This window comes from Amycolatopsis speibonae, assembly GCF_042647925.1.
Taxonomy (GTDB): Bacteria; Actinomycetota; Actinomycetes; order Mycobacteriales; family Pseudonocardiaceae; genus Amycolatopsis; species Amycolatopsis speibonae.
Map to the genome: position 1 here is coordinate 112,236 of NZ_JBHRWK010000014.1, position 114,172 is coordinate 226,407.

Annotated in this window: 99 protein-coding genes and 3 tRNA genes (2 of these 102 only partly in view); 50 read left to right on the forward strand and 52 right to left on the reverse strand. The window is 67.9% G+C overall.

Going from position 1 to position 114,172, the window contains the following annotated elements; translation table 11 throughout:
- On the forward strand, positions 1-1,336 hold the 3' portion of the coding sequence (locus ACFOSH_RS08510; RefSeq protein WP_378238173.1) for a hypothetical protein. The gene continues 146 nt to the left of window position 1, outside the view; only the last 1,336 of its 1,482 coding nucleotides appear in the window; its start codon lies off the left edge, out of view; the stop codon is at positions 1,334-1,336.
- Positions 1,337-1,390: 54 nt separating this feature from the next.
- Here ACFOSH_RS08510 and glfT1 read toward each other — a convergent pair whose 3' ends face one another.
- Genes glfT1 through wzm form a run of 3 tightly spaced genes read right to left on the reverse strand, consistent with a single transcriptional unit; the run spans position 1,391 to position 4,077 of the window.
- On the reverse strand, positions 1,391-2,299 hold the full coding sequence (gene glfT1, locus ACFOSH_RS08515; protein WP_378238174.1) for a galactofuranosyltransferase GlfT1: 909 nt from the start codon (positions 2,297-2,299) through the stop codon (positions 1,391-1,393).
- Positions 2,296-3,120: a galactan export ABC transporter ATP-binding subunit Wzt/RfbE gene (wzt, locus tag ACFOSH_RS08520; RefSeq protein WP_378238175.1), complete on the reverse strand. Its 825-nt coding sequence runs from the start codon at positions 3,118-3,120 to the stop codon at positions 2,296-2,298. Before wzt ends, glfT1 begins: the two co-directional genes overlap by 4 nt.
- Positions 3,121-3,123: 3 nt before the next feature.
- Positions 3,124-4,077: a galactan export ABC transporter permease subunit Wzm/RfbD gene (gene wzm, locus ACFOSH_RS08525; RefSeq protein WP_378238177.1), complete on the reverse strand. Its 954-nt coding sequence runs from the start codon at positions 4,075-4,077 to the stop codon at positions 3,124-3,126.
- A 105-nt stretch (positions 4,078-4,182) separates the two neighbouring features.
- On the opposite strand from wzm, the gene ACFOSH_RS08530 reads away from it, so the two are divergent.
- The 5 genes from ACFOSH_RS08530 (at position 4,183) to ACFOSH_RS08550 (ending at position 20,565) form a co-directional block, all read left to right on the forward strand.
- Positions 4,183-5,424 carry a polysaccharide pyruvyl transferase family protein gene (locus ACFOSH_RS08530; RefSeq protein ID WP_378238178.1) on the forward strand — a complete coding sequence of 414 codons (1,242 nt, stop codon included), beginning with the start codon at positions 4,183-4,185 and terminating at the stop codon, positions 5,422-5,424.
- 205 nt (positions 5,425-5,629) lie between these two features.
- A complete protein-coding gene (locus tag ACFOSH_RS08535) occupies positions 5,630-14,395 on the forward strand; it encodes a DNA/RNA non-specific endonuclease (RefSeq protein ID WP_378238179.1) in 8,766 nt (2,921 codons plus the stop codon).
- A gap of 19 nt (positions 14,396-14,414) precedes the next feature.
- Entirely contained in the window at positions 14,415-14,900 is a 486-nt protein-coding gene (locus ACFOSH_RS08540; RefSeq protein WP_378238180.1) for a hypothetical protein, read from the forward strand.
- 12 nt (positions 14,901-14,912) lie between these two features.
- Positions 14,913-19,340 carry a ricin-type beta-trefoil lectin domain protein gene (locus ACFOSH_RS08545; RefSeq protein WP_378238181.1) on the forward strand — a complete coding sequence of 1,476 codons (4,428 nt, stop codon included), beginning with the start codon at positions 14,913-14,915 and terminating at the stop codon, positions 19,338-19,340.
- Positions 19,341-19,404: 64 nt separating this feature from the next.
- Entirely contained in the window at positions 19,405-20,565 is a 1,161-nt protein-coding gene (locus ACFOSH_RS08550; RefSeq protein ID WP_378238182.1) for an epoxide hydrolase family protein, read from the forward strand.
- A 69-nt stretch (positions 20,566-20,634) separates the two neighbouring features.
- Here ACFOSH_RS08550 and ACFOSH_RS08555 read toward each other — a convergent pair whose 3' ends face one another.
- Entirely contained in the window at positions 20,635-21,234 is a 600-nt protein-coding gene (locus ACFOSH_RS08555) for a bacterial proteasome activator family protein (RefSeq protein WP_378238183.1), read from the reverse strand.
- 134 nt (positions 21,235-21,368) lie between these two features.
- Between ACFOSH_RS08555 and ACFOSH_RS08560 the strand changes: the two genes are divergently transcribed.
- A complete protein-coding gene (locus ACFOSH_RS08560) occupies positions 21,369-22,568 on the forward strand; it encodes a cysteine desulfurase-like protein (protein ID WP_101611815.1) in 1,200 nt (399 codons plus the stop codon).
- A 52-nt stretch (positions 22,569-22,620) separates the two neighbouring features.
- On the opposite strand, the gene ACFOSH_RS08565 is transcribed toward ACFOSH_RS08560, so the two are convergent.
- Positions 22,621-23,598: an NAD(P)H-quinone oxidoreductase gene (locus tag ACFOSH_RS08565; protein WP_378238184.1), complete on the reverse strand. Its 978-nt coding sequence runs from the start codon at positions 23,596-23,598 to the stop codon at positions 22,621-22,623.
- Positions 23,599-23,678: 80 nt separating this feature from the next.
- Between ACFOSH_RS08565 and ACFOSH_RS08570 the strand changes: the two genes are divergently transcribed.
- Complete coding sequence (locus ACFOSH_RS08570; protein ID WP_378238185.1) at positions 23,679-25,223, forward strand: M28 family metallopeptidase; 1,545 nt, start codon at positions 23,679-23,681, stop codon at positions 25,221-25,223.
- Between the two features lie 144 nt (positions 25,224-25,367).
- Here ACFOSH_RS08570 and ypfJ read toward each other — a convergent pair whose 3' ends face one another.
- Complete coding sequence (gene ypfJ, locus ACFOSH_RS08575; RefSeq protein WP_378238186.1) at positions 25,368-26,297, reverse strand: KPN_02809 family neutral zinc metallopeptidase; 930 nt, start codon at positions 26,295-26,297, stop codon at positions 25,368-25,370.
- Positions 26,298-26,835: 538 nt separating this feature from the next.
- Here ypfJ and ACFOSH_RS08580 point away from each other — a divergent pair.
- Positions 26,836-27,339, forward strand: coding sequence for a MarR family winged helix-turn-helix transcriptional regulator (locus ACFOSH_RS08580; protein WP_378238187.1), 504 nt, complete (start codon positions 26,836-26,838; stop codon positions 27,337-27,339).
- Here the strand turns inward: ACFOSH_RS08580 and ACFOSH_RS08585 are convergent.
- Both ACFOSH_RS08585 and ACFOSH_RS08590 read right to left on the reverse strand, forming a co-directional pair.
- A complete protein-coding gene (locus ACFOSH_RS08585) occupies positions 27,329-28,471 on the reverse strand; it encodes an RNA polymerase sigma factor (protein WP_378238806.1) in 1,143 nt (380 codons plus the stop codon). The two genes, ACFOSH_RS08580 and ACFOSH_RS08585, sit on opposite strands and share 11 nt — an antisense overlap.
- Positions 28,472-28,479: 8 nt before the next feature.
- Positions 28,480-28,887: a YciI family protein gene (locus ACFOSH_RS08590; RefSeq protein WP_378238188.1), complete on the reverse strand. Its 408-nt coding sequence runs from the start codon at positions 28,885-28,887 to the stop codon at positions 28,480-28,482.
- Between the two features lie 281 nt (positions 28,888-29,168).
- Here ACFOSH_RS08590 and ACFOSH_RS08595 point away from each other — a divergent pair, with 281 nt between their 5' ends.
- A complete protein-coding gene (locus ACFOSH_RS08595) occupies positions 29,169-30,956 on the forward strand; it encodes an RICIN domain-containing protein (RefSeq protein WP_378238189.1) in 1,788 nt (595 codons plus the stop codon).
- 52 nt (positions 30,957-31,008) lie between these two features.
- Here the strand turns inward: ACFOSH_RS08595 and ACFOSH_RS08600 are convergent.
- From ACFOSH_RS08600 to ACFOSH_RS08610, 3 genes are all read right to left on the reverse strand, one after another.
- Positions 31,009-31,097 (reverse strand) — tRNA-Ser (locus ACFOSH_RS08600).
- 94 nt (positions 31,098-31,191) lie between these two features.
- On the reverse strand, positions 31,192-31,560 hold the full coding sequence (locus ACFOSH_RS08605) for a DUF4190 domain-containing protein (protein ID WP_378238191.1): 369 nt from the start codon (positions 31,558-31,560) through the stop codon (positions 31,192-31,194).
- Positions 31,561-31,597: 37 nt separating this feature from the next.
- A complete protein-coding gene (locus tag ACFOSH_RS08610; RefSeq protein WP_378238192.1) occupies positions 31,598-31,885 on the reverse strand; it encodes a DUF2277 domain-containing protein in 288 nt (95 codons plus the stop codon).
- A 113-nt stretch (positions 31,886-31,998) separates the two neighbouring features.
- On the opposite strand from ACFOSH_RS08610, the gene ACFOSH_RS08615 reads away from it, so the two are divergent.
- Positions 31,999-32,943 (forward strand): Ldh family oxidoreductase, encoded by a 945-nt coding sequence (locus ACFOSH_RS08615; protein ID WP_378238193.1) that lies wholly within the window; start codon positions 31,999-32,001, stop codon positions 32,941-32,943.
- Here ACFOSH_RS08615 and ACFOSH_RS08620 read toward each other — a convergent pair.
- Positions 32,940-33,158, reverse strand: a complete 219-nt coding sequence (locus tag ACFOSH_RS08620; protein WP_378238194.1) for an RNA-binding S4 domain-containing protein — start codon at positions 33,156-33,158, stop codon at positions 32,940-32,942. The genes ACFOSH_RS08615 and ACFOSH_RS08620 overlap by 4 nt on opposite strands.
- A gap of 7 nt (positions 33,159-33,165) precedes the next feature.
- On the reverse strand, positions 33,166-33,927 hold the full coding sequence (locus ACFOSH_RS08625; RefSeq protein WP_378238195.1) for a trypsin-like serine peptidase: 762 nt from the start codon (positions 33,925-33,927) through the stop codon (positions 33,166-33,168).
- A 144-nt stretch (positions 33,928-34,071) separates the two neighbouring features.
- Between ACFOSH_RS08625 and ACFOSH_RS08630 the strand changes: the two genes are divergently transcribed.
- The 4 genes from ACFOSH_RS08630 (at position 34,072) to ACFOSH_RS08645 (ending at position 38,495) form a co-directional block, all read left to right on the forward strand.
- Positions 34,072-34,896, forward strand: a complete 825-nt coding sequence (locus ACFOSH_RS08630; protein ID WP_378238196.1) for an SDR family NAD(P)-dependent oxidoreductase — start codon at positions 34,072-34,074, stop codon at positions 34,894-34,896.
- A 115-nt stretch (positions 34,897-35,011) separates the two neighbouring features.
- The gene (locus tag ACFOSH_RS08635; protein WP_378238197.1) at positions 35,012-35,695 is read left to right on the forward strand and encodes a hypothetical protein; all 684 of its coding nucleotides are present in this window, start codon (positions 35,012-35,014) and stop codon (positions 35,693-35,695) included.
- A gap of 107 nt (positions 35,696-35,802) precedes the next feature.
- Positions 35,803-37,065, forward strand: a complete 1,263-nt coding sequence (locus ACFOSH_RS08640) for an MFS transporter (protein WP_378238198.1) — start codon at positions 35,803-35,805, stop codon at positions 37,063-37,065.
- 254 nt (positions 37,066-37,319) lie between these two features.
- Positions 37,320-38,495 carry a GGDEF domain-containing protein gene (locus ACFOSH_RS08645; protein ID WP_378238200.1) on the forward strand — a complete coding sequence of 392 codons (1,176 nt, stop codon included), beginning with the start codon at positions 37,320-37,322 and terminating at the stop codon, positions 38,493-38,495.
- 57 nt (positions 38,496-38,552) lie between these two features.
- On the opposite strand, the gene ACFOSH_RS08650 is transcribed toward ACFOSH_RS08645, so the two are convergent.
- From ACFOSH_RS08650 to ACFOSH_RS08680, 7 genes are all read right to left on the reverse strand, one after another.
- Positions 38,553-43,496, reverse strand: a complete 4,944-nt coding sequence (locus ACFOSH_RS08650; protein ID WP_378238201.1) for an RHS repeat-associated core domain-containing protein — start codon at positions 43,494-43,496, stop codon at positions 38,553-38,555.
- 36 nt (positions 43,497-43,532) lie between these two features.
- The gene (locus ACFOSH_RS08655; RefSeq protein WP_378238202.1) at positions 43,533-44,048 is read right to left on the reverse strand and encodes a YbaB/EbfC family nucleoid-associated protein; all 516 of its coding nucleotides are present in this window, start codon (positions 44,046-44,048) and stop codon (positions 43,533-43,535) included.
- Complete coding sequence (locus tag ACFOSH_RS08660) at positions 44,045-44,377, reverse strand: type VII secretion target (RefSeq protein ID WP_378238203.1); 333 nt, start codon at positions 44,375-44,377, stop codon at positions 44,045-44,047. Before ACFOSH_RS08660 ends, ACFOSH_RS08655 begins: the two co-directional genes overlap by 4 nt.
- Positions 44,374-46,416, reverse strand: coding sequence for a hypothetical protein (locus ACFOSH_RS08665; RefSeq protein WP_378238204.1), 2,043 nt, complete (start codon positions 46,414-46,416; stop codon positions 44,374-44,376). The genes ACFOSH_RS08660 and ACFOSH_RS08665 overlap by 4 nt, the downstream gene beginning before the upstream one ends.
- A gap of 12 nt (positions 46,417-46,428) precedes the next feature.
- Entirely contained in the window at positions 46,429-46,842 is a 414-nt protein-coding gene (locus ACFOSH_RS08670; protein WP_378238205.1) for a hypothetical protein, read from the reverse strand.
- Between the two features lie 30 nt (positions 46,843-46,872).
- The gene (locus ACFOSH_RS08675) at positions 46,873-47,724 is read right to left on the reverse strand and encodes an ESX secretion-associated protein EspG (protein ID WP_378238206.1); all 852 of its coding nucleotides are present in this window, start codon (positions 47,722-47,724) and stop codon (positions 46,873-46,875) included.
- 212 nt (positions 47,725-47,936) lie between these two features.
- On the reverse strand, positions 47,937-50,879 hold the full coding sequence (locus ACFOSH_RS08680) for an ATP-binding protein (RefSeq protein WP_378238807.1): 2,943 nt from the start codon (positions 50,877-50,879) through the stop codon (positions 47,937-47,939).
- Between the two features lie 473 nt (positions 50,880-51,352).
- Here ACFOSH_RS08680 and ACFOSH_RS08685 point away from each other — a divergent pair, with 473 nt between their 5' ends.
- Positions 51,353-52,447, forward strand: coding sequence for a S1 family peptidase (locus ACFOSH_RS08685; RefSeq protein WP_378238207.1), 1,095 nt, complete (start codon positions 51,353-51,355; stop codon positions 52,445-52,447).
- Between the two features lie 116 nt (positions 52,448-52,563).
- On the opposite strand, the gene ACFOSH_RS08690 is transcribed toward ACFOSH_RS08685, so the two are convergent.
- Both ACFOSH_RS08690 and ACFOSH_RS08695 read right to left on the reverse strand, forming a co-directional pair.
- Positions 52,564-52,968, reverse strand: a complete 405-nt coding sequence (locus ACFOSH_RS08690) for an SsgA family sporulation/cell division regulator (protein WP_378238208.1) — start codon at positions 52,966-52,968, stop codon at positions 52,564-52,566.
- Positions 52,969-53,184: 216 nt separating this feature from the next.
- Positions 53,185-53,658 carry an Lrp/AsnC family transcriptional regulator gene (locus ACFOSH_RS08695; RefSeq protein ID WP_378238209.1) on the reverse strand — a complete coding sequence of 158 codons (474 nt, stop codon included), beginning with the start codon at positions 53,656-53,658 and terminating at the stop codon, positions 53,185-53,187.
- A gap of 153 nt (positions 53,659-53,811) precedes the next feature.
- Here ACFOSH_RS08695 and ACFOSH_RS08700 point away from each other — a divergent pair, with 153 nt between their 5' ends.
- The gene (locus ACFOSH_RS08700) at positions 53,812-54,849 is read left to right on the forward strand and encodes a beta-ketoacyl-ACP synthase III (RefSeq protein WP_378238210.1); all 1,038 of its coding nucleotides are present in this window, start codon (positions 53,812-53,814) and stop codon (positions 54,847-54,849) included.
- On the opposite strand, the gene ACFOSH_RS08705 is transcribed toward ACFOSH_RS08700, so the two are convergent.
- On the reverse strand, positions 54,836-56,320 hold the full coding sequence (locus ACFOSH_RS08705; protein WP_378238808.1) for an adenylate/guanylate cyclase domain-containing protein: 1,485 nt from the start codon (positions 56,318-56,320) through the stop codon (positions 54,836-54,838). The two genes, ACFOSH_RS08700 and ACFOSH_RS08705, sit on opposite strands and share 14 nt — an antisense overlap.
- Positions 56,321-56,404: 84 nt before the next feature.
- Here ACFOSH_RS08705 and ACFOSH_RS08710 point away from each other — a divergent pair, with 84 nt between their 5' ends.
- On the forward strand, positions 56,405-56,905 hold the full coding sequence (locus tag ACFOSH_RS08710; RefSeq protein ID WP_378238212.1) for an FBP domain-containing protein: 501 nt from the start codon (positions 56,405-56,407) through the stop codon (positions 56,903-56,905).
- A 239-nt stretch (positions 56,906-57,144) separates the two neighbouring features.
- Here the strand turns inward: ACFOSH_RS08710 and ACFOSH_RS08715 are convergent, their stop codons facing one another.
- The gene (locus tag ACFOSH_RS08715) at positions 57,145-57,960 is read right to left on the reverse strand and encodes a class I SAM-dependent methyltransferase (RefSeq protein ID WP_378238213.1); all 816 of its coding nucleotides are present in this window, start codon (positions 57,958-57,960) and stop codon (positions 57,145-57,147) included.
- A 77-nt stretch (positions 57,961-58,037) separates the two neighbouring features.
- Complete coding sequence (locus ACFOSH_RS08720; RefSeq protein ID WP_378238214.1) at positions 58,038-58,730, reverse strand: FadR/GntR family transcriptional regulator; 693 nt, start codon at positions 58,728-58,730, stop codon at positions 58,038-58,040.
- 74 nt (positions 58,731-58,804) lie between these two features.
- On the opposite strand from ACFOSH_RS08720, the gene ACFOSH_RS08725 reads away from it, so the two are divergent.
- Together ACFOSH_RS08725 and ACFOSH_RS08730 are read left to right on the forward strand one after the other, a co-directional pair.
- Positions 58,805-59,443, forward strand: coding sequence for a GNAT family N-acetyltransferase (locus tag ACFOSH_RS08725; protein ID WP_378238809.1), 639 nt, complete (start codon positions 58,805-58,807; stop codon positions 59,441-59,443).
- Between the two features lie 81 nt (positions 59,444-59,524).
- Positions 59,525-60,286, forward strand: a complete 762-nt coding sequence (locus ACFOSH_RS08730; RefSeq protein ID WP_378238216.1) for a sulfite exporter TauE/SafE family protein — start codon at positions 59,525-59,527, stop codon at positions 60,284-60,286.
- A 68-nt stretch (positions 60,287-60,354) separates the two neighbouring features.
- Here ACFOSH_RS08730 and hisC read toward each other — a convergent pair whose 3' ends face one another.
- On the reverse strand, positions 60,355-61,410 hold the full coding sequence (gene hisC / locus ACFOSH_RS08735) for a histidinol-phosphate transaminase (protein WP_378238217.1): 1,056 nt from the start codon (positions 61,408-61,410) through the stop codon (positions 60,355-60,357).
- A gap of 97 nt (positions 61,411-61,507) precedes the next feature.
- On the opposite strand from hisC, the gene ACFOSH_RS08740 reads away from it, so the two are divergent.
- The 8 genes from ACFOSH_RS08740 to ACFOSH_RS08775 all read left to right on the forward strand — a co-directional run bounded on the left by ACFOSH_RS08740 (position 61,508) and on the right by ACFOSH_RS08775 (position 68,508).
- Positions 61,508-62,140 (forward strand): dienelactone hydrolase family protein, encoded by a 633-nt coding sequence (locus tag ACFOSH_RS08740; RefSeq protein ID WP_378238219.1) that lies wholly within the window; start codon positions 61,508-61,510, stop codon positions 62,138-62,140.
- Between the two features lie 47 nt (positions 62,141-62,187).
- Positions 62,188-62,667 (forward strand): hypothetical protein, encoded by a 480-nt coding sequence (locus ACFOSH_RS08745; RefSeq protein ID WP_378238220.1) that lies wholly within the window; start codon positions 62,188-62,190, stop codon positions 62,665-62,667.
- Positions 62,667-63,791, forward strand: coding sequence for a PPE domain-containing protein (locus ACFOSH_RS08750; protein WP_378238221.1), 1,125 nt, complete (start codon positions 62,667-62,669; stop codon positions 63,789-63,791). Before ACFOSH_RS08745 ends, ACFOSH_RS08750 begins: the two co-directional genes overlap by 1 nt.
- On the forward strand, positions 63,791-64,552 hold the full coding sequence (locus tag ACFOSH_RS08755; protein WP_378238222.1) for an ESX secretion-associated protein EspG: 762 nt from the start codon (positions 63,791-63,793) through the stop codon (positions 64,550-64,552). Before ACFOSH_RS08750 ends, ACFOSH_RS08755 begins: the two co-directional genes overlap by 1 nt.
- Before the next feature lie 19 nt (positions 64,553-64,571).
- Positions 64,572-66,548 carry an acetoacetate--CoA ligase gene (locus ACFOSH_RS08760; protein ID WP_378238223.1) on the forward strand — a complete coding sequence of 659 codons (1,977 nt, stop codon included), beginning with the start codon at positions 64,572-64,574 and terminating at the stop codon, positions 66,546-66,548.
- Between the two features lie 33 nt (positions 66,549-66,581).
- Positions 66,582-68,237, forward strand: coding sequence for a phosphatidylglycerol lysyltransferase domain-containing protein (locus tag ACFOSH_RS08765; protein WP_378238810.1), 1,656 nt, complete (start codon positions 66,582-66,584; stop codon positions 68,235-68,237).
- A gap of 65 nt (positions 68,238-68,302) precedes the next feature.
- Positions 68,303-68,392: transfer RNA gene (locus ACFOSH_RS08770), tRNA-Ser, on the forward strand.
- A 42-nt stretch (positions 68,393-68,434) separates the two neighbouring features.
- Positions 68,435-68,508: transfer RNA gene (locus tag ACFOSH_RS08775), tRNA-Arg, on the forward strand.
- A gap of 318 nt (positions 68,509-68,826) precedes the next feature.
- Here ACFOSH_RS08775 and ACFOSH_RS08780 read toward each other — a convergent pair.
- From ACFOSH_RS08780 to ACFOSH_RS08805, 6 genes are all read right to left on the reverse strand, one after another.
- Positions 68,827-69,432, reverse strand: coding sequence for a hypothetical protein (locus tag ACFOSH_RS08780; protein WP_378238224.1), 606 nt, complete (start codon positions 69,430-69,432; stop codon positions 68,827-68,829).
- Between the two features lie 14 nt (positions 69,433-69,446).
- Positions 69,447-70,085, reverse strand: coding sequence for a very short patch repair endonuclease (locus ACFOSH_RS08785; protein WP_378238225.1), 639 nt, complete (start codon positions 70,083-70,085; stop codon positions 69,447-69,449).
- A 101-nt stretch (positions 70,086-70,186) separates the two neighbouring features.
- Positions 70,187-71,503 carry a DNA cytosine methyltransferase gene (locus ACFOSH_RS08790; RefSeq protein ID WP_378238226.1) on the reverse strand — a complete coding sequence of 439 codons (1,317 nt, stop codon included), beginning with the start codon at positions 71,501-71,503 and terminating at the stop codon, positions 70,187-70,189.
- 83 nt (positions 71,504-71,586) lie between these two features.
- Positions 71,587-74,442 (reverse strand): Z1 domain-containing protein, encoded by a 2,856-nt coding sequence (locus tag ACFOSH_RS08795; protein ID WP_378238227.1) that lies wholly within the window; start codon positions 74,440-74,442, stop codon positions 71,587-71,589.
- Positions 74,443-74,444: 2 nt separating this feature from the next.
- Complete coding sequence (locus ACFOSH_RS08800; RefSeq protein ID WP_378238228.1) at positions 74,445-75,440, reverse strand: PD-(D/E)XK motif protein; 996 nt, start codon at positions 75,438-75,440, stop codon at positions 74,445-74,447.
- Positions 75,437-76,951, reverse strand: coding sequence for an ATP-binding protein (locus ACFOSH_RS08805; protein WP_378238229.1), 1,515 nt, complete (start codon positions 76,949-76,951; stop codon positions 75,437-75,439). Before ACFOSH_RS08805 ends, ACFOSH_RS08800 begins: the two co-directional genes overlap by 4 nt.
- Before the next feature lie 696 nt (positions 76,952-77,647).
- On the opposite strand from ACFOSH_RS08805, the gene ACFOSH_RS08815 reads away from it, so the two are divergent.
- On the forward strand, positions 77,648-78,541 hold the full coding sequence (locus ACFOSH_RS08815; protein ID WP_378238230.1) for an SWIM zinc finger family protein: 894 nt from the start codon (positions 77,648-77,650) through the stop codon (positions 78,539-78,541).
- Here ACFOSH_RS08815 and ACFOSH_RS08820 read toward each other — a convergent pair.
- Positions 78,538-79,545 carry a tetratricopeptide repeat protein gene (locus tag ACFOSH_RS08820; protein ID WP_378238231.1) on the reverse strand — a complete coding sequence of 336 codons (1,008 nt, stop codon included), beginning with the start codon at positions 79,543-79,545 and terminating at the stop codon, positions 78,538-78,540. The genes ACFOSH_RS08815 and ACFOSH_RS08820 overlap by 4 nt on opposite strands.
- A gap of 156 nt (positions 79,546-79,701) precedes the next feature.
- Here ACFOSH_RS08820 and ACFOSH_RS08825 point away from each other — a divergent pair, with 156 nt between their 5' ends.
- Entirely contained in the window at positions 79,702-80,370 is a 669-nt protein-coding gene (locus ACFOSH_RS08825) for an HNH endonuclease family protein (protein ID WP_378238232.1), read from the forward strand.
- A gap of 28 nt (positions 80,371-80,398) precedes the next feature.
- Positions 80,399-81,055: an alpha/beta fold hydrolase gene (locus tag ACFOSH_RS08830; protein ID WP_378238233.1), complete on the forward strand. Its 657-nt coding sequence runs from the start codon at positions 80,399-80,401 to the stop codon at positions 81,053-81,055.
- Here the strand turns inward: ACFOSH_RS08830 and ACFOSH_RS08835 are convergent.
- Positions 81,033-81,668, reverse strand: coding sequence for a nitroreductase family protein (locus ACFOSH_RS08835; protein ID WP_378238234.1), 636 nt, complete (start codon positions 81,666-81,668; stop codon positions 81,033-81,035). The genes ACFOSH_RS08830 and ACFOSH_RS08835 overlap by 23 nt on opposite strands.
- A 230-nt stretch (positions 81,669-81,898) precedes the next feature.
- On the opposite strand from ACFOSH_RS08835, the gene ACFOSH_RS08840 reads away from it, so the two are divergent.
- Positions 81,899-82,378 carry a MarR family winged helix-turn-helix transcriptional regulator gene (locus tag ACFOSH_RS08840; protein ID WP_378238235.1) on the forward strand — a complete coding sequence of 160 codons (480 nt, stop codon included), beginning with the start codon at positions 81,899-81,901 and terminating at the stop codon, positions 82,376-82,378.
- On the opposite strand, the gene ACFOSH_RS08845 is transcribed toward ACFOSH_RS08840, so the two are convergent.
- The 3 genes from ACFOSH_RS08845 to ACFOSH_RS08855 form a co-directional block, all read right to left on the reverse strand.
- The gene (locus ACFOSH_RS08845) at positions 82,347-82,772 is read right to left on the reverse strand and encodes an ATP-binding protein (RefSeq protein WP_378238237.1); all 426 of its coding nucleotides are present in this window, start codon (positions 82,770-82,772) and stop codon (positions 82,347-82,349) included. The two genes, ACFOSH_RS08840 and ACFOSH_RS08845, sit on opposite strands and share 32 nt — an antisense overlap.
- A gap of 77 nt (positions 82,773-82,849) precedes the next feature.
- Positions 82,850-83,623 (reverse strand): SigB/SigF/SigG family RNA polymerase sigma factor, encoded by a 774-nt coding sequence (locus ACFOSH_RS08850; protein ID WP_378238238.1) that lies wholly within the window; start codon positions 83,621-83,623, stop codon positions 82,850-82,852.
- On the reverse strand, positions 83,620-84,036 hold the full coding sequence (locus ACFOSH_RS08855) for an anti-sigma factor (protein WP_378238239.1): 417 nt from the start codon (positions 84,034-84,036) through the stop codon (positions 83,620-83,622). Before ACFOSH_RS08855 ends, ACFOSH_RS08850 begins: the two co-directional genes overlap by 4 nt.
- 136 nt (positions 84,037-84,172) lie before the next feature.
- Between ACFOSH_RS08855 and ACFOSH_RS08860 the strand changes: the two genes are divergently transcribed.
- From ACFOSH_RS08860 to ACFOSH_RS08875, 4 genes are all read left to right on the forward strand, one after another.
- Positions 84,173-84,481 (forward strand): WhiB family transcriptional regulator, encoded by a 309-nt coding sequence (locus ACFOSH_RS08860; RefSeq protein ID WP_020632994.1) that lies wholly within the window; start codon positions 84,173-84,175, stop codon positions 84,479-84,481.
- Positions 84,482-84,695: 214 nt separating this feature from the next.
- Entirely contained in the window at positions 84,696-85,049 is a 354-nt protein-coding gene (locus ACFOSH_RS08865) for an STAS domain-containing protein (protein ID WP_378238240.1), read from the forward strand.
- 57 nt (positions 85,050-85,106) lie between these two features.
- On the forward strand, positions 85,107-85,892 hold the full coding sequence (locus ACFOSH_RS08870) for a metal-dependent hydrolase (protein WP_378238811.1): 786 nt from the start codon (positions 85,107-85,109) through the stop codon (positions 85,890-85,892).
- Positions 85,893-85,955: 63 nt separating this feature from the next.
- Positions 85,956-86,531, forward strand: a complete 576-nt coding sequence (locus tag ACFOSH_RS08875) for a TetR/AcrR family transcriptional regulator (RefSeq protein WP_378238241.1) — start codon at positions 85,956-85,958, stop codon at positions 86,529-86,531.
- A gap of 61 nt (positions 86,532-86,592) precedes the next feature.
- Here the strand turns inward: ACFOSH_RS08875 and ACFOSH_RS08880 are convergent, their stop codons facing one another.
- The 3 genes from ACFOSH_RS08880 to ACFOSH_RS08890 all read right to left on the reverse strand — a co-directional run bounded on the left by ACFOSH_RS08880 (position 86,593) and on the right by ACFOSH_RS08890 (position 89,489).
- The gene (locus tag ACFOSH_RS08880; protein WP_378238242.1) at positions 86,593-86,880 is read right to left on the reverse strand and encodes a hypothetical protein; all 288 of its coding nucleotides are present in this window, start codon (positions 86,878-86,880) and stop codon (positions 86,593-86,595) included.
- Positions 86,881-86,961: 81 nt separating this feature from the next.
- Positions 86,962-88,596, reverse strand: coding sequence for an ABC transporter permease (locus tag ACFOSH_RS08885; protein ID WP_378238243.1), 1,635 nt, complete (start codon positions 88,594-88,596; stop codon positions 86,962-86,964).
- Positions 88,593-89,489, reverse strand: a complete 897-nt coding sequence (locus tag ACFOSH_RS08890) for an ABC transporter ATP-binding protein (protein WP_378238244.1) — start codon at positions 89,487-89,489, stop codon at positions 88,593-88,595. The genes ACFOSH_RS08885 and ACFOSH_RS08890 overlap by 4 nt, the downstream gene beginning before the upstream one ends.
- Positions 89,490-89,583: 94 nt before the next feature.
- On the opposite strand from ACFOSH_RS08890, the gene ACFOSH_RS08895 reads away from it, so the two are divergent.
- Positions 89,584-90,087, forward strand: a complete 504-nt coding sequence (locus ACFOSH_RS08895) for a GbsR/MarR family transcriptional regulator (RefSeq protein ID WP_378238245.1) — start codon at positions 89,584-89,586, stop codon at positions 90,085-90,087.
- A gap of 118 nt (positions 90,088-90,205) precedes the next feature.
- On the opposite strand, the gene ACFOSH_RS08900 is transcribed toward ACFOSH_RS08895, so the two are convergent.
- A complete protein-coding gene (locus ACFOSH_RS08900; protein WP_378238246.1) occupies positions 90,206-90,805 on the reverse strand; it encodes a TetR/AcrR family transcriptional regulator in 600 nt (199 codons plus the stop codon).
- A gap of 96 nt (positions 90,806-90,901) precedes the next feature.
- On the opposite strand from ACFOSH_RS08900, the gene ACFOSH_RS08905 reads away from it, so the two are divergent.
- The 6 genes from ACFOSH_RS08905 to ACFOSH_RS08930 all read left to right on the forward strand — a co-directional run bounded on the left by ACFOSH_RS08905 (position 90,902) and on the right by ACFOSH_RS08930 (position 96,684).
- Positions 90,902-91,534, forward strand: coding sequence for an NAD(P)-dependent oxidoreductase (locus ACFOSH_RS08905; protein ID WP_378238247.1), 633 nt, complete (start codon positions 90,902-90,904; stop codon positions 91,532-91,534).
- An 84-nt stretch (positions 91,535-91,618) separates the two neighbouring features.
- Positions 91,619-92,344, forward strand: a complete 726-nt coding sequence (locus ACFOSH_RS08910) for an SGNH/GDSL hydrolase family protein (protein WP_378238248.1) — start codon at positions 91,619-91,621, stop codon at positions 92,342-92,344.
- Between the two features lie 115 nt (positions 92,345-92,459).
- Positions 92,460-92,627 carry a hypothetical protein gene (locus tag ACFOSH_RS08915; RefSeq protein WP_199748656.1) on the forward strand — a complete coding sequence of 56 codons (168 nt, stop codon included), beginning with the start codon at positions 92,460-92,462 and terminating at the stop codon, positions 92,625-92,627.
- A gap of 329 nt (positions 92,628-92,956) precedes the next feature.
- Positions 92,957-93,562, forward strand: coding sequence for an RNA polymerase sigma factor (locus ACFOSH_RS08920; protein WP_378238249.1), 606 nt, complete (start codon positions 92,957-92,959; stop codon positions 93,560-93,562).
- Positions 93,559-94,038 (forward strand): hypothetical protein, encoded by a 480-nt coding sequence (locus ACFOSH_RS08925; protein WP_005149787.1) that lies wholly within the window; start codon positions 93,559-93,561, stop codon positions 94,036-94,038. The genes ACFOSH_RS08920 and ACFOSH_RS08925 overlap by 4 nt, the downstream gene beginning before the upstream one ends.
- 192 nt (positions 94,039-94,230) lie before the next feature.
- Positions 94,231-96,684, forward strand: coding sequence for a CHAT domain-containing protein (locus ACFOSH_RS08930; protein ID WP_378238250.1), 2,454 nt, complete (start codon positions 94,231-94,233; stop codon positions 96,682-96,684).
- Between the two features lie 265 nt (positions 96,685-96,949).
- Here ACFOSH_RS08930 and ACFOSH_RS08935 read toward each other — a convergent pair whose 3' ends face one another.
- Positions 96,950-97,390, reverse strand: a complete 441-nt coding sequence (locus tag ACFOSH_RS08935; protein ID WP_378238251.1) for an SRPBCC family protein — start codon at positions 97,388-97,390, stop codon at positions 96,950-96,952.
- A 49-nt stretch (positions 97,391-97,439) separates the two neighbouring features.
- On the opposite strand from ACFOSH_RS08935, the gene ACFOSH_RS08940 reads away from it, so the two are divergent.
- The 4 genes from ACFOSH_RS08940 to ACFOSH_RS08955 all read left to right on the forward strand — a co-directional run bounded on the left by ACFOSH_RS08940 (position 97,440) and on the right by ACFOSH_RS08955 (position 101,248).
- Complete coding sequence (locus ACFOSH_RS08940; protein ID WP_378238252.1) at positions 97,440-99,404, forward strand: FUSC family protein; 1,965 nt, start codon at positions 97,440-97,442, stop codon at positions 99,402-99,404.
- Positions 99,405-99,480: 76 nt separating this feature from the next.
- A complete protein-coding gene (locus tag ACFOSH_RS08945) occupies positions 99,481-99,819 on the forward strand; it encodes a hypothetical protein (protein WP_378238253.1) in 339 nt (112 codons plus the stop codon).
- A gap of 203 nt (positions 99,820-100,022) precedes the next feature.
- Positions 100,023-100,955 carry a TauD/TfdA dioxygenase family protein gene (locus ACFOSH_RS08950; RefSeq protein ID WP_378238254.1) on the forward strand — a complete coding sequence of 311 codons (933 nt, stop codon included), beginning with the start codon at positions 100,023-100,025 and terminating at the stop codon, positions 100,953-100,955.
- A 62-nt stretch (positions 100,956-101,017) separates the two neighbouring features.
- Complete coding sequence (locus ACFOSH_RS08955) at positions 101,018-101,248, forward strand: antitoxin (protein WP_378238255.1); 231 nt, start codon at positions 101,018-101,020, stop codon at positions 101,246-101,248.
- 68 nt (positions 101,249-101,316) lie between these two features.
- On the opposite strand, the gene ACFOSH_RS08960 is transcribed toward ACFOSH_RS08955, so the two are convergent.
- From ACFOSH_RS08960 to ACFOSH_RS08980, 5 genes are all read right to left on the reverse strand, one after another.
- On the reverse strand, positions 101,317-102,270 hold the full coding sequence (locus ACFOSH_RS08960; protein WP_378238812.1) for a prephenate dehydrogenase: 954 nt from the start codon (positions 102,268-102,270) through the stop codon (positions 101,317-101,319).
- Positions 102,271-102,318: 48 nt separating this feature from the next.
- Positions 102,319-104,337 carry an oxidoreductase gene (locus ACFOSH_RS08965; protein WP_378238256.1) on the reverse strand — a complete coding sequence of 673 codons (2,019 nt, stop codon included), beginning with the start codon at positions 104,335-104,337 and terminating at the stop codon, positions 102,319-102,321.
- 10 nt (positions 104,338-104,347) lie between these two features.
- Complete coding sequence (locus tag ACFOSH_RS08970) at positions 104,348-104,884, reverse strand: PadR family transcriptional regulator (protein ID WP_378238258.1); 537 nt, start codon at positions 104,882-104,884, stop codon at positions 104,348-104,350.
- Between the two features lie 116 nt (positions 104,885-105,000).
- Entirely contained in the window at positions 105,001-105,849 is an 849-nt protein-coding gene (locus ACFOSH_RS08975; RefSeq protein WP_378238259.1) for an SAM-dependent methyltransferase, read from the reverse strand.
- 27 nt (positions 105,850-105,876) lie between these two features.
- Positions 105,877-106,344: a MarR family winged helix-turn-helix transcriptional regulator gene (locus ACFOSH_RS08980; RefSeq protein WP_378238261.1), complete on the reverse strand. Its 468-nt coding sequence runs from the start codon at positions 106,342-106,344 to the stop codon at positions 105,877-105,879.
- A 142-nt stretch (positions 106,345-106,486) separates the two neighbouring features.
- Between ACFOSH_RS08980 and ACFOSH_RS08985 the strand changes: the two genes are divergently transcribed.
- Together ACFOSH_RS08985 and ACFOSH_RS08990 are read left to right on the forward strand one after the other, a co-directional pair.
- The gene (locus ACFOSH_RS08985) at positions 106,487-107,434 is read left to right on the forward strand and encodes an alpha/beta hydrolase (RefSeq protein WP_378238263.1); all 948 of its coding nucleotides are present in this window, start codon (positions 106,487-106,489) and stop codon (positions 107,432-107,434) included.
- Positions 107,435-107,570: 136 nt separating this feature from the next.
- Complete coding sequence (locus tag ACFOSH_RS08990; RefSeq protein ID WP_378238264.1) at positions 107,571-108,788, forward strand: alpha/beta hydrolase; 1,218 nt, start codon at positions 107,571-107,573, stop codon at positions 108,786-108,788.
- Here ACFOSH_RS08990 and ACFOSH_RS08995 read toward each other — a convergent pair whose 3' ends face one another.
- Positions 108,789-109,628, reverse strand: a complete 840-nt coding sequence (locus ACFOSH_RS08995) for an oxygenase MpaB family protein (protein WP_378238265.1) — start codon at positions 109,626-109,628, stop codon at positions 108,789-108,791.
- Between the two features lie 68 nt (positions 109,629-109,696).
- Positions 109,697-110,620: a hypothetical protein gene (locus ACFOSH_RS09000; protein ID WP_378238266.1), complete on the reverse strand. Its 924-nt coding sequence runs from the start codon at positions 110,618-110,620 to the stop codon at positions 109,697-109,699.
- Between the two features lie 196 nt (positions 110,621-110,816).
- On the opposite strand from ACFOSH_RS09000, the gene ACFOSH_RS09005 reads away from it, so the two are divergent.
- A complete protein-coding gene (locus tag ACFOSH_RS09005; protein ID WP_378238268.1) occupies positions 110,817-111,413 on the forward strand; it encodes a DUF4383 domain-containing protein in 597 nt (198 codons plus the stop codon).
- Positions 111,414-111,416: 3 nt separating this feature from the next.
- On the opposite strand, the gene ACFOSH_RS09010 is transcribed toward ACFOSH_RS09005, so the two are convergent.
- From ACFOSH_RS09010 to ACFOSH_RS09020, 3 genes are all read right to left on the reverse strand, one after another.
- Complete coding sequence (locus ACFOSH_RS09010) at positions 111,417-112,412, reverse strand: SCO0930 family lipoprotein (protein ID WP_378238269.1); 996 nt, start codon at positions 112,410-112,412, stop codon at positions 111,417-111,419.
- 82 nt (positions 112,413-112,494) lie between these two features.
- Entirely contained in the window at positions 112,495-113,868 is a 1,374-nt protein-coding gene (locus ACFOSH_RS09015) for a class-II fumarase/aspartase family protein (protein ID WP_378238270.1), read from the reverse strand.
- Between the two features lie 25 nt (positions 113,869-113,893).
- Positions 113,894-114,172, reverse strand: the 3' portion of a protein-coding gene (locus ACFOSH_RS09020; protein WP_378238271.1) for a DinB family protein. 261 nt of this gene lie beyond the right edge of the window; the window shows 279 of its 540 coding nt (coding positions 262-540); its start codon lies off the right edge, out of view; the stop codon is at positions 113,894-113,896.

Here is a 114,172-nt window from a genome sequence, read left to right on the forward strand (position 1 = left end):
CTCCGGGAAGGCGCACCAGCAGTCCCAGGAGGTCGGCGACAAGAACGTCGATCAGCTGACCAAGGACGGCGAGGTCAAGTACGTCGAGGGGCTGGAGCCGTCGAACGCGGACTACCAGGGCTACGAGCACGACAAGCTCGAACAGTTCGTCAACAGCAACTTGAACGTCGAGCAGGTCACCGAGGTCTCCACGGCGTACCACGACCTGCACAAGGCGTTCAGCACCTTCTCGACGACCATGGACAAGGCGGTCAGTTCGTCGCAGGGCACCTGGGAAGGTGACGCGGCGGGCAACGCGCAGGGCTATTTCAAGAGCCTCAGCAAGTGGTCCGAGGCGAACTCCCAGAACGCGAAGCTCGCCTCCGAGACGATCTACGACCAGGGCACCGCGGCTTCCACCGTGAAGAACACGATGCCCAAGCCGATCACCTTCAACTGGAAGGACGAGGTCGGCGGCTGGGTGACGTCGAACCCGTTCAACCTGGGCGACAACATCGACAAGTCCATCCAGAAGCAGAAGGACAGCCAGGACGCGCACACCGAGGCCGCCTCGGCCATGCACAACTACGACAAGGCCCTGTACGACGCCGCGTCGAAGCAGCCGTCGTTCGCCGAGCCGCCGAAGTTCGGCGTGGACGGCGGCGGCAACGGTGAGGACCCGGGCAAGTCCGGCCGCTACGAGGTGCCTCCCGGCTCGTCGAACCCGCCCGGCCACGGCAACCCCGGCAACACCTACATCCCGCCCGGCAGCGGTAGTGGAGGCAACGGCGGCGGTGGTGGCGGAGGCGGTGGCTCAGTCATCCCGCCGGGCTCCGGCAACATCCCCGGCCCGGGCAGCAGCACGGGTGCGGGCAGCATCCCCTCGAGCACGACACCGTCGGGCTTCCTGGGCAACCAGCCGCCGGTCGGCACGCCCGGCCCGAACAACAACATGAACGGCATGCCGATGAGCCCCATGCCGATGTCGCCCATGATGGGCGGCGGCATGGGCGACTCGGAGTACAACGGCCGAGGTGGCCGGAGCGGTGGCGGAAGCGGCTTCGGTCCCGGTGGCGGTTCGGGCTCGACGCCCGGTTCGGGTTCCGCGTCCGGCGCGGCCCGCCCCGGTGGTGTCGGCGCCGCCGAAGCGGCGGCAGGCCGCGGCATGGGCGGTCTCGGCGGTGGCGCCGCCGGTCGTGGCGGGCCCGGCATGGGCGGTGGCATGGGTGGCCGCGGTCAGCAGTCGGAAGGCGACGAAGACACCGAGCACCAGCGTCCGACGTACCTCGTCGAGGGTGACCCGGACGAGGTCTTCGGCACCGACATGCGCACCGCGCCGCCGGTCATCGGCGAATAGACAGACGAAAAAGGGGCCCCTCGCACGAGCGAGGGGCCCCTTTTTCCGTCTGACTCAGTAGCGGTAGAACTTTTCCTTGCGGCCCTGGCGCACCAGCTTCAGCCACTGCAGGAAAGCCTTCGGGTCCCGCTTCACCCCGACGAAGTACAGCCCGAACCGCACGACTTCGAGCGCGCCGATCTTGCGCATGCCCGGCTGCGACAGCAGATATCCGCGGTTGCGGTAGGTGTAGTAGCGCTTGACCTCGTTTTCCGGGTCCTGCGCGTGGAACCGGCCGCCCAGCATCGGTTTGAACTCGTCCGAGCCGTCCGGGTGCAGGTACGCGGTCTTCAGCGAGGTGCCGAACGGCAGCCCCGAACGCACCAGGCGCCGGTGCAGTTCGACCTCGTCGCCGCGGAAGAACAGCCGTAGGTCCGGCACGCCGACGACGTCCAAAGTGGACGCACGGAACAGCGCGCCGTTCATCAGCGAGGCGATGCCGGGCAGGAAGTCGACGCCCAGTTCCGACGACGAACGCTTCCAGGTCAGGCCGCGCCGCAACGGGAACGCGAGCTTGTCCGGCGCGTCGATGTTGGACACCACGGGGGAGATCTCGGCCAGATCCCGCTTTTCGGCCTCGTCCAGCAGGATCGCGAGGACGTTCTCGTCGGCGGGACGGCCGTCGTCGTCGGCCAGCCAGACCCAGTCCGCGCCCAGCGAAAGCGCGTGCAGCATGCCGAGCGCGAACCCGCCCGCGCCACCGAGGTTGCGGTGCGAAGGCAGGTACGTGAAGGGAAGCGGGTAGCTCTCGACGATGTCCCGCGCCGACTTGTCCGGCCCGTTGTCGACCACGACGAGGTGGTCGACGGGCCGTGTCTGCGCGGCGATCACCTTGAGCGAGTCCGCGAGCAGTTCCCGCCGATGGCGCGTGACGACCACGCCGACGACCGCGCCTTCGGGCAACTGCCGGGTCTCGCTGGTCATCCTTGACCGCCGTTCGTCAGCGACACCGTCTCGGGTTCGACGCCGAACCGCTCCAGCGTCTCCTTGCTCATGTTCTCGAACGGGTCGCGCCCCTTGTAGCCGGTGAGCACGTCACGCAGCGAACCGCGCTGCTTGACGTGTCCCTCGTCCATCCAGATCGCGGAGTCGCAGAGCTCGAAGAGGAACTCGTCGGAGTGGCTGGCGAACACCAGGATGCCGGACCGCTTCACCAGATCCTTCAGCCGGTCCTTGGCCTTGTTGAGGAACGCCGCGTCGACCGCGCCGATGCCCTCGTCGAGGATCAGGATCTCCGGGTCGATCGAGGTGACCACACCCAGCGCCAGCCGCACGCGCATACCCGTGGAGTACGTCCGCAGCGGCATCTGCAGGTAGTCGCCGAGTTCGGTGAACTCCGCGATGTCGTCGATGCGGGCTTCCATCTGCTTCGCGGTCATCCCGAGGAACAGGCCGCGGACGATGATGTTCTCCAGCCCGGAGATCTCCGGGTCCATGCCGATGCCGAGGTCGAAGACCGGCGCGATCTTGCCCGAGATCTTCGCCGAGCCACGCGTGGGCTCGTAGATCCCGGACAGCAGTCGCAGCAGGGTCGACTTCCCGGCACCGTTGTGGCCGACCAGTCCGACGCGGTCGCCCTGCTTCAGCGAGAGCGTCACGTCGTGGAGGGCTTCGATGATCGGCACCTTGCTCTCGGTGCCGATCTTGCCGCCGACCTTGCCCAGAACGCGCTTCTTCAGCGAGCGGGTCTTCGCGTCGAAGATCGGGAAGTCGACGTAGGCGTTGTGCACATCAATGCTGACCATCTGTCACACCCAATAAGAGACGCGGGAACGGTAATTGCGCATCGCGACCAGCGCGAGGATCCAGCCGATGACGGTGATGCCGAGCACCACGTACCAGCTGTTGATGCTGACTTCCTGTCCGATCAGCGGCGCGCGCACGATCTGGATGAAGTGGAACAACGGGTTGCCGTGGACGAACGGCAGCGCCCACGAGGTGTTCGCACGGGCGCCGCCCGCCAGCAGCTGGTCGATCGGCCACACGATCGGCGTCAGGTAGAAGAGCAGCTGGATGATCGAGCTGATCACCTGCGGGATGTCTCGGTAGCGGGTCGAGATGATGCCCAGCAGCAGGGTGACCCAGCCGGCGTTCAGCGCGAGCATGAAGAAGCCGGGGATCGCGGTGAGCGAGTACCAGCCGATGCCGGGGTGGCAGATGCCGGAGTAGCCCGGATTGCAGTTGCCGGTGTTCAGTGAGTACGGATGGTTGAGCGCGGTGTAGAAGATCGCCACGACGATCACGTAGACGATCAGGTTGTGCATCAGCATCAGGGTCTGACGCCACACCGTGCGCAGCACGTAGACCGACAGCGGCGCCGGGAGCTGTTTGATCAGCCCCTCGTTGGAGATGAAGGTCTCCATGCCCTCGGACAGGCAGCCGCTGATGAAGCCCCAGATGATGAACCCGGTGCTGATGTAGGGCAGGAACGTCGCCGTCGGCATGCCGAACAGCTGTGAGTACAGGAGTCCCAGGCCCAGCGCGATGACACCCTGGCTGATGGTGATCCAGAACGGGCCGATCACCGAGCGGCGATAGCGCTGCTTGATGTCCTGCCAGCCGAGGTGTCCCCAAAGCTCTTTGGCGGCGAACCCGGTCTTGATGTCGGCGAACGCGCGCGAAAACGTCTTGCTGTCCGAAATCGGCGGAACCGAGGTCGGCGCAGCACTGTCGGCGGCGTTAACCGTGCTGGTGGCATGCACGGGAACGAGGGTACCGATGGGGCCGATCGGGCCTGGGCCGCCCCGTCTCGAGGTGGTTTCGCGCTCCCGCTCCAGTAACGGTGTGTGCGGCGTTACGATGCACGGATGCCGGTCCCCGACAGAACGGCTTCGGTTTCGAAGCCTGCCCAGCGCGCGCTGTATTACCTGGTCGCGCCGGTCGGTCACCCCAATTACGGTGACGAACTCATTGCCGCGAGCTGGCTCCGGCATCTGGCTGAAGTGGCGCCCGACGCGGATGTATGGGTCGACACCCATTCGCCCGGTCCCGCCGCCGTCCTCCTCGACGGGCTGCATCCGCGAGCGAAGTTCACGGACACACTGTGGCGTCTCTGCTGGGAGGCCCCTTCCGAGGACCCGTGGCAGGCGGCCGCGTGGGTCCGGGAAGCCATCTACAACCCCGGCATGATGCCCAGGCTGCATCACGGGATCGAGCTGCTCGCGACGGTCGATGTGGTGCACGTCGTCGGTGGTGGCTACATCAACAAGCTCTGGCCCAAGCAGATCGGCCTCCTGGCCGGAGCGGCGGCCGCCGCCGAGCGTTCCGGTGGCCGGGCGGCCATGACGGGGCAGGGGCTGCTACCCGCTTGCGACGACGTCGCGCCGTTGCTGCGTGCGCTGGCCGACCGGTTCGAGATCGTGGAAGTCCGCGACGACGCTTCCGCGGAGCTGCTGGACCTTCCCGTGGGGCTCGACGACGCGTTCATCGGTATCGGCTCGCACCTCTACGAGGAGGCCGAGGAACTGCCCGAGGTCATGCTCTGCATCCAGTCCGATCTGGTGGAGGTCGGGGTCGGCAAGCTGGCGGGCGCGGTGCTTTCGATGCTGCGCTCGTGGAAGATCCCGCCTGAGAAGATCGGCGTCGTCGAAGGCGTGCCTCGCGTCGACCGCGAGGTGTTCGCCCTGCTCGAGCGAGAGTTGCCGGGCGCCCGGTTCTACCCGTTTTCGCACATCTGGACACACGGGCTTCCGGTCTCGCCTCGGCAGACCTGGATCTCCACCAGGTTCCACCTGCACATGCTGGCCGCGGCGGCGGGTGCTTCGGGAGTCGCGGTTTCGATCCACCCCGACTACTACGCGACGAAGCATCGTTCTCTCGCGGCGCTCGGGTCCAACTGGACCCTGCTGGAGGACCTGAGTCAGGTACCCGATCGACCGAAGGCGGGCGGATACACACCCGACGCGTTGGCCGGTTTCAAGAAGGCGAAACTCGATCTGGCGAAGTCCGTCTACGCACCTGTGATCCGCCCCGTCCCGGAGCCTGACGGGCCTCCGGAGGCTCAGGTGACTCCGCTGCGCAGGCGGTGGGCGCGGCTCATTCGCAGTTGATCGTTCGGCCACTTGGAGTACATGGGATGTTTCGTTCCGTTACGGCATTCGAGTAGTTCGTGCTCTGGCCCGTTGACTGATCGTTTTACGCCCACTTAACGTTTCGTTCGGCGTCGGGGGACGACCGTTCGGTCTGTGGGGGTACGTCACTGTGGCGCGTTCACGTGTGGTCAATGCTGCGCGGAACTGGTTGATTCTCGGCCTCGTGCTGGCCGTCTTGCTTCCTGTGGCCGGCTCGGCCGTCGAGTACGCCAAACCGGCCGAGCCGTTGCCGCTGGGAGCTTCGCTCGACTCGCCCGAGCAGAGACCGGGCACCGGGCAGGGTTCGGGGAGAGACGAAAGACCGAGACTCGAGCCTCGCGACACTCCTCGTCCTCCCGGCGCGGTGGCCGACTCGGCCGCCGCGCCGCCTCAGGTCAACGGTGTGGTCAACGGCGGGAAGCACGTCAAGCCGGCCGTCGACCAGCGAAGCGGGTTGCCGGCGATCGATCCCCAAGCCGTCGAGCGGCCACAGGACCGCACGGCGGACACCCAGACGTTCGACAATCCAGACGGCAGCCGCACGCTTCGGGTGCACACCGGACAAGCGAACGTTCGGAAGGCCGACGGCGGCTGGGCCCCGGTCGACCTGAACCTGCAGGCGGGCCCGGATGGCCGGTGGTCCCCGAGGAACGCCCCGACCGCTGTCAGCTTCGCACCGCTCGCGAACGCGGGGCAGGTGGCCACCGTCCGGTTGGACGGCGGCCACACGCTGGCTTACGCCCTTCAGGAAGCCACTCCCGCATCAGCGCGACCGGCCGCGGAGAGCGTGACCTATCCCGGTGCCATGCCGGACGTGGACCTGCGTTTGTCGGCCACCGGTGACGGGCTCAAAGAGGAACTCGTCCTGCACTCGTCGAAGGCGCGAACGAGTTATGCCTTCACCCTGCATACCGGCGCGCTTCGTCCGCGGATCGTCGATGGCGACGTCAAACTGATCGACCCGGCCGGCACGGTGCGGGGAGTCATTCCCGCCGGTTTCATGGTCGACGGCAAGGTCGATCCGGTGACCGGGACCGGTGTCCGGAGCGAGGGCGTCCGGTACTCGCTCGCGCAGACCGGTGCCGAGGCTTGGACCCTGCGAGTCGATCTGGACACGGCTTGGCTGCGTGATCCGAGTCGCGTCTTTCCCGTCGTCGTGGACCCGAGTGTCGGGAAGGTCTGGGTCAACGAGGACACCTACGTCAAGTCCGGTACGACGCAGAACAATTCGGGGAACATCGAACTCGAGGTCGGTTCGCCGAACGGCGGGAGGACCATCTCCCGTTCGTACCTGAAGCTCGAGTCCGTTTCCGCCGCCCTTCGGAACCAGTACATCATCGGGGCGACGCTCGACGTGCTGGCCATTCATTCGTGTCAGACACGCCCGGTCACCCTGTTCGAGGTCACCCAAGGCTGGGGCAACAACGCGGTGTGGCCGGGAGCGGCGGCGGGCCGGGCGCTCGCGACCGTGGACGTTCCGGCGTTGGGCGCGGGGTGCGCGGGTCAGTACCTGACCCAGTTCGTCCTGCCACAGGACATCGCCATCCAGTGGTCGCACGGAACGGCTTTGGGCAACGGTTTCACCATCCGCGCCGCCAACGAAGGCGACAGCGCGGCTTTCAAACGCTTCGCCTCCGCCAACACCCCTAACAAGCCGTACCTGGATGTTCGCTACGCGCCGGAAGGCGCCGCTTACGAGCTTACCGACGTCCTCCTGCCGACCAACACGCGCGAGGGAACGTTCACTGCGAAGGTCACGAACCAGGGTTCGTCCACGTGGGCGGCCGGTGGCGGATACCGGCTGGGTTATCTGGTCAAACAGAACGGCACGGTGATCAAGACCTCACAGGGAGTCGCGCCGGGCGTGGACGTGCCGCCCGGTGGCCAGGCGACCATCACGGTGCCGCTGACCGCGTTGGCCCCGGGTGACTACGAACTTCTGCTGACCATGTGGAATCCCGCGAACGAGGACTTTCACGTCGTCTACGAGGTTCCCTACGGTTCAGCTCCGCTGAAGGTCCAGAACACTCCACCGGGGTCCAACTACCAGCAGCCCGGAAACGGCGCGACGGTCGAATCCTTGACGCCTACCTTGTTCGCCCGTGCCGTCGATGACGACAACTGGCCGAACAAGGGGTTCACGTTCCAGTTCCGGATCTGCGCCGATGCCGCGCTGACTCAGAACTGCACGGATTCCCCGTGGGGCCCCGAAAGCTGGGTGCCGCCGGGAGGCAAGCTGGCCTGGAGCAAGACCTACTACTGGGGCGTCAAGACCCATGACACGGTGAGCCCGTCGCCGAACTGGGTCGGCCCGCTGGCGCTGACCACGCGCGTTCCGCAGCCGGAGATCACCTCGCACCTCGCGGGCAGTCCGGACACCGTGAACGGTCCTGGTCTCGATCCGCAGATCGGGAACTATTCGACCGTCGTCACCGACGCCAACGTCGCCACCGTCGGTCCCGATCTCACCATCACGAGGACGTACAACAGCCTGGATCCCCGTAGGGACACCGCATTCGGCGTCGGCTGGGCGTCCCGGCTGGACACCCGGCTCGTCCCGAACCGGTCCGCGCAGAACGTCGTCGTCGACGTCCTGCTGACCTATCCGAACGGCAGGCAGGCCAGGTTCGGCCGTAACCCGGACGGTTCCTTCGCGCCGCCGATGGGCCAGAACGTCGATCTTGTCTACGACAGTGGCACCGGCTACTACACGCTCAGGGACGTCACCGGCAGTCGCTGGCTGTTCGACAACGCGGGCAAGCTGATCCGGATCACCGACCCGGCAGGGCTCACCGAGCATCTCGAGTACGACACTTCCGGGCACGTGACCGCGGTGGTGAACGACGTATCCGGGCGCTCCCTGGGAATCACTTGGACGGGCGCGCACGTCACCAAGGTGCAGACACCCCCGCCCGCCGCCGGGCAGGATCCGTTGACCTGGAACTACACCTACGACGGCGACACGTTGACCGGTGTCTGCGCTCCCGGCGCGGCACCGAACTGCACGACCTACGGGCGTCTCGCCGGTTCGCACTACCGCAGTTCGGTCATGGACGACGGGCCGCGCGGCTACTGGCGGCTCAACGAGGACAGCGGGCCGACGACGGCGAACGCCGCGGCTCGCACGCCGGGCGCCGACTCCGGCAGGCAGAACGGCCTCGGCTTCGGGGCGGTTGGAGCACTCGGCGGCACGACCGACACAGCCGCGGTCTTCGACGGCATGGCCAGTCACCTGACTCTGCCGGACGACCTGCTCAAAGAGAACATGTCGGTCTCCGCCGAATTGTGGTTCAAGACCGGGGCGAGCGGGACCCTGCTCAGCTATGCCGATCAGGCCTTCCCCGCCACCGCACCCGCCAAATGGCGACCTTTGCTCTACGTGGGAATCGACGGTCACCTCTACGGTGGGTTGTCGGCCCGTAACGTGACCGGGCCGAGCCAGGTGATCAGTACGAACCCGGTCAACGACAACGGCTGGCACCACGCGGTGCTGACGTCCGAGGTCGATCGCCAGACGCTGTACCTCGATGGCGGGGCCATCGGAACGATCACCGGGCTGATCGACCACGGGACGCTGGGCAAACTGGTGGTCGGCGGCGGTGTCGGCAAGAACTTCCCGTCGACGAACGGCGGCGACTTCTACTTCAACGGTTCGATCGACGAGGTCGCGCTCTACCAGCACACCTTGAGCCCGTTTGCTGTCGGGCAGCACTTCGGTGCCGCACGGACGATCGACCAGCTCACGAAGATCACCTTGCCGCAGGACGGTCGAGTCTTCGCCGAGATCGGTTACGACGATCGAGCCGACCGGGCGAAGGCGCTCACCGATCACGATGGTCGCAAGTGGACACTCGACCTGCCGCTGCGCAACAACGCGGAGCGCACGGTCGCGCTGCGCGGCCCCTACCCGGAGTGGACGTACAAGTTCGACGCGGATCAGGGTGGTCGCCAGACCTCGATCGTCCACAAGGGATTCGACAAACACTGGGAGTACAACGAAAAGGGCTTCCTGAAGGCCACCGTCGACGAGCTGGACAACCGGGTCGAGCAGACCACGGACGACCGGGGCAACGTGCTGAGCCGCAAGACCTGCCGGGCTGTGGGGTCGTGCAACACTTCGTACTTCACGTATGTCACCTCGTCCGACCCGTTGGACCCGAGGCGCGACAAGGTCGCCACCAGCTCGGATGCGCGTTCTTCGAACGCCACGGACACCCGGTTCCGGACGTTGTACGCCTATGACACCGCCGGCAGGCTCACCACGACGACGTTCCCGATCCCGGCGGGGCAGATCGCCGCGCCGACCGAGGTGAGGACCTACGCCAACGGCACCGAAACCGCCGAAGGCGGGGGCAAGGTGCCCGCAGGGGTGCTGATACAGGCCACCGACCGGCGGAACCAGGTCGCGACCAACGCGTTCCGGGCGAATGGTGACTTGGCCTTCACCCGGGACGTGATGGGGCTGGTCACGGCGTACACCTATGACGGCATAGGCAGACGCCTGTCCCAGCGGGAGGGCAACGCCGCCGGCGGGGTGTTCGGGACCAAGAACTTCGAGTACACGCCGAAGGCCGAAATCGCGAAGATCACCGGACCGGCGGCGACCAACACGATCACCGGTGTGACGCACACTCCCGTCACCAGCAACGTCTACGACGGAAACGGCAACCTGCTGGAGGCGACGGTCTCCGATGCGACAGGAGGGGACGTCGCTCGGAAGACCACGTTCGGCTACAACGCCTTCGATCAGCGGGTCAGCGTCAATTACCCGGATGGCGGCGTGGTCCAGTACGAGCGCTCGCCTGACCTGCTCAAGGTCGTCACCACCGATGTCCTCGGCACGAAATGGACCGATCAGTTCGACGACGAGCACCGGCTGTTGTCGCGAGTGGCCAGCGGCATCGGAGCCGATCCCGCCACTTCGGGCATGGGCAGCTTGCGGGTCGAGAACCGGAGCTATGACCCCACCGGGCGACTCGAGCGGGTTCAGGACGCGATGAACCGTGCCACCCGGTACGGCTACTACGGCGACGGCTTGCTCGCCACGACAACCTTGGAGGGATATCAGCCTCCGTCCGGACCGGCTCGGGACGTTCTGCTGGAGCAACGCGTCTACGATCCCGCCGGAAACCTGACGCAGCAGGTCACCGCAGGCAACCGGAAGACGTCGACAGTTTACGACGCCGCCGGTTACGCCACGGAGTCCACAGTGGACCCGGATGGTGTGAAGCGGAAGACCACCTTCGTTCGAGATGGCGCGGGCAATCCCACCCGCGCTTCCTCGACCGGTGCGGCCGATCCCGCGCGCATCGAGACGACCGACTTCACCTACGCGCCCAACGGCAGTGTTCGCAGGCAGGACACGAACGCGTCGACGGGCCTGGTCCTGTCGTCGACCACGACTTACGACGAACGTGGGCTGGCGGTGGCGAACACCGACCGGCGACAGGTCGAAACCCGCAACACCTATGACGCGGCCGGACAACCCGTCTCGACGATCAAGCCGGCCGTGGACGTTTGGGTCAACGGTCAGAAGACCGCGAACGTGGAGCTGACCGAGTCTTTGGGGCACAACACGTTCGGCGAGGTCACCCAGTCCAAGGACAGCGCTGGGAACGTCACCACGACCGAGCGCGACAACATGGGCAGGGCGACCGCGGGGACTCTCCCCACCTATACACCTCCGGGCGGCCAGCCGATCGCTCCGGTGACCCGGACGGTCTATGACCGCGGGGGCAACGCGCTCACGGTCACCGACCACCTGAACCGCACCACCACGAACACCTACGACCCCTATGGCCGCGTCCTCACTTCGACGTTGCCGCAGGTCGGTGACACACCGTCGGTCCTGAAGTCTTCCTATAACGGGAACGGCGAACTTCTGAGCAGCACCGACGCGACCGGTGCCCGTGAGGAGTTCACCTACGACGAGCTCGGCCGGCGGATCACGGCGACGCAGGTCGAGCGCTATGGCGGTCAAAACGTCTTCTACACGGCCCGGACCGGATACGACGACGCCGGGAACGTCACCTCCCAAACCACTCCACAAGGCTTCGTCAGCACGACGGCTTACAACGGTGCGAACGACCTGATCGGCGCAACCGACGAGACCAACCGCACGGTGACGTACGGCTATGACAACTCGGGACGGCAGAACAGCGTCACCGACCCGACCGGTCTGGTCAGCACGAGGACCTATGACCTGGCGGGTCGGATGACCGGAACCGGGCAGGTCGTCGACGGCCAGCAGCAGCGTTCGTCTTCGTCCAGCTACGACGGTAACGGGAACGTGCTGCAGTCGGTCTCTCCGGAAGGCCGGACGGTCGACTACGGCTATGACTTCCTCAACCGGCTCGTCAAGCAGGTCGAGAAGGTCGACGCCACGAAGTCCATCACGACTTGGACCGGCTACGACCGGCTTGGCAGCCGCAGCCACTTCGTGGACGGCAAGGGCAACGCGACGGACTACACCTACAACCCTTGGGGACTGCCGGAATCGGTGATCGAACCCGCTGTCACGGGAGCCACCGCGTCCGCCGATCGTTCCTGGACCACCTCGTACGACGCTGTCGGACGTGCGACAAAGCTGGTCGCTCCAGGAGGCGTCACTCGCACGCGTGAGTACGACGACCAGGACCGGCTGACCATCGAGCGCGGCGCCGGCGCGGAACAGGCGACCACAGACCGCGCGTTCGGGTACGACCTGGCGGGCCGCGTCACGAAGGTCGGCAGTCCCGGCGGTGACACGCACTATCGCTACGACGACCGCGGCAACCTGCGAACCTCGCAGGGGCCCATGGGAACCGCCACCTACAGCTACAACGGCGACGGGACGCTCGCGACGCGAGCCGATGCGGCCGGAACCACGACGTTCACCTATGACGACGCGGGGCGGCTCTACTCGGCGGCGGACCCCATCACCGGTCGGACGGTGGACTACCGGTACGACAACGCCGGGCGGCTCTCTCTGACGAAGGACCGCGCGCTGTCCGGGCGGGTCACCCGCAACATCGGTTACGACAAACTCGGCAGGCTCGCGTCGGACAACCTGACGCAGTCGACCGACACCAGTACGCGAGTCGTGCTCGGCGACAGCTACGGGTACGACAAGGACGACAAGGTCACCTCGAAGACCTCGACACGTCCTGGTGCGCCCGCCACCAATGCCTACGGGTACGACGGTGTCGGTCGCCTGACCTCGTGGACCGCCGGAACCCAGCAGGCGACTTATGGCTGGGACGACGCGGGTAACCGATCATCGGTCAACGGCGCGGCCTACACCTACAACGAGCGAAATCAGCTCTTGTCCGGTGGCGGCGCCGCCTACACCTACACGAAACGCGGCACTGTCTCCGCGGTGACTCGTGGGAGCACCACGACGACGAGCGGTTTCGACGCCTTCGATCGGCTGGTCACTCAAGGCGCGACGAACTATCAGTACGACAGCGCGGACCGCGTCCACACCCGCAACAACGTCACCTTGACCTACGACGGCATGTCGAACGAGACCGTCACCGACGGCATGCGCACCGTGTCCCGTCTCCCCGACGGAACCGCGTTGAGTGACAAGGCCGGTGCCGGCGGGAAGCTGCTCTACGCCGACCGGCACGGCGATGTCGTCGGGCGCTATCTCGGCGCTGTCGTCGATGGTCAGCGGACGTTCGATCCGTTCGGTGTGGTGACCGCATCGTCGGGTGAGACTTCGAATCTGGGGTACCAGGGAGACTGGACCAGTCCGGATTCCGGCGACGTAAACATGACCGCGCGGTGGTACTCGCCGGAGCGCGGTGGGTTCCTTTCGCGGGATGACCAAACGCTTGACCCGAAGCCGTCAGTGGCCGCCAATCGCTACACGTACGGCAACAGCGATGTGATGGGAAACGTCGATTCCGACGGACATAACCCGATTGCCGTTGGAATCGGAGCTGTCGGAATCGGTTGGCAAATCGCCGGAGCCGTTCTGGTCGGTGCCGCGGCTTATGCCGCGATCGACAACTGTATTCGCAGCTGCACGTTGCCCTGGGCAGGAAGTCGAGTCGACGCTGTCGCCCGGCCGATCGCTTGGTCGACAACGAAGGAAGAAGTCGCAGAAGAGGCCTGGTGGCTGCGTGAGCAAGGACGAAATCCGGGGTTGGACGGGCCGCCGAGAGGGCCGGGAACTGGCCCCGGGCCGAAGGTAGGGGGCGGCAGGGGCGGGGGGCCCGGACCTCGGCCGACTCCGCCGAAGCCTCCGCCCCCTCCGCCTTGGGTGAGCGCCGCACTGCAGCAAGCGGTCAAGCTGGTGGCCGGTAAGACCGTAGCCAAGATCGCCGACGAGATCGACGTCGTGACTCAGAACACCAAGGTGAAGGAAAAGGGGGACGAGTACAGCAAGGATGAAAACCGGGTAACCGATATCGGCCCGAATAGTTGGTTGTACCGAGAGTACGAAAGAAGATATAAAACCGCTCCGGAAGGCGCAGTGCGCCCTGGGGAGGAGGAGAAAGACTACTGTGGAGGCTGGATCTCATATTCTCCACTGGATGAGCAGCTGCGTGCCACGGGTGCGACGGCCAAGTTGTGTGACCCTCTGGTGAAAGGTACGAAGACCGGTTCTAAAGCCCCTAAAGGGTACAAAGGGGCGGATGAGAACGGTGTCCCATTTGATAAGACGCATCTTATTGCTGCCTGGTTCGGCGGTTCGGGTACGAAGCTTGAAAACCTGATCCCCGCTTATCGGCGTGATGTCAACAGGTCTCAAATCAAACGTGTCGAATATGCGGTCGCTGACGCTGTGCAGAAGCGAAAAGAGACAGTTTACTATGTGGTAACCCCCGTGTACGACAACACGGGTGGAAACGTTCCCTCGTATGTGAAGTTATTTGCGATAGGCAGTGGTGGAACTTGTATCGACGTGATTGTTTCCAATGTCCCACGAAGGGAGACTCATTATGAGGGAGCCTGTGGGTGAGCTCGCTAACTTGCTGGGTGTGCCCGACTTCGAACCGAATCCAGTGGACTGGAGTTCGGTCGAGCAGGGGCTTGGGAGCAAGTTGCCGCAGGACTACATGGAATTCTGTGCGCTCTATCCTGCGGTGGTAGCGGATAGATTCATTCGGATCGATCACCCGTCTTGTTCGAACGGAAGACTGAACTTGCTCAAGGATGGGATGGAGCGAACCAGGCAGCTGGGTGAATTGGTTGAAGAGTTTTCGCACCATCATGCGTTCGGCGCTTTCCCCAGTCTTGGTGGTTTGCTCTGCTGGGGAAGCAGTACCTCGTCCGAGCAGCTTTATTGGCTGACGGTCGGTCCTGTTGACGACTGGAAGATCGTGGTCGGCGATCGTGAGGACGATCACCTGGTCTTCGACGGTGGTTTCACCGAGTTTCTGGTCGAAATATTCTCGGGGCGATTGAATACGCCCGTGCTGGGTGACTATGTCGCGCCGTTGAGCGAAGTCAGCTTCTTCAAGTAATCGGAAGGAAAAATGAAGACATTGCGACGTGCGGCCCTGGTAGCCGCCACCATGTCCTTGGCGGTGAGTGGCCTCACGTTGCCGGCCAGCGCGGCGCCACCAGGCGACGCGCCGGTCGCGGAATCGGTGGCCGGGCAGAGACCCAAGGAGCGAGTGGCCAAGGACCAGAACGGCCACGTGCTCCTCTACGTTCACGGTCAGAACGAGTCCGACCTCCGAAACGCCGTCAAGGCGGTCGGTGGGACGGTTTCCGCCGCGCAGCCCGGGCGGGTCAGGGCGGCGGTGACCGAGGACAAGATCGGCGAACTGGCGAAGCAGCCAGGCGTCCGCGAAGTGAAGCGGCCGACGAAGGTGCTTCCGTCGAGCGTGACTTCCGAAGGCGTCGGGGTTTCCGGGGCCCAGGCATGGATCGACACGAACAACAAGGGCGCCGGAGTGAAGATCGGCATCCTCGATGTCGGATTCGCCGGCCTCGCCGCCGCTCAGGCGGCAGGTGAACTCCCCAGTGGGACCCAGCTCGTCACCAACGGTTCGAACTGTCTCGACGCGACGATCGACGACCCGCACGGCGTAAACGTCGCGGAGATCGTCCATGAGATGGCGCCCGCCGCACAGCTCTATCTCGCGTGCGTCGAGGATGACATGGGCTTCGCACCGGCCGCGGATTGGCTACAGCAGCAGGGTGTGCAGATCATCAGCGCGGCGATCGCCGCGCCGGGCGCCGGGCGCGGCGACGGAACAGGCCCGGACGTCAACAGTCCGGCACAGGTCGTTCAGCGTTCCCGCCAAGCCGGAATCCTGTGGTCGACCGCGGCGGGCAACTACGGTGAGCGGCATTTCGCCGGCGAGGCCGCGGATCGGACCGGCGCGTCCACCTGGGTCGAGTTCAGTGGTGCTTCGGAGGTCAACAACTTCTCGGTCGGCGCGGGCCATCCCGCGACGGTGACTCTGCGCTGGGATGCCTGGCCGGTCACGACGAAGGACCTCGACCTGTACATCACCGACTGGTCGTCCGCTCCGACCGGCCCGAACGATCCGCATGTGGTGGCTCGGTCGACGCTCTCCCAGCGTGACACCGCCGGTGGTGGTGCCCCGGTCGAAGAAGCGACCTTCACCAACAACACCGGTTCTGGTGTCACCTACTACGCCTGGGTCAAGAACAACAACGCTCCCTTCACGACGAAGTTCGACCTCTACCTGTCCAAGCTCGGGAAGACCGGCGGTCTTCAGTGGTCGACTCCGGCGGGGAGTATCGCCGAGCCCGCCAGCTCGCCGTACGTCTTGGCGACAGGTGCGACCAAGCCCGCGTCGGGGCAGCTCGAGCCCTACAGCAGTCACGGCCCGACGGTCGACGGTCGGACCAAGCCGGACATCACCGGTTTTGGCAGCGTTTCGACCTACACCAACGGGTCGGAACTCTTCACCGGCACGTCCGCGGCCGCCGCGCACGTGGCCGGGGTGGCCGCCTTGTTCAAGGGCGCGAACGCGCAGCTGGACGCCACGCAGCTGGAGTACCTGCTCAAGTCTCGCGCGAAGGCCGTGCCGGGTGGATCTCCCAACGACTGGGGCGTCGGTGTGCTTTGGGCGGGTTCGCCAGGGTCGGCGACCGCCGCTCAGCCCAGCGGCTACACCGCCCAGACGAACCCGACTCGGATCCTCGACACCAACACGGCGGTCGGTGGGCACCAGCGACGCTTCACGGCAGGTGAGACGTTCGCGCTGACGGTCCCCGGCGCGCCCCCCAACGCGACGGCGGTCGTGCTGACCGTCACCGCCGGTCTGACCGACGGGCCGACGGAACTGCGGTTCACCGCGGGCAACCCCGGTGCCGCGCAGCCGATCCGGTTCCCGGTGCAGACCAACAGGCAGACCACCTTGACCGTCATCGTTCCGCTCGGTGGCGACGGGGCCGTCCGCATCCACAACACCGTCGGCACCCCTGGGATGACGGTGGACTTCGCCGGATACTTCAGCCCTGACGGCGTGGGTACCTACACGGCAAAGGCAGGCGGGGCCAGGCTCCTCGACACGAAGAACCTGGCATCGGTGAAGAACACGCCGCTCGGTGCGGGCGAGGAGATCGCCGTCCAGGTCCGGGGTGTGTCGGGTGTACCGGCGAACGCGACCTCGGCGGTGGTGAACCTCACGGCAGGTCAGTCGACGGCGGGGACCTTCATCTCGGCCTATCCGCAGACTTACCCGCCCGACACCAGCAGCGTCTTCATGAACGTCGGCCAGCGACGGTCCAACATCGCCTTCGTCCGGATCGGCGACGACGGGAAGATCCGGCTGCGGAACTCGGCCGGTCTGGTCCACCTCGCGGTCGACCTCCTGGGCTGGTTCGCCCCCGGCGACGGTGCGAAATTCGTCCCCGCGCTCGGGACCAGCAGAGCGATCGACACCGGCACCGGGACCGGCGTCCCGATGGGAACCATCAAACGTGGTGCCACCGTGACCACCCAGGTCGCCGGCACCGCGGGGGTTCCGCTCGGCGCGACAGGCGTGGTGGTCACCGGATCCGCGGCGGACAAGGTGATCAACACAGGAATCTCCTTCTTCGCACCTGAGACCGGCTTCGCCAACGCACCTGCTTTGCAGGTCGACCAGGGCAAGACAGCTCCGGCCACGGCGCTGGTCCCGTTGGGGGCGAGCGGGAAGCTCAGCGCGTCGAACTCCGAAGGAGAAGCCGAGCTCACCGCTGACGTGGCCGGCTACTTCGTCGGAGGCCCGGCCGCCGGCCCGGCGGGGAACTGCGTCAACGCGAACCTCGAACCCGGCTTCAGCTCGCTCATGGACGGCAGGGCCGAGTCTTCCCTTGCTCGCTGGGGGCCGAACCTCGCCACACAGGACGGTTGTGAATTCGGCACGCTGGCAGGGACGGGTGGCCCGTGGAACCCGTCCAACCTGTTCGACAACGACTACACGCTGAAGGTCGATTGGAAGGCGACAGGCGCGAACTCGCAGTCGGCCGTGCACGTCGGGCTTCCGCGTGGTCCTGGCCCCGCCGCGGCGCAGATCGCGATCGGTGGAGCCTCGGCGGCGCCCGCGGACGCGACCGGGGCGATCAAGGGGATCAAGGCGCCGATCGCGACAGCGGCGAAACCTGTCGGGGAGTGGAACACCTTCGAGATCACCGTGGCCGGTCCCAAGGTGACGGTGCTGCTCAACGGCACCAAGGTGAACGAGTACACCGCTCCGGCGATGTTCAATCGGCGGTCGTACGTGCAGCTCTCCGGCCACGGAACAGGTGACCAGGTCAAGTACCGCAACCTCAGGACGCGCTCGAACCGAGTGTCGACAAGCGGGCTCGTCACCGGTGTCGGCGGTGCTTGTCTCGATCTGTCCGGAGGTGTGCCGACCAACACCACGGTCCAGATGTGGACATGTTCGTCTTCCGTTGCCCAGCAGTGGACCGCCGGGGACACGGCCCTCCACGTCCTCGGGCAGTGCCTGGACGTGGAGGGTGGCGCGACGGCGGCCGGTTCTCGCGTGGTCGCGGTGGGCTGTGCCGGGTCCTCGACGCAGGAATGGCAGATCTTCGACGACGGCCGGATCTTCAACCTCGGATCCGGGCGCTGCCTGTCGGCGGCCGGATCGACGGACGGGGCCGTCGTCACCATCCAGGACTGCAACGGCCAGGCACAGCAGATCTGGAAGATCGCGGAACGCGCCGCTCCGGCGGGCCAGCTGACCGACGGCTTCGGGTCCTGCCTCAACGTCAGCGGCCGGATCGTGGCCAACGGCGCGACCATCGGGACGACAGGTTGTATCGCGTCCTTGTCGGACACGTGGACCCTGGCGAAGGACGGGAGCGTCCGGGCGCTCGGACGTTGCCTCGACGTGAAGAACGGGGCCGCGGCCGACGGGACCCCCGTGTGGTCGTTCCAGTGCACCGGTGACGCCGCTCAGTTCTGGCAGCTGAGGCCCGACGGTTCGCTCATCAACCCGAGGTCCGGGAAGTGTCTCGACTCGGCCCAGGGCGCGACCTCGGTGACCATCCAGGCCTGTACGGGCTCGCAGTACCAGGTCTGGAGTGTTGTCCGGTCGTTCCCGCACAAGGGGCGGCTCGCCGGGGTGAGCGGCAAGTGCGCGGACGTGTACTACAACAACGACGCGAACGGCACGGCGATCAACCTGTACACCTGCAGCGGGTCCACCGCGCAGCAGGTGCTGGTGCAGAACGACGGCACCATCAGGATGAAGAGCCGCTGCATGGACGTCACCAACGGTGCCACCGCGAACGACACCCCTGTCCAGCTGTGGGACTGCAACTACGGACTCGCACAGCGCTGGTTCCAACGGCCGGACGGCATGATCGAGAACACCGGCTCCGGCCGGTGCCTCGGCTCGCTGAGCGGCGGCGACGCGGACGGCACACGTCTGGTGATCTATGACTGCCAGTACGTGGCCAACCAGCGTTGGGGAATCGATTTCGAATAGTCGACAAACCGGTAGGGAGGATCGAGGACCGCGCCTGTCCTCGATCCTCCCTACCGTCGTTCCCATGACCGACGAAATCACGCCGTTCAAGATCGCCGTCCCGCAGCGCGACCTCGACGACCTCGCCGCCCGCCTGGCGAACACGCGCTGGCCCGACGGGATCGACGGCGTCGGCTGGGGGCTCGGGACGCCGCTCGGGTACCTCCAGGAGCTCGCCGAGTACTGGCGTCTCCGCTACGACTGGCGCGCTCACGAGGAGCGCCTCAACGGTTTCCCCGGTTTCCTGACGAACATCGACGGCGCGAACGTCCACTTCCTGCACGCGCGGTCGCCGGAGCCGGACGCGATCCCGTTGATGCTCACGCACGGCTGGCCGGGGTCCCTTGTGGAGTTCCTCGACGTCATCGGCCCCCTTTCGGACCCGCGCGCGTACGGCGGTGACCCCGAGGACGCGTTCCACGTCGTCGTGCCGTCGCTGCCCGGGTTCGGCTTCTCCGGTCCGACGACCGAGGCGGACTGGGGTCCCGACCGGATCGCCGGCGCCTGGCCGGTGCTGATGTCGCGGCTCGGGTACGAGCGGTTCGGGGTGCACGGCGGCGATTGGGGCGCGATCGTTTCGCGTCAGGTGGGTGTCCGATTCCCGGAACGGGTGATCGGCGCGCATCTGACGATGCTGCCGAGCGCGGTGCCCGAGTCGGAGGCCGATCTCGACGGGCTCACCGGCGACGAGCTCGCGCGGGGCGAGGCGGCGCTCGCGCGCGGGCGGGAATTCCAGTTCGGTGAGCTGGGCTACGCGATGATCCAGGCGACCAAGCCGCAAACGCTTGCCTACGGGCTCACCGACTCACCGGCCGGCCAGCTCGGGTGGCTGGTGGAGAAGTTCAAGTCCTATTCGGACTCGCGGGACGTGCCGGAGGACGCGATCGATCGTGACGATCTGCTCACCAACGTGATGCTCTACTGGCTCACCGGCACGGCTAACTCGTCTTCGCGGATCTATGCCGCGTTGGGCTCGGCCTGGGGCGCGGAGCCGCCGAAGTCCACTGTGCCCACTGGCGTCGCCGTGTTCCCGAAGGACACCGGGCTCCCGATCCGCCGTCTCGCCGAGCGCACCGACAACATCGTGCACTGGTCCACTCCGGACCGAGGGGGTCACTTCCCGGGGCTGGAGGTGCCGGACCTGCTCATCGGCGACCTGCGGACGTTCTTCCGCTCCCTGCGCTGACCCCCGGGGCTGCCATGAAAGGTCCTTTCCTTGCAAATTTTGCAAGGAAAGGACCTTTCATAGCGCGTGTCAGAGGTACTGGCCCGGCCCGTGCGCGTCGCCACCGGTCGCCTGCCCGCCGAAGGCACCGCCCGCGGAAGGACCGGCCGGAAGCCCGCGCCGCATCTGCTCCAGCTGCACCCGCGCGGCCATCTGCTGCGCGAACAGCGCGGTCTGGATGCCGCTGAACAGCCCTTCCAGCCACCCGACCAGCTGGGCCTGCGCGATCCTCAGCTCGGCGTCGGACGGCGTCGAGTTCTCGGTGAACGGGCGCACCAGGCGCTCCAGCTCGTCCTGGAGCTCCGGCGCCAGCGCCTGCTCCAGCTCCCGGATCGAGGTCTGGTGGATCTCGCGCACGCGCGTGCGGCTGGCGTCGTCCAGCGGCGCGGCGCGGACCTCCTCCAGCAGCTGCTTGATCATCGTGCCGATCCGCATCACCTTGGCGGGTTCCTCGACGAGGTCGCCGAGCGACTCCTCCGGAGGCGCGTCCTCGCCGGAACCGGAGGCGAGACGTGCGGTGCCGACCGGGACGCCGTCGGGACCGACGACCACCACGTGGGGTGAGGAGTCTCCGCCGCCGTCACCGGGGGTGGTCGATTCACGGGAAACTGGGTCGGTCATGTGCTCCATCCTGGCCTACGTCGGGCGCGAAGCGCAGTGTGGTTTTCGGCGCCGTCTCCGAGCGTAGCGGGAATCGTCGCGCCCCGTGGTCGGCCACCCAACCCCGGGTAAAGCGCCAAACCGCACGTCCGTACGGTGTCCCCATGGCGTTCGACGTCGCTCGTATCCGTGGGTTGTTTCCCGCGCTGGGTGACGGCTGGATTCACTTCGACGGCGCCGCCGGAATGCTCGTACCTGAACAGGTCGCTTCGGCCGTGTCCACGGCCATGCGCGCTCCGGTGTCCGGGCCGGGTGGAGCGTTTCCGGCCTCACAGCGTGCGGAAAGTATTGTCACGGCCGCTCGCCGGGCGGTCGCCGACCTGGTCGGCGCCGACCCGGCCGGAGTCGTGCTCGGACCCAACGCGCCCGACCTCATCCGCCGCCTGGTCGACGCGATGGCCGATCGCTGGACGATCGGCGACGAGGTCGTCGTGTCCCGGCTCGACGAAGAGGCCAACCTCGCGCCGTGGCGCCGCGCCGCGAAACGCGTCGGCGCGGTCGTGCGCTGGGGCGAGATCGACATCGAGACCTGCGAGCTGCCCGCCTGGCAGTACGAGAACCTCGTCTCCGCGCGTACCAAGGCCGTCGCGGTCACGCTGGCGTCCGGTTCGGTCGGTACCCGGCCCGACGTCCCGACGGTGATCGAGTTCGCGAAACGCGTCGGCGCGCTGGTCGTCGTCGACGCGACGTACGCGGCGCCGTTCGTGCCGCTGGACCTCAACGCGCTCGGCGCCGACGTGATGGTGGTTTCGGCGCAGGCCTGGGGCGGGCCGTCGGTGGGGGCGCTGGTGTTCCGCGACCCCGAACTGCTCGAACGCCTGCCGTCGGTCTCGCTCGACCCGGCCGCGCGCGGCCCGGCCCGGATGGAGCTGGGCCCGCACGCGTACCCGTTGCTGGCGGGCTTGATCGCGTCGATCGACTACCTGGCCGGTTTGGACGACGCGGCGATGGGTTCGCGGCGCGAGAAGCTGGTGACGTCGCTGGGCTCGGCGAAGTCGTATCACGCGGGACTTCTGGCACAACTGTCCACAGAGCTGCGTTCGCTGCGGCACGTGATGGTCATCGGCGACGCCATGCGCCGGATCCCCGCGCTGGCCTTCGCCGTCGCGGGCAAGAAGTCGCCCGAGGTCGCGGAGTACCTCGCGTCCCAAGGGCTTTGCGCTTTCGCCGACGACGGCACGAGCGGGGTCTTCGGATCACTGGGCGCCGCCGAAGTCGGCGGCGCCGTCCGCATCGGACTCGCGCATTACTCGAACGTCTTCGAGGTCAACCAGCTCGTCCGGGTGCTGGAAGAGATCCGCTAAGCCCGGACCCCGCCCCGCCACCACCCTCAACGGACAGGCTGCGCCTGACTCGTCAAGATTTAGCGGCGAGGAGCACCTTGCCGAAAACCGTGCCTTCTTCCAACGCGCTGTGCGCCGAAGCGGCCTCGGCCATCGGCACGACCTGACCGACGATCGGCTTCACCGAACCCTGCGCCACCAGCGGCCACAGCCGTTCGCGCACGTCGGCGACGATCGCCGCCTTCTGTTCCAGTGGCCGCGACCGCAGGCCGGCGCCGTACACGCTGCCGCGCTTGCCCATCAGCTTGCCGATGTTGAGCTCGCCCTTGACCCCGCCCATCATGCCGATGACCACGAGCCTGCCGTCCATGGCCAGCGCGTCGAGGTTGCGGTCGAGGTACTTGGCGCCCATGTTGTCGAGGATGACGTCCGCGCCGCCGGTCTCGGCGCGCAGGACCTCGACGAAGTCCTGCTCCTTGTAGTTGATCGCGATGTCGGCGCCGAGCTGGCGGCAGCTCTCCAGCCGCTCGTCCGAACCCGCCGTCACCGCGACCGTCGCGCCGAGCGCCTTGGCGACCTGGATCGCGTGCGTGCCGATCCCGCCCGCGCCACCGTGGACGAGCAGCACCTCGCCTTCGGTCAGCTTGGCGTGCATGACGACATTCGCCCAAACCGTGCACGCGACTTCGGGCAGTCCGGCGGACGCGAGCAATTCGACTTCGGCGGGCAGCGGAAGCAGTTGTCCGGCCGGTACGGCGACCTTTTCCCCATAGCCGCCACCGGCGAGCAAAGCACAAACCTCGTCCCCGATTCGCCACCCCTCGACGCCTTCGCCGATTTCGGCGATCGTGCCCGAACATTCGAGTCCGAGAATGTCGCTCGCACCCGGCGGAGGCGGATAGTGGCCTTGGCGTTGCAGCAGGTCAGCACGGTTGACGGCACTCGCGGCGACATCGAGGACGACTTCGCCTTCACTCGCCACCGGATCAGGGACCTCGGTCCATTCGAGAACATCGGGATCGCCGGGCTCACGGATGGTGATCGCGTACATACAGACGACCCTATAACGGTGATGGGAAGTCCGCCGAACGTCGGTTGACCTATGACCTAAACCACACAAAGGTGACGCTCATGTCATATTCGCGAAGAAGCATTGTTCCCTCGATCGTGGTGATGGCCACCGCCGCGCTCACGGTCGGAATGGCTCCCGCTGCGACAGCCGCGCCGAAGATCGACGGCCCCGCGCTGGCCAAGCAGCTCGTCAACAAGGTCGACGGCGCCAATGTGAACCGGCACCTGATCGCACTGCAGCGGATTTCGGACGCGAACGGCGGACGCCGCGCCGCGAGCACCGAGGGCCACAAGAAGTCCGCGGAGTACGTCGCCACGAAGCTGGAGCAGGCCGGCTTCACGGTCACGCGGCAGGAGTTCCCGTTCACCTACGCGGAGACCCTCGCGGAGAAGCTGACTGTCGCGGGCGCCGACGTCCCGATCATCATCATGTCCTACAGCCCGTCGACGCCCACCGGCGGAATCACCGCCCCGCTCGCGGTGGTCCCGGTCGACGACACCAGCGGCTGCGAAGCCGCCGACTACGCCGGCGGGGTCACCGGCAAGATCGCGCTGATCCAGCGCGGTGGCTGCTCCTTCGCGCAGAAGCAGGCGACCGCCGCAGCCGCGGGCGCCGTCGGCGCGATCGTCTACAACAACGTCCCGGGCCCGGTCAACGGCACCCTGGGCGACCCGGCAGCGGGCAAGATCCCGACCGGCGGCGTCACCCAGGCCGACGGCCAGGCGCTCGCCGGCAAGGCCGGTGCCTCGGTCACCCTCGACCTGCGTGCCTTCCAGGAGGCGCGGACCAGCTACAACGTCATCGCCGAGACCAAGACCGGTCGCAAGGACAACGTCGTGATGCTCGGCTCGCACCTCGACAGCGTCACCGAGGGCCCCGGCATCAACGACAACGGGTCCGGTTCGGCCGCGCTGCTGGAGACCGCGCTGCAGCTGGGCAGCAAGGCCAAGGTCAACAACGCCGTCCGCTTCGGCTGGTGGAGCGCCGAGGAGTTCGGCCTCGTCGGCTCGACGTACTACGTCAACTCGCTGACCTTCGAGCAGCAGCTCGACATCGCGCTGTACTACAACTACGACATGATCGGCTCGCCGAACGCGGCGTACTTCGCCTACGACGGTGACGACTCCGACGTCACCGGCGCGGGCCCCGGCCCGTACGGTTCCGGCGAACTCGAGAAGACCCTCGTGGACTACCTCCAGCAGGGCAAGGGTGTCCCGGTCGAAGGCACCGACTTCACCGGTCGTTCCGACTACGGCCAGTTCATCGCGGTCGGCATCCCGGCCGGTGGCCTGTTCACCGGTGCCGAAGGCGTGAAGACCGCGGCGCAGGCCGCCAAGTGGGGCGGTAGCGCCAACGTTCCCTACGACAAGTGCTACCACCAGAAGTGCGACAACCTCGGCAACATCGACCGCGTCGCGCTCGACCGCAACTCCGACGCCGTCGCCTGGGCGCTGGGTGTCTACGCGACCAGCACCGAGAACATCAACGGTGTCCCCGGTGGCAAGGCCGCGAAGGCGAAGGCCCTTCGCGCGGCTGAGCGGTCCAAGCAGCGGAGCCTGACGGCTTCCGTCCACGCTGACGACCACGGTGTCGCTGCCGCGTAATAGCTCACGAGGGACTGGACCGAGGCGGCACCGCCGCTTCGTTCGCCGGCAGTAGTTAGCAAGTACGTGAAGGCCCCTTCCCCCGGCTGAGCCGAGGGAAGGGGCCTTCACGCGCGGGCCGGCGCTGCGAGGCGAAAGGCCCCTTCAGCCCAGGCTGTTGGTCGCGAAGGTGTCGCACCGCGCGGGCTGGCCGGTCTGGAAGCCGGTGCTGAACCACTTCTTCCGTTGCGCCGAGGTGCCGTGGCTGAACTTCGACTCGTCGACCCGGCCGCCGCCGAGCTTGGACTGGATGTAGTCGTCACCGATCCGCGAAGCGGTGTCCAGCGCGGAGCTGATGTCCTGCTGGCTGATCTCGCTGAGCAGCGGCCGCCCGGTCTCCGTCGGCGTGGTGGTGGCGTGGTTCGCCCAGACGCCGGCGTAGCAGTCGGCCTGCAGTTCGAGCCGCACCGAACCCGACGTCGGCCCGCTTCCGGTGCCCTTTTTGGACACTCCGGTGAGGTTCTGCACGTGGTGGCCGTATTCGTGGGCCAGCACGTACGCCTCCGCGAACGGCCCGCCGTCCGCGCCGAACTTGGTGCGGAGTTCGTTGAAGAACCCGAGGTCGATGTACACCTCGGAGTCGCCGGGGCAGTAGAACGGCCCGACGTCGGAAGTCGCGTTGCCGCAGGCCGTGTTCACGCCGCCGTTGAAGAAGTTGGTGACGGCCTTGCGGTAGGTCGACCCGGAGCGCTGGAATTCCTGACCCCAGTAGTCCTGGATCGAGTTGATGACGGCGACGATCGCGCAGTCGTGTTTCCGGTTCGCGTCCGCGCCGGTCTTGCACTCCTGCGACAGCGACGTGCTGTCCATCTGCTGCCCGGAACCCACGGCGCCCAGGCTGCCGAGCCCGCCCGAGGACGGGTTCAGGCTCACGCCGCCGAACTGGGAGATGAGGAAGTAGATGACGAGGCCGACCACGCCGAGCCCGCCACCGCCGAGTGCCACCCGGCCGCCGATCCCGCCGCCGCCGCCACCGCCGCCTCGCAGGTCCTCGACTTCGGAGGTGTCCAGGCCCGCGCCTTCGTCGAATCGCACGGGGGGAAGCGTAGCCGGAGAGGCCCGGATATGCCTGGGTGCGGCCACTTGGCGTGGCCGCACCCAGAACTACCGAGGTTGTCTTGTCCTGATCGCCGGTTGGCCGCGATCACCGGGCCGACGTCCCGCGCTGCCGAGGCGGTCGAAGAGGCCGCGAACCCGAAACAGGCTGGAGTGACGCCGAATGCGCGAGAATTGTCGAGCGCATGTGAGATGCCCGCGCTCGTCGCTGTTCACAGTCGCGACCGACCCGGTCCTTTCCGTTCCGGTCGCGGGGACACAGCAGGCGGTCAACCGCGAGAATCACCCGCCATACCACCACCTGACCTTTCCCGGCTGGGAGCAGGTCCGGCGACCTTCCGAGGAGTTCGCCTGGTACTTGCCCGAACCATCCGCTGACAAGCAGAATGCGCCTTTTCGCGCCGAGTCTCAACCTTTTCGTAACCCTCCTTCGGGCGAATGTTCCCCCGGATTTTTCAAGGCCGAAAAGTGACCGGCGGGTATGCGCCTTGTGCGATCAACGATCTACCCTGCGTGGATGGCGGTGGAGCAGAAGGAAGTGCACTGGCTGTCCGAGTCCGAGATGGTCGCTTGGCGCTCGTACATCGTCGCCACCATGCGGCTGCGACAGCGCCTGCATCGCGAACTCTCCGAGCGCCACGACGTCTCGCTCGCCGACTACGAGGTCTTGGTCTGCCTTTCGCTCCAGCCCGACAACCGGATGCGGATGACGGAGCTGGCGAGCCTGCTCGGCTCGACCAAGAGCAGGCTTTCGCACCAGATGGTCCGGCTGGAGGCCGAGGGCATCATCCGCCGCACCCGCGACCCGGCGGACAAGCGCGGTGTCGTCGCGGAGCTGACCGAACGCGGCGCGGAACTGCTGGGGGGCGCGGCGCCGACGCACGTCGAAGGCGTCCGGGAGCACCTGATCGACTTGCTGAGCCCTGAAGAGCAGCGGGTGCTGGCGCAGGCTTTCGGGCGGGTGCTGGAGCACCTGTCGGAGATCGACGGGCTTCCGCGCCTGCCGCCGGTCACTTCTTGAGGGCGTTGATCCGCGCGGCCTGGCGCGTCAGGTGGGCGCGCTCGGCGAGGTTGGACGCCTTTTCGGCGGCCTCGCCGTAGAGCCGCGCCGCCGTCGCCAGGTCGCCGTCGCGCTCGTGGAGGTAGGCCGCCACAGCCGCGTGCCGGGGTAGTGAGCCGTCCAGTTCCGCGAGCGCGGCCAGCCCCGCGCGCGGTCCGTCCGCCTCGCCGACGGCCACCGCGCGGTTGAGCCGCACGACCGGGCTGCCGGTCAGGCTCGCGAGCTCGTCGTACCACTCGACGATCTGCACCCAGTCGGTCTCTTCGGCGGCCGGCGCGTCGGCGTGGAGTGCCGCGATGGCGGCCTGTGCCTGGAATTCGCCGAGCTGATCACGGGCCAGCGCCGCCTGGAGGATCTCGACGCCCTCGGCGATCAGGCGCGTGTCCCATTCGCCGCGGTCCTGGTCGGCGAGCGGGACGAGGTCGCCGTCGGCCGTGGTCCGGGCGGCGCGACGGGCGTGGTGGAGCAGCATGAGGGCGAGCAGTCCGCGCACTTCGGGATGGTCGATCGAGGCCGCGAGCCGCCGGGTGAGCCGGATGGCTTCGGCGGCGAGGTCGACGTCGCCGGAGTAGCCCTCGTTGAAGACCAGGTAGAGCACGCGGAGCACGGTGGCGACGTCGCCCGCCTGGTCGAAGCGCACGTCCGAGACGGTGCGCTTGGCCCGGCTGATGCGCTGCGCCATGGTCGCTTCGGGCACCAGATACGCCTGGGCGATCTGGCGGGTGGTCAGCCCGCCGACGGCGCGCAGGGTGAGCGCGACCGCGGACGACGGCGTCAGCGACGGGTGCGCGCACAGGAAGTAGAGCTGCAGTGTGTCGTCCACCGCGGGAGCGGGCCCGGGCTCCGGCTCCTCGTCGACGGTGTCCTCGCGACGGCGCCGGGCGGCGTCGGACCGGGCGACGTCGAGGAACTTGCGCCAGGCGACTGTGACGAGCCAGCCCTTCGGATCCTTCGGCCGGTCGTCGGGCCAGACGCGGACGGCCTCGATCAGCGCTTCCTGCACGGCGTCCTCGGCCGCCGCGAAGTCGGCTCCGCGGCGGACGAGGATCCCGAGGACGTTCGGTGTGAGGCTCCGGAGCAGGGCCTCGTCCAGCTCTGTGGTCACTCCGTGATGATGAGCGGTTCGCCGAACAGTGTACGCAGTTCGAGCCATTCGTGGATCGGCTTCCCGCCCGCTCCCGGTGCGGCCGACAACTCGCCCGCCAGTTCGACGGCGCGTTCGTAGCTGTCGACGTCGATCACCATCCAGCCGGCGATGAGGTCCTTGGTCTCGGCGAAGGGCCCGTCGGTGACCGGCGGCTTGCCTTCGCCGTCGTAGCGGACGAAGGTGCCTTCGGGGGCGAGAGCCCGCTCGTCGACGAACTCGCCGGTCTCGTGGAGCCGGGTCGCGAAGTCCTTCATGTACTGGATGTGCGCGGTGATCTCTTCCGGCGCCCACTGGTCCATCGGCACGTCGTTGACCGCCGCCGGAGCGCCGCGGTAGTGCTTGAGCAGCAGGTACTTGGCCATGGTGAGGACTCCTCGATGGTGGTGCGGCCATTGTGGCCGCGTTCGTCGCCGGGACGGAGCAGGACACGCGTTCTCGACAGCCGAAATGCGGCTTGGAGTGACGGCCGGTTTCATCCGACCTCAAAGGTGATCGCCGCAAGATCCTTTCGAGTGAATTGGCATTCGACGTCGAAAAGCACTCTGCCGGTCCTTCTGCCTGGTGGTCTATACATCTGACCTCTAGCGTTCTTGTCGCGACAGTTCGAGAAGTGTGCGTTCTCCATCGCGAAAGGAAAAGTCCTTTGTCCAGAGCAAAACGGCGCTACGCCGGCCTGCTGGTGACCGCCGGCCTCATCTGTGGCCTGCTCATCGGTGAGACCTCCGGGGCCGCCGCCACCGACGACTTCACCGCCTCCGCCGCCAGGGACCACAGCCGGCCGTTGCCGCCCGGCGCTACCCCGGTGGCCCCGCTCGCCCTCTCCGTCGCCCAGGCGCAGATCGCCGCCAACCCGGTGATCTGCGAGGGCGACGGAGTCTCCGGCAAACGCATCGAGCTGGTCTACGTCCGTGAGGCCGGTCAGCCCGACCGGTACGCGACCGTCGCACCGTCCCTGCGCGCCTACGCGTCCGGGATCGACGACGGCTTCAACGACAGCGCCGCCGTGACGGGCGGCAGCAGGCACATCCGGTACGTGACGACGGCAGGCGCGGGCTGCCAGGTCGCCGTCGCCACCCTCGTGGTGCCCGACGGCACGTACCAGTCCGGCGCGATCCGCGACCGCGCCATCCAAGCGGGCTTCTACAACGCGGACCGTGACTACGTCCTGTTCTCCGACAACCCCCTCACCTGCGCCGGCACCTGGGGCGACAGTGACGACCAGCCCGGTCCGGCCAACGCCTTCAACAACGGCAGGCACTACACGGAGATCGCCGTCCCCTGCTGGGGCGTCAACGCCACCGCGCACGAACTGGGCCACGTGCTCGGCGCGGTCCTGCCCGGGGCCCCGCACTACCAGGGCGGCGGGCACTGCTCCCAGGAATGGGACCTGATGTGTTACGGCGACACCCAGTCCTTCGACTGCCCGCGGCGCGATTCCGACCGGCTGATGGACTGCGGCAACGACGACTACTTCAGCACGAACCCCGTGCCCGGTAGCTGGCTCGCCACGCACTGGAACGTCGCCAACAGCGCCTTCCTGATCAAGAAGGACACCCCCGACAACGACGACGGCCACGCGCAAGGCGGGAAGACCTACGTCATCACGGGTGCCAACGGCGACGCCATCGACGTCGTCGGTTCTTCGACCGGCGGCCTCGTCAACCTCAGCAAGCGGGCCCGGACCGACTCCACGAGCCAGAAGTGGATCCTCGGCTACAACACCGGTCTGCAACTCGTCAACGCCAACAGCCAGCTGTGCGCCGACAGCGCCCAGAGCGGGACGGCGCCCGGAACCCAGATCCTCCAGTACAACTGCAACGGCCAGAACGGCATGCGGTGGGCGTTCCAGCCGCTGGGCAACGGCAAGGTGGCGATCTTCAACTACCTGACGGGCTACGCGATCACCGACGGCGGCGCGTATCCGGCGCCTCTCGTCCAGCAGCCCTACACCGGGGCGGCCAACCAGCAGTGGACCCTGAACCCCATCGCCGACCCCGGTCCGCAGACGGGCAAGAAGTACTACCTCTCCGTCGCCACCAACGGCAACAGCGCGGCCGTGGTCGACGGCTCGTCGTCCGCCGGCGCGAAGATCACCCACGTGGCCAGGCAGAACGACAACGGCCAGAAGTGGAACCTCACCGACGCGGGCGGCGGGTACTGGAAGATCGTCAACGAGCGGAGCGGCCAATGCCTGCGGCCGGTCTCCGGCAGCGCCGCGGAAGGCGCGCAGCTCGAACAGACGCACTGCGGCTCGTCCACGAATCAGCAGTGGAAGCTGCTCCGCAGCGCCGACACGCGCTACGGGCTGGTGAACCGGGCCAGTTCGTTCGCGGTGCGGCAGGTCAACAACGGCACGGCCTCGATCCTGGAGCAACGGCCCTTCGTGGGCGGCCGTAGCGACGAGACCGTCTGGGCTCTCGTGCCCGCGTGACACGAAAAGCTCCCCAGGTCCGCGGACCTGGGGAGCTTTCGGTTTTCAAGACTGGCGGTAGCGGTGGGATTCGAACCCACGGAGGACAGAGCCCTCGCATGTTTTCAAGACATGTTCCTTCGGCCGCTCGGACACGCTACCGCTGTCGAGGGTATCCGACAGGTCTTTGCCGGAATGCTTCGGATCTAGTCGAAGCGAAGCTTCCGTCGAGGGTGGTGGCGGGGGCATGGAGGGACTAGTCGAAGTCCCAGTCGGTCAGGATTCCGACGAAGAGGAAGAAGCCCAGGAGCAGGACGATGATCGCGACGCCGATGTAGCCGATGATGATCCCCGCGAGCGCCATGCTCTGGCCGCCCGCTTCCCCGCGTTTGGCCTTGGAATACGCGATGTGCCCCATGATGACGCCGGCGATCGACGGCAGCCCGCTGCAGACGACCAGACTGGCGATCGACACGACCAGTGCCGCGATCGCCAGGCCCTGCTCCTGCGGCGGCTGCGGCGCCCCGTAACCGTATCCATAACCCGGCTGTTGGTAAGGCTGGCCGTACGGGGGTTGCTGGCCGTAGGGCTGCTGCTGACCATAGGGGTCCTGCGGATACGTCACCGGCTCACCGTAACCGCCGGAGCTTGGTTCAGTGGTTTCAGGACGCTTGACTCTTCGCGGCTTTCGCGGCGATTCGCGCCTGGACCTCGGGACGGCGCAGCGGCGGCACCGTCGTCGGCGGCTGACGGCGTGCGGGCAGCTCGGAGAGCAGCCGCCGGGTGATCGCGGTGATCTCGGCGACGGCGGCCTCGAACGGTTCGCGCGTGGCGTCGGAGAGGCTCTGCACCCCGGACACCTTGCGGACGTATTGGCGGGCGGCGGCCTCGATCTCGTCCGGCGTCGCCGCCGGCTCCAGGCCTCGAAGCGTGGTGATGTTCCGGCACATGCCCCGATGGTACGTCCGCCCACCGACGTTTCCGGGTGCTTCGATCACACAGTCGGTTAGAAGCTGCCCCGGTTCGTTGACGCCGAAAAACGTGCGAAGGCACCCTCGGCGGAGTGCCCCTCAGACCTCGCTCTCTTCGCCGTGCGCCCGTCGAGCCGATCGCCGAACCGGCCGTACCCTCCCCGATCCCGGAACAGGTCTGGCAGCGCGTCCCGATCGACGCCCTGATCGACGTCGTCACCGAGATCTTCACCGCGCATGATCTGCCGTGGTCCCGCGCCAGGATGGCCGCCGAGGCGTTGTGCCACGGCGATCTCACCGGAACCCCGGAAACGGGTGTCGCCGAGCTGGCCAGGCTGCATCTGCCGATGCTGGTCGACGGCCTGGTCCGGCCGCGGGCCGAACCGCTGATGATCGCCGACCGCGGCGCCGCCGCCCTGATCGACTACCGCCGCGCGCCGGGGCTGTGGGCCGTCGGCGACGCGATGGACAGGGCGGTGTCGCGGGCGGGCCGGTACGGCGTCGGGCTGATGTCGGTCCGCGGCGTCGGGCCGTTCGGCCGCGCCGGGCACCACGCCGCGAGGGCGTTGCCGCACACCATGATCGGGCTGGTCATGGCGGCGGGCGGGGAACGCGGGACGGCCGCGAACCCGCTCGGCATGGCCGCCCCCGCCGGCGCGTACCCCGAATTCGTCCTCGACATGGACACGCTCGCCGACGTCGACAGCGCCGCCGTCGCCGGCTTCGCGCTGCTGGTCGAGATCTTCGCCGGGGTGCTCTCGGGCGTCGGCGACCACGATCACGACACCGGCCTCATGGTGATGGCCATCGCGCCGACGACGCTGCGCAGCGCCGACGGGTTCTACAAGGCCGCGAGCGCGTTGTTCGGCAGCCTGCTCGGCTGGGAGGGCGGGACCCCGGTCCGCTACCCCGGCTGGCGCGAGGCGCAGTACCTCGAACAGTGCCAGGCGCTGGGCGTCCCGCTGAACGAGCCGGTGCACCGCGAACTCGAAGACCTCGCGAAGGCGCTTCGCCTGGCACCGCTGAAGGGCCGCTAGGCGAGGACGACGCGGACGCCTTCGCCGCCGACCTCCACGACGTCGCCGTTCGTCAGCTGGCGGCCGCGCCGGACCTCCACCTCGCCGTTGACAGTGACCTCTTCGGCGTCGAGGAGGTCTTTGGCGTGCGAGCCGTCTTCGGCCAGGTTGGCCAGCTTGAGGAACTGGCCGAGGCGGATCGGCTCGCCGGTGATCGGGACGTCGTGGATGCTCATGGGGAGATCATCCCCGTGCGTCCATCTTCCGGTACAAGGTGGCGACGTCGGTGTCGAAGTAGCTGCTGTAGGAGGTGTCCGGGTCGTCACCGCCGTACAGATAGCCGCCGATCACGCCGACGACGGTGCCGAGTCCGGTCTCCGGGTCGGGGTCGACCACCCACGGGCCGCCGCTGGTGCCGGTCGTGAAGCCGGGGCAGCCGACCCGCATCTGGTAGGTGTCGGCCTGGCTGCTGGTGCCGTGGCAGACGACCGGCGCCTCCCGTTCGTCGGGATATCCGGTCAGGGTGATCGGGTGGGCGAACCCGCCGCCGGTCAGCAGGGTGTTGGCGCCTGTGACGCTTTCGAGGGTCTTCGTGGTGCCCGCCTGACGCGCGGTCGCGAACCCGACATCCAGGTCCGGATCGGACGAATCGGCCCAGCCGTCGGGAACCTGCGGGTCCGAGACGTCCCAATAGCCGTAGGGCGCGACGCCGTCGTGATAGGCGGGCGCGAACGAGATCCCCGTGGCGTACTCGCCGCCTTCCCCGTCGTGAAGGCAATGCGCCGCTGTGACCAGGAGGTCTCCCGGGCCGCTGTGCACGACGCTGGCCGTGCAGAAATGCGAACCGTCGAGGAAGAGCGCGCCGATCGCCGGGTTGTACCGCGGCGTGGCGGGGGCGGCCGCCACCGTCGCGGCGGTGTCTCCGGGCTCGGTCTCGGCGGGTTCGGACGCGGCGGAACAACCGGTCAAAACGACGCAGAGCACGAGCAACAGGGCGCGGCGCATCGTCTTCCTTCCGGTGGTCCACGGCTGTCCTGGTTACAGATCACCATAAGCGGTCCGCGAACACAGCCCGAATCGATCAACGCACAGCAAGCTCACAGCCGTAGTATGTGTTACTTCCGGTAACAGTCGAACTTGGGAGCGGGTATGAAGGCGTTCACGGACAAGGTCGCGGTGATCACCGGCGCGGGCTCGGGGATCGGCAGGGCACTCGCGATCGAACTGGCGGAGCGGGGCGCGCGGCTGGCGCTTTCAGACGTCGACGCCGTCCGTGCGGCCGGCACCGTCGCGTTGTGCGAGAAGGCGGGCGTGACCGCGAAAGCCTACGAACTGGACGTCGCCGATCGTGACGCCGTCCTCGCGCACGCCGAGGAGGTCGCCGTCGATTTCGGGGGCGCCGACCTCGTGGTGAACAACGCCGGGGTCGCGCTCGGCGCGACGGTCGAGGAAATGACCTGGGACGACTACGACTGGCTGATGGGGATCAACCTCGGTGGCGTGGTCAACGGCACGAAAGCCTTTCTGCCGCAGTTGATCGCTTCGGGTGACGGGCACATCGTCAACCTTTCGAGTGTGTTCGGCTTCATCGGCGTGCCCACGCAGAGCGCCTACAACGCGGCGAAATTCGCCGTGCGCGGGTTCACCGAGGCGCTGCGGCAGGAAATGCTGATCGCCCGGCATCCGGTCGCGGTCAGCTGTGTGCACCCCGGTGGCATCAAGACGAATATCGCCCGCGACGCGCGGGGTGGCGCCGAGCGGAACATGGGCAAAGCCGCCGAGGGGTTCGAAAAGATCGCGAGGACGACACCGGAGAAGGCCGCGCAGACCATCGTGCGTGGTATCGAACGGGGGACAGCGCGGATCCTGATCGGACCGGACGCGTATGCCATCGACGCGATTCCGCGCGTGCTCGGATCCTTTTACCAGCGGCCACTCGCGCTGCTGGGACGGCTGGGAATGAAGCGCCTCTGAGAGAATGGGAAGCCCCTGAACGGAGTAACTCTCCGTGGTCCGGACGGCTCGGTATAACTCGATCGGGGTGCGTTACTTACGGCGGCGTCGGAAATGCACCACAATGCTCAAGTTCGTGATTCCGCTTCCGGAGGTCCCCATGCCGCGCGCCGCCCAGCGCCGTCCGTCGACCGATGCCGCGCTCTGCGCGACCGTGCCCGTCGAGACAGCCGAGTTGCTGGACCGGACGGGGATCATCGCGGCGAGTCTGCCGAAACGGCGACGCAGCCCGGAGAACGCGATCGAGCCTGAGCCGATGCCGGTCCGGAACCCGGTCTGCGAACCGGTCGTCGACAAGGATCTGCGGCCCAAGGCCGTCGTCATCCACCGGCGCGCCAGGGCCTGGCTGGTCGGCGGGGCCGGGGTGGCGCTGCTCGCGATCGGCTGGTTCGCCGGCACGTTCACCCTCGCGCCGGTCGAAGACACCGCGTTGCCCGAGCGCCCGTTGCCCGCCGTGGCGACCCAGCCCGCCGCGCCGCCGCCGGTCGTCCAGCCCGCGCCGCAGGCCGCCCCGGTGACCGTCTACGTCCCGGTCACGGTGAAGCAGCAAGCGCCCGCGACGACGAAGAAGAAACCCGCCAAGGAGCAGGTTGTCGCGCTGCCGCCCGCCGAGCCCCGGCCGACGGAGCAGCCGCGTTCCGACATCACGGCGCAGAACAAGGCCACGCAGGGCCTCCGGGGCATGATGGATCCCGCCGTGGCCAGTTCGCTGGCGATGGAGATGGCGCAGGAAATGATGGGGTACGGCACCGGCCGCTGACCACGCGGAACTCCTCTCTCCACAGTGGACACTGACTGAGGTCGTGGGCCGGATGGCCGCTGACACTGCGGAAGTGATCGACTACCGTGAGCCAAGGGGAGGGGCTCATGGAAAAGGGGGATCCCGCACGGAGAACCGCGTTCAAGGCCGCTTTCGCGGTCGGTGAGTTTCGTGCGTTGTGGGCGGCCGAGGCGCTTTCGCAGGCCGGTGACCAGCTGGCCAGGGTCGCGTTGTCGGTGCTGGTCTGGGAAAGAACGGCGTCGGCGGGGCTGACCGGGCTCACCTACGGGTTGACGTATCTGCCGACGCTGATCGGCGGCACCCTGTTCGCCGGATTGGCGGACCGGTACTCGCGGCGGACGGTGATGATCGTCTGCGATCTGCTGCGCGCGGCGCTCGCGGCGTTGATGGCCGTACCGGGGACGTCGCTGCCGGTCCTCGCCGGACTGCTGGTGATCCTGACGATGGCGGGCGGTCCGTTCCGGGCGGCGCAGCTCGCGTTGCTCCCGGACGTCCTCGAAGGCGACAGGTACGTCGCCGGGCTCGCGGTCCGCACGATCACCATCCAAACGGCACAGCTGGCCGGATTCGGCGGTGGCGGGCTGGTGATCGGGCTCGTGACGCCCTACTGGGGGCTGGTGATCGACGCGGGGACCTTCGTGGTCTCGGCGCTGCTCGTGTCCACAGGGGTTCGTCGCAGGCCGCCCGCCGTCACGGAATCATCGGTGAAAAGCCGTGTGGCAAGGGCTTTCAGTGGCGAAGGCGCCAGAGAACTGTGGCGGAGCAAGGGAATCCGCCTGCTGTTCGGGTTGAAGATGCTCGCCGGGTTCGCCATCGCCCCGGAAGGGCTCGCGGCCCCGCTCGCCGTCGGTCTCGACGCGGGAAATTTCGCGGTCGGTCTTATTCTCGCGGCGGATCCGGTGGGTTCGATAATAGGATCGTGGATCTTCACGAAATGGGTTCCACCGCGGCGGAAAACGCGAATGGTCGGCATTCTCGCTCTCGCATCCGTTGTTCCTCTGCTTTTTGTCTTCTTTCGCCCGTCATTGCCTGTCTGCCTTGCCCTGATCGGGCTCAGCGGGGCCTTCGCGGCGCCGTACCACCTGCAGGCCGTCGCGCTGATGGCCCGCGCGGTGCCGGACGGCGTCCGGGCGCAGGTGATGGGCCTGACCTCGACGAGTTTGGTGACGGTGCAGGGAATGGGGATCATGCTCGCGGGTGGTCTCGCCCAGCTGACCGGTCCGTTCGTGGCCGTCGGGGTGGCCGCGGCGGCCGCCGTCGCCTCGGCGGGCCCGATGGCGATGGCGTGGAAACGCACCATCGCCACCGGGCCCGATGTATGGCTCCCGGCCGGGAGCCGAACCGGCTGAATTGGTGGGATCAGTCCTCGCGACCGTTCATGATGATCCTCCCTCCCACTGCTCCATCTGTGTGTTCCGGAATTGACTCGAGCCACCCTCAGTACTACCTCGGATACATTGAAATGTGTACGGAAGGGGGACCGGTGACGATGATTATGGGGGATGTGGAACTCGCCGGAGAAGGGGCCGGTACACGTCTGAGAGCCTGGGTCCGACACTGGGAGTTATGGTCCGGACCACGTGGCGTACCTGCGGTTTTTCTTATGGTGGAAGGGCTTGCGGCCGCAGTCGCCGTAATAGCCTTGCTCCGATCGAACTACACGACTACGGAATTCGTCCGATTTGGATCACTGCTCGGCCTCGCTTTCCTGCAGGCCGAGCTTTCCCGTTCGGTAGAACGGTTGCGGCGGACTCTTTGTGACCGACCGCACATCAACATGACTTCGGTGTGGACTTTCGCGGGGGTGCTCGTCCTGCCACAGGGGCTCGCGCTCGCCCTCGGGCTCCTCATCTACCTGCATCTTTGGCTGCGGGTGTGGCGGGGGATGAGCCACCGCCCGGCCTACCGAGTCGTGTACTGCGCGGCGGCGATCGTGCTCTCCTGCCTGGCATCGGGGGCGATCGTCGCCGGCTGGAACGGCCTGCCCGTCGGGTTCGCCGGCTCGCTGCGGATCGTCGAGGCGGCGGCCGTGTTCACCGTGGCCAACGCGTTCATCGTGGCGCTCTCGGTCTACCTGCACACCGGGGGCCGGTCGCCGCGTTCGCTGTTCGGCACCGGCGACGACAACCTGCTGGAGGTCACCACCCTGGTGCTCGGGACCTCGACCGCGCTGGGCGTCGTGCACGCGCCCGCGCTGGTCCCGTTCGTCCTGCTGCCCGTGCTGGTGCTGCACCGCAGCGTGCTGGTGCGGCAGCTGGAGATCGCGGCGAACATCGACGGCAAGACCGGGGTGCTGAACGCGCACGCGTGGCACGTGCTGAGCGAACGGGAGCTTTCGTCGGCGGCCAGGGCGAAGAGCAAACTCGGGGTGCTGATGCTCGACCTCGACCACTTCAAACAGGTCAACGACGTCTACGGGCACCTCGCGGGCGACGTCGTGCTCAAGGTCGTCGCGACGACGATCTCCGAGCACGTACGCGATTACGACTCTGTCGGGCGCTTCGGCGGCGAAGAGTTCGTCGTGATGCTGCCCGGTGCGACGGAGACCGAGGTGCTCCCCGTGGCCGAGCGGGTCCGGCAGGCGGTGATGGCGATCGAGGTCGAGGTCGCGACGGCGTCGGGGCCGCGGATCGTGCGCGGGCTTTCGGTGTCGATCGGCGCCGCGGTCTACCCGGCGGGCGGGATCGTGCTGGAGCGGCTGCTGCACGTCGCCGATTCCGCGCTGTACCAGGCGAAAAGGAGCGGGCGGAACCGCGTCGTCTCGCTCGCCGCCGCCTGACTCGCCCGCGTTTCGTCCTCTGGGCGCGGTACTACCAGAGGACGAAACGCGACGAGGTCAGTCGGTGTCCATCGCGTTGGGGTCCTTCTTCTTGCCGGTGTCGAGAGGCCCGAAGCCGCCGGCGTCCAGCTTGTCCCAGTCGGCCTGGGTCGGCGTCTTGTAGGTCGAGTCGTGGATGTCCTTGAGGTCGTCGTCGTAGGTCCGCTTCACCTGATCCGGCCACTCGCCGTCCCGGACGGTGTCCCGCGTCAGGTGCAGTTCCCTGCGGTCGAGATCCGACAGCGGCGGGGTGGTCGCGGTCGTACCGGGACCGGTCGAGTAGGTGAGGCCCTTTCCGCTGGCGTGCGCGTCGTCGATCATCTTGTGGTACGAGTCGTCCGCGATCTTGCCGTCGAGGGTGTTGTTGGTGTCCTTGAACGGCTTTTGGAAGGCGTAGTCGAGCTGGTTGAGCTGGATCGCGGCGTTCGCGTCGCCCCGCTCGATCGCGGTGCGTTCGGCATCGCGGTAGGACTTGCCGGTGAAGCCGGACTCGCCCTCGGTGCCCTTGTTGCCGGTGCCCTGGTGCGACGCGTGCGCGGGTTTGGCCTCCTGGTAGGCCCAGGCGTGGTTCTCCATGTCCTTCTGGTTGTGGCCCGAACCCCGTGCGCCGCCACTGCCGCGGCCGATCGCCTCGTAAGGGATCGGGTGCTCGGACTCATGGGACTTGCCGGAGACCTTTTCCCGGCCGTCGGCCTTGAGCTCGTTGTCGTACTTCCCCGTGAGCCGGTTCTGCTCGCGCTTCTTCGCGCCGTGCGTGCCGTCGGCGTAGCTCTGCGGCGGACGCCGCGGCTTCTTCGGTCCCGGCGTCTGCTTCGGCTTGGTGACCCGGTTGCCCGGCGACTTCTTCTTGCCGAGGGCGGCCTTGGCCTGTGCCTTGGGACAGGGACCCACCTGCGGTTTCGTCGGGGCGAGACCGAGTGGGTCGATCATGTCCGTCGGGTTGCCGACGTAGGCCAGCGAGTCCGACGCCGGTTCGAGGCCGAGCGGGTCGTGCGAGAGGTACCGCCCGGTGTCCGGGTCGTAGTAGCGCTTGAAGTTGTAGTGCAGCCCGGTTTCCGGGTCGTGGTACTGGCCGGGGAAGCGCAACGGCGTGTACGCCCGCCCCGGCGGTGAAAGCACCTTGCCCCACAACGAGGTGTGCAGATGCCAGGCGACGTTGCCCGTTTCGTCGAGCAGTTCGCTCGGTGAGCCGACGAGGTCGGTGACGATGGCGTGGAAGCGGGCGTCCTGTCCCGGGATCCGCTCGATCTGGGTGATCGGCCGTTCCGTGCCCGGTTCCCAGTCCCAGACGACGGCGGTGCCGCCTCGGATCTCCTCGGCGAGGTTCGAGCCGTCCCAGGCGAAGTCGATCTGTTCGAGGATCCGGCCTTGTAGGTCGAGGTGCTGCTTCGCGATCCGCCGCCCGAGCGCGTCGTAGTGGTAGAGCCACCGCTCGCCTTCGGGCGTGACGACACCGGTCAGCCGGTCGTCGGAGTTCCACTGGTAGGTCCAGTCACGCCCGAGTTTGCGCCGGGCGATCGTGCGGCCTTCGGTGTCGTGCAGGTACGACGTCGAACCGGCACCGGTCACCAGGGTGCCCTGGTAGTGCCGCGGTCCGACGGCGGGATCCGCGCCGGGCCAGCCCGCCTGCGTGATCGCGCCGGCGAGGTTGTAGCCGTAGCTCTCGCGCCAGCCCTGCCCCTGGACGTCGACGACCCGGCCCGCGCGGTCCACCCGCAGCGACCGCGGCCCCGAGATCAGGTCCGAGATCGACGAGACGAGCCCGTCCCGCAGGTAGCCGTACTCGCGGTGCTGAACGACACCCCGGCCACTGGAAACGGTCTGGGAGGTCAGCCTGTCGGAGGCGTCCCAGCCCTGGCGCAGCTCGACCGGCGTGCCTTCGAGGCGTCGCAGCACTTCACGACCGGAGGGGTCGTATTCGAAGCGCAGGGTGCGTCCGGCGGTTCGCAGCGCGACGGGGCGGCTCGCGGCGTCGTAGGCGAAGAACGACTCGGCGCCCGATGGGGTCCGGCGGCTGACACGGCGGCCGGCGGCGTCGTACTCCGAGCGGACCGCCCTTCCGTTGAGGGATTCCGCGACGATCCGGCCCAGCGCGTCATAGGCGATGGTGACCTCGGAATGCGCGTTGCGCGCCGAAGTCATCCTGTCGGCCGCGTCGTAGGTGAACGTGGCGACGTCGTCGCCCGCCCGGCGGCTGACGACCCGGCCGAGCGCGTCGCGTTCGATGGCGACCGTCTGGCCGAGACCGTTGGCGCGCGACACCAGTTGCCCCGCCGCGTCGTAGCCGTAGCGGGTGGTGCGGCCGTTGAAGTCGGTTTCGCCGATCAGGTTCCCGGCGGGATCGTAGTCGTAGCGCCAGGAAAGGCCGTGTTCGTTGGTGACCGACACCAGCCGCAGCTCGGTGTCGTAGGCATAGGACAGCCGATCGCCGTCCGGGCCGATTTCGGCGATGGGCAGGTCGAACTGCGAGTACTCGGTGCGCACCGAGAGCCCTCGGGCGTCCACCGCTTCGTCGATGGAGCCCTCGGTGGTGCGGTTCCAGCGCCATACGGCGCCGTCGGGTTCGATCTGTTCGGCGATCTCGCCGAAGCCGTCCCACTTCGTCCTGGTGACCTCGCCGAGCGGGTCGGTGACCGAGGTGGTCCGCCCGAACGCGTCGTAGGTGTACCGCGTCACCCCGCCGAGCGGATCGGTGACGGAGACCGGCAGGCCCGCCGCGTCGGACTCGATCAGCGTGACCCCGCCGAGCGGGTCGGTCACGACCGCGACGTTGCCAGCCTCGTCGTACCCGTAAGTGGTGGTGGCGCCCGTCGGATCCGTGGCGCGGACGACCTTCCCGCGCGCGTCGTACTCGCGGCGCCAGAGGGCGCCGTCCGGTCCGGTCATGCTGGTCCACCGGTTCAGCGCGCTGTACTCCGCGAGCGCGCGGCCGCCGTCCGGCTGGATCACGGCGACGACGTTGCCCTCGTCGTCCATCTCCCACCGCGTCGTGCGGCCGAGGGCATCGGTGCGGCTGAGCAGCTTGCCGAAGCTGTCGAGTTCGTACCGCGTGGTGTTGCCCAGCGGATCGGTCTCCGCGACGACCCGGTGCAGTTCGTCCAGCTGGTAGCGGGTGACGTGGCCGAGGGAGTTCTTGACCGACGTGACCAGGTTTTCCCGGTCGTAGGAGATGTCGACGTCGAGGAAGCCACCGGTGCCCTGCGCGCGTACGACACGGCCGTCGGAGTCGAAGCCGTACCGGTACGAGCGCCCGTTGACGTCCTCCCAGCGCACGATGCGGCCCGAGGCGTCATAGGTGAACCGCAGGGGCGAACCGGCCCCGTCGACGATCTCGACCAGGCGGCGCCGCTCGTCGTACCGGTAGCTCTGGATCGCGGTTTCCGCGCCGGGCAGGCGAAGCGCGGTGACGAGACCGTCCTTCGACTCGACGAGCAGGCGATATCCCGCGGTGTGCTCCAGCTCGCGGGGGACGCCGTTGTCGTCGTAGCGAAGGAAGATCCGGTGTCCGTCGCCGACCGCGATCCCGCGCAGCGGAAGCGTGACCCCGTCGCCGGAGAACAGCAGCATTCCGTCCGGAGTGGACACGACATAGCCGTTGTCCACTTTGGACAGTGCGAGTCGCTGTCCGAAAGCCGGGTACACGGGGGCGTCGGACAGCGGGACCGGGTAGGTCAGCAGTGACCCGTCGGCGAGCGCGAGATGCAGGCCGTCGTCCTCGACCTCGATCCGCTGGTCCAAAGTGGACGCCCACGACGAGCCGAAGAACCGGCCGAGCGAATACGACGACAGATGCGTCCGCGAGACGGTCATCGGCAGGACACCGGCGAACACGACGTCGTCCTGCGTCAGCATCATCGAGCCGGTCGCGACGTCGACCGGGTCGCCGCAGCCCTGGCGGTTCTTGGGCGGGACGCCGTTGCCCGGATCGTCGTTGTTGTTCTTGATCCGGTTGTCCGGCTCCGGTTTGGGGCCGCCGCGTTCCTTGGGCGGCGGTGGCGGGCTGCCGGACGGCGTGGTCGGCCCGTCCGGCGTCTCGTTCTTCGGCGGAGGCGGCGGCGGGTCGTTCTTGGGCGGCGGCGGAGGCGGCGGATCGTTCTTCGGCGGCGCGCCGGACGGCGACGTGCCGCCGCCCTTGTCGCCCTCGGGACTGCCCTTGGGTGTCGTGCCCTCGTCCAGCTTGTTCGGCTTGGGCGCGGGCGCGCCCTTGCCGGGCTGCAACTTCTTCAACGCCTTGGCCGCGTCGGCGAACAGATCGTCCGCGCGCTTCAGCAGCGGCATCAGCGCTTTGAGCGCCTTGACGGTCTTCTTCGTCAGGTTCGCGATCTTGCTCGCGGTCTTCGCCACGGCGTTGACCACCTGCGGGACCACCCAGGTCAGCCCGATGCCCAGGGTGAACAGCACCTGCAGCGCCCAGCTGATCATGTGCCCGATCAGCTCGGCGATGATGTCGCGCACCAGCGCGCGCACGGCGGCGACCACCTCGCCTGCCGTCTTCACCCCACTGGAGGCGCCTTCGCAGCCCGCCTTCGCCGCGTCCAGCAGCGTGGCCGTGTCCTTGGCCCGGTCACGGTAGGTGTCGGCCGCGATCCCGGTCCAGCTCTGCAGATCGGCGGAGACCATCCCGGCCAGATCGGCGCCGACCGCGCCGAGTTCACCCGCGATGTTCTTCCAGGTCTCGGAGTTCGCGGTGATCTCGTCGACGTCGCCCGCCAGCGCGTCGAGCGCGTCCTTGAGCGGGCCGACGTGCTCCATCAGCCAGCCGACGCCGTTCGCGAGGATCGCGCCGAAGGGGTCCATCGCCATCGACAGCGCGTCGAGCGCGGTCCCGACCGCGCCCAGCGCCACCGAAGCCCAGTCGCCGCTTTCGATGGCCGACTTCAGATCGAACGCCGACTCCAGAAGCGAGGAGCCGGAGTAGGCCTTCGTCGAGTCCTTTACGTCAGCGACCAGCGGGTTACCCAAGACACAAACCTTCTTCGATGTTCAGGAACGACAGCCTCACCAGGGTGAGTTGCCCTCGTCTTCCGGTGCTTCGTGACGCTTGTCGCGAGGCGCCGGCGGGGTGTCGGCGGACGGCGGCGGAGCCGGCGGATCGTCCGTCGGAGACTCTTCTTCCTCGATCTCCGGGAAGCGGCTGCGCAGGGTGCCGATCATCAGCGACCGGGTCTCCTGGTCCTCGTCGCCGAGCGTTTCCTGCATGACCTCGGAGACCTGGTTCGCGATCCCGGCCTGCGCCTGGTGCATGGTCGCGAGGATCTGCCGTGACAGCTCCTCCAGCGGGTACGTCCTCGCCTTGTTCCCGAATTCGAGGCCCGTCACGCCGCCGTCCGCCCCGACGGTCACCTTGACGGCGCCGTCGGAGCTGGACGCGGACAGCCGCAACTGCTCGGTCCGCTCCTGGGCGGCCGCATAGCGCTGAGCCTTGTCCTCGAGACCTTGGGCCCACTGGTCCATCCGGCGTTCTGCCTCGTCGGGGTCCCGGATGAGATCCCCGAGCTCGTTCCCGCTGGTCACTTCTTTCCTCCGATGTCCAAGGCCTTGAAGTCGGCCTTGAACGGTTCCGCGTTGGTCGTGTCACCGTCTACATAGGACTTGGCGGCGGTGCGGACGTTGTCCGCCGTCGACTGGATGCCTTCGCCCGCCGCCTTGATCGCCTCCGCCGCGCGTTCGCCCGTCGGATTGATGATCGGCGGCAGGAACGCGCACAGCAGGCCGTACGCGTCCGCCGACATCGCCGAACTCGTCGCGCCGTGCGCGGTGTTCAACCGGTCCACGAGCCCGTCGAGATGGCTCGCGTGCGCGGTCAGGTCGTCCGGCTCGACCTCGAACGAAGCCGCCGTCACTTCCAGTCCTTGTTCTGCCAGTCACCGATCACCGGCGGCGCGACGACCTCGTCGGCGGCGAAGAACGACGGGTCGTCGGATTCGACATAGTCGGCGACCTTGTGTTCCTTGTCCTCCTGGCCTTGTCCCTTGCCGCCACCGGCTCCCATACCGCCCATCGCGCCCATGCCGGCGCTGCCCGGCTTGCCGTTGGCGCCGGCACCGGCGCCGCGGGCCGCGGCCGCTTCGGCTTCCATCGCGCCCGCGGCGCCGCCCATGCCGAGCGCGCCCGTCGACCTTCCGGCGCCACCGAGACCACCGGCGCCCGAGCCACCGGCACCGCTACCGCCGCTGAAGCCACTGCCACTGCCACTGCCACTGCCACCGGTGCCGCCGCTGCTGCCGCCGAAGCCGCTGCCGCCGGGGCCACCGCCGCCCGGGATGCCCGGGATGTTCGGCATCTTCGGCGGGGTGTACGGCGTGGGCTTGTAGGAGGAGCCGGGGTCCGGGAAGTTGGGGATGTTCGGGCGGCTGATCGGCGGCATCCTCGGCGGGATCGCCGACGGTCCGCCGCTGGTCGGCCCCTGGATGTTCGGCATCTGGATGTTCGGCGGGTTGTACGGCAGGCCGCCACCCGGACGCGGTCCGCCGCTGTCGGGAAGGGGGATGTTCGGCGGGGTGAACGTCGGCGGCGAGACGGACGGCGGGGTGTAGCCCGTGGTGTGCGTCCCGTCGCCGATGTCCGGCGGGTTGAAGCCCGGCCTCGACCCCGGCGGGTTGTAGTCGCCGCCGGTCGGCCCGTTCGGGATGGTGGGCATGACCGGGTTCGTGACGGGACCGCCGCCGGGACCGCCACCAGGGCCGCCGCCACCGGGGAAGCCGCCGCCGGGGAAGCCACCACCCGGGTTACCGCCGGGGCCGCCCCCGCCCGGGCCGCCGTTCGGCGCGTTGAAGGGGCTCATGCCGCCGGGGCCACCGCCCGTGCCGCCGGGTCCGCCCTGCGGGCTCCCGTCGAGCGAGGCGGCGATGCCCTCCGGACGCGTACCGCCCGCGTCCACGTTGAAGGGGCTGGGGTTCTGCGTGCCGTCAAGGCCGTTGGGCGACATCCGGTCGCGAAGTGTCGCGGGTTCAGCCCCGCCACCGCCGGCGCCGCCACCGGACATGGGGGTGCCCCGCAACTGCGGGGTCGCCTGCGCCGACCGCAGCTTCGGCGGAGCGGGGAACGCCGGGGTGGCGATCGCCGAGCCGACCGTGGTGTCGAAGTCGGTCATCACCTTCGCGGCCTGGTCGCGCGCGTCCTGCTGCTTCTTGAAGGTGCCGAGGTCTTTCCCGAGCTGCGCCATGTACTGCTGCGGGTCTTTGATCGTCTGCAGGTTGGCGTTGGCCTCCTGCACGCTGAACGCCACCGGCGGGTTCGCGTTCATGAGCTTCTGGGTCTCGTTGAGCGTCTGCGAGTGGATCTGCTGCTGACGGCCGGTCAGCGTGGCGCCGTTCGCGGTCGAGCCGAGCCACTTGCCGACACCGGCGAGGTGTTCGCGAGCCGCGTCGCCGCCCTCGCCCTCCCAGTTGGCCGTGCTCGCGTTGATCGCCTTCGCCAGGTTGCGCTGGTGGCCCGCCAGGTCGTTGCCCGCCCGGACCCACTCCTCGGAGGTCTCGCCGACCGCCGCCGGATCCGCGTTGTCCGCGATCGCGGACTGCATCTGCTCGTGGGTGGCGTTGCCCCAGACCGTGGACGGCGGGTCGCCGGGCTTGCGCATGTCCAGGTCCTTCGAGAGACCTTCGCGCGCCTTCTCCAGCTGCCCTTCGTACATCTTCTGCGTGAACTTGTCCTTGAAGCCGTTGAGCGCGGTGTCGCCCCAGCCGAGGAGGTTGAAGAGGATGTCGGTCCCGGCCGTGGCCCCGGCCCGGATCTCGTCACCGGAGGCGGCCTTGTCGGCCAGCGGCCCGACGTAGTACCCGGACGACGAGTCGGCCGTGACGTCGTAGAACGGGCTGTCCTTGTCGTACTCCTTGGACGCCGGGTCGGAGACCTTCGCCGTCTTTTCCGCGGATTCGCTCACGGGTCTCTTCTCCTAGATCTCGGTGTCGATCCGCTTGAGATCACGCTGGTTCTCGTTGTCGCGTTCCCGGTAGTTCTTCTTGGCGAGTTCGATCGCCTCGACGTAGGTCGGGAACTCGGCGCGCGCGGCCTCGAGCTGGGTGAGCAGGCCCTGCGCGTCCGTCGCGGTGCCGTGCATGTGCTGGGACACCCACTGCGCGGTCGCGGTCGAGCTCATCCGCGGCGACTTCTGCAGCTTGGTCAGCGCGCTCCAGCGCTCTTCGAGGCTGTCGATCACACCTTGGAGTGAACGGATCATCTCCTGGCCGGTGTTCTCGTCGACGGCGAAACCGCCCTGGACCGCCATGCGCTTCAGTTGCGCGCCCGCGAGGGGCGTCACCGCCTTGAACTTCGCTGTCGGCTGTAGTTCTTGTGCTTCCTCGGTCAACGGAGGATCCTCTCGCCGGGTTCAGGAAGGTCAGTAGATGTCAGCGATGGCATCCCGGATCGCGTTCGCCACGCCCGACTGACTGGCCGGGTCGTAGTGACCGATCACGGCGCCTGAGGCTTCGTCGGTCTCGGTCCAGACTAGGTACCGGCCGTCTTCGGTGTCGAGCCAGCTCAACGGCGTCGACCGGAGACGCTCGCCACGGCGGCCGATGCCGCTCACGATGATGTACCCGCCGCCGAGGCGGGTCCCGGACAGCACCTTCTCGAGGACTTCGAGGTCGCTCTCGTCGTTGCGCGGGGCCGGGGCGTCGGTCCGGGCGCGGACGACGCCGGTGAACTGGAGGTTGCCGAACGCGTCGGTCTCTTCCTCGTCGAACTCGGCTTCGGCCTGGCGGCGCGCGGCCATCGCGGAGACGGCGCGCTCCTCCTTCTGCACGATCTTGCGGCGGCCGGTCGACGCGGGCCGCATCCGCGGCAGGACCCCGGAGAGCACCTCGACCAGCTCTTCGTCGGAGAAGAGCGCGAACTGCAGCTCGTCTTCACCGTGGGCCTGCGTGATACCGAGCGCCTGCCTGCCGTCGGTGAGGGTGAGGACGGCGATGTCCTGGCCGATGCCGTCGATGCCGTTGACCGAAACGGTGATCCGGTGATTTCCCAGCAGCGCGAACGCGGTGCGGACGGCCTGGCTCAGCTCGCCGTTGACCGACAGGCGGCGCTGTTCGAGATCGGCGTAGACCTTCCGGATGATCGCGGAGTACCGCTCCGGGTCGATCGAAGTGTTGCGGACGCGCAACGGAAACAAGCGGACATCGACGCCCAGCGCCTGCCCGACCACTGTCGCCTCTACCGTCCCCAGCGCGAAATCGGCTCGCTCAGCCATGCTTCTGCGCTACTCCCTCGCGGGGGCCGTGCCCCGTCACGATCGGCTGACCTGCAGAGAGGGGGCCGACTTTGTTAATGGCCAAAACAAACTAGCACAGCGCATGACTGTACGGAACCACACCAACACCGCTGAACCCGATGGAATGGATCACAATGCCCGATCGGGCACTTTTCTTGCCCCTAAAGGAATAGCGGCCGCTCACCGCGATGCTACCGGTCGGCCGCCGCGGGTGCGTAAGTCGTCATCCGGCGGGCCACATCCGTCCGCGAACGGGACCCGAGTTTCCGAAGAACCTTCGCGACGTGTTGTTCCACTGTCCGCGGCGAAAGGAACAGTCCGTCGGCTATCTCCCGGTTCGTCCGTCCGTCCGAAAGCATCCTCGCGACCTCGAGCTCACGGGGTGAGAGCTCCTGACCGTACCCGCGCCGCCCGCGCTGTGAGGGCGCCCACGCGCCGTGCTCCCGCAGCTGGTGGCGGCATCGGCCGGCGTCCCTGGTCGCGCCGAGCCGCTCGTAGGCCTCGGCGGCCGCCGTGAGCTCCTCGATCGCCTTGCTGTCGCCCGCCGTGACCCGGCCCGCGGTCAAGCGACCCGCGGTGAGACGGCACAGCGCGGCCCGCTCCCGGGCGCCGATGGCCTGGTACGGCATCGGCAGCGCCTCGTAGCCCGCCGCCGCCTCGTCGAAAACCGTTGCCGCGGCGGGGTGTTTGCCGCGCGCGTCGAGCAGGATCGCCTGGCCCGCCAGCAGCGCGACCTCCGAGACCGGCGAGTCCTTGCCCTCGACGCCGCGGGCGAACTCCTCGACCACGGCGTCCGCCTCCGACCAGCGTCCGGCCCGCGTGTAGGCCTCGGCCGCAGCGGGGACCAGCCCCGCCGCCCACACCCAGACACCCTTGCGCCGGGCCGCCGCGACGGCGTTGTCGGCCGCCGCGCACGCGCCGTCGACGTCGTCCGTCGCGAGGAGCACCCTGATCAGGACGCCCGCCGCCGAAAGGACGACCGGGATGGGCCCGTGTTCCGGCGCGTGCACGCTCGCCGCGGTCAGATGTCGTTGCGCGGCGGCGAATTCCCCGCGGACGGCGGCCAGCCCGCCGAGGACGAGCGAGGACTCCATGACGATCGGGCCGAGGTCGGGGTAGGCGTCGCGGAGCTGTTCGGTGGCCTCCGCCAGCCCGGACCAGTTGCCGCGCACCCAGTCCAGCCGGACACGGGTGCCCTGCGCGAGGCCGGCGGCGTAGAGCGCACCGGCGTCGGTCGCGCGGCGGATCCCTTCCGTGACCAGCTTTTCCGCCCTGGCCAGGTGCCCGGCCCAGGACTGCGCGTCGGCGAGGTTGCACCACAGCCGGGCCAGCTGGACACGTTCGGCGACGCCGCCGCCCTGATCGGACATTTCGGTGAACTCGGTCCAGGCCGAGCCGTCACCGATATGCGCCTGGCTGGAGATCCGGTCGCCGAGGAGCGCGAGCCGCAGCTCCGGGTCCTCCAGCCGGTCGAAGACGTCGCGGGCCCGCTCCATCCAGGCCTCGTGCCAGGACAGCGGGGTCAGCCCGTCGATCGGCTGGGCGAGCAGGTTGATCCCGCGGGCGGCCAGTTCCGGCTCGTCGACCAGTTCGGTGATCGCCTTCTCCACCTCGACCCGGCCCCGGCCGAGCCGCCCGATCGTGCGGACCAGCAGCATCCCGAGGCTGAGCCGGATCGTCCCGCGCACGCTCGGGCGCAGGTCGGTGAGGTCTTCGAGGATCCGCTCCAGCGTCTCGATGACGTCCGGGCGGAAGCCGCGCAGCGCGACCTGGCTGAGCTTCGTGGCCAGCCGGGCGATGTCGTCCTCGCCGAGCCCGGCCTCGGTCAGCACGGACTGGAGCAGGTCGATCGCGCGCGACGTGTCGCCGTGGACGATGGCCTCGTCGGCGGCGGCTTCGGCGTAGTGGCGCCACTGTTCGGTCCGGCCCGCCGCGCGCGAGTGGTTCGCCAGCAGGGTCAGCGGCGGGACCGTCTGCCCGGCGAGCACCTGGATGGCGCGCGAATGCAGCAGGGTCCGTTCCGGACCGCTGATGGTGTCGTAGACGGCCTTGCGGGCCAAGGGATGCCGGAAGCCGTAGCGGTCGCCGCCGAGTTCGCCGAGGACCCCGCCGTCCAAAGTGGACAAAAGGGCCGAGCGGAGCCCGTCGCCGGTGAGGCAGGCGAGTTCGCCGATCACCGAGGGTTCGGACGGGACGGCGAGCACCGCCGCGGCGCGGGCGAGCCGGACAGCGGTTTCGGGCAGCGCGTCGAGCCGTTCGGTGATGGCCTCGCGCAGGGAGATCGGGACTTCGAGGCTTTCCAGGAGCCGGTCCGAGAGCACTTCACCGATCGGCAGCCGTCCGGCGGCGTCCCGCAGCGCCCGCAGGGTCTCCTCGACCACGAACGGGATCCCGGCGGTGCTTTCGTGGAGTTTCGCGGTGAACGGCGCGGAAACCCTCGGCAGTCCCAGTAGTTCTTCCGCCAGCTTCCCGACGGCTTCGACGTCGAGTGGGCCCAGCGTGACGCGGGCTGTCTGGACGCATCTTGGGGTGCGGAACGGGATCCCGGCGCTCCCGTGCCTCGACGGGGAGCCGGTCCGGTAGGCGGCGACGACGGCCAGTTCGGCGGGCATGGCCGCGGCGAGGAACCGCATCAGGTCACGGGTGCCCTCGTCGGCCCACTGGAGGTCGTCGATCAGGACGAGCGCGGGGCCGCAGGCGACCAGGATCTCCCGGACGGCGCGGAACTGGCGGTGCCGTTCGGCGCAGCGGTCGGCGAGTGGTTCCGGTTGGGGTGGAAGGCTTTCCGCGAGTTCGGGCAGCAAGGGTCTCAGCACCCCGGCGACCGGGCTGAGCGGGCCGAGCGGCCGGTCGCCCGCCGAACGCAGCGCTTCGAGCACCGGTCCGAACGGGAACGGCTCGCGCATCGGCTGGCAGGCGCCCGAGAGCACCCGGGCGGTCGCGAACTCACGGCGTCCGGCCAGCTCTTCGAGCAGCCTGCTGCGGCCCATCCCGGGTTCGCCTTCGATCAGCACGGCGGCCGGACGGCGCAGCAGGATCTTCACGATCGCCGAGACCTCGACGTCGCGGCCCACGAGTGCCGTCGATCCGGCGCGGACCGAAACCGAGGTCGGGCGAGGGGTGGCAAGCCACATCATGCGCTCCTCGGTAGGGAGTTCCCGGTGAGCCCGACACGATCTTGTGCGTTGTCCTGCGGAGCCTAAGCACTGCCTACCCGGCCGTAAACCACCCAACACGGCCTTACCGGGCATCCGGTTAGGCCGTCCGCCGACGCACCGTCACCGGTTGGGCGAAGGATCGTCGGTTGGAAAATCACCGGACGCCCGAAACATCGGCGAGAAACCCGATCCGGCGATTCATCCCACGTTCAGGGGGTGGCAATGACTACGCAAGGTATTCACTCCGAAACCCTACTTACGGACGTGCCCGTACGGGTGCCGGCTCTAGGTGACCATCCCTGGAGCAGCGGATTCGGTGTCCGAAGAATGGGTATACCTATCCCGCGCCGACCCGGATTGCGGGCCTCGCCGGAGTCCAGAATTCTCACCCGTCGGGGGAGGGCTATCGCATGGCGAACCGGAGCCGTGCGTGATGACGAGGGAGAAGCATGAAGATCACGAAGCTCCTCGGTGTGGCCGCCACGGCAGCACTGGCCACCGGCGCGCTCGTCACGGGTACCCCCGCGGCGGCGTCCTCGGACACACTGCTCAACGCTGAGATGGTCCCCGCCCTGCAACGGGACCTCGGCCTGACCGCGAGCCAGGCGCTCGCCCGGATCCAGAGCGAGACCGCCGCCGGCGCGCTCGAACAGTCACTCGCCTCGGCGCTCGCCGGCAGCTTCGGCGGCGCGAGCTACAACGAGGCCACCGGCAAACTCCGCGTCGGCGTCACCGACGCGGCGAAACTGGGGCAGGTCCTCGCCGGCGGCGCGGAAGCGGAACTCGTGCGGTTCTCCGCCGCCCAGCTCGATTCCACTGTGGACAAACTGAACGCGGGTGAGCGCGCGGCGGACGGCGCGATCACCGGCTGGGGCGTCGACACCAAGACCAACCGTGTGACGATGGACGTCCTGCCGGGCAAGGGCGGCGTCGTCGGCTCGTACCTGGAGAAGACCGGCGTGGACAAGGCCGCCGTCTCGGTGGTCGAGACCACCGGGGCGCCGACCCTGAAGTACGACGTCCGCGGCGGAGACGCCTACTACATCAACAACTCTTCACGCTGCTCGATCGGCTTCTCGGTCAGCGGCGGCTTCCTCACCGCCGGGCACTGCGGCCCGGGCACGGTGACCGGCTCCAACCGGGTCGCGATGGGATCGTTCTCCCGCGTCAGCTTCCCGAGCAACGACTACGCCAGCGTCCGGGTCAACAGCAACTGGACGCCGCGCGGCGTCATCAACAACGGCACCCGCGTGAGCGGCTCGAACGTGGCGGCCACCGGCGCCTCGGTCTGCAAGTCCGGTTCGACCACCGGCTGGACCTGCGGCACCGTCGGCGCCAAGAACCAGACCGTCCGCTACTCCGAAGGCACGGTCTATGGCATGACCGCCACCAACGTGCACTCGCAGGCGGGCGACTCGGGCGGCTCGTTCATCGCGGGCAACCAGGCCCAGGGCATGCTGTCCGGCGGTAACAGCTCGGTGACGTACTTCTTCCCGGTCCGGCCGGCGTTGTCCGCGACCGGGACCTCCCTGGTCCTCGGCTGACAGCCGTCCCGGTCACCGAGAACCACAAAAAGGACGAAGGGCGGGCCGAGTGCCTCCAGAGCACTCGGGCCGCCCTTCGCCCCTTTTCCGTACCGCGGGAGCGGTGGCTGGGGTGGTTACACGTTGCTGATCTCCTCGATCAGCGCCTCGACGTCGAAGTGCTCGCTCTCGGCGCCGAACGGGACCAGCTCGTAGGTGGACTCCAGGAAAGTCTCGACGTCCTCGCGCTCGAGCTCGAACGACGCGTAACCGTCGGGTGACTCGATTTCCAGCGTCAGCATCGCCTCGTCCTCGGAGAGGTCGGGACGGACGCGGACGTCGCCGAGCCCGGCGGGGTCGGTGAGACCGGTGGCGAGCAGCTCACGCGCGAAGGTCCACTCGACCCACCGGCCGCGCTCGGTCCGGAACGCCACGGTGACCGCGAACGGTTCGCCGGCGTGGAAGGACAGGCGGGAGAGAACGGGCGTGCTGCTGTTGTTCAGCAGAACGAACTGGCTCTGGTGAATTGCGTCGGTGTGCACGGCCACTCCTCGGTGCTCTCGTGGTTCGCGCGGCGCGAACTTTTCGTCTCGGGGAGGAGATGGCCGGACGCGGGCCGGATGACGCGAACATCGCCACGTTCACGCTATCGGCTGCATATGTCCATAGTGGTGTAACGCCGGGCACAGACCCCTTGCGTTCGGGCCGATACCCGTGGTGACGGGTCGAGGAGTCCTTTTTGGACCGCTCAGGAGTGCTCAGGGGTCAAGCGGCAGGGTCAGCCCCGTCTTGACCCGGTCCATCGCCACCGACGTCGTGAAGTGCCGCACGTTCGGGTTGTCGAAGAACATCCGCCGCGTGAACACCTCGAAGTCCGCCATGTCCCGGCAGGTCACCACGAGCACGAAGTCCGCGTTGCCGGTGACGTAGTAACACTGCTGGACGTTGTCGTCCGCGAGCACCTGCCGCCGGAACCCGTCGAGCACCGCGAGGTTCTCCCGCTCCATCTCGACCATCACCACGAACGTCATCGACAGCCCGAGCGCCCGCGGCGACAGCACCGCCACCTCGCGTTCGATCACCCCGGTCTCGCGCAGCCGCTTGATCCGCCGCTGCACTGCGGCGGCGGACAGCCCGACCTTGGCGCCGATGTTCTCGGCGATCATGCGGGCGTCCGACTGCAGGCAGGCGAGGATGGCGACGTCCAGGCGGTCGAGGTCGGGTGTGTGCACCAGGCCAGGCTAACCGGACGACCCGCCGGGGCGCCTGATCTTTGATCGCGCCACCGAGCGGCGTGGATCACCCCATCGGGCAAGGTGGGATTCTTTGAATTGTGACCCGGAACACAACTGGCGGGTCTACTGAATGGTAGCGCTTACAAGTGAATGGCAGACCTCGCATTTACCCCGCGAAAGGATTTCTTGGTGCCCTCATCTCAGGCGGCCGTTCTCGCCGGTCTCGGCTCTTGGCTGCCTCCGCGCGTGGTGGGCAACGAGGAGATCGCCCAGCGGCTGGACACCTCCGATGAGTGGATCCGCTCGCGGACCGGCATCGCCGAACGCCGGGTCGTCGACCCCGGGACGTCCACTGTGGACCTCGCGGTCGAGGCGGGACGCCGGGCGCTGGCGTCGGCGGGGGAGAGCGAGGCCGACGCCGTCGTGCTCGCGACGTCGACGGCCGATCAGCTGTGCCCGGCCAGCGCGCCGCAGGTCGCGACCAAGCTCGGGCTGAACGGCGTCGCCGCGTTCGACGTCAACGCCGTGTGCAGCGGGTTCATCTACGGGCTCGCCACCGCCGCCGGGCTGATCGCCGCCGGGATCGCGCGCCGCGTGCTGGTGATCGGCGCGGACGTCTTCACCTCGCTCGTCGACCCGGAAGACCGCGGCACGGTGCCGATCTTCGGCGACGGCGCGGGCGCCGTCCTGCTGCGCGCGGGGGACGCCGACGAGCTCGGCGCGCTCGGCCCGTTCGACCTGCACAGCGAGGGCGAGCTCGCGGAACTGCTCTGGGTCGAGGCCGGCGGCGCGAAGAACCGCAGGTCGGAGGACCCGCGTGACCACTATCTGGTGATGCAGGGCCAGACCGTCTTCCGGCACGCCTGTGCCCGGATGGCCGAATCGGCGCGCGCGGTGCTGGATTCCGCCGGCTGGGTGGTCGGCGACCTCGACCGGTTCATCGGGCACCAGGCCAACATCCGCATTCTGCAGACCTGCGCGAAGCAGCTCGGGCTCGCGGTGGACGTGATGTATTCGAACATCGAGAAGGTGGGCAACACGAGCGCCGCGTCGATCCCGATCGCGCTGGCCGACGCGGTCAAGGACGGCTCGCTCCAGCCGGGGAACAGGGTCGCGATGGGGGCCTTCGGAGCCGGGCTCACCTGGGGTTCCACGCTGCTGCGCTGGCCGGACGTCATTCCGGGCTGAGCGCGCTCGCCTCCCAGGTCAGCGTCGGTTCCCGTCGTCCGCGCAGCTCCAGTTCCGCGGCAGGCTCCCAGTTCGAGCGCTCGCTCTCCAACGCGGCCTTGAGCACCGCTTCGCTCGCCAGGATCCGGCCCTCGGCGGCTTTCGCGTACTCGGTCAGGCGCGCGGCCTCGTTCACCGCGTCGCCGATGACGGTGTACTCGAACCGGCTGCTCGTCCCCAGCTGACCTGCGAAAACACGTCCGCTCGCGACCCCGATGCCGAGATCCAGCTCACCGGTCTCCCGGACGGCGTCCCGGATCGCCCGCGCGGCCGAAAGCGCCGCCGTCGGCGCGTCCGCGAGCCGGGTCGGCGCGCCGAAGACACAGAGCGCGGCGTCACCCTGGAACTTGTTGACCAGCCCGCCGCGCGCCCCGACCGCGAGGACCACGCTGGTGAAGAACCGGTTCAGCATCTTCACCAGGTCTTCCGGCGGGGTGCGGCTCGCCAGGGCCGTCGAATCGACGACGTCGACGAACAGGGCCGTCACCTCGCGCACGTCACCCGAAAGGGAGGCGCCGTACTCGAGCGCGTGCCGGGCGACCTCGTCCCCGACGTGCCTGCCGAAGAGGTCCCGCATCCGCTCCTGCTCGCGGAGCCCGGCGGCGAGGTCGTTGACCGAGGTCTGCAGCAGGCCGATCTCACTGGAGTCGTCGACCTCGACCACGATCTCCTTGTTGCCGTGCGCGATCTCGTCGAGCGCGACCCGCAGCCGGTGCAACGGGGTCGCGACGGCCTTCGCGAGCAGGCCCGTCCCGATCGCGCCGACACCGAGCCCGATCACCGAAAGCATGATCAGGCTCGCGACGTGGTCGCCCTGGCCGAGGTCCGGCGGCGTGGCCACCAGCAGCACCCCGAGGAACGGGACGCCGCTCGCCAGCGACCAGGTGACGACCACCCTGGTCAGCACGGTGACCTTGAGCGTCCCCTTCGGCGGGGTCACCTTGAGCGCGATCGTCATCACCGGGCGGGCGACCCACTCCGCGGCGAGATAGGTGAGGCCGACCGTGGTCAGTCCGCCGAGCCCGATGACCAGCGCCATCCCGAGCGCGTCCATCCAGGACCCGAGCACCCGCGCGAGCGCGCCGAGCAGGATCGTGCCGATCAGCCAGAGTGTCCCGCTCACGATCCCCATGTCGACCGGGATCCGGAGCGCCCGCGCGGCTTCGGCCTTCGTCGGCGGGCGGCCGAAGACGAACCAGACCGCCGTGCGCCGCTGCAGCCACGCCGTCCACACGGTGCCGACCACCAGCGACAGCGCCACTATCCCGGCCGCGGTGACCCCGAGGATCCAGCCGCGGTCGCCGACCTCGCTCGGCAGGCCCTGCAGGAGCAGCAGCAACGCCACCACACCGGCACCGCACACACTGGACCCGAGGCCGAGCGCGGCGAATCCCAGGCTGGTCCTGAGCACCAGCCGGAACCGGCTCGACATCGTCTTCCCGCGCACCCGGTGATCGTATGACCTCCGCCGGAAAACGGTTCGCCAGTTCTCGCGCGCGGTGGTTACCGTGCGGGTATGGAACCGCTGGGCCAGGACGAGATCAGGGCGTCCTTCGTGAACTGCACGCGCGGCGAGGCCAAGGGCGTCACGCTGCCCGCCCGCCCGGACGAAATCCCTTGGGAGAAAAGGGAATTCCTCGGCTGGCGCGATCCGAAGGCCACCGCCAGGGCGTATGTCGTGCTGCCGTATCGCGGGGAAACCATCGGACTGTCCCTTCGCGCCGCGCCCCGGCCGAAGGGCCGTGTGCTGCTGAGCAACATGTGCGGCCTGTGCACGACGACACATCCGCTGTCCGGCATCGCGCTGTTCTCCGGGCGCCGCGCGGGGAAACCCGGGCGGGAGGGGAACACGCTGGGCATCTACGCGTGCACGAACCTCGCGTGCAGCCAGTACATCCGCGGCGAGCTGAAGCCGGACGTGCCGCAGCCGGTGGAGACGCTCTCCCTCGAAGAGCGCGTCTTCCGGCTGGAGGACAAGCTGCACCGGTTCGTGGAGCGGGTACTGGAGTCCCGCTGACCGCGGCGGCGGTGAGTGAGTGGCGGCGGTGAGTGGGCGGTCGGGTTGGTCGTGAGTGGTAAGCGTCGTTCTAACGCCACTTACCACTCACGACCTGCGCCAGCGAGGTACCCGGTGCACCCACCCTGCCCGAGCCTCAGGGCGGATCTCGCGTGATCAGGGACCGAACACTCGAGTTCCGCCTCCAGTCACGTGAGTTCCGTCCCCGATCACGCGAGTCACGCCTCCAGACTCGCTTCTCAGAACCGGAACCGCAGGATCCGCCCCATCTTCTTGAACGCCGGGAACCGCCCCGCGACCCACAGCTGCGCCCGAAGCGACGTCGAAAGCCGGTCCTTCACCTCCGGCGTCGCGTAGTCCGTCGAGTCGAGCTTCGAGACCAGCGTCAGCCCGAGCCGTTCCAGCTCGGAGATCTCGTCGATACCCCAATACAAAGTCGCGTTGGCCTTGCGGACCACGGGGTTCAGCTTCTGCAGCTTGATCCCCAGCCTGCTGAACGTGTCGAAGACCATTTCGCCGCCCTGCGGGAAACGCGCGATCAGCCGCCGCAGCAATTCCTCGCCCTCGGCAGGCCGCAGATACATCGTCAGCCCTTCCGCGATCACCAGACCGGGTTTGTCCGACGGGATCTCGTCGATCCAGCCGAAGTCCGTCACGGACGAGCCGATGGTCCGGTACCCGTCCCGCTCCGGGTAGATCCGCGCGCGCAGGTCGACGACCTCGGGGTAGTCGACGTCGAACCACCGCACCGAAGGCGGCGGGTCGAGGCGGTGGACGCGGCTGTCCATCCCGCAGCCGAGGTGCACGACGGTCGCGTCCGGGTGCGCCCGGAGAAACGACGCGGCCCAGTCGTCCATCGGCTTGGCGCGCAGCGCGACCGTCAGCCCGAGCTGGCCGTCGACGCCGAGCGACCCGAAGTCGTAGTCGATCTGCTTGACGGCCTCGTCGGCGGCCGTGTCGCCGAGGATCGGCCGGTCGCTGCGGGCGTCGAGCGCCCGGCCGTACAGCGTGGCCAGCATCGTCGCCTTCTCTTCGGTGAACCGCACCTTCTCCATCGCACACCCCCATCAGAAGTTTCACAAACTTCTGAAAACAATACTCGCGCGGAGACGGCCTGACCGTCAAGGAAGCGTTAATCCCGTGCCGTGTAGTCGTGGACGTAGGTCTTGGCGTCGAGCAGATGCCGCCGGGTGATGTCCCGCGCGGCCGCCGCGTCCGAACGGCGGATCGCTTCGAGGATCGCGCGATGCTCGTCGACGGCCTTGCGGATCTGTCCCGGAAGCCGCAGCGCCGCCCGCCGCTCCTCGCCGACCAGGGAGAGCACCGAACGCAGCAGATCGGTGACGTCGTCGTTGCCGGCGTTGCCCGCGATCACCCGGTGGAATTCCGCGTCGGCCGCGATCACGCGCAGCATGTCGCCGTCGGCCGCGGCCCGGTCCATCTCGTCGACGGTGCCTTCCAGTCGCTCCAGCACCCTCGGCGTGTGATCGAGCGCGAGCCGCTCGGCCAGCGTCGGCTCGACGGTGGTCCGCAGGTCGAACAGCTTCTCGACCAGTTGCTCGTGCTCGGAGAACCAGCCCCGGAGCGGTTGTTCGTCGAGGTTCGCGCGCACATAGGTGCCCGAACCCGGCCGCACCTGCACGTAACCGATGGAATCCAGCACCCGCAACGCCTGCCGCAGCGAACCGCGGCTGATCCCGAGCTGTTCGCAGAGCGCCCGTTCGGCGGGCAGTCTCGATCCGGCGGCGAGCTTGCCCGAATCGATCATCGTGCGCAGATGATCGACGGTCGCACTCCACACCTGCTCGCGCTCGTCGTCGGCCACGGGCTCATCCTCGCAGGTTCTCCGGATCGCCCGGAAATGTCGGTGGAGGGTGTCATCATCTGACGATGACTGGGGTGGCAGGGCTGATCAAGGCATGGGTGCACGGCTGGGCGCTTTCCCGCGGCGTGGGAATCCCGGTGGCCGAGCCGGACGGTTACCGGCTCGATGTCGGGCGTCCGGGGCACCGCGTGAGATACGTACTGGCCGACGCCGGGTCGGTCGAGAGCCGGGCTCGCGCGCTGACAGAGCCCGGGACTTGGCTGAAGGTGAGCGCTTCGCGTGAAGAGGTGGCGAAAACCGTTCCGTCGAGCTGGGAGGTCGGCCCGCCGGAGTACCTGATGAGCGCTCCGGTCGCGGTGCGGCCCGTCATGGCCGCACCGGAGCCGTATCGGGCGGAACTGGTCGGCGACGGCGTGGTCACCGACGTGGTGGTGCGCGCGCCCGACGGCTCGCGCGCGGCCACCGGCCGGGTCGCGATAGCCGGCGGCACGGCGGTGATCGATCAGGTCGTGACGGAGCCCGAGCACCAGCGGCGAGGGCTCGGCCGGTTCGTCATGCGCAGGCTCGACGAGGTGGCTGTCGCCGCCGGGGCGGAGCGAGCGGTCCTGGTCGCGACGGAGGAGGGACGGGCGCTGTACCTGAAGCTCGGCTGGACGGTGGACGCGGAGATCACCGCGGCTCATCTGCCGGAGAGAGAACTGAACAAGACATAACGGGCCCGCTGAATGTTCGACTAGACACATCCAGAGCGCGAAAGGAGGTAACGGTGCTTAGGGTGCGCAAGTGAGCGCTTTATGACGTGGTGGCACGCGGTAGTGATCTTCGTCGCGGGGCTCTGGGCGGGCACCATCAACACGGTCGTCGGCTCGGGCACGCTGGTGACCTTTCCGGTCCTGGTCGCGCTCGGCTACTCGCCGCTGACGGCGACGACGTCCAACGCGATCGGCCTCGCGCCCGGCACGGTCAGCGGGGCCATCGGCTACCGCGAAGAGCTCAAGGGCTACTGGCCCCAGGTCGCCAAACTCGCGGTGGCGTCGTTCTTCGGCGCGATCTGCGGGACGATCCTGCTGCTCTCGCTGCCGAAGGACGCCTTCGAGACCATCGTGCCCGCGCTGGTCGGGCTCGCGGTGGTGCTCGTGATCGTCCAGCCGCGCGTGGCCGCCTGGGTCGCGAAACGCCGCGAGGAGAACGGAAAGGTCCACAAGATCGGGCCGCTCCTGATCTTCTTGATCTTCCTCATCGGCATCTACGGCGGATACTTCACGGCCGCGCAGGGCGTGATGATGGTGGCCGTCATGGGGATGCTGATGTCGGAGTCGCTGCAGCGGCTCAACGGCGTCAAGAACGCGCTTTCGGCCGTCGTGAACATCGTCGCCGGCACGATCTACGCCTTCATCGCGCCGGTCAGCTGGCCCGTGGTCGGCCTGCTCGCGGTCGGATCGGTGATCGGTGGCCAGCTCGGCGCGAAGATCGGCCGCAAGCTCTCGCCGAAGGTGCTGCGCGGCGTGATCGTCGTGGTCGGCGTCGCCGCGATGGTGCAACTGCTCCTCAAATAGCAACTGCTCCTCAAAGAGAAAACGGCCCGTACTCCGTAACCGAAGTGCGGGCCGCCTCGAAGAGCTTGTCAGCGCGGGAAATCCCCGGCCGCTTCGAGGAAGAGGTCGTTCTCCTCGGGCGTCCCGATGGTCACTCGCGCGCCTTCGCCCGCGAACGGCCGCACGATCAGCTTCCGCTCCAGCGCGTGCTCCGCGAACTCCGTCGTCCGCTCGCCCAACGGCAGCCAGACGAAGTTCGCCTGCGTCTCCGGAACCTCGTAACCCTTGGTCACCAGGGCATCCCGCACGCGGGTCCGCTCCGAGATGATCTCCTTGCAGCGTTCCAGCAGTTCGTCGGCCGCGTCGAGGGAGGCGATGGCCGCCGCCTGGGCGATCATGTTCACCGAGAACGCGACGTAGACCTGCTTCAGCGCGACGGTGATCGCTTCCGGCGCCACCGCGTAACCCACGCGGAGACCGGCGAGGCCGTACGCCTTCGAGAACGTCCGCAGGACAGCGACGTTGTCCCTGCCGCGCGCCAGTTCGACGCCGTCCGGCACTTCGGCGTCGGTCACGAACTCCTTGTACGCCTCGTCGAGCACGACGAGCACACCCGTGGGCACAGCGTCGAGGAAGCGCTCCAGTTCCGCGCGCCGCAGGACCGTCCCGGTCGGGTTGTTGGGGTTGCACACGAAGACCAGCCGCGTCTTCGGCGTGATGGCGGCGAGCATCGCGTCGAGATCCAGCCCGTGCCCGGCCGTGAGCGGCACCTTCACGCTCACGGCGTTCGCCACCTGCGTGACGATCGGGTACGCCTCGAACGAACGCCAGGGGAAGATGACCTCGTCACCCGGGCCGCACAGGGCCTGGATCATTTGCTGGCAAAGGGAAACCGAACCGCAGCCGACGGCGATCCGCTCGACCGGCTCGGCCAGTTCACGGGCCAGCCGCTCGACGAGCGCGGACGCCGTGATGTCCGGGTATCGGTTGATGCCCTGTGCGGTCTCGGCTATGGCCTGCGCCACACTCGGCAGCGGTCCACCGGGGACCTCGTTGCTCGCCAGCTTGATCGCACCCTGGATTGTCCGGCCAGGGACGTACTTCGGCAACGATTCGAGATCCGCACGCGGCGAAACAGGGGACATCTTCGGCGCTCCTACGTCTGGGGGACGGCTCCGACACCGTATCCTCCCGCGCCACGGCAAGCTCCGAATATTTACCTAAGAGTGGTCTGATGGAGGAATGACCCTGACGACCACCGTGGAACACCAGCGCGCCGACGGCCACACGCTGCGCTTGACCTTCGCCGAACCGGATGGCGTCGTCCGTGGCGGGCTCGTCGTGTTGCACGAGGAGGCCGAAGAGGTCGAAGAGGGTTTGGGGCTGCTTCTGGCCGGTCTCGCCGGTGAAGGCTGGCTCACCGTCACCCCGCACCTCGATCGGGACAACCTCACGCAGCAGGATCTCCTCGAAGCCACCGACGCGACGCTCGCCTGGCTCGCCGACCGCGGTGTCCAGGCGGATCTCGTCGGTGTCGTCGGTTTCGATCTCGGCGGGACGGCCGCGCTGGTGGTGGCGTCGAACCGCAGGCTGGGCGCGGCGGTCAGCGTCGGCGGGCAGGGTGTCACCGGGCTGCCGGTCCTCGTCGAGATCGCGGGACGGCTCACCAGCCCGTGGCTCGGCATGTACGGCGACGCGGGCGACGAAGCCGGAGGCGCCGAGGTCGAACAGCTGCGTGACGCGGCGGCCACGGCGAACGTCGCGACGAACGTCGTCCACTACCCGGGCGCCAACCACCGCTTCGACGCCGACCCGGCCGCCGCCGCCGAGGCCTGGCAGCGCACGTTGAATTGGTTCGACGCCCACCTGCGCTGACTCCATCCGCGCTAACATCTCCCTTGAATGTGACAGGGGAGGGTCGAATGGCACAGTCACCCAAGGTACCCGCGACGCCACAAGCCGCGTTCGGTGCTTCGGCGCCGGCCTTGGCTCCGGTGGCGGGCAAGATCCGGGACGCCAAGACCGATGCCAAGAAGGGGACCGTCAAGGTCACCGAGGACGCCGCCAAGAAGCTCGTCGACGCGCTGCTGAAAGCGCGTCACGAGCTGAACGCGCTGATCAAGGACTCGACGGAGTTCAAGGCGCCCTTGAAACTGGGCGACAACTTCGTCGGGCACACGATGAGCGAACGCTTCCAGGGCGCCGCGACCGAGGGGACCGAAGCCGCCGTGCCCGTCCTCAAGGACTTCGCCGTGGTGCTCAAGGACTTCCAGCTCACCGTGATGGCGGCGCGGAAGATGTACGTCGCCGCGGACGAGGCGGGCCAGGAACAGCTCGAGCAGGTCGCCCGCCGGTTCGACATGCAGGACATCGTCGAACACGAGCGGAAGGACGAGCACTGATGCGCATCCTGCCCGCGCCGTGGCCGCCGCCGGAGCCCGAGCCGCGCCCCGGCCCCGAGAACCTCGTCGCCGACATCGACTGGATGAGTTACTCGCATCGCGAGCTCTACGAGATGGTCCACAACGACCTGGACCTCGCGAGCGCCGAAGCCGTCGCCGCGCACTGGGCGAAGATCAGCGCGTTCCTCGACAGGGTCGGCACCGAGCTCCGGGCGGCCATCGTCGCCACCGCCGACGGCTGGACGGGCGAGGGCGCGGACAGGGCCCGTGACGCCGCGATCAAGCTCGTCGAGTGGGCGGGCGAGACGGGCTGGCGCGCGGAGAACGTCGCGAACTGCGTGCGCCGCCAGACGGACATCGCCGAAACCGCGCGGCGCACGATGCCCGAGCCGCCGGGATCCGCGCCGCGGCCCAAGGCGCCGGAGCGCCCGGGACGCCGTCCGATCCCGGTCTCCGATTCGACACAGGCCATGTCGGCCGCGTCGCCGTCGAAGTCCGGCTTCGCCGAGGCCGGGCGGATCGTCGCCGAACCCACCGACGAAAGCTCGCAGGACCTGCACCGGCAGGCCGCCGACGTGATGACGCGGATGCAGCGGAACTCCGGCGAGGTCTACGAGAACGTCCCGCGCTTCACCTCGTACGGCAAGCGGCCGCAACTGCTCAAGACACCCGAAGAACCGACTCCGGAACCGAAGCCGAGACCGGAACCGGTGCCGCCGCCGGACGACTCGACGCGCAGCAGCGGGACCGACGACGTCGCCCCGATCCAGGTGCGGGAGCCGATCGAGGCGCCGCGCGCGCCCGGCGCGAGCAGCGGCACTTTCGTCCCGCCGCCCGGTACTTCCGGCGGGACCCAGGAGCAGCTCGGACAGGGCAGCCGATCCGGTGTCGGCGGCTTCGGGCCGTCGGGCCAGCCCGGCCAAGTGGCCGGGACCCGGGCCGCGGCCGCGGGCATGGGCGGCTTCGGCGGGATGCCGATGGGGATGGGGGCTCCGCAAGGGCGGGAAGGCGAAGAAGACCGGCACAAGGCGCCGGACTACCTCGTCGAGGACGGCGATGTCTGGGGCCTCAGCGGGCAAGTGACCCCGCCGGTCATCGGCGAAGACCCGAGGGGTGGCCGCTGATGGACTGGATCCGGTTGCACGTCGGCGAGCTGTTCCTGCTCTGGTCGGCGCACGGACGCGACGAACTGCCCGCGGTGCTGGAGGTTCCGCACGTCGGGCGGACACCGGAGTTCCGCGCGGAACTGGTGGCCACGGCGAGCGGGACGCTGTCGGACCGAGGCCTCGGGACGGTCGAGGCGCCCGCGCCCGAACTGCTGCGGCTGCTGCACACCCTCGCGAACAGCGAGCTGACGCTGGACCTGCGGCTCGACGGCGATCCGTCGTACCGGGCCGTCGGCTGCGTGTCCGATCGCGGCGCGGTCGCGATCGGTGTCTCGGGTACCGACGTCGAGCTGTCGGCGCTGCGAGAACCGCTCGTCGCCGCGACCCTGCTGCAGGCGTTGCCGCCGTGCGAGCAGGGCCGGGGCCTCTCGGTCAACCTGCGCGTGGACGACTACACGGCCGCGTGCGAGGCGGGGGAGCGCGACGGGCAGCCGGCGTTTTCCGACGTCCTGCGCGACGCCGGGCTGCGCGAACCCGAGGTCATCGTGATGGTGCGGATCGCGACGCAGCGGATCGGCAGCGGACGGCTCGGCGCGACCAGGAAGTCGTGGGAGGGCCGCTGGGTGCGTGGAGAGGGCACGTTGACCTGGGTGGACACCCCCGACGGGCGCTATGGCCTCCGCCGCGAACGCGGATGGCTGACGATCACCCCGCTCGACGCGGGACGGCTCAAGACGATGGCGTACGAGCTGTTCACGGGGGCTCGCCAGTTCGGATGACGGGAGTTAGGTTCGCGGGGTGACGCACACCGCCGACGCCCCGGAAGTCCTCTGGCGCCCCGAGCCGAGCCGCCTGTCCGACACCAAGATCGCCGCGTTCCGCCAGTGGCTGCGCACCGAACGCGGGGTGGAAGTCGACGACTACGACGCGTTGTGGGAGTTCTCCGTGCGGCGGGGGCCGGAGTTCTGGACGGCCGTCGGCGACTTCCTCGGCCTGCGCTGGCACGACCGGCCCGGTGAGGTGCTCACCGGCGAGATGCCGGACGCCAGGTGGTTCGAGGGCGGCACGCTGAACTACGCCGAGCACTCGCTCATGCCCGGCGTCGCGGGCGCCGCGAAGGCCGACGACGAGATTGCAGTGCTCTTCCACCGCGAAGACGGCCTCTCGTCGCAACTGACCTTCGGTGCCTTGCGTTCCGCTGTCGCCTCCGCGCGGGAGGGCTTGCGGAAACTGGGAGTGTCCAAAGGGGACAGAGTCGTCGCGCTGGCGCCTAACTGTCCGCAGACGCTGATCGCCTTCCTCGCCACCGCGAGCCTCGGCGCGATCTGGTCGTCGTGCTCGCCGGACTTCGGTGTCCACGCGATCACCGACCGCTTCGTGCAGATCGAGCCGAAGGTGCTGATCGCGGTCAACGGCTACGTCTACAACGGACGGTGGTTCGACAGCCGGTCGACGGTGGACTCCTTGCGGGAGCAGATCTCCACGCTCGAAGCGACGGTGCTCATCGACTACGCCGGCGGCCGCCTCGACGGCACACTCGACTGGGACACGCTGCTCGCCGACAACGACGGCGCGGAACTGGCCTTCGAGCCCGTCGAATTCGGGCACCCGCTGTGGGTCCTGTACTCCTCGGGGACCACCGGCCTGCCGAAGGGCATCGTCCACGGGCACGGCGGCATCACCCTCGAACACCTCAAAGCCCTCGCGCTGCAAAACGATCTCGGCCCCGGCGACCGGTTCTTCTGGTTCACCACCACCGGTTGGATGATGTGGAACTTCCTCGTCTCCGGCCTGCTGACCGGAACCACGATCGTGCTCTACGACGGCAGCCCCGGCAGCCCGGACCTCACCGTGTTGTGGCACTTGGCCGAACAGCACCGCGTCACCTACTTCGGCACGTCGGCGCCGTACATCCAGAGCTGCCTGAAAGCCGGGATCAAACCGGCCGAGCGCTACGACCTCACCGCGTTGCGCGTCTTGGGATCCACCGGCGCGCCGCTGAGCGTCGAGGGATTTCGGTGGATCGTCGACGAGGTCGGCAAACGCGTCCAGATCTGTTCGGTGTCCGGCGGTACGGACCTGTGCGCCGGGTTGGTCGGGTCGGCTCCGGACGTCCCCGTCTGGCTGGGCGAGCTTTCGGTGCGCGCGCTCGGCGTCGCCGTCGCCGCTTTCGACGAAGCCGGGAAGCAGGTGGTGGAGACGGTCGGCGAGCTGGTGATCACCCAGCCGATGCCGTCGATGCCGGTGTTCTTCTGGAACGACCCGGACGGCTCGCGGCTGCGCGAGGCGTACTTCGAGATGTACCCCGGGATCTGGCGGCACGGCGACTGGATCCGGATCACCGGACGCGGCTCCGCGGTCATCTACGGGCGCAGCGATTCGACGTTGAACAGGGGCGGCGTCCGGATGGGCACGGCCGAGTTCTACCGGGTCGTCGAGGCGTTCGACCAGGTCGCGGACTCGCTCGTGATCGACACCTCGGAGGTGGGGAACGAGGACGGGCAGCTGCTGTGCTTCCTCGTGCTGGCCGAAGGCGCGTCGCTCGACGAGGTCGAACCCGCCCTGCGCAAGGAGCTGCGAAGGGCGCTCTCGCCGCGGCACGTGCCCGACAGGTTCGTCCAGGTGGGCGCGGTACCCCGGACGCTCAACGGGAAGAAATGCGAGGTTCCGGTCAAGAAGATCCTTTCGGGGGTTTCACCTGACCGCGCCGTCAGCCGGGATGCGTTGCTGAACCCCGAAGCCCTTGTACCGTTCGTGGAGCTGGCAAGGAGCTGAACGTAGGGGCGGGACTTGGCGGGCGCTTGGCGGGTGGCGGGTGCCACCTCGGTTGTGGTGATCACCTGGGTGACGCGGCTGGCCGGACTGCTGGCCCTGGTCTCGGTGCTGGTCCCGGCCGGGCGGCGCACCCTGCGCGGGCGCGTCGCCACCTGGCTGGAACTGCCGCACGAGGCCACGGTCGGCGCGGCGACGGTCGCGCTGGTGACCGGTGTCCTGCTGGTCCTGCTCGCCGCCGGCCTCAAACGGCGGAAGCGACGGGCGTGGCAGCTGGCGGTCGCCGCCGCGGCGCTGCTGACGGTGTCGCACCTCGGACTGCGGCACGTCCTCGGCCCCGGCCTGGTGTCGCTCGCGCTGCTGGTCGCCCTGATCGCGACGCGGCGGTCCTTCATCGCGCTCCCCGATCCGGTGACCGGCCGGTGGCGCGCGGTGCGGGTCTTCCTGCAGCTGACAGTGGCCGGGGTCGCGATCAACTTCGCGCTGCTGTCGGTCGCGCGGGCGGTGGAGCCCCTGGACTTCGGCGACCGGCTGGCGCAATCGGTGCTGGCGCTGGTCGGCGTCAGCGGTCCCGCGGTGTTCCACGCGCTGTGGCTGGAAGACCTTTCGGCGGCCGTCGGCGTGCTGTTCGGCATCGCCGCGGTACTGACAGCGGCGTACTTCCTGCTCCGCTCGGCCGAACCCGCGCCGGAACTGACCGACGACGAGGTCGAACGGCTCAGGGCGCTGCTGGACGAGCGGGACTCCCTGGGGTACTTCGCCCTGCGGCGGGACAAGTTCGTGGTCTTCTCGAAGTCGGGGAAGGCCGCGGTGACCTATCGCGTGATCGCCGGGGTCGCGCTGTGCTCGGCGGACCCGCTCGGTGACCCGGAAGCGTGGCCCGGCGCGATCGAGGAGTACCTGGACGTCTGCCGGCGGTACGCCTGGACCCCGGCGACCATGGGCTGCTCGGAACTGGGCGCGACCGTCTGGGCCCGCTTCGGCCTGGAGGTGCTGGAGATCGGCGACGAGGCCGTCGTCGACACCGAGACCTTCACCCTCGAAGGCCGCGTCATGCGCGGAGTCCGCCAAGCAGTCTCGCGCACGAAGCGCGCCGGCTACACAGTCCGCGTCCGCAAGGCCGAGGACCTGTCAGCAGGGGAACTCGACGAACTCCGTGCCCTCGCCGCCACCTGGCGCGGCACCGACACCGAACGCGGCTTCTCGATGGCCCTCGGCCGCATGGGCGACCCCGGCTCGGTCCTGGTGACCGCCGAACACGACGGCCGGGTGCGCGGAGTCCTCCAGTTCGTCCCCTGGGGCGAGAAGGACCTGTCCATGGACGTCATGCGCCGCGACCGGACCGCCGACAACGGCATCAACGAGCTGATGATCTCCGAACTCCTCCTGGCGACCCCCGCACGGCACGTCTCCCTGAACTTCGCCGCCTTCCGCGCCGTATTGGAGCAAGGGCAACGCATCGGCGCCGGCCCCGTCGCCCGCCTTTCCGCCCGGACACTGCGATTCTTCTCACGCTGGATCCAGATCGAGACCCTCTACCGCTTCAACGCGAAGTTCCGACCGCGGTGGGTCCCGCGCTATCTGGCCTACCCCGCGGCCCGCGACCTACCCCGAGTCGGCATCGCCGTCTTCGAAGCCGAAGGTCTCGGCGGACGCCCATCCGGCCTGCTCAGAGCCCTGCGGCGGATCTAAGGGGGGTCCCTTTCGCGGGGGTTCCCGGGGTGTGTAACCTATTTGAGCAGTGGTCGTTGGGCCTGGGAGGCTTCGCCTAGTCTGGTCTATGGCGCCGCACTGCTAATGCGGTTGGGGGTAACCCCCCCTCCCGGGTTCAAATCCCGGAGCCTCCGCTGGTGCCTGTTCCGGCAGGTGCTAGGTTGATAACTGAACAAGCGCCCGTAGCTCAGCTGGATAGAGCATCTGACTACGGATCAGAAGGTCAGGGGTTCGAATCCCTTCGGGCGCACGTCTGGTTGAGACAGCACTAAGGCCCTCCCGTTCGCGGGAGGGCCTTTTTGTCTGTCCAGTGTGGCCGGCTACCGGGATCGGCGTCGTGCGGCCGGAACAGTGACAAGCCTCACCTGGGCCGCCAACAGAGGGCGTTCGCTCAATCTCGGCTACGACCGGCTAGCCCGCTGTCTGGCTGCGGCGATTCTTGACGGCGGTACTGGTCTCGATGACGTCGAGCGACCAGGCGGCGTGTTCTTACAAGACTCGCGGGCAGAGCGGAGAGGCCTCATCCAGCGCGATCACGGTCCTACGCGCTCACCTGAACGTGGCCCCCTCACTTTCCAGGTGCGGCTTCCAGCCGGCGTCGCACGTAGGCTAAATTCAGCGAGCAATGCTCCGCGATCAACTCGTGTTGGCGCTTCTGTCCCTCTTCGATCATGGTGTCATCGGTAACGTAGACGACCACCAACGGCCTATTTGGTGCGGTAACGGCTTTGTTGACAGCGGCCCAAAGAAGGTCTCTGAAGTTGCGTGGTCTGCCCCAGCAGACGTAGCGCTCTTGTTTGCCATCGGTGACCACGCAATGCATTGGTTTCTCTCTGAGAGAGTTGGACCTGATCACCCACTCTTCACCTAGCAGCTCGGTTATGAACTCGTCGGCAGGTGAGAGTCTCTTTGTGGCGTATTCGGCGTACGAGCCGAAGTTCTCTAGTGCCCGAGCGTACTCTTTCAACGGCCCGTCCTTGAGCCATACGCGCATACCTTCTGCGGTATAGTAGTCCGCTAGCTCGCCCCCGATCGACTCGTCCTCTACCCAGCGGGTGTAGAAAACGGTTCGTTCGCGCGTCGAAATCCCCTCCCAGTCCAGTGATCCTATCTGTCGATAGAGCTCGCGGATGACAGCTTTCCTAATTTCTTTTGGAATTGCGATCGCAGGCATAGATCCCCCTCGGGCTAGGAGCTGACTTCAGAACGACGCAACGCTGTAACAATCCGGCTCGCCACTTCTTTTGGGTCTTCGTGCTCCCAGCATCGAATAACTGTCCACCCTTGATTGGAGAGTAGTTGGTTGGTTTCGCTATCGCGCCGCTTATTGTCGGCGATCTTCTTCTGCCAGAACTCTGAATTCTTCTTCGCGGGACGATGATGTTTCTCGCAACCGTGCCAGAAGCAGCCGTCGACGAAGATCGCTAGGCGCTCTTTGGTGAAGACGATGTCAGCGGTACGCCGCAGGCCGGGTAGTGGCCGTACGGATACCCGGTATCGGAATCCACGACCGTGAAGCTCGGAGCGCAGCTGAAGTTCTGGATTCGTGTCTCTTCCTCGATTCCCTCTCATCGAGGCTCGTGCCTCGCGAGAAGAGGCCCACGACTCACTCGGGAGCACCTCGTCCTGCACAAGCCCAAGAGAACGAGCCTTCGCCCAGCCTTCGGCGAGATTCGCTGAGCGATTTGGACGCTCTACCACGCCGAGCGATCGCGAAACAGTGCGGCCGCTATCCCGCCACCTGAGATGCGCGCGGATGGCTCCCGTCTTGGTCGACAACCTGAGCGAGACGGTTCCTAGAGCCATCTGCCCAGTCTCCAGCGGCACAGCTCGACGGTGTCGTCCGCCGGCTGCCTTGTCCTGCTCGGCGTCAAGCAGGGGTCGCGCACGGCCACGATTAGCCTTCCACGCGCGAGGGGGCGGTTCGGTCAAGACCGCTTCTGGACGTCGTCGAGTACTGTCGCGACGGCGTTCGCGAACACCTGGCCCAGCACTACCGGAACAGCGTTGCCGAGTTGCCGCATTTGTTCACCGCGGGGGCCGCGTAGCTCCCAATCGTCAGGGAAGGTCATGACACGGGCTGTTTCGCGAACAGTCATGTAACGGTGTCGGTACTCACGTGGCTTCCTTGTTCCCCTGACGGGAGAATCAGTCAACATCACGGATTCGCCACCTGGAACGCCGTGCACTCCTGCCTTTACGGTCTTCGCCGGGCGATCGAGGACGTTCGGTGTGTGGCCAGCGTAGATACGAGCGTCAGGCCAGCCGATGTGTTCCTTTGGCATATTTTCGTACTGCCTTCGATCGAGCTTACTCCACGGAACATCGGGGAGCGGATCAGAAAACTCGTCGCCGACCAAGGCGTCTCGGAGAGTTCGCCACGGCATCAAATCCGATGCCCCCTCCTCGAAGGGCAGTGTGGCCTGGGCGTCACTCATTACGTGCTCGACAACGTGCGATGGAATCTTCGCGCGACCCTTAACGCGATTGTGGCGTTCCCAGTATTCGCCAGAAGCCATCGTTTCGAGGAGTGCCAACTTAGAGTGGGTTGGCCTGGTAGCCCCTTTTAATAATTCGATATCGATGTCGAGATCGCCGCGGAACCCAACGATGATGACACGGTTTCGAATTTGCGGAACGCCGTAGTCGGCCGCGTTCACGGGGAATGTGAAGACCTGATATCGCTCTGCGGACTTAGCATGGCCGCGCTGTTCCTTATCGCGAAGGATGGCGTCATGTTGAAGCCAGGTCGCGTCAGGGTCTCGTTCCTCGAAAGGAAACATTAGTTCTCTGACGATGTAATCGAAGTAAGGCTTGAACGAGGGGCGCAGAAGGCCTCGAACGTTCTCGCATATAAAGGCTTTCGGCTTTATCTCGCGAATAGCTCGGAACATTTCGGGAAACATGTTCCGCTTGTCCTCATCACCCTTGGCGATTCCGCCGAGACTGAAGGGTTGGCATGGGGGACCGCCCGCTAGTAGGTCGACCGCACCTTCCAGGTAACCCATTTTGAGGTCGCGGATGTCGCCTCGGTACAAGGGCGCCGAATCGTTGAGCTCGGGGATGCGCTCATCTTCGCCTCGTGACTCGGCGCCGTTGGCTTCCAGGGTGTCGCACGCGTACTTGACGAACTCGTTAAGGAGTAACGGCCGAAAACCTGAGCGATGGACGGCCATCGCCAAGCCGCCGCCGCCCGCGAACAACTCCACCGACGTGCGTCCTGATGGATTGGGTTCAGCCGACATGGGGGGAGCTTACCGTGCCCTGACGCGTCAACGCCGCAAGGCGGACGTGGTGTCCGCCTCACGGCGTTGACGTGGGTGTTCGTTCAGGCGTCGACGATCGCATACAAAGGTTTCTCGGGAACAACCACCTGGTAGACCAAGGGGCGGTGATCAGCGGGAAGGGCGCCGTCCGGCAGCTGGAGCATGAGTGCCATCACCATCCGGGAGGGATAGCCGTCTGTGGTGATCTCACGGTTCAGCTCGTCCTTCTTCATCACCGGGTAGAGAATCGCGCAACCTGAGGTAGGCGTTCTCCGCGGGATTTGATCGATCGCTTCACGGTGCGCGCTTTCGGAGTTGCCGCGGATACTCTCGTCGGTACCCACGGTTCGGCCATGGACGGTGAACTCGGCCACGTCGCGGATGTTGACCCGCTTACCTGATTTTTGCTGTGGGAGCATGACATCCCATCGGTCGATTACCTTTTCGGTGAGACTCGAGATCCAGGCTAGGTCCGCAGTGAACTTGTCGGGAGTCGCCCACTCCAGGGCGCTCAACACGGACACCATTTCCTGGTGCGAAACCTCGCCGAGGAAGGCGTCGAAGGTTCGTTGCTTGCCTGATAGTGAGACCAAGTCCTTTGCGGCTTCAAGCAGCGGGACACAGGCGTCGATGTTTCGATCGAGAGCGCCTTGGTTGGTGAGCAGCGGGTACCCCGAACTTGGTTCCTTCGTGCGAGTGCGGCGCTCCACTAGTTTGGCGTTGTACATCTTGTTCGCAGCCGTGGGCCTGAGGCCGTGGCGTGCCACCAATGGTGGTATGTCGAACGGAGTGAACACCGGGCGTCCGTCCACCATGGTGGCGTACTGTCGCAGCTCGCTGCGGAAGTGCTCTTCGTCCCGGCAAGCTGCTTCGAACGCGTCTCGCACGCTTGGCGTGATGAAGAGGCGAACGAGGTCGCGGTAGCCTTTTCGGAAGCCGAACCATCGCCCCATCTGCATGAGTGCTTCGGCATGTCCGACTCTGCGCGAATAATATGTGACGGTGAGTCCCTCTACTGTGAATCCGCGAGCGAGTTTATTACCTCCAACAAGCACTCGCCACACTGACCTCTTATCGAAGTCTAGGTCTTCTTGCTCGATGTCCTTATCGCTGTTCACGACCAACACGGGGTTGCCATTCGGTGCGATCCGGCGCACGGCCTCGCCGATAAACTGCGCGAGTTCTTCGTATCTGACGGGCATCGCATATCCCATGTCGAGTGCTTCCGAAACTGGCGCGAAGTCACTGTCGAACAGTGCTTGAAGTCTACTGTTCGCACGTCCGCTCATGTAACCGGCCCCCCGCCATAGATCCTGGATGGCCTCAGCGCGTGACCGTTGACCGGCCTTTCGCATTGTTTCGTGCACTAGCATCGTGTGATGCTTGAATGGTTCTGACCCACAGGCCTCGCGGTAGAGCTTGATCGCCGCGGTGATGACGAACGAGTCAAGTGCTGCTTGGAGTTCGCTGTCGTCATCTTCTTTTTGGTCGAGTAGAAGTCGAAGGTGGGCCATCTCCTTCGAACTGCGGAAATCACGCTCGAGGTCTGGGTCTAGGTCAAGGTCGTGGAAGTCCTCGGCACCCATATAGCCCAGTGGGCGTTCCAGGGAGATGAGGTAGTCTTTAGGGAAGATATCCTTAGCGTCTGTAGGGTCGACGAAAACATTCGCAAAGGGAGTTGCTGTGTAGCCAATGTATTGGGCGCGCGGAAGTAGATCAAGCAAGGCGGACAGATGCTTGTTGATGGTCGTCCGTTCCTTCTTGTCTTCATTCCATTTCCTGGGATCCGTCGTATTGACGGAAGCCTGATCGGATTCATCATCGATGATCAGGGCGGGAATGTTTTCCAGGCGGTCCGCTGTATTCTTGAGATCTTTCACTAGATTATTGAGCACCGTGGCATTCTTCTTGACAATAATCAGTCGTGCGTCACTGATGAAAAGATTGTCTTGATGCCAGAGTGGCTTGGTTCGATCTCGTCGCTCGAACTCGAGAGCCGACCGGCCCTGTTGGAGACGTCGGTAGTCGAACTGACGATTGGTCATTCGATGTATATCTGGCCTGCCGATTTCTGAGGGCCAAGCACCGTGTCGGACGAAGCGGTCAGCGATCCAGTCCTCGTCGTCTAGGTAGTCGACAAACTGGGCGGCGTCCGGGTCACTCTCCTCCGTGCCGCGGAGGATATTTTCCCGGCCCACGAGTTCCATATCTAGTCGTCGCTGAGTCTGTTCACGCAGGATGTTGGTAGTTCCAGTCATCACGATGATGAGCCGGTACCCGGCATCGATGGATTTCGCGATCACGCCTGTGAAGTTCGCGGTCTTACCGCTCTGGACATAGCCAACGACCAACCCCTTTGTCTGCCCAACCTTCTCCCGAGACGGGTTGGTCAAACGTTCGACGACACGAGTGGTCGCGGTATCGAGGTTCGCGATGGCGTCAGCGTGCCAACTTCGCCGGGTGCGTAGATAGTCGATGTAATGGCCCCAATAGAAGTCTCGCGTCCGTTTGAGCTCGTCGGTGTACCAGGGATCCCAGGGACCTGCGATCACTGTCGTCCCGTCACCCTTGGCGAGGGGGAAGTGCCTGGCGATCTCGGCCGCTGTTTCGGGGCCGAGCTGGAGCGCCGTGATCACCCGCGAGCGACGTTCTTCGGTGTTTGGTTCGGTGTCCACGGTCCAGGGGTTGTCCTGAACGGGTGCATTATCCCATTTGGCGAGATTCAGATGGAGGTCGAGCCGAAGCTTGTCATCAGGACCGCTGGTTGCGAGATGCTCTCGCAGCCTTCTTTCCGATACGTCGAGTCCGGGATCGAGATCATCCGCTTCTACCTGTGCGCGCCGAACGAGGCCGCGTGGAGCGTTGTCTTCCATGGCACGCAAGGCGCTGGTGTATGCCTGGATGAGTAGGGTGATCATGTTCATCCTTCGAAGGCGCAGGAGAGTCGGATGATCTCCGGAGTCTCATGTGTATCGGCGAAGCCGTCGAGGTCGACTCGGTAGTGGATCTCGGTGATGCGATCCATGGCGACGCCGCGGTCGAGTAGATCCTCGAGTGTGAGCCTCGGAAAGGTGTCAGATACTCGATAGCCCCGGCTGGTCACTCGCCGGGTCCAGCGTGTGGTCAGGCGCTTTCGATAGTCATCTCGCCATCCGGCTTGCGAAAGGGCGTTGGCGAAGCGGTCCTGGTCGTAGCCCGGGTCGATCTGTGTCGAGACCGCCTCAACCAGGTCTGGCAGGCTGAGCCCCGCTCCCACGCCCGCCGTCGTGAGTTGATGCGATACGAGCCAGAGAGAGCGTCCTACCTTAGGCACAAGTTGGGTCAGTGATTCGATCCAGTGCGTCCGAGATTCAGAGGTAGTGGTTTTGACCTCGACATCGAAATCGGGAAGACCGAAGTCATGCTCCTCGTTCTGGCTTCCGCACCATGATTCGACCGCTGTGGAGGCCCCAAGTCGTTCGATGAGTCCGCCAAGGACCAGCAGCTCGCCGAACAGGCCGATCTCGCGTTCCCTGGGCAGGGAATCAGGAGTTCGCAATAAGGAAGACATCCGGTCGAGGGTCGCGTGCAGGGCTTGAACGGGCGACATGCCGCCGAGCTGGACCCGGTCGGCTATCGAGCACAAAACCGGGTAGGCGTCATGGAAGAGCTCAGGAGCTCGAACGACCACTTCAAAGTAGTATTTCCCGTCTCGGAGAGCGGTCCGGGCGAAGATGTTGCGCAGACCGGTGTCTGGCGCGTCGTCATTAGCCGAGACCTCGATCCGCAGCCCCAGCTCTCGCGCGCGTGGCTCGATGAAAACGAATGTCTCCGGCTCGCCCCCGACCGGAAGTGTCACAGGAACTCCGCCGCCGAGTAGCTGGTCGAAGCCTTCGGCGGAGACGTGACGTTTGTCGATCGTCGAGCTCGTCGTCATTGGCGCTCGGCTCGAGCCGCTGCTGTTAGGATCGTTTGCCACAGAGCGATGTTGTCCTTGTCTTTTGGTCCGAGGTGGCTGCCCTCGAACACGTTGGAAACCACCAGATACAGAAGAGATTTGAGCAAGGGTAAATCGTTCAGGCCGCCGTGTTTGCCGCCAAGTAGCATCTTGCGGTACCGCTTGTTAAGCCATAATGTGCGTTGCTCGCGATCGACGCGAAAGAAGAGCTCGTCGGTGAACATCTCCCAGCGGATATCGATGGGGTCTTCGCCGGCTTTTTGAGGTATCTCTCTTTTGATTAAGTCGCGGACGCGTGGTGGCAGGCCCGCGCCGGGGTGGGCCATCGCCGTTCGCTTGGTCGAACGCTTCCGTGACTCTGTGTGCACAGCCTCGGCTAGGTCGAAGTACTCGTCGAGACTGAGCCCGTCGACTGATCTGGCGGAAGCCGCTAGTCGTGCGAACTCGGGCCCTACATTCACTCGCGACTTCTCTGGGTTCATCCTGAACAGGCCCGCCACGTCGTTATCGAGATCTACCTCGACGCGCGCCAAGCGGAGTTTCGGGTTGGGTGCGTGAACTCCTTCCCATCCTCCGGCTTGCAGGAGTCGGTCGCGCCTGTAGAAGTACAGGCCCTGATGATTGACTGGGTTGCCCGTCAACTGGAAGGATGGATTTCCAGATTGACCAGGCCATAGATGGCATCGAAAGTTGAGCTTTAGTCCATTTTCCTCGGCTGTCAGGATCTTTGGGAATCCTGGACGGCCAGGAAAAGCGTATCCAAATGGGTTGAGTGGTGTGACAGGGATTGGCGGTCCGATAAATCCAGTGTCTACTTCGTAGACATCAAATTCGACGTTTAGTCGATCTTGTTCTATAAATCTATGGAATATCATTCCAATATGCTGACAAGTATTAGTTATCGCGTGGTCGATGAACTCGTCGACCCGGCGAGGATCATTTGTGGCTGGGAAGGCGACAATGTCGTCCCAGCGAACCACCGTACCGCTACCATCGAGCTGAATTCGCCAGTTCCGTTCCAGCTCGGATTTGGTGAAATCGCTGGGAACCACATCGCAGGCGAAACTGCGCTGCTCGCTGCCTTCTAGTCGCCAGCGTCTGCCTGTCGCCTCATGTCCGGATGCTTTCGACATCACGGTCAAGCACCTGGCTTGGCTGAACGACGCGGCTTTGAGGCCTAATCCGAAATGGCCGAGATCGCCCTCTTCGTACTTCCGCCTGCCGCCCACGGTCATCGCGGAATCGATTGTGTCAGGGGGCATCCCTCGACCGTTGTCCACGACATAGAGGGAGGTCAAGCGCTCGTCGAGCTTCACGAGTCGAATGAGGACCTGCGTCGCACCCGCGTCGATCGAGTTGTCGACCAAGTCGGCGAGAGCCGTTGGTAGGGAGTGATTACGTCCGATGCTGTCCAGCGCTCTTGGGTCGGGTGGGAGTTCGATACTTCCGCTAGTCGGTACGGTACGGCTCCACTCGACCACGAGCTCCACCCCTCCTCTTATCGGTTGCGTGGCCTGATGGTCTGTTGACCACGCTGTACTCCGATATCCCCGATGATGAGCTACCCGTTACTGGACGTTACCAAGATGAGTTGAACTTGGGTAGTGGTACGGATGGGAACACGCGTCGTCCACCGCTGGCTTCTCGGAGCCATCGCCAGGGCGAGACGTTGAGGTGCGGATCCCCAAGTCGTCGTGCTTGTTGAGACCTTCATGTCATATCAACGAGCGATGCCAAACTCACAGGTCGGGAAAAGTGCCGCGGACAACAGCGATAAGGCGTTTCGCAGCTTCGCGGTCGAACTGCAATGTTTGGCTTACCTTCTTCTCCGATTGTCTGTCGTCGGATCCGTAGGTGCTCAGCTGGAGCAGGCTCCCGGTCGGCGTGGCAACAGTTCTATAGCCGCACTCCACTTCTGTGGGGTGCGGTTTCGAGTCCCTTGCCACCTTGAAGAAGTCTGTTACTCGCGCCATCCACCCACTGTGCCACAACTCAGAACGCCTAAGCGGGATTAAGACTTGGCCAAAGCTGATAGCTCGGTGCGGGTACGATCGGGTTCTGAATCGTTCGTGAAGACGTCGTCGCGTTCCTCGCCTCCGACGACGCCCGCTGGGTGACGGGGCAGGTCCTCGACGCGAGCGGCGGGTTGTGCCTCGGTCCTCCGGCCCAAGGGGTTCAATAGGGCGGTGACGTGGTTCAGCGAGGACGAACTCCGCAGGCAGGCCGGTGACGTCTCCTTCGCGCGCGGGGCCAAGTACCTGGAGTCGGTCGAGGCGCTGGACGACGTCGCGGGCGGGGTCGCGGCGGTGGTCAGCGGCACAGACCGGTACACGGTCCGCTTGCGCGACGTCGGCGGCGAGCTCGTGGGCGAGTGCTCCTGCCCGCACGCGGCGGACGGCTTCTTCTGCAAGCACTGCGTCGCCGTCGGGCTGCTGGTCCTCGAAGGCGTGGCGGACGGCGGCGCGGCCGACATCCGCGGGTACGTCGAGACCCTGGAGCGCGCCGAGCTGGTCGAGCTGCTCGTCGGGCACGCGAACGAGGACCCCGTCCTGTTCCGCAAGCTCTCCCTCAAGGCGGGCCGCGAGGACCTCGACGCGTTGCGGCGGCATGTCGAGGGAACGTTGCGGTTGCGCGGTTTCGTCGGGTTCCAGGGCACGCTCGCGTACACGGCGAAGGTCCGCGAAGTGCTCGCCACGGCCAAGGAAGTCATGGACGGGCCGCTGCTGTGCCGCGTCGTCGAACTCGTCACCGAGGCGCTGGACTTCGTCGAGGACTCGTTCGGCGCGCTCGGCGAAGAGGTCAGGAACGCGCTCGCGTTGTACGCCGAGGCCTGCGCGGACTCGCCGCCGGAGCCCAAGGAGCTCGCGGAGTGGTTGCTGCGCCTGGATCTCGACGGATCCGGCCGCGTGGACGTGAGCATCGCGGACTTCACCGCCGGGCTCGGCTTCGAGGGGCTCGCGGTGTTCCGCGCCGGCGTCGAGGAGCGGTGGCGGCTCGACGACGGCGAGGACCCGTACCGCAGCCGCAAACTCCAGCGGCTGCGCGAGGGATTCGCGGCGACGCGGAACTGGCGCGCCTAGAGTCCCCGCCGGTGCCGGACGCCCGAATTGCGGTACAGCTCCTCCAGATCCCGTTGCCCCGCCTGATCGCCGGTGTCGGCGGCCGCGCGGAACCAGTGCTCGGCCTCTTGGAAGTTCCCGTGGTCGGCGGCGAGCCTGCCCAGGTTGGTGTACGCCGGGACGCTGCCGAGTTCCGCGGCCTTCCGGTACCAGGCGGTGGCCTCGCCGGGGTCGTTCCGGTCGTTGGCGAGCACGCCGAGGTTCGTCATCGCCGCGGCGTCGCCCCGTTTCGCGGCCTTGAGGTACCAGCGTTCGGCCTCCTCGAGCTCGCCGCGCCGGTGCAGCACCAGACCGAGGCGGACGGACGCCTCGGGGGCGCCGGCGGCCGCGGCCGCGTGGAAGCAGCTTTCGGCGCGCGCGAGGTCGTCCCGGCGCTCGGCTTTGAGACCGAGTTTGACCAGCGCCGTCGCGTCGGCCTCTTCACCTGCCTTACGCCACCACGGTTCCGCTTCGGCCGCCCGCCCGGTGTCGCACAGCAGCGCGCCGAGCGTGATCATCCCGTCGACGTCACCCGCCTCCGCGGCCTCGCCCGCCCAGCGCTCGGCCTCCTGAAGCTCGCCGCGCCGGTGCAGCGCCCGGCCGAGTTCCGCCATCGCCTCGACCCGGCCCTCTTCGGCGGCCCGCCGCCACCAGTCCTCGGCGGCGTCCGGATCATCCCGTCGCGCGCAGAGATTCCCCAGATGTGCCATGGCATGCGAATCACCGGCCATCGCCGCCTCGCGGTACCAGCGTTCGGCCTGTTCGGGTACGCCGCGTTCGCGCAGGAGGTGCGCCAGGTTGCCCATCGCGACCCTGTCCCCGCCCTCGGCGGCCTTCCGGAACCACGCCTCGGCCTCGTCGAGGTCACCCCGCTCCAGCGCGGTGGATCCCATACGTGCCATGGCGATCACGTGACCGCGCTCCGCGGCCTTCCGGTTCAGATAGTCGTCGACCCGGGTGTTCCATTTACGTTTTTCGGCGCCCACAAGCCCGCTCCTTCCGGCAGCGTCCCTGGGGTAGTCGCTGATCAGAGCGCCGATGTGACAACAACTACCTGCTGTCATCGTCGTGTCGCTCCCGGTTTCGTCACGCGGCGCGGCGATACTGAAGCACTCCCCATCCCCGTCGAGAGGAATCGCGCGGTGGCCACGCGTACCCGGCAGATGACCACGACCCAGCGTCTGCTCCTGCTGATCACCCTCGCCGCCGTCGTACTCGCGGTGTTCTGGTTCGTCAGCGGCAAGGGCGACGCGCTGCAACCCAAGCCCGCGAACACGGCCAGCGCCGCCGACTCGCGCAAGCAGCTGGACGAGCTCACCGTCGCGCCGCGCGGTCCGATGGACGGCTACGACCGCAAGAAGTACCCGCACTGGGACAACCAGGGGAACAACTGCAACACGCGCGAGTTCGTGCTCAAGCGCGACGGCAAGGACGTCAAGGCCGGTTCCGACTGCGCCCCGACGTCGGGCAGCTGGACGAGCATCTACGACGGCGAGACCTGGACCAAGCCGACCGACGTCGACATCGACCACATGGTCCCGCTCGCGCAGAGCTGGGTCTCCGGCGCGAGGTCGTGGACGGACGAGAAACGGCGCCAGTTCGCGAACGACCTGACCCGCCCGCAGCTGTTCGCCGTCACCGACAACGTCAACCAGGAGAAGAGCGACAAGGCGCCGGACCAGTGGAAGCCGCCGCTCGTCTCGTTCTGGTGCACCTACGCCACCGACTGGATCACCGTGAAGCACTACTACGGCCTCACGATCACCACCGCGGAGAAGAGCGCCCTCGGCGACATGCTCGGCCGTTGCTGATCTCCCCGGCTTCGGGTTGGCTGGGGCGATGGCGACCTTCGTACTGATCCACGGCGGTGGCGGCAGCGCCTGGGACTTCCACCTCCTGGAGGCGGAACTGACCCACCGCGGCCACGACGTCGTGGCGGTGAACCTGCCGATCGAAGACGAGAAAGCTGGCTTCCCCGAGCACGTCGACGCCGTCGTGAACGCGATCGGTGACCGCGGGGACCTGGTGATACTGGGCCATTCCTACGGCGGCTTCACCGCGCCGATCGTCGCGGGGAAGCTCTCGGCGCGGCTGCTCGTGCTGCTGACCGCGATGATCCCGAAACCGGGCGAGTCACCAGGGGACTGGTGGGGCAACACGGGTTTCAAGTCCGACGAGAGCCTCAGCGAGGAAGAGCAGTTCTACAACGGCGTCCCCGCGGACATCGTCGCGGAGGCGGGTTCGCACGCCCGGAACCAGGTCAGCGCCGAATGGGGACAGCCTTGGCCGCTGGAAAAGTGGCCGGACGTCCCGACGAAGGTGCTCATCGCGCGCGAAGACCAGTTCTTCGCGCCCGAGTTCCAACGCCGGGTCGTCCAGGACAGGCTCGGAATCGCGCCCGACGAGATCGACGGTTCGCATTCCGTGCCGCTGAGCCACCCCAAGGAGTTGGCGGACCGGCTGGAGTCCTACCTCACCAGCGATCCAGGCGCATGACGTCTTCGAGCGGCTGACGCGCGGCGGGCTTGAAGGTGTCGCCGGTGTAGAACGCCGTCGGGATGAGCGCGGCCTGGTGCACGTTCTCCGGGAGGCCGAGGATCTCCGCGGCCTCCTTCTCGTACGCGAGGTGCAGCGTCGTCCACGCCGTGCCGAGCGTGACGGCCCGCGCCGCGAGCATGTAGCTCCACACCGCGGGCAGCAGGTTCCCCCACAGCCCGGCCTGGTTGCCGGCGGGCAGCTCGGCCCCCGACGTCTCCAGGCACGGGATGACGAGCACGGGGACCTCGCCCATCCTGTCGGCCAGGTACTCGACGCTGGTGCCGACGCGCTGCTGCACCTTCGAGCGCGCCGGGTCGTCCGCGAACAACTTCCCTGCCGCCCGAGGGGAATCCAGGTACTCGCGGCACGCCCGCTGGTAGAGCTTGCCGAGTTCGGCCCGCTGCCCCTGATCGGTGATCACGAGCCAGTGCCAGTGCTGCGTGTTCGACCCGCTCGGCGCCTGCAGCGCGACCTGCAGGGCGTGTTTCACCAGTTCGAGGGGGACCGGACGGGTCAGGTCCAATCGTTTGCGGACGGTTCGGGTGGTCGTCAGCAGCTCTTCGGGCGTCATCCGGAGATTATGTCGTTATTTGCTCGTCAGTGAACCCGCGGCCGCGATCGACGTCGGCAGGGCGCTCGCTGGTCGAGCACGTCACGGTGAGTGGAAGGGCGCCCTGCCACCGCGACAGCGGGGCCTTCGGCAGGGCGGGTTCACCCGTCTGGGCACTTTCCGAGTCCATCTCAGCTCCGCCGACATGGCGTTATGATCCGCTCGTGGGGAGGCCGCCGCGCGAACGAGGGATGGGTACCTTGCTCCGGCATGTCCTCGAAATGACCGAGGCGGACGTCTCCGCGTTCTTCGAAGACATCGGGCTGGGGGACTACCGCCCGCGGTTCACCCCGTTCGTGCGCGCGATCGTCACGCACGGGCCGCTGCCCATCCGGGACCTGGCCGCCGAAGTCGGCGTGACCCATTCCGCGGCCAGCCAGACGATCGCGCAGATGGCACGTCAGGATCTCGTCTCGCTCAGGCCCGGCGTCACCGACGCCCGGCAGAGGATCGTTTCGCTCACCGAGAAGACGCTCCGGCTGATGCCGACGCTCGAAGCCGAGTGGGCGGCGACCAGCGCCGCGGCCGAACAGCTGGAAGCCGAACTGCCGTACCCGCTCAGGGCGGTGCTGGTCGCCGCCGTCGAGGCCTTGGAGCGGAAATCGCTCCGGGACCGCATCGCCGAAACGGACGCCGCGCTCAGGCTCGGGCGTCGGCCCGGTGAAGACTGAACACGGCCCAGACGTACTTCCCGCCGTCACACGGCTCGTGGCCCCAGTCGTCGGACAAGGCGTGCACCAGCTGCAGACCGCGGCTGCGCGCCGCCATCGGCGTAGGTTCCTTCAGCTTCGGCCGGCCCGTGCCGGAGTCGTAGACCCGCAGGGTGAGCCTGCCGTCGGCGTACTCGGCGTCGAGCCTGTCCGGCTTCTCGCCGTGTTCGAACGCGTTCGTGACCAGTTCGGACGTCGCGAGCAGGACGTCGTCGACCTCCGGGCCGTCGAGGCCGAGACCCGACAGGGTCGCCCGCACCGCTTGCCGCGCGACCGCGGGGGCCGTCACATCGACCGGCAGGGGCAGGGAGACCACCGGTAACGAGCCCTCCGATCGCGTCTTGGACATCGTCATGGTTCCGCACCTCCCCTCACGAGAGACTCCCAGATCCGCTGTTCGCCTACCGGATACCCACAAGGGTCAAGGTCGAATCAGGGTCCGTCCGTGAGTTCTGTCTCGGTCAGTCCTTCACGCAGTTTCTTGAGGGTGGAGGCCAGCAAACGCGACACCTGCATCTGGGAAACCCCGACACGGCGCGCGATGTCCGACTGGCTCATCCCGGACCCGAACCGCAGCGCGACGATCTTGCGCTCGCGATCGGGCAGCCGTTCCAGCATCGGCCGCAGCGCCTCGCGGAGCTCCGCCTGGCTCAGGTTGGCGTCCGCCTCGCCGAAGCGGGTGTGCGCCGAGTTCTCCAGGAGGTTGTCGAGCGAAGTCCCGTACCGGCCCTGGCCCGCGCGGAGGCCTTCGTAGACCTCGTCGATCGGGATGCCGAGGTGGACGGCGATCTCACTGGGCTTCGGCGCGCGGGAAAGCCGGACGGTCAGCTCCTCGCGCACGGCCGAGATGTTCGCGTTCAGCTCCTTGAGCCGCCGGGGGACCCGGACCGACCAGCTGTTGTCGCGGAAGTGGTGCCGCAGCTCACCGGAGATGGTCGGGACCGCGAAGGCCAGGAAGTCACTGCCCTGGCCGGGATCGAAACGGTCGACGGCGTGGATCAGCCCGATCGTCGCGATCTGGACCAGATCCTCCATCGACTCGTCCCGGTTGCGGAACTTGCGCGCCAGGTTGCGCGCGAGTTCCAGATGCGCGCGCACCAGTTCGTCCCGCAGCCGCTCGCGTTCGGGGGCATCCGGGGGCAGCGCGCACATGCGCTCGAACAGGGCCGGGACGTCCGCGCCGTCTTGCTCGACGGGTTCGGTCACGGCCGGGCCGCCTCGCTCTCCCGGATGAGCTCCACCCTGGACAGGTAGCCGCCGTCGGCCGGGGTGACGCTCCGCCGCGCGGACGTCGCGAGCGCGGTGAGCAGCTGCCAGGACAGACCGGTCTCGTCGTCGTGGTCCGGAGAGTCCGAAAGCACCGAGACGGTCACCTCGATCCGTCCGTCCTTCCACGAGAAAACGCAGTTCAGATGGCCGTCGGAAGCCGAGGGGAGCAGCATGGAGCAGGCCTCGTCCACCGCCATCCGGAGGTCCTCGACCGCGTCCAGGTCGAAGTCCTGGCGCATCGCGATGTCCGCGACGATCGTCCGGAGAGTCGGTACCACGTGCGGTACCGCGGCCGTGCGTACCTCGATGAGTTGAGCGCCCTCCCCGCTGGGCGGGGTGTTGTCCACCACGTGTGTTCCTCTCTCGAGCTGCGCTGCCGAGTCGTCGATTGCCCGGAGTGTGAGCAAACCAAACCCACGTTTGACTCGCGCAGGCGGCGGGCATGTAACCGGTGACAAACGATCTCCTGGAAAGGCGGGGACCGACGTGGCTGACGTGAGCCGGCTGCCCAACGTGGTGGCGGAAGAGTGGGATTGGCAGCTCCGTGGGTCGTGCCGAGGCGCCGACAGCAGCTTGTTCTTCCACACGGACAACGAGCGCGGGTCGGCCCGCGAGCGGCGCGAAACGCGTGCCAAGGCGATCTGCCACACCTGCCCCGTGCTGGCGCAGTGCCGCAAGCACGCGTTGGCGGTCCAGGAGCCGTACGGCATCTGGGGTGGTCTCGGCGAGATCGAGCGCCGTGAGCTGTTCCTCCGGGAACGCCGTGCCGGGCGCAAGGCATTGACGGCGCATTGAGCGCGTCCCGGACACCGGTCGGCGACGCGCGTGACGGCGATCGTGGCGCCCCGTCCGTACTGGGTTAGGGTTGGGACTGTCGTTGCGGGGACAGCCAAGCCAACCCGCCGAAAAAGAGCGTGCGTCCGTGTCCGGACTGGGCGCGGCCGTCGCTTGAGACCACAGGCGCGTTCCGGCGCTGAGCGTCGGTTCTCACCTGATGAGGAGAATGTGCATGCCCGCAGCGGACCAGAACACCACGCCGCCCGGTTTCAGCATCACGCTGGACGCCGAAGCGTCTGTACCGCGCGTGGTGGTCACCGGTGAGCTCGACCTGCTGACGAGCCCGCAGCTCCAGGAAACCCTCGGGGCCCTGATCACGGACAAACCGTCCGGCCGGGTCGTCGCCGACCTGACCGGCGTGACCTTCTTCGACTCCTCGGCCCTGAACGTGGTGCTCCAGGCGCAGCGCCAGGCCGCCGAGAAGGCGGTCGAGCTCGAACTGGTGCCCAGCCCGCAGGTGAGCCGCGTGATCGAGCTCACCGGCGTCGCCGAGCACCTCAGCGTGTCGGAAGAGCCCCCCGCCTGAACCCCCGCTACGGTCGTGGGCTCGTGATCCGCGACACCTGGGGGCAGCAGCACGATGATGGGGCGGACGCATGCCCTGACAGGCTGGTGCGCGGGTCTCGCGCTCGCGCCCGCCGTCGGAGCGGGAACAGTGCACCAAGCGGTCGTGTTCGCCGCGACCACGGCCGGCTTCGCCCTCCTGCCCGACCTCGACCACCCGGGCGCCCGCGCGTCGCGGCTGCTCGGCTGGTTCACCGGCGCGATCTCCTGGCTGCTTCGCCGGGTTTCGGCAGCCCTCTACGCGCTGACCAAGGGACCCCGGGACGAGAAGGTCACCGGTAAGCACCGGCACCTCTCGCACACCGTCCTGTTCGCCGTCGGACTCGGCTTCCTGACCTCCTGGGGCACCACCCAAGGCGGACCGTGGGCGGTGTTCGGCGTCGTCGTCCTCGGCCTGCTGCTCGCGGAAGGCGCGCTCGGCGACTGGCTCCTGCCGGTCAGCGGCGCCGCGATCGGATGGTGGGTGTGGACCGCCCCGCCGGACAAGGCGGCGCAGCTCGCGGAGATCTCCGGCTGGCTCGGCATCGCCGTCGCGGCCGGCTGTTTCGTGCACTGCCTCGGGGACGCGCTGACCGAGTCCGGCTGCCCGTTCCTGTTCCCGATCCCGATCGCGGGCGAGACCTGGTACGAGATCCGGCCGCCGAAGCCGTTGCGGTTCCGCACCGGCAAGAAGGTGGAGAACCGGCTGATCTTCCCGGTGTTCGCGGTCGCCGCCGTGGTGCTCATCCCGGGCGTCTGGGAGTACCTGTTCACCACGGCCCAGAGCCTGTTCACGCCGGACGGGACGCAGACCGCGGTGCAGTGAGGAATGCCCTCACCGGCGGCGGCGTTGAATCGGAACGCCGGACCCGGTCGAGGAGGGGGAACAGTGGACAAGCCCGTGCTGCGCGCCGACGCACGACGCAATCGAGCGAAGGTACTCGCAGCGGCCGAAGAGGCCTTCGCCGTCAACGGCCTCGCCGTCCCCCTCGACGAGATCGCCCGCATCGCCGGTGTCGGCGCGGGCACGGTCTACCGGCATTTCCCCAGCAAGGACGCCCTCTTCCAGGCCGTCGTCCTGGACCGCGTCGAGCAGTTCGCGCAGGAGGCCCGTGACCTGCTGACAGCCGAAGACCCCGGCGAAGCGTTCTTCGACTTCTTCAAGCGCGTCGTCCAGCAGGCGTCCCGCAATCGGGCGCTGTGCGACGCGCTCGCCGAGACGACCGGGCTGGCTTTCAAAGCGAGCGCGGGCGACGACTTCCGGTCGGCGTCGCAGGCGCTGCTGGCGAGGGCGCAGGCCGCGGGCGCGGTGCGCGAGGACATCGACGGCGACGACCTGCGCGCCCTGATCGCCGGCTGTCTCGCCGCCGAACGGTATTCGCTCGAAGAACGGCACCTCGTGCGAATCGTGGTCGACGGGCTTCGCGCCTCCCACTCAACTTGCACGCTGCGTAACAAAAAGTAAGATCAACGCGAGTAGTCCTCGTACCTGCGCTTCGCATGGCGAGGGGGTGCCGGATGTTAGGTCAGGGTCCCACCACCGGTTCCGTCACGGTCGCGGCCATCGCCGGCCTCGCGACCGGACTGCTCGTCGCCGCCCTTTTGGTGGCGGGCCGCGAGTCGCAACCCCGCGTCCACGAAGTCAGTACGACCCCCGCCCCGGCCACGACCTCGCGTTCGGTCGGGCCGGTCACGGTGACCGTGCCGGGGAGCGTCCCGGAACCCCTCGTCGTCACGCACACCAGTACGCCCGCGCCACGAACGGTGACCAGGACCGTGGCGCCGTCCACCACCTCGACGGAGCTCCCGCCCACGTCGACCACGGGATACCGGCGCGATTGAGAACCGTGAAGGCCGCCCACCCCGTCGGGCGGCCTTCACGGTTTCCCCTGTGGCTAGCCGACGTCGCGACGCCGCCAGCCCATGAGCCCGGCCACGAGCGCGACCACGGCGACCCCGGTCAGCCAGACCAGCGGCGTCGCGGTGAACTCCGCGGCGGGCAGTTTCGGAACGTGCGAGAACGGTGAGACGTCCAGCAGCACCTGCGGCAGGTTCAGCACCGCGCCGAACAGGCTGAGCAGCAACGCCACCCCGGCGATCGCCCACGCCGCCGTCGAGAACTTCGGCGCCAGGCCGAAAAGCGTCACGGCGAGGCCGGTGATCACCCACACCGCCGGAAGCTGGGCCAGTGAGGCGACCACCATGTCCCCGATCGCGTCGCCGACGGTGCCCGACCGCATCCCGTTCGACAGTCCTAACAGGACACCGCTGACGACCAGCATCAGCGCCGTGCCGCCGAACGCGAACACGAGGTGGCTCCCCAGCAGTCGCAGCCTGCCGACGCCCGTCGCGAGCAGCGGCTCGACGCGGATCGCGATCTCCTCGGCGCGGAGCCGCAGCGCGGCCTGCACCCCGTAGAGCGCGATGACCATGGCGAACAGGCCGGTCATCGCCGCCATGAAGGCGTCGATCAGCCCGTCCGTGCCACCGAGGCGCTGGAAGATCTCCTTCGCCTGCTCGCTCTGCCCGACGACGTCGCCGATCCCGCTCGCGACCGAGCCGAACACCGCGGCGCAGACCGCCGTGCCGATCAGCCAGCCGATCAACGGACCCCGGTGCAGCCGCCACGCCAGCGCGAACGGGCTGCGCAGCGACGTCGCCGCTTCGGCGGGCCCGGGACGCGGCGGCATGATGCCGGTGCCCACGTCACGCCGGGGCAGAAGCGCGTAGCCGGCGGCGCCGACGATCACGGTCGCGGCCAGCGGCACCAGGAAGACCCACCAGCGCTCGTCGGCGAACGGCCGGATCTGTTGCGCCCAGCCGATCGGGGACAGCCACGAGACCCAGGTCGCGTCCGAGGTCGAGTCGCCGACCGCGCGCAGCAGGAACGCGACCCCGACGGCGGTGGCGCCGATCCCGTTGGCCGTCCTCGAATACTCGGCCACCTGGACGGCGACGGCCGCGACAGCCGTGAACACCAGCCCGGTCGCCGCGGTGGCGCCGCCGAGCGCGAAAGCACCGCCGGCGGGCAGCTTCGCGCCGATCATCAGCCCGGTCTCGACGAGTCCGATGAGGACACTCGCCCCGGCGGACACCAGCACGCCCGAGGTCAGGAGGGCGAACCGGCCGACCACCGCGGAGGCCAGCAGTTCCGCACGGCCGGTGTCCTCCTCGGCGCGGGTGTGCCGGGTGACGGTGAAGACCGCCATCAGCCCGATGATCAGGGCGAGGAAACCGCCGAGTCGCCACGCGGTGAACCCGCCCGCGGTCGAGAGGTCGAAGGCGGGGCCGTAGATCAGCGAAAGCGACGGGTTCGCGCCCATGCTCGCGGTGAGCCCGGCCCGTTCGGCGGCCGTCGGGTACAACGTTTCGAACGTCCCCGAGGACGTCGAGGGCATGATCCCGAGCAGGACGACCCAGATCGGCAGGACGATCCTGTCGCGTCGCAGCGCCAGCCTGGTCAGCTGCCAAGTGCCGACCAGCCCGTGCGACGGTCCTGAAACGGTGGGACGGTCGAGCGTCGCGGTCATTTCGCGCTCGCTTCGGTGGTGTAGTGGCGGAGGAACAGCTCCTCCAGCGTCGGCGGCTGGCTGGTCAGGCTGCGGACGCCGACCTGGGTGAGCTGGCGCAGCGCCTCGTCGAGGGAGCGGGTTTCGACGTCGAACCGGACCCGGTTGCCCTCGACCTTGAGGTCGTGGATGTTCTCCAGCCTGGTCAGCCCGTTCGGCGGGCCGGCGAGTTCGGCCGAGATCGACGTCCTGGTGAGGTGGCGGAGTTCGGCCAGCGTGCCGGTCTCCACGGTGTGCCCGTTTCGGATGATGCTGACCTTGTCGCAGAGCGCCTCGACCTCGGCGAGGATGTGGCTCGACAGCAGCACCGTGCGCCCCTGCTCGCGCTCCTCCTGGATCGCGTACTGGAAGGTCGCCTCCATCAGCGGGTCGAGACCGGAGGTCGGCTCGTCGAGGATCAGCAGATCCACGTGCGAGGCGAGCGCGGCCACGATCGCGACCTTCTGCCGGTTGCCCTTGGAGTAGGTGCGCCCCTTCTTCTTGGGGTCGAGGTCGAAGCGTTCGACGAGGTCCTTGCGGCGGCGCTGGTCGAGGCCGCCCCGCAGCCGCCCCAGCAGATCGATCACCTCGCCGCCGGAGAGGTTGGGCCAGAGGTTCACGTCGCCGGGGACGTAGGCGAGGCGCCGGTGCAGGCTCGCCGCGTCCTTCCAGGGGTCGCCGCCGAGCAGGCGGACGTCGCCCGAGTCTGCGTGGAGCAGGCCGAGCAGGACCCGGACGGTGGTCGACTTCCCCGCGCCGTTCGGACCGAGGAAGCCGTGCACCTCCCCAGCGGGTACCTGCAGGTCAAGGCCGTCCAAAGCCTTGGTCCGGCCGAAGGATTTGTGGAGGCCGGAGATGGAGATGGCGTTTTCCATGAATCTGAAGGTACAGTGATTTCACAAAGTTGTGAAGTTAAGAAAACGTATGGATGATGTGATCACTCTGGGGGAGGTAAGAGAGGATGTGCTCATGACGACGACGCCTGAGAGTGCTTCGAGCACCCAGAGAGACGAGGACGCCGTCCGCCGTTACGTGGAGCACCTGGGCCTCACGCTTTCCCAGATCGGGATGCAGCGGATGCCCGCCAGGGTGTTCGCCGCGCTGATGACCACCGACGCCGGTCGTCTCACCGCGGCCGAACTGGCCGACCAGCTTTCGGTGAGCCCCGCCGCGATCTCGGGGGCCGTGCGCTGGCTGGAACAGATCGGGCTGGTCGCCAAGGAGCGCGAGCCGGGCTCGCGCCGCGACCACTACCGGCTCTTCGACGACCTCTGGTACGCCACCTTCATGAAGCGCGACCGCATGATCACCCTGTGGCGAGACGCCGCCGACGAGGGCGTTTCGGCCCTCGGCGCGGACACGCCGGCGGGTGAGCGGATCGCCGAGATGCGGGACTTCCTGAGCTTCATGATCAAGGAGCTCAACGACATGTACGCGAAGTGGCACGAGATGCGGGCCGCGAAGGGCAAGTAAGGGACGTCTTCGCGACGATGTAGGAACCTGGACACCGAACGTCCCGATTCCTACATCGTCGACCCCGCACCCTTCGCCCAGGTCGGCGATAGGTAGGCAAACACCGTCCGCCAGAACGTCACGCGCCACTCACGACCAACGCGCCCACCAACGCCGCCGCAAGCCGCTCCGCCCACTCGTCCAGCTCTCCCGGGGACGGCTCGCGGTCTTCGAACGACGCCAGGAACGCGTACTGGAAACACGCCCCGAGCAGCAGTGACGCCGACGCATCCAGATCCGCGTCCTCGCGGATCCTGCCGCGACGGAGCTCCTCGCCCAGATATCCGGTGACGCGCACGAGCGGGACGTCCGGCCCGCCCTGCCTGTTCATGACCTGCTCCCGATGGGTCGCGAGCAGCTCCCGCGAGGAAAACAGCGACACCGCGATCGGGAAGCTCTCCAGGTAGAACGACAGCGTGATCCGCGCCAGCCGGGCGAGGTTCGTTTCGAGCGGGGTGTCCGCCGGGTTCTTCGTCAGCTCGTCCAAGGTCGTGCCGAGCGCGGGCAGCCGCTCGGTCAGCACGCTCATGAAGAGCTCGGTCTTGTCCTTGAAGTGCTTGTACAGCAACGCCTCGGAATAGCCCGCGGCCTGGGCGATGGCCTTCGTCGTGGCGTGCGCGTAGCCCCGCTCGCGCATCACCTTCGCCGCCGCGGCGACGATCTCCTCGCGGCTTCCCATGTTCGCTCCTGAGGGCTTCTCAGCGTTCGCTCGACAAGTGGTTAGTGTTCACTCACCATAGGGGGTGAGTGAACACTAACCCAGGAAGGCGTGACCATGAAGCTCACTGTTTTCGGTGCCACGGGCGGGGTCGGCTCGGAAGTCGTCAAGCAGGCGCTCGCCGCGGGACACCACGTCACGGCGGTCGTCCGCGACCCGTCCCGGCTGGCCGTCGAGGGCGAACTGCTGGAGGTCGTCGTCGCCAAGCTGTCCGAACACGGCGCGCTGACCGAGGCCGTTTCGGGGCGCGACGTGGTGATCTCGGCCCTCGGCGCGCGAGACCGCAATCCGACGACCGTCGTCACCGACGGCGCGAACGCCGCCATCGCCGCGATGCGCTCGGCGGGGAACCGGCGGCTGCTGCTGGTGAGCGCGAGCGGAGCGTTCGTCGACGGCGACGCCTTCTTCACCAGGAACTTCGTCAAGCCGCTCCTCGGCAGGCTCCTGAAGCACGCGTTCACGGACATGATCGCCGCGGAGGAGGTCACGCGGGCGAGTGACCTCGACTGGACGATCGTGCGCCCGCCGCGACTGCTGAACGGACCGCACACCGGCGCCATCGCCGCCCGCACCGACGGCAACGTCCGCGGGAGCTACAGCATCAACCGCGCCGACGTCGCCGACTACCTGCTCCGCGCGGCCTCGGACGACTCGCTCGTCCGCCAGACGGTCTCGATCGCCCAAGGCTGACTCCGCGTTTCGTCCTCTGATCGCGGTTGTTGCGTGCGCGACGATCGCGTTCGGAGGACGAAACGCGGAAGTAGAGTCGCTCCGGTGATCAGCCGTGCGGTGGTACTCGCCCCGATCCTGCTCGCGCAAGCCGTCCGGGTGCGCCGCACGACGCCCAGGCTGCCCGCCGCGGCGGGGCCGGTCAGCGGTCTCGTGGAAGGCGACGGCCGCCCGACGCGGCTCGCGGTGCTCGGCGAGTCCACCGTGGACGGCGTCGGCGCGGCGACCCACGCCGAGGCGCTGACCGGACGGCTCGCGGAGGAGCTCGCGCGGGACGGCCGCGCGGTCGCCTGGCAGGCCGTCGGCAAGACCGGGGCCAACGCGCGGGTGGTGCGCGAGGAGCTGCTCCCGCTGCTCGGACCCGCCGACCTCGTGGTGATCGCGCTGGGCGTCAACGACACGATCGAACTGCATTCGGCCACGCGCTACCGGCGTGACCTGCTCGATCTGATCGTCTCCGTGCGCCGCCGCGCCGGGCGGAGCCCGGTGGTACTGGCGGGGGTGCCGCCGATGGGCCGGTTCCCCGCGCTGCCGCGTCCGTTGCGGGACGTCCTCGGTGCGCGGTCGGCCGCCCTCGACGCCGCGGCCGCCCGGCTGGCGTCGCTGCCCGGCGTCGTCCACGTCCCGATGCCCGCCGCGATGCTGGACCCCGCGACCTTCGCCGAAGACCGTTTCCACCCCGGTCCCGAGGGTTACCGGCGCTGGGCCGAACAACTCGCGGACGTGAGCCGTCAGCTACTCAGCGACACCGTTCGGCGGCAAAAGCACTGATCAGGTCACCCGCCTGCCACAGATTAAGAAACTTTCGCGAAAAAGCTGGCTCTGCGTGTATCTGGTGGCAGCCTCGTTGCGTCCTATGGAGCAGTCGAGGAAATGAGGGAACCCGATGACGACCGAGACCAACACCGCGCCCGTCGACGACGAGGCCACGGCCACCGAAGACCTCGAAGAGACCCCGAAGCCGGGCCCGATCACGGCGCCGGTCCCGCCCCGTCCCGGTACGAGCCCCGACGGCAACTGGGACCCGCACGGCACCAAGCCGCCGGTGAACTGAACGAACACAGACAGGTGATGTCCGGAGGCCGAGGGGGCCTCCGGGCATCACCTCCGGGTGCTCCTTCGGGGGAGGGGGACACCTGGACGCGGGCCCGTTGGGGAGCGGGCCCGGGGGGAGGGAAAAAGGACCGGCCGGTGCGCAGTCCACACCTACTCGCGCCGGCCGGTGCCTTTGTCCTCGCCACAGACCGAGGGGGACGACCGAAACTCGACCAAAAAGTTAGTGACTTGATGTATCCCAGAGCCTCTTGCACGCTCCTTCTCCCCGAAGGGCCCGCGATACTGCCAGCGCCGACACGAAGACACGTCCGAAGTGGGGCAGATACGGTGACCGACGTGCAAACGACCGAGGTAGACCCGCCATGGGAAGGACTGACCGGTGCCGACCTGCATGCCGCCTGCATGCGCGCGGCGCGGGCCGGTGACCGCCAGGCGATGGACAGACTTGTGCTCGAGCTGACCCCGCTCGTGTGGCATGTCGCGCGTGCGAACGGGCTCGATCGCCTGACCGCCGAGGACGTAGTCCAGACGGTGTGGCTCGCCCTGTTCAGCCAGCTCGAGAAACTTCGTGACCCCAAGGCGCTCGCCGCCTGGTTGATCACCACCACCAGACGTGAAGCACAACATCCTTTCGGCCGCCGCGCCCAGCCCGTCCCGCTGACCGACGAGCTGGCCGAAAGCATGGAGAGCACCCATCCGGCTCCCGAAGAGGAAGCCGTCCGCGCCGACCGGGACCGCCGGGTCTGGCGCGCCTTTCTCCGCCTGCCGCATCGTTGTCAGCAGCTCCTTCGGCTGACAGTGCTCGCCGGGCGGGCCGAATACCAACTGGTCGCCGAAGCACTCCGCATGCCGCGCGGAAGTGTCGGCCCGACCAGGGGCCGCTGCCTCGAATCGATGCGCGACCTACTGGCCCACGAAGGGGGAAGCCGATGAACGACCTCGGGACGCCGGGGGAGATGACCTCCCCGGGCGATGAGGCCTTGCTCGCCGATATCGGGCGCTTCATGGACGAATTGGACCCGCCACCGGGAGATCTGGTGCAGCGGGTTCAGTTCGCGCTCGCACTCGAAAACCTCGATGTCGAGGTCGCCCGCTGGGAACGCATGGACGCCACTGCCGGCGTCCGCGGCAGCGACACCGGCACGATCACCTTCACCGTCAGCGACCTGACCGTGATGATCAACCTCACCAAGATCGGCAAGAAGCACCGGATCGACGGCTGGCTCGTGCCCGCCGGCGAGTACGGGGTGGAGGTTCGCGTCGCCGAGCACGGCACGACTTCCACCACCGCCGACGAGGGAGGGCGGTTCGTGCTGGACAACGTTCCCCAGGGGACCACCCAGATCGTGATCCACCTCGGTGACGTGACCTGCCGCCGGACGGTCGTGACCCCGACGGTGGTGCTCTAACCGGACGGCTGTTCCGTTATGCGGCGTGGGTGTGCTCCCATAGTGCGTGTGCCCGCGCCGTCGCCTCCTGTCGTCGATCCCGTAGCCGAAGAGGCGGCTGACCTCCATCGTCAAGCGAGGGCCGCAGCCTCGGATCACGGGCTCACCAGGCCGATACGCCTGCTTCGGCGCGCGCTCGTGCTACTCGGCCAGGTGGACGCGGAACTGGTCGCCCGCTTGGAGATCCGGGTCCGGATCCTGATCAGCCTGGCGGCGGCCGAAGCGGAATTCGTGTCCCAAGAGGACGGTCTCGCCCGGCTGGACGAGGCGGAGCGCATCCGGCTGCTGCTGGCGGGCGGCGACGTCCGCCACGAGCTGCGGTTCGTCGTCGGGCTCCAGCGCGCTGTCGTGCTGATGCGTGCCGGGAGGCTGGAAGAGTCGCTCGCGCTCAACAACGCCTTTCTGCCCGGCCTCGCCGCCGAGGCGGGCAAGTACAGCGCGGTCCTGACCAGGTCGCTCGTCAACCGCGCTTGGCTGCACCTGGAAATGAGCAACCCGGACGCGGCGTACCGGGACCTCGTCGAGGCGTCGGATCTCGCGGTCGAGCACGGCCATCGGTTGCTGGAAGGGAAGATCCGGCACAACCTCGGCGATCACGCGCAGCTGCTCGGCGACATCCCGGAAGCACTGCGGCACTACGAACAGGCCGCTGCGATCTTCGTGACCGACGGCCCCGGCTCGCTGCCGCTCGTCCGACTCGACCAGGCGAAGGCGCTGCTCACCGCGGGGCTCGCCGAAGAAGCGGCCCGGCATCTCGACGACGCGATCCCGGAACTCCGAGGCAACGGCGCGGTGCACCTCGTCGCCGAAGCGGAGGTCGCCAGGGCAGGTGCCGCCATCCTGGAGCGCGACTACGCGCTGGCGAAGAAGCTCGCGGCGTCGGCGCGGCGAAGTTTCTTGCGGCGCGGTAAGGGACGCTGGGCGGAGATCGCCGCGCTGACCCAGCTCCGCGCGGACGCGGTGAAGGTCTTGGCGGACAGGGAGAAGAAGCCGTCCGCGAAACTGCCGGAGCGGCTGGCCGATCTCGCCATCCGGCTGGCCGGACTCGGTCTGCGCGACGAAGCGGGCGCGGCCAGGATGTTCGCGGTGCGGCTGCTGATCCGGCGCGACGAGACGGCCGCCGCGCAGGTGCTCCTGGCCCAGGTGCCGAAGCCGCGGCAGACCACGCCGATCGACCACCGGATGCTGCTGCGGTTGTGCCGGGCCGAGCTCGCGGTGGCGTCCCACCGGCCGCGTTCGGCGCTCGCGCAGGCCCGCGCCGGGCTGGCGGAACTCGGCCAGATCCGCGACCGCATGGGCGGGCTCGACCTCGTCTGCGGGACGGCGGCGCACGGCGAAGAGCTGGGCAAACTCGCGCTGACGCTGGTGCTCAAGAAGGCGAGGCGCAGCGGTGCCGGGGCGAAGAGCCTGTTCGCCTGGCTGGAACGCACGCGCGCGCAGGTGTACCGCTACGAACCGCTCCCGGTCATCGAAGATCCCGACCTCGCCCGGCACATCAACGAAATGCGACACGTACAGGGAACGATCCAGGCGCGACGGCTGTCCGGCGAATCGGTCGGGAAACTCGAGGAACGCTACGACCGTTTGCAGCGCGAGGCGACCCGGCTCGGGTGGTACACCAGCCAATGGGGTCGTCCGCGGCCCGTCTCGGCGCCCGAAGAGGTGGTCGAGCGGCTCGGGGATCGCGTCCTGGTCAGCCTGATGGGGTATCGCGACACCCTGTACGCGGTGGTCGTCGACCGCGGCCGGTTCCGGCTCGTGAAGCTGGGCCCGCTCGCGGAGATCGTCGAGACCGCGCGGCAGCTGCACGCGGACCTCGACGCGCTGGCCCCGGACAACCTGCCCGCGCCGCTGGTCGAGGTCGTCACCGGTTCCGCGCGGCGCCGGGCGGACAAACTGGACAAACTGATCTCCGCGTCGCTGGCGAAGACGCTGGAGAACCGTGAGCTGATCATCGTGCCGATCGGTTCGCTGTACGCGTTGCCGTGGGGCGCTTTGCCTTCGCTGCACGGGCATCCGGTGTCGATCGCGCCGTCGGCGACGGCCTGGGTGACCGCGTCCGGACGGCGGAGCGATGGGCCGGTCCTGCTCGCCGGCGGGCCCGGTGTGCCGGGTTCGGTCGGTGAGGTGCGGAACCTGCGGACGGTGTACCCGGACGCCCGGCTCGTCGACGGGAAGGACGCGACCAGCGACACCGTACTGTCCGCTTTGGACGGTTCCGGGATGGCGCACCTGGTCGCGCACGGCGCGCACGAGCCGGCTAACGCGCTGTTCTCGCGGCTGGAACTGGTCGGCGGCCCGCTGTACGCGCACGAAACCGCCCGGCTCGCGAAGCCGCCGGAACGGGTGGTGCTGGCCGCGTGCGAGCTCGCGATGAGTCACATCCGGCCGGGTGAGGAGGCGCTCGGGTTCGCCGGGACGCTGCTCGCCAGCGGCTCGCGGACGGTCATCGGCGCGATCGCGCGGGTCGGCGACAAGGCCGCCGCCGACGCGATGGCCGAGCTGCACCGGCGGCTGGCTTCGGGGACCGCGCCCGCCTTGGCCCTCGCCGAGGCGACCGCGGCCGATCCGCTGCGGCGCCCGTTCCTGTGCCTGGGCGCGGGCTGAAGGGGACTTTCGCCGCATGCGATGCGGCGACGGACGCTTTCGCCACGTGATGCGCCGAGGATCCGGTCTACGGAGTGGCGGAAGGACCTTCCCCGCGTCTCATGCAGCGAAAGCGTCCTACGTGGCCATGGCGTCCTTCAGCTACCCACAGGACTTGTCCACAACCCTCGCCACCTGTGGACAACTCGGCCGATCAGCCGTCCCCGTCACCCATCACCGATAGACTGGACTCGGGGTCGCCCCCCTGGGACGGGTGGGGGTGGGGTCAGGGGCGTTCGGCGTGTTTCACCAGGCGGGTGGCCAGGAGTGAGACCACGGTCCGGAGGGCTTTGCAGGCGGCGGCGCCGGTGCCGGGTACCGATTCGGTGAACCGGCCGGTCCAGCGCAGATCCGTGCCACCGGAAGCGTTCGGGGTGAACGAGACTTCGGCGCGGTAGTCCTTCAGCGGCGCGAGGCCCGCGAAGCCGTAGACGTGCTTTCGGTCCTTTTCGTACTCCAGCGTCTCTTCGTGGATGTACACCGGCCACAGGCCGACGGCCCGGACGGCGCCCACCTCGTCCTCGCCCGGCTTCCGAGCCCAGCGCGAGTGGAAGACGATCGGCTTCGCCCATTCCGACCAGCGGGAACCGTCGGCCTCCAACGCGAACAGGGAAGCGGGCGAGGCACTGCTCGTCCGGTTGATCTCGAAGGAGTACGTCTTTCCCATGTGGCGACGATAACCGCTCCGGACGCGACGGATAAGTCAAGATAGGGGCGTGAGCACGACGCGCCGCGAGATCGCCGCACCGCATTGGCTGGTGCAGCTGCTCCGCAGCACACCGGTTCCCATCCCGTGGAACATGGTCGCCCGCGCCGTCCTCGCGCTCGCCGTGCCGCTGGCCGTCGGCTACGCGCTCGGCGACATCGGCGTCGGGGCGCTCGTCTCCACCGGCGCCCTGCCCACCGTCCTGTCCGAATCCGCCGGCCCGTACCGCTACCGCGCCCGGCGGCTCGGCGGCGCCACCGCGGCCGCCGCCTTCGGCTACTTCGCCGGGCTGATCACCGGAGGGACCCCCGCCGCCTCCATCCCGGTCGTCGTCGGCGTCGCGGCGGTGTCCGCGCTGATCAGCGCGGCCGGCAGCAACGCGTCGGTCGCCGGACTGCAGATGTTCGTCTTCTGCGTGCTCGGCACCGGCCAGCACGTCACCGGCCTGCGCGTCGAAATCCTCCTCGGTTACTTCTGCATCGGCGCCGCGTGGAGCCTGCTCATCGCGCTCGCCACCTGGACCTTCCGCGCCACCAGCCCCGAACGCGGCGCCGTCGCCCACGTCTACGTCGAACTCGCCGCGATGCTGTCCGCGACCGACGAAGCCACCTCCCGCGTCGCGCGCCACCAGCTCACGACCGCGATGAACACCGCGTACGACCGGCTGCTCACCGCGCGATCCTGGCTGTCCGGCCGCGACGCCACCTACCGCCAGCTCCTCAACCTGCTCTCGGCCAGCACCCCCGCCGTCGAGGCGTCGGTCGCGATGGTCAACGCCGGCCGCCACGCCCCGGACGACGTGATCGGCCACTTCATCGCGACCTCGGCCGCCGTCCTCGCGAACCAGGAACCGCCGGAACCCCCTAAAGCGCCCGAAGACGCCGACCCGGTCCTCGCCGCGCTCTACGCCGGACTCGCCCGCATAGCCAAGGGCGACAACCGGAAGCGGCGCGAGGTCCAGCCGTGGCACAAACGCCTCCGGAGCTGGGCGGGTTCGCTCATCTCCGGCCCGCTCACCTGGTTCGCCGCGCTCCGCCTCACCCTGTGCGTCGCGATCGCCGAAGTCGTCGCGCTGTTCGTCCCGTTCGAACGCTCCTACTGGATCACACTCACCGTCGGCATCGTCCTCAAACCGGACTTCGGCTCGGTCTTCGGCCGCGCCGTCCTGCGCGGCATCGGCACGGTGATCGGCGTGGGCATCGGAGCGGCCGTCCTCGCCGCGGGTGGCGAAGGCTGGCTGCTGGTCCTGCTGATCGCCGTGTTCGCGGGCGGTGTCGCGGTCGGCAAGGTCCGCAACTACGGCATCCTCAGCGCCTTCGTGACGCCGCTGATCATCCTGCAGATGGACCTCGCCAGCACCGGGAGCTGGAACGTCGTCCTCGCCCGGCTCGTCGACACCGTGCTCGGCTGCGCCATCGTCCTGCTCTTCGGCTACCTGCTCTGGCCGGGCAGCCGACGGCCCCAGGTCGGCGGACGGCTCGCCGACGGCCTCGACAGCCTGGTGGAATACGTCGACAAGGGCCTCGTGCTCGCGCCCTCTGGCGAAGCCCGGTTGGAACGCTCACGCGCCCGTCGACGCGCCTATCGCGCGCTGGCCGACCTGCGGACCGCTTTCCAGCAGGTCGTCGTCGAACCCTCCGCCGCCGGACGGCAGGCCGTCGCCTGGTGGCCGGTGATCGCCGGACTCGAACGCGTCGCTGATGCCGTCACCGAGGTCGGCGTCACCCTCGGCCGCGGCGCCCCAGCCCCGAGCGAAGACGACATCGCCCTGCTGACGGCCGCGCTCGCCGAACTCGCGGCCGCCGTCCGTGAGGAACGGGACCCGGCGGAGATGCCGATGCCCGACAACGAACAGCTGTCCGGCGTCGTCGACCAGATCGGCGCCGCCTTCGACGCCGTGCGAGGTCCCGACCTCGTCGAGCGCGCACCGTTGCGGCTGGTCCGGCGGTTCCTGCCCTATCACCGCCGCGCCTAGCGACGGACCCACCCGGATGGGGGAGGGTGAGCATGGTCTCGAACTAATGTTCGAGTTTTCACGCATAATCGACCCCATGCTCGACACTGGTGACACGCTGCCGCCGGGGCCGCGTCACCTGCACATGGTCCGGCCCCATCAACCCGTCTGGGTCGACCTCAAGCTGGTTTACCCCGTGGACGCCTCGAAGACCCGTCTCCCCGACGGCCTGGACCTGACCGGCACCGTCCCCGGGCTGCTCGGGATGTGGCGGGCGACGACGACGGCGCACTGGGTCGGCTGGGTGACCTTCCAGCTCGGCCCGGTCGGCCGGGGCGGCACGACGCATTCGCAGTGGGTGCTGGCCGAGGCGCTGAGCCCGCGCGAGGAGCGGAACGCCTGGTCGGGCAGCTACCCCTACGAGCGGCGACGGTGAGTATCCCGTCCCGTGGACGAGGTTGACCCCGCCCCGCCCCACCGCCACCATGAAGACGTGTCCGTCATCCTGAAGTCCTCGCCGATCCGCTCGGCGGGCGAAGGTGTCGTCGCACTCCTCCTGCGTCGTGGACGTCTGGGCTCGCCGCCCGCGTAGCTCCTCATCTCGCCAAGTCATCCGACGGTGAAATCCAGGGAGCACGTATGTCCATCGAACTGCCCGACCGTGTCCACCTCCGCCCCGCGACCGTCCCCGACGGCGGGATCCTCGAAGGACCGCGTGTGCTGCGGCGCCTGCCGGAGGGCGTCGAAGACCGCCCCTACGAGCTTTTCGCGCTGCGCCCGCTGGGACGGGTGATCGGCGCCGAGATCACCGGCGTCGACCTCGCCGAACCCCTGACTCCCGCCCTCCACGCCGAGGTGAACCGCGCTCTGCTGGAGTGGAAGGTGCTGTTCTTCCGCGACCAGGACATCACTTCGGCGCACCAGCGCGCGTTCGCCGCCAACTGGGGCGAACTGGAGACGAACCCCTTCATCCCCAAGGGCGAGACCGAGGACACCACCCGGTTCACCAGGTCGGCGACCATGCCCGCGTTCGAGAACATCTGGCACGTGGACGTCACCTTCCGGCCCGAGCCTGCGCTCGGCTCGGTCCTGCGGCTGATCGAGGTCCCGCCCGTCGGCGGCGACACGATGTGGGCCGACATGGCCGCCGCCTACGACAACCTGCCGGAAGACGTCCGCCGGCGCGTCGACGGGCTGACCGCGGTGCACGACTTCATCCCCGGCTTCGCCCGCTTCAGCGACCCGGAACTGCTGCTGCGCCACCAGGACGCCTTCCCGCCTGTCGAGCACCCTGTCGTCCGCACGCATCCCGAAACCGGACGGCGCACCCTCTTCGTGAACCAGGCCTTCACGACCCACATCACCGGCATCGACCGCGACGAGAGCGACCGGCTCCTGCGGTACCTGTTCAGCCGGGCGCACATCCCGGAGTTCCAGGTCCGGTTCGCCTGGCGGCCCGGTTCGGTGGCCTTCTGGGACAACCGCGCCACCCAGCACTACGCGGTCAACGACTACCAGCCGTACGCGCGGGTGGCCGAGCGTGTCGCCATCGTCGGTGACCGGCCGTTCTGACACGTCCCCGCGACGGGTGAGCGTCCGGGCGGGTTCACCGGGACCTGTGTGACGATTGAGCCATGGGCATCAACTTCGACGAATTGAAGAACAAGGCCACCGACGCCTTGCGCGAGCACAACGACAAGATCGAGGGCGGCCTGGACAAGGCGGCGGACTTCGCCAAGTCGAAGTTCTCCGGCCACGACTCCCAGATCGACTCCGGGGTCGGCAAGGCCAAGGACTTCCTCAACAAGTTCGACGACACCCCCGACAACCCGCCCCAGAACCAGCAGCAGCCGAACCAGCAGTAAGCCTCGCAGTTCGTCCTCTGAACGCGGTACTCGCGCGGGCAAGGACCGCGTCCAGAGGACGAAACGCGCTAGGAGACCTCGCCGATCGCGGTGTCGCCGTCGATCGCCGTGATCCGGCCACCGCGCTCGCCGAGAGCGATCAAACCGTCCCGCGCGTCCGGGGCCGTCAGGCTGACCCGCACCCCCGCGCGTTCCGCGTCCTTAGCGGCCGCAAACGCTTGCGCACCCTCGTGACCGGCGTTGACCGTCACCGCGAGACCGCCCGTCGACGCCAGCGAACCCCGCGCGGCACCCAGCCGCCCGAGCGCCTCGTCGACGATCGGCAGCAGCGCTTCCCGGTTGCCCTCGGTCATCGCCCGCACCAGCGCCGGGCTCGACCCGGCCACCCGCGTGCCGTCCGTGTAGGACCCGGCGGCCAGCGACATCGCCAGCGGCCCGCCCTGCGCGCCGATCGTGGCCAGGATGGCCGCGAAGATATGCGGCAGATGCGAGATCCGCGCGACGGTCTCGTCGTGCGAGTCCGCGGGCAGCGGCACGACATGCGCGCCGACGTCCAGCACCAGCTGCGCGACCTCGGCCCACGCCGTCAGATCGGTGTCGTACTCGACGCCGAGTACCCACGCGCCGCCGCCGAACAGCGCCGGGTTGCTCGCCTTCCAGCCGGACTCCGCGGTCCCGGCCATCGGGTGCCCGCCGACGAACCTCGCGTACGGCGCGCGGCGCCGGACGGAGTCGAGCACCGGGCCCTTCACACTGGTGACGTCGGTGAGCACGCAGTGCCCGGCGACCCGCGAAACGGTCCGAAGCACCTCTTCGACCGCGGGCAGCGGCACCGCGAGAACGATCATCGCGTCCCGCTCCGCCGCCTTGCCCAGCGCCGCCTCGACCTGCGTGGTCACGTCGTAACCCGCTCTACTGGCCGCGTCCGCGTCCGCTTCCGAGGTCGTCGCCCCGAACGTGGTGCGGCCGATCGACCGCGCCGCGCGCAGCAGCGAACCGCCGATCAACCCGAGCCCGATCACGCATACGTCCCGCACAAGGGTTCATCCTGCCATCTCACGCGCCACTCGTCAGAGAACGGCGGCGAGGCGCGTTCCCTGATCGATGGCCCGTTTGGCGTCCAGTTCGGCCGCGACGTCGGCGCCGCCGATCAGATGCACCGGCAGCCCTGCCGCCCGCAGGCCGTCGGCGAGGTCGCGCACCGGCTCCTGGCCCGCGCAGACGACGACGGTGTCCACAGCGAGCAGGCGCGGCTCGTCACCGACGGTGATGTGCAGGCCGTCGTCGTCGATCCGGTCGTAGGTGACCCCGGTGAGCTGCTCGACCCGCTTGGCCTTCAGCGCGGCCCGGTGCACCCAGCCGCTGGTCTTGCCCAGGCCCGCGCCGATGCCGGACTTCTTGCGCTGCAGCAGGAAGACCTGCCTCGGTGACGGCTCGACCTTCCGCTCGGTCAGTCCGCCGGCCGCCCGCTCGGGATCGGTGACGCCCCATTCGGCCATCCACGCGTCCAGATCGAGCGCGGGGGACGTGGTGTGCGTCAGGAACTCGCTGACGTCCACGCCGATGCCGCCCGCGCCGATCACGGCGACCTTGCCGCCCACCGGTTTCCCGTGCCGGACGACGTCCACATAGGACAGCACCTTGGGGTGGTCGATGCCGGGGAGCGAAGGCACCCGAGGTGTCACGCCGGTGGCCAGCACGACCTCGTCGAACCCGGCCTCGACAAGGCTTTCGGCGGTCGCGCGGGTGCCGAGATGGACCTTGACGCCGGTGACCTCCAGCCGTCGCGTGTAGTACCGGATGGTCTCGGCGAACTCCTCCTTGCCCGGGATCTTCCGCGCGATCCCGAACTGGCCGCCGATCTCGTCGTCCGCCTCGAACAGTTCGACGGCGTGGCCCCGCTCGGCGAGGCTGGTCGCGGCCGCGAGCCCGGCGGGACCGGCGCCGACGACGGCGACGCGTTTGGTCTTGCGGGTGGGCGACAGGGTCAGCGTGGTCTCGTGACCCGCACGCGGATTGACCATGCAGGACACCAGCTTCCGCTTGAACGCGTGGTCGAGGCAGGCCTGGTTGCAGGCGATGCAGGTGTTGATCTCGTCCTCGCGCCCGGTCTCGGCCTTCCGGATCCACTCCGGGTCGGCGAGGAACGGCCGCGCCATCGACACGAGATCCGCGTCGCCGCCGGCCAGCGCCTCCTCGGCGACCTCGGGCATGTTGATCCGGTTCGACGTGACCACCGGGATCCCGACGTGCGGTTTGAGCTTCCCGGTCACCCAGGTGAAGGCCGCGCGCGGCACCGACGTCACGATCGTCGGCACCCTCGCCTCGTGCCAGCCGATGCCGGTGTTGATGATCGTCGCGCCCGCCTCTTCGACCGCCTTGGCCAGCGCGACGACGTCCTCCCAGCTCTGACCGCCCTCGACGAGGTCCAACATGGACAGTCGATAGATGATGATGAAGTCCTCGCCGACCGCTTCCCGTGTGCGGCGCACGATCTCGACGGCGATCCTTCGCCGGTTCTCCGCGCTACCGCCCCACTTGTCGGTGCGCCTGTTGGTCCGCTCGGCGAGGAACTGGTTGATGAAGTAGCCCTCGGAGCCCATGATCTCGACGCCGTCGTAACCCGCTTCCTTGGCCAGGAAGGCACAATCGGCGAACGCGCGGATCTGCCGCAGCACGCCGTACCCGGACAGGGCCCGCGGTTTGAAGGGGTTGATCGGCGCCTTGATCCCCGACGCCGAAACGCTCAGCGGATGGTAGGAATACCGGCCCGCGTGCAGGACCTGTAGCGCGATCTTGCCGCCCGCCTCGTGCACGGGATCGGTGAGTCGCTTGTGCGCCTTGGCTTCCGCGCGCGTCGAGAGTTTCGACGCCAGCGGCAGGAGCCAGCCGGTCCGGTTCGGCGCGAACCCGCCGGTGACGATCAGCCCGACACCACCGCGGGCGCGTTCGGCGTAGTACTCGGCCAGTTGCGGGAAATGAGCTTCCTTGTCTTCGAGGCCGGTGTGCATCGAGCCCATGATCACCCGGTTGCGCAGGGTGGTGAAGCCGAGGTCGAGCGGGGACAGCAGGTTCGGGTACTGGCTCATCGCCGGGTCCTTACGCATCGTGGTGGAATGCCTGGAGGACTTCCTCGAGCCACTCGACGTGGCCCTGTTCGGTTCGGATTCCTCCTCGCAGCACGAGGAACTGGTGCAACGACTGTCCACTGAGGACACTGGGGTCGGGGAAGTCGCGCTTCTCGATCAGCAGGTAGGCGTCGAGCCGGTCCGTGTGCGCGTCGCGATGCCGGGTGATCTCGGCGGCGACGGCGCCGGGTTCGCCGAGCGTCGCGCCGCGGATCTTGACGGCGAGTTCCCTGGCCGTGGCCGAGGGATCGGGTTCGGCGAGCCAGCGGGCCAGTTCGGCCCGGCCGGCGTCGCCGACGGTGTAGACCTTCTTGTCGGGTTTGCCGGACTGCGCGACCTGGTCGACGGCGACCCAGCCCGCGTCCTCCATCCGCTTGAGGACGCGGTAGATCTGCTGGTGGGTGGCGTTCCACCACAGTCCGATGGACTTCTCGAAGCGGCGCGTCAGCTCGTAACCCGAGCCGGACCGCTCGGACAGCGAAACCAGGATCGCGTGCTCCAATGCCATGCACCCAGTTTCATATGCACCTAGTTGCGCTGCAAGGCGACGCGCGTCACAAAGCGCGTGAAGGCCCCTTCCCTCGGCTGAGCAGGGGGAAGGGGCCTTCACGCGCGATAAAGCTATTACGGCTTGCGGGCGATGCCGCCGATCACGCGGGATTCCGAGGGGGCCCCGGCGAAGACCGTCTTCTCGTCCGGGTGCCACGCCGGCGCGTAGACCAGGCCCGGCTCCAGCAGCGGCCAGCCGCCGAAGAACCGCCGGAACTCGTCCATCGTGCGCAGGAAACCGGGGTTCGTCGTGGTCTCGTAGTACTCGAGGATGTCGAGCAGCGCCTGCCGCTCCTCGTCGTTGGCCGGGTTCTCGTTGGTCATCTGCGAGAGCACCAGCAGCGACCCCGGCGCGAGCCGTTCGCGGTAGAAGGCCAGCAGCGCGTCCGGGTCCTGCTCGTCCTTGATGAAGTGCATGACCGCGTTGATCACCAGCGCGACGGGCTCCTCGACGTCGATGATGCCGGAGTCCATCACCCGTTCCCAGAGTCCCTCGGGATCGAACAGGTCCGCGGCGACCGCGTGGTGCCGGTCCGGGTCGGCGGTGTCGGCGAGCAGCAGTGTCGAATGCGCGAGCGCGATCGGCTCGTTGTCGATGTAGAGGACCTGCGTGTCCTCCTGCGGTCGCGCCTCGTCGGCGACCTCGTGCACGTTGCCCGCCGTCGGCAGGCCGGAACCGATGTCGACGAACTGCCGGATGCCCAGTTCCGCGCAGTGCCGCACGGCCCGGCCGAGGAACTGCCTGCTGGTCTTGCAGTAGTCGCCCATGAGCGGCAGGCGCTTGCGCACCTTCTCGGCGAAGAGGCGGTCGATGGCGTAGTTGGTCTCGCCGCCGATGAAGTAGTCGTAGACCCGGGCCGCGGAGGGCCGGTCCAAGCTGTTCTCGACGGCCTTGAGCGCCGCGTCGTGATCGATCATCGTCATCCCTTTGTCCGCGCCGGAAATCCCATGCTAACCGGCCGGGACGTAGGTCTGACGGTAGGCGTTCACGGATTCGGTCAAGCGATCGAGTTCCGCGCGGGTGCGGGCGAGCCCGGCCGCGTCGAGGCCCATCGCGTCGCCGATGATCTTCGGGATCCCGCTCGCGCGGTCCCTGAGCCGGGCGCCGTCCTCGGTGAGGCTGATGCGCACCGACCGTTCGTCGTCGGCCTGCCGGTCACGCCGGATCAGGCCGGACTTCTCCAGGCGCTTGAGCAGGGGTGACAGCGTGCCGGAGTCGAGTTTCAGCACGGTGCCGAGCTCCTTGACCAGTCGCTCGTCCGCCTCCCAGAGCGCGAGCATCACCAGGTACTGCGGATAGGTCAGGCCCAGATCGTCGAGCACCACGCGGTAAAGCGCGGTCACGGCCCGCGATGCCGCGTAGAGCCCGAAGCACAGCTGATCGTCCAGGCACAGCGATCCGGTGTTGTCCGTCGGCATCGGTCCTCCTCGTCCCATGGTGCGTCGATCATGCCTCAGTCCGCCACTTGAGTGGACTAAATCTCCTTGAGGGCATTTTAGTTGTGCACAACTGAGTTGTGAGCTACCTTCAGGTCATCGACTTCGCTCCCAGGAGGCAGAAATGACCGCCAACCCGCACAACCTGGCCCTCGAACCGGCCGCGCAGGCCTTCGTCGAGGCGACCGCCACCCCGCCGTTCCTCTTCCAGCTGCCGCCGGACGAGGGACGCAAGGCCGTCGACGAGGTCCAGGGCGGCGACGTCGAACTGCCCGCCGCCGACGTCGAGACCACGCACGTCGACGGCGTCGAGGTCCGCATCGTCCGGCCGCGGGGCGCGATCGGCCCGCTGCCCGTGATCGTCTACATCCACGGCGCCGGCTGGGTCTTCGGGAACTTCCACACCCACGAACGCCTGGTCCGCGAGCTCGCCGTGGGCGCGGGCGCGGCCGTCGTCTTCCCCGAGTACGACCGTTCGCCGGAGGCGCGCTACCCGGTCGCCATCGAGCAGAACTACGCGGTGGCGAAGTGGGTCGCCGAGCACGGCGCCGAGAACGGGCTCGACAGCACGAGGATCGCGATCGCCGGTGACTCCGTCGGCGGGAACATGACCGCCGCGCTCACCCTGCTCGCGAAGCAGCGCGGCGACGTCACCTTCCGCCAGCAGGTGCTCTTCTACCCGGTCACCGACGCGAACTTCGACACCGAGTCCTACAAGCAGTTCGCCGAGGGCTACTTCCTCGCGCTCGAAGGCATGAAGTGGTTCTGGGACCAGTACACGACCGACCCGGCGGAGCGCGCGGAGATCACCGCGTCGCCACTGCGGGCGAGCCTCGACGAGCTGGCGGGCCTGCCGCCCGCGCTGGTGATCACCGGGGAGGCCGACGTCCTGCGTGACGAGGGCGAGGCGTACGCCGCGAAGCTGCGTCAGGCCGGAGTGCCGGTGACGGCCGTGCGGTACCAGGGCATCGTCCACGACTTCGTCATGCTGAACACGCTGCGCGAAACGCATGCCGCGGAGGCGGCGATAAAGCAGGCGATCGGGGTCCTGCGTACCGCCCTCGAAGGCTGAGTAGCCCGGAACACGGTTTGTCCAGGGTGACTCGCGTCACCCTGGACAACACTTCCCGGTGGTCGCACGTCTCTTGGTCCAGATGTGGGAAGTGCGGTGCGGGGGCGTGCCGCGGCCGGGGAGGAACACGATCGCCATGGGACTGGGACTGAGTGCCATCCGGCTCGATTCCACGCTGAACCTCGTCATCGTCGTGACGCTGACGCTGCTCGCGATCATCGCGGTGCCGTTCCTCTGGGAGCGCTGGCGCCGGAAGGTCCTCGGCCGCAGCAGCACGATCCTCGTCGCGGTGGTGCTGATCGTGGTCAGCACCGGCATGGGCGGGAACATGATCGGCGGGTTCTTCCCGACGGTCGGCGCCCTGTTCGGCACCGGGGTCTATTCCGGGGACAATGTCAACGCTGTCGCCGGGGAAAACGGCTCGGACCTCGACAAGCTGCGCGACGCCGGGGCGATGCGGGCCAAGGAGGGCAAGGGCTCCGTCGTGCACATGACGGTGACGGGCAAGCGCACCGGCCTCACGCGCGACGTCACGGTGTACTTCCCGCCCCAGTACTACGACCAGGCGTACCGGTCGCTCAAGTTCCCGGTCATCGAATGGATCCCGAACTACCCGTCCGGCCCCGAAGTGGTCACCGGCCCGTACGAACTGCCCGCCAAACTCGACGCGGCCATCGCGAAGCACGTGCTCCCGCCGACCCTGGTGATCATCCCGGACCCGACCGGGAAACCGAAGATCGGGCACGACACCGAGTGCATCGACCAGGTCAACGGGACGGCCAACGACACCTACCTGAGTGCCGACATCCGCGACTGGGCGATCGACAAACTCGGCGCCAACCCGCAGCGGAAGGCGTGGACGATGGCGGGCTGGTCCTCGGGCGGATATTGCGCGATGAACCTGGTGACCCGGCACCCGCAGTGGTACGGCCAGGCGGCGAGCGTCAGCGGTTACTACAAGGCTTCGGTGGACGCGGAGACCGAGAACCTGTTCAAGGGCAGGCAGGACATCATCGACGCGAACACGGTCTCGGTGAACCTGCAGAAGCACCCGTCACCGGTCGACATCCTCGCGATCGCCGGGGAGAAGGAAAACTTCGAGAGCTTCTCGATCGACCAGATGCAGACGGCCGTCCGCGCGCCCGCGACGCTCTCGTCGTGGCGGATCCCGGACGCCGGGCACAACATGAACACCTTCAAGGCGCAGGTCCCCGACGTGCTGGCGTGGATCGGCGCGCGGACCGTGCCGCCGTGCGCGCCGCAGGACAAGAAGATCGTCTCCAACGGCGGGGTCGCCCCGTGGCCCCTGCCCAACACCGGAGCCAAGGGCGCGCTGGTCGACGTCGTCGAATAGCTAGCCGCGCTGGGCGCGATAAGCCTTGGGGTACAAGCGAACCCGGTCGGGGACCCGGTTCCCGGCCGCCCTCGTGAGCGTTCCGAGCCGACGGAGACCGCGTTCGTCCGCGTCTGTCCACTTGAGACTCAAGCGTTCGCGGAGAACCGGTGGCAGCAAGCCGATCGCGCACCGGGTCAGCACGGTCCCGCCCGTCGGCCTTAGGGGGCGCCACAACGCTTCCGGCAAGAACCACCACGGCGGCGGCGGGGTGGCCCGCATGGTGATCGAGCCGAGCAGCTCCCGCACTGTGTGGTTGTCTTCGAGCCTGTTCGCGACGACGTCGTCGAAGTAGGCCTCGAACCCTTCGAGGTCCGCCGGCATGTGGTGCTCGCGAAGGCCGAGGAGCAGCCCGAGGCGTCGCCATTCCGCGTAGAAACGGCGTTTTTCCTCGCGTGACAAGGGTTGTACGAAGACATCCAGCATGCGGACGGTCGTCCAGAAGGTCGATCCGTGCACCCACCAATAGGCCTCGGGGTTCAGCGCGTGATAGCGCTCGCCATGATGGTCGACGCCTTTGATCGCCTTGTGCATCTCGCGGAGCCGCTCGGCCTCCGCGACCGCCTCTTGGCCGCCGAAAACCTGGGACAGCAACGAATCGATGGTCCGGTCGAGGCGGCCCCACGGGTCTTCGGTGTAGTTCGAATGGTCGTGGACACCGGCGCCGACCACCGGATGCGCGACCTGCAGCAGCAACGCCGTCCCCGCGCCGAGCAGCAGTCTCCGGTCGCCGACCACTTGCCAGGCAACGGAATCCGGGCCGAGCGGGGTCACGGCGGGTAGGCGGGCTTCGGTGCTCATGACGACCTCCCGGAAGAGTGGCGTGCGGCCACTGTCCCACCTTGTTTACAGGTCGTCAATAGGTGCGATCAGGCCGGGCTCAACGCGGGGAGCAGCGCTTTCACCGCCTCGGTCACCCGCCTGCCGGCGCCGGGATAGGTGGTCGACGTCGGCTGGGAGGTCAGGACGACGACGATGTAGCGGTCGTCTTTCCCGGCCACACCGGAGCTGTGCAGGATCCGGGCGCCGCGGCAGCACGCCCAGCCCTGTTTGATCGACCAGGGAAGGTCACCGACGGCGTCCGGGATCCCGAAATACTGGCGGATCCCGTCGGACCCCGCCTCCGTCGCGCCGCTCAGCGCCCGCATGATCGTCGTCCGCGTTCCCACGCCCACCTGGTCCAGCAGGTAGCGGTAGACCTTCGCGATGTCCGCGGCGGTGATCCGGGTGTCACCCCAGCGGCCGGGATCCTCGGGCGGGCGCGTGCCGGAGAGGCCGATCTTGGTCGCCCAGCGGGTGACGATGACGGGCCCGCCGTGCGCGGTCCACAGCCTGCTGGCGATGTCGTCGTCGCTGACCGAAAGCATCCGCTGCACGGTGCCCGGCGGTGTGCCCGCTTGGAGCGCTTCCAGTGCGATGAGGAGCTTCACGAGCGACGCCGAAGTGTAGGAGCGGTCCGCTTTGACGGAAACCGTGGTCTTCTTGGCCACGCGGTCGTAGACGACCGCGCTGACCTGACCGTCGGGGACGAGTCCCGCGAGGGCCTGGGTGTCGACGGTCGCCGCAGGTTTGCCGGGATCCGCGGCCTTCGGGGGCGCCGAAGACCCCGGCGCCGCCGAGGGGGACGGCGTCGGGGATTCGACGGGCTCGGCCTCGATGATCACCGCCGCGTCCCCCGACGCCGCGACCGCCATCGCCGCCGGGTCGGAACGCGACGACGGAACCAGCAGCATCGCCGCGATGGCTCCCAGGCACAGCCCCGCCAGGAGGAAGACTCCGCTCACCTTGCCCACACGAGTTGTTGCCCGGATCACCCGTTCGTGTTCACGGCTGACCTGTTCGTGTGACGCAAGTCTCGTTTGAAACCGAGACTGTGACGCCTTGAACGCGCGGTGTTGCCAGGAAGCGCTTTTCCGGTTTGTCCGGGACGGTCCCGGGGTATTCGTCCCCCAGCGTGAATTTAGGTGGCCAACTCTGGAAGGCGGAGCAATGGCACGTGTACGACGCGCACGTATCCGGACGGCGGGACTCCAGCCCGCGCAGGTCCTCGCAGGGCTGGCGAGCGTGGCCTACCTGGTGTTCGGGATCGTGGGCTTCACCCGGACGGGATTCGCCGATTTCATCGGCCGCAGCGACGAGACCGTTCTCGGGTTCTCGGTGAATCCCCTCTACAACCTCGGATTCGTCCTGCTGGGCGCGATCGGGCTGCTGCTGACCTTCGGCTCGGGCCGGTCCCGGGTCTTCGGGCTCCTGACGTTCGCCGCCTTCGGGGCGCTGTTCGTCTGGGGGCTCATGATCACCGGGACCGTTTCGACGAACCCGGTCTCACAGGCGGGGAACCCGTTCAACCTCAACGGTCCGGACAACTGGCTGCACCTCGGCCTCGCCGCGCTCGGCCTGGTGATCGCGTTCCTGCCCGCGCGGCACAAGGTGCTGCTGCCGGAGGACGAGGAGAGCACCGTGGTGGGGGACCGGGCCGACAGCGCCACGGTCGTCGAACCCGTCCCGGACGGTTCGCCGCGGCCGAAGCATGAGAAAAGCCCGGCCGTCGCTCGTGAAGAGCGACCACCGGGCCTCGCCCACTAGGTCTCAGTATCCGTACTCCGAACCACCGGACTCGGCGGGAGCGCCTTCCTCCTTCTTGGGGGCGGCGTTCCCGCTCTGGGCCGCCTTGTTCTTCACCGGCGCGGAACTCTTGCAGCCGGCGGGCTCGATGACGAACCAGGTGCCGCCGACGCCGTGACCGTTCGCCTCGCCGGCGTTCGCGTCCTTGGCGTAGCGGTAGACGGGCCAGCCGCCGACCGTGACCTGCGTCGTGCCGTCCGCACGCTTCACCGTGCCCAGCAGCTTCGACTCGATGCCTTCGAGCTGGACGTCGCCCTCGGCGAGCATCGGCGGCCAGGTCTTCGCGCAGTCACCGTTGCAGGTCGGCTGCTTGTTCTTCTTGTCCTTGGTGAACATGTAGAGGGTGAAGCCGTCCTGGTCCACGATGGCCGGTCCGATGCCGTCGACGTTGCTCGCGACCAGCTTCTTGGCGCCTTCCGCTTTTTGTTCGGCCGGAGCCTCCTTCGCCGCCTGGCCGGCCTTGCCGCCCTTGGCGTTCGCGGCGTACCAGGTGCTGCCGACGCCCTGCCCCTTCGCTTCGCCCGCCTTGGCGTCCTTGGCGTAGCGGTAAAGCGCCCAGCCGCCGACGGTGACCTGCTTGCGGCCGTCGGCGCGGGTCACCTCGCCGACCAGAGCCTGGTCCACGCCTTCGATCTTGACGTCGCCCTCGGTGAGCACCGGCGGCCAAGCCTTCGCGCAGTCACCGTCGCAATTGGACTTCGGCGGCTTCGCGCTGTCCTTGTCGAAGCGGTACAAGGTGAACCCGTCCTTGTCGACGAGCACCTGGCCGAGATTCCCGGCTTCGGCCACGGCCACCTTGGTCTCACCCTTGGCCGCGGGGGCGTTTCCGCCCGCCCCGGCGACCGCCGCGGCCGGTGCGACGGCGGGCCCCGCCGCTTCGGTGCCACCGGAGCAGGCCGACAGCACCACCAGGCCCGCGGCCGCAGCCGCCGATGCGACGACGAAACGCTTGCGAAGCATGGGATTTCTCCTTGTCCGTAGGGGTTCCGCGGCTTGGCGCGGTGAGCTTGTACCCCCTACACGGGCCCTACTCGGGACCGGTTCAAGCAGTTCCCGGATTTTCTTCGCAGGCCCCTAGCGCGGCGTCCGTGAGCACCCCGGCCGAGCCGGTGTAGTTCGCGGGATCCAGCAGGTCGGCGAGGGATTCCGCGGGCAGGACCCCGGTTATCTCGGGCAGGCCGGAAAGGACCTCACGGAGGGGCTTGTCCTGCGCCAAGGCGAGTTTGGACGCGTGCCCGAGGACCTCCTTGGCCCGCGTCTTGCCGAGCAGCGGGGCGAGCACGGTCGAAAGCCGCTCGGAGACGATCTGGCCGTGCGTGAGGGCGAGGTTCGCGCGCATGCGCTCGGCGTCGACGACCAGACCGCGGGCGAGTTCCACAGCGGTATGCCCGGCGCCGCCGGTCAGGCGCAGGCACTCGCGCAGCAACTGCCACTCGGCGTGCCACGCGCCCGCGGACCTCTCGTCCTCGGAGATCAGGGCCTGGGTGACGCCGGTGGTCAGCACCGGGACCTGCAGCGCGGCCGACCGGATCAGCGTCGCCAGCACCGGATTGCGTTTGTGCGGCATCGCCGAAGAACCGCCACGGCCCTCGCCCGCCGGTTCGCTGACCTCACCGACCTCGGTGCGCGTCAAGAACTGGACGTCGACCGCGATCTTCCCGAGCGCGGCGGCGGTGAACGACAGGGCGGCCGCGAGGTCGGCCGTCGGGGTGCGGAGCGTGTGCCAGGGGAGTGGAGTCTCGGCGAGACCGGTCTCTTCGGCGAAGGCCGTCTGCAGCCGCTGCGGATAGCCGTCAGGCAGGTCGGCGAGGCGCGCGTATTCGGCATACGCGGCTCGTGTGCCGGCCGCGCCGCCGAGCGAGACAGGCAGGACGACGCGGTTCAGCCTGGCGAGCGCGTCGAGCGTCAGCTGGCGCCAGCCCGCCGCCTTGAGCCCGAACGTCGTCGGGACCGCGTGGGCGGTGAGGGTGCGCCCGGCCATGATCGTGTCGCGATGCGCGCGGGCGAGATCCGCCAGCGCGTCCGCCGTCGCCTCGAGGTCGGCCGCGAGGAGCGCCCTTGTCCGCGCGGCGACCAGCATCATCGCGGTGTCGAAGACGTCCTGGCTGGTGGAGCCGCGATGGACGTACTCCGTACCGGCCGCCTCGGTCAGCTCCTTGATCAGCCCCACGACCGGATTCGCCGTCTCACGTGCCGCCCTCGCCAGCGCGACCACGTCGATCTCGACCTTCGCGGCCGCGTCAGTGATCGCCTCCGCGGCTTCCCGCGGGATCAGCCCCGTGCGGGCCTGCGCCCTGGCGAGCGCCGCCTCCGTGTCGAGCAGGGCCCGCAACCAGGCGAGATCACCCGTCGCCGCCTCGGCGGGCGTGCCGGCGCGGACCGGGGAGAGGAGGCCGGAATCGGGATCGGCGTTCATCGGCCCAGCATCGCACTCCAAGGGTTCAGTGGCCTGTCCTCCCGTCGATGCGCTCGCGCAACAGGTCGGCGTGGCCGTCGTGGCGCGCGTACTCGGCGATGTGATGAGTCAGCAACCACCGCAGCGAGAACGGCTCCCCGTCGCGGCGGGTCGTGCCCGTGTCGTCGAGCGAAGCGGCCGCGACGATCTCCCTGGACCGCGCGCACTCCTCGCGCCACGCCGCCCACGCGGCCTCGACGTCACCATCGGTATCGTCGAAGTCCTGCTCGGGTCGCTCGTCGGAGTAATAGAGCATCGGGAGGTC

Bases quoted from the DNA above. Each gene is read 5' to 3' on its own strand.
- ACFOSH_RS08555 (WP_378238183.1), bottom strand. From the start codon at position 21,234: ATGGAGCACATGACCGACCCAGTTTCCCGTGAATCGACCACCCCCGGT.
- ACFOSH_RS08710 (WP_378238212.1), top strand. From the start codon at position 56,405: ATGGAACCGCTGGGCCAGGACGAGATCAGGGCGTCCTTCGTGAACTGC.
- ACFOSH_RS08800 (WP_378238228.1), bottom strand. From the start codon at position 75,440: ATGACGACGAGCTCGACGATCGACAAACGTCACGTCTCCGCCGAAGGC.
- ACFOSH_RS08985 (WP_378238263.1), top strand. From the start codon at position 106,487: ATGACCGCCAACCCGCACAACCTGGCCCTCGAACCGGCCGCGCAGGCC.
- ACFOSH_RS08755 (WP_378238222.1), top strand. From the start codon at position 63,791: ATGGACTGGATCCGGTTGCACGTCGGCGAGCTGTTCCTGCTCTGGTCG.
- ACFOSH_RS08795 (WP_378238227.1), bottom strand. From the start codon at position 74,442: ATGATCACCCTACTCATCCAGGCATACACCAGCGCCTTGCGTGCCATG.
- ACFOSH_RS08835 (WP_378238234.1), bottom strand. From the start codon at position 81,668: ATGACGCCCGAAGAGCTGCTGACGACCACCCGAACCGTCCGCAAACGA.
- ACFOSH_RS08620 (WP_378238194.1), bottom strand. From the start codon at position 33,158: ATGAGCATCCACGACGTCCCGATCACCGGCGAGCCGATCCGCCTCGGC.
- ACFOSH_RS08990 (WP_378238264.1), top strand. From the start codon at position 107,571: ATGGGACTGGGACTGAGTGCCATCCGGCTCGATTCCACGCTGAACCTC.
- ACFOSH_RS09005 (WP_378238268.1), top strand. From the start codon at position 110,817: ATGGCACGTGTACGACGCGCACGTATCCGGACGGCGGGACTCCAGCCC.
- ACFOSH_RS08565 (WP_378238184.1), bottom strand. From the start codon at position 23,598: ATGTACGCGATCACCATCCGTGAGCCCGGCGATCCCGATGTTCTCGAA.
- ACFOSH_RS08675 (WP_378238206.1), bottom strand. From the start codon at position 47,724: ATGGCTGAGCGAGCCGATTTCGCGCTGGGGACGGTAGAGGCGACAGTG.
- ACFOSH_RS08545 (WP_378238181.1), top strand. From the start codon at position 14,913: ATGAAGACATTGCGACGTGCGGCCCTGGTAGCCGCCACCATGTCCTTG.
- ACFOSH_RS08890 (WP_378238244.1), bottom strand. From the start codon at position 89,489: ATGGAAAACGCCATCTCCATCTCCGGCCTCCACAAATCCTTCGGCCGG.
- ACFOSH_RS08925 (WP_005149787.1), top strand. From the start codon at position 93,559: ATGAACGACCTCGGGACGCCGGGGGAGATGACCTCCCCGGGCGATGAG.
- wzt (WP_378238175.1), bottom strand. From the start codon at position 3,120: ATGGTCAGCATTGATGTGCACAACGCCTACGTCGACTTCCCGATCTTC.
- ACFOSH_RS08780 (WP_378238224.1), bottom strand. From the start codon at position 69,432: ATGCCTGCGATCGCAATTCCAAAAGAAATTAGGAAAGCTGTCATCCGC.
- ACFOSH_RS08970 (WP_378238258.1), bottom strand. From the start codon at position 104,884: ATGGCATTGGAGCACGCGATCCTGGTTTCGCTGTCCGAGCGGTCCGGC.
- ACFOSH_RS08630 (WP_378238196.1), top strand. From the start codon at position 34,072: ATGAAGGCGTTCACGGACAAGGTCGCGGTGATCACCGGCGCGGGCTCG.
- ACFOSH_RS08870 (WP_378238811.1), top strand. From the start codon at position 85,107: ATGGGGCGGACGCATGCCCTGACAGGCTGGTGCGCGGGTCTCGCGCTC.
- ACFOSH_RS08590 (WP_378238188.1), bottom strand. From the start codon at position 28,887: ATGGCCAAGTACCTGCTGCTCAAGCACTACCGCGGCGCTCCGGCGGCG.
- ACFOSH_RS08560 (WP_101611815.1), top strand. From the start codon at position 21,369: ATGGCGTTCGACGTCGCTCGTATCCGTGGGTTGTTTCCCGCGCTGGGT.
- ACFOSH_RS08570 (WP_378238185.1), top strand. From the start codon at position 23,679: ATGTCATATTCGCGAAGAAGCATTGTTCCCTCGATCGTGGTGATGGCC.
- ACFOSH_RS08790 (WP_378238226.1), bottom strand. From the start codon at position 71,503: ATGTCGGCTGAACCCAATCCATCAGGACGCACGTCGGTGGAGTTGTTC.
- ACFOSH_RS08685 (WP_378238207.1), top strand. From the start codon at position 51,353: ATGAAGATCACGAAGCTCCTCGGTGTGGCCGCCACGGCAGCACTGGCC.
- ACFOSH_RS08700 (WP_378238210.1), top strand. From the start codon at position 53,812: ATGGCAGACCTCGCATTTACCCCGCGAAAGGATTTCTTGGTGCCCTCA.
- ACFOSH_RS08865 (WP_378238240.1), top strand. From the start codon at position 84,696: ATGCCCGCAGCGGACCAGAACACCACGCCGCCCGGTTTCAGCATCACG.
- ACFOSH_RS08640 (WP_378238198.1), top strand. From the start codon at position 35,803: ATGGAAAAGGGGGATCCCGCACGGAGAACCGCGTTCAAGGCCGCTTTC.
- ACFOSH_RS08830 (WP_378238233.1), top strand. From the start codon at position 80,399: ATGGCGACCTTCGTACTGATCCACGGCGGTGGCGGCAGCGCCTGGGAC.
- ACFOSH_RS08610 (WP_378238192.1), bottom strand. From the start codon at position 31,885: ATGTGCCGGAACATCACCACGCTTCGAGGCCTGGAGCCGGCGGCGACG.
- ACFOSH_RS08580 (WP_378238187.1), top strand. From the start codon at position 26,836: ATGGCGGTGGAGCAGAAGGAAGTGCACTGGCTGTCCGAGTCCGAGATG.
- ACFOSH_RS09015 (WP_378238270.1), bottom strand. From the start codon at position 113,868: ATGAACGCCGATCCCGATTCCGGCCTCCTCTCCCCGGTCCGCGCCGGC.
- ACFOSH_RS08965 (WP_378238256.1), bottom strand. From the start codon at position 104,337: ATGAGCCAGTACCCGAACCTGCTGTCCCCGCTCGACCTCGGCTTCACC.
- ACFOSH_RS08705 (WP_378238808.1), bottom strand. From the start codon at position 56,320: ATGTCGAGCCGGTTCCGGCTGGTGCTCAGGACCAGCCTGGGATTCGCC.
- ACFOSH_RS08750 (WP_378238221.1), top strand. From the start codon at position 62,667: ATGCGCATCCTGCCCGCGCCGTGGCCGCCGCCGGAGCCCGAGCCGCGC.
- hisC (WP_378238217.1), bottom strand. From the start codon at position 61,410: ATGTCCCCTGTTTCGCCGCGTGCGGATCTCGAATCGTTGCCGAAGTAC.
- ACFOSH_RS08975 (WP_378238259.1), bottom strand. From the start codon at position 105,849: ATGACGATGATCGATCACGACGCGGCGCTCAAGGCCGTCGAGAACAGC.
- ACFOSH_RS08900 (WP_378238246.1), bottom strand. From the start codon at position 90,805: ATGGGAAGCCGCGAGGAGATCGTCGCCGCGGCGGCGAAGGTGATGCGC.
- ACFOSH_RS08935 (WP_378238251.1), bottom strand. From the start codon at position 97,390: ATGGGAAAGACGTACTCCTTCGAGATCAACCGGACGAGCAGTGCCTCG.
- ACFOSH_RS08885 (WP_378238243.1), bottom strand. From the start codon at position 88,596: ATGACCGCGACGCTCGACCGTCCCACCGTTTCAGGACCGTCGCACGGG.
- ACFOSH_RS08845 (WP_378238237.1), bottom strand. From the start codon at position 82,772: ATGACGATGTCCAAGACGCGATCGGAGGGCTCGTTACCGGTGGTCTCC.
- ACFOSH_RS08745 (WP_378238220.1), top strand. From the start codon at position 62,188: ATGGCACAGTCACCCAAGGTACCCGCGACGCCACAAGCCGCGTTCGGT.
- ACFOSH_RS08840 (WP_378238235.1), top strand. From the start codon at position 81,899: ATGGGTACCTTGCTCCGGCATGTCCTCGAAATGACCGAGGCGGACGTC.
- ACFOSH_RS08905 (WP_378238247.1), top strand. From the start codon at position 90,902: ATGAAGCTCACTGTTTTCGGTGCCACGGGCGGGGTCGGCTCGGAAGTC.
- ACFOSH_RS08740 (WP_378238219.1), top strand. From the start codon at position 61,508: ATGACCCTGACGACCACCGTGGAACACCAGCGCGCCGACGGCCACACG.
- ACFOSH_RS08915 (WP_199748656.1), top strand. From the start codon at position 92,460: ATGACGACCGAGACCAACACCGCGCCCGTCGACGACGAGGCCACGGCC.
- ACFOSH_RS08715 (WP_378238213.1), bottom strand. From the start codon at position 57,960: ATGGAGAAGGTGCGGTTCACCGAAGAGAAGGCGACGATGCTGGCCACG.
- ACFOSH_RS08645 (WP_378238200.1), top strand. From the start codon at position 37,320: ATGGTGGAAGGGCTTGCGGCCGCAGTCGCCGTAATAGCCTTGCTCCGA.
- ACFOSH_RS08680 (WP_378238807.1), bottom strand. From the start codon at position 50,879: ATGTGGCTTGCCACCCCTCGCCCGACCTCGGTTTCGGTCCGCGCCGGA.
- ACFOSH_RS08945 (WP_378238253.1), top strand. From the start codon at position 99,481: ATGCTCGACACTGGTGACACGCTGCCGCCGGGGCCGCGTCACCTGCAC.
- ACFOSH_RS08995 (WP_378238265.1), bottom strand. From the start codon at position 109,628: ATGAGCACCGAAGCCCGCCTACCCGCCGTGACCCCGCTCGGCCCGGAT.
- ACFOSH_RS08980 (WP_378238261.1), bottom strand. From the start codon at position 106,344: ATGCCGACGGACAACACCGGATCGCTGTGCCTGGACGATCAGCTGTGC.
- ACFOSH_RS08955 (WP_378238255.1), top strand. From the start codon at position 101,018: ATGGGCATCAACTTCGACGAATTGAAGAACAAGGCCACCGACGCCTTG.
- ACFOSH_RS09010 (WP_378238269.1), bottom strand. From the start codon at position 112,412: ATGCTTCGCAAGCGTTTCGTCGTCGCATCGGCGGCTGCGGCCGCGGGC.
- ACFOSH_RS08950 (WP_378238254.1), top strand. From the start codon at position 100,023: ATGTCCATCGAACTGCCCGACCGTGTCCACCTCCGCCCCGCGACCGTC.
- ACFOSH_RS08625 (WP_378238195.1), bottom strand. From the start codon at position 33,927: ATGCGCCGCGCCCTGTTGCTCGTGCTCTGCGTCGTTTTGACCGGTTGT.
- ACFOSH_RS08550 (WP_378238182.1), top strand. From the start codon at position 19,405: ATGACCGACGAAATCACGCCGTTCAAGATCGCCGTCCCGCAGCGCGAC.
- glfT1 (WP_378238174.1), bottom strand. From the start codon at position 2,299: ATGACCAGCGAGACCCGGCAGTTGCCCGAAGGCGCGGTCGTCGGCGTG.
- ACFOSH_RS08530 (WP_378238178.1), top strand. From the start codon at position 4,183: ATGCCGGTCCCCGACAGAACGGCTTCGGTTTCGAAGCCTGCCCAGCGC.
- ACFOSH_RS08730 (WP_378238216.1), top strand. From the start codon at position 59,525: ATGACGTGGTGGCACGCGGTAGTGATCTTCGTCGCGGGGCTCTGGGCG.
- ACFOSH_RS08895 (WP_378238245.1), top strand. From the start codon at position 89,584: ATGACGACGACGCCTGAGAGTGCTTCGAGCACCCAGAGAGACGAGGAC.